The sequence below is a fragment of the Paraburkholderia sp. genome, from assembly GCF_050742655.1.
Classification (GTDB): domain Bacteria; phylum Pseudomonadota; class Gammaproteobacteria; order Burkholderiales; family Burkholderiaceae; genus Paraburkholderia.
Genome location: NZ_JBOIGG010000002.1, coordinates 228,446 through 343,100 on the forward strand (window position 1 = coordinate 228,446; position 114,655 = coordinate 343,100).

Annotated in this window: 101 protein-coding genes and 3 pseudogenes (2 of these 104 cut by a window edge); 46 read left to right on the forward strand and 58 right to left on the reverse strand. The window is 64.2% G+C overall.

The window, feature by feature from the left end; all coding sequences use genetic code 11:
• The 3 genes from ACREXZ_RS03660 to ACREXZ_RS03670 form a co-directional block, all read right to left on the reverse strand.
• Positions 1 to 1,452, reverse strand: the 5' portion of a protein-coding gene (locus ACREXZ_RS03660) for a M1 family metallopeptidase (protein ID WP_431762670.1). It extends 735 nt beyond the left edge of the window; the window shows 1,452 of its 2,187 coding nt (coding positions 1–1,452); the start codon lies at positions 1,450 to 1,452; its stop codon lies beyond the left edge, outside the window.
• 721 nt (positions 1,453 to 2,173) lie between these two features.
• The gene (locus ACREXZ_RS03665) at positions 2,174 to 3,466 is read right to left on the reverse strand and encodes an acyl-CoA dehydrogenase family protein (RefSeq protein ID WP_431762671.1); all 1,293 of its coding nucleotides are present in this window, start codon (positions 3,464 to 3,466) and stop codon (positions 2,174 to 2,176) included.
• A gap of 130 nt (positions 3,467 to 3,596) precedes the next feature.
• Positions 3,597 to 4,466 (reverse strand): aliphatic sulfonate ABC transporter substrate-binding protein, encoded by an 870-nt coding sequence (locus tag ACREXZ_RS03670; RefSeq protein ID WP_431762672.1) that lies wholly within the window; start codon positions 4,464 to 4,466, stop codon positions 3,597 to 3,599.
• Between the two features lie 284 nt (positions 4,467 to 4,750).
• Here ACREXZ_RS03670 and ACREXZ_RS03675 point away from each other — a divergent pair, with 284 nt between their 5' ends.
• Positions 4,751 to 5,815, forward strand: coding sequence for an LLM class flavin-dependent oxidoreductase (locus tag ACREXZ_RS03675; protein WP_431762673.1), 1,065 nt, complete (start codon positions 4,751 to 4,753; stop codon positions 5,813 to 5,815).
• 5 nt (positions 5,816 to 5,820) lie between these two features.
• On the opposite strand, the gene ACREXZ_RS03680 is transcribed toward ACREXZ_RS03675, so the two are convergent.
• The 8 genes from ACREXZ_RS03680 to argH all read right to left on the reverse strand — a co-directional run bounded on the left by ACREXZ_RS03680 (position 5,821) and on the right by argH (position 14,011).
• Positions 5,821 to 6,675, reverse strand: coding sequence for an ABC transporter substrate-binding protein (locus tag ACREXZ_RS03680; protein ID WP_431762674.1), 855 nt, complete (start codon positions 6,673 to 6,675; stop codon positions 5,821 to 5,823).
• A gap of 44 nt (positions 6,676 to 6,719) precedes the next feature.
• Positions 6,720 to 8,123 (reverse strand): MmgE/PrpD family protein, encoded by a 1,404-nt coding sequence (locus tag ACREXZ_RS03685; RefSeq protein ID WP_431762675.1) that lies wholly within the window; start codon positions 8,121 to 8,123, stop codon positions 6,720 to 6,722.
• Entirely contained in the window at positions 8,120 to 9,046 is a 927-nt protein-coding gene (locus ACREXZ_RS03690; protein WP_431762676.1) for a polysaccharide deacetylase family protein, read from the reverse strand. The genes ACREXZ_RS03685 and ACREXZ_RS03690 overlap by 4 nt, the downstream gene beginning before the upstream one ends.
• Positions 9,043 to 9,966 (reverse strand): polysaccharide deacetylase family protein, encoded by a 924-nt coding sequence (locus ACREXZ_RS03695; RefSeq protein ID WP_431762677.1) that lies wholly within the window; start codon positions 9,964 to 9,966, stop codon positions 9,043 to 9,045. Before ACREXZ_RS03695 ends, ACREXZ_RS03690 begins: the two co-directional genes overlap by 4 nt.
• Positions 9,953 to 10,822 carry an ABC transporter substrate-binding protein gene (locus tag ACREXZ_RS03700; protein ID WP_431762678.1) on the reverse strand — a complete coding sequence of 290 codons (870 nt, stop codon included), beginning with the start codon at positions 10,820 to 10,822 and terminating at the stop codon, positions 9,953 to 9,955. The genes ACREXZ_RS03695 and ACREXZ_RS03700 overlap by 14 nt, the downstream gene beginning before the upstream one ends.
• Before the next feature lie 63 nt (positions 10,823 to 10,885).
• Positions 10,886 to 11,650 (reverse strand): amino acid ABC transporter ATP-binding protein, encoded by a 765-nt coding sequence (locus ACREXZ_RS03705; RefSeq protein ID WP_431762679.1) that lies wholly within the window; start codon positions 11,648 to 11,650, stop codon positions 10,886 to 10,888.
• 37 nt (positions 11,651 to 11,687) lie between these two features.
• A complete protein-coding gene (locus tag ACREXZ_RS03710) occupies positions 11,688 to 12,590 on the reverse strand; it encodes an amino acid ABC transporter permease (RefSeq protein WP_431762680.1) in 903 nt (300 codons plus the stop codon).
• The gene (gene argH, locus ACREXZ_RS03715; protein WP_431762681.1) at positions 12,584 to 14,011 is read right to left on the reverse strand and encodes an argininosuccinate lyase; all 1,428 of its coding nucleotides are present in this window, start codon (positions 14,009 to 14,011) and stop codon (positions 12,584 to 12,586) included. The genes ACREXZ_RS03710 and argH overlap by 7 nt, the downstream gene beginning before the upstream one ends.
• Positions 14,012 to 14,180: 169 nt before the next feature.
• Between argH and ACREXZ_RS03720 the strand changes: the two genes are divergently transcribed.
• Positions 14,181 to 15,071: a LysR substrate-binding domain-containing protein gene (locus ACREXZ_RS03720; protein WP_431762682.1), complete on the forward strand. Its 891-nt coding sequence runs from the start codon at positions 14,181 to 14,183 to the stop codon at positions 15,069 to 15,071.
• Between the two features lie 13 nt (positions 15,072 to 15,084).
• Here the strand turns inward: ACREXZ_RS03720 and ACREXZ_RS03725 are convergent, their stop codons facing one another.
• Entirely contained in the window at positions 15,085 to 16,377 is a 1,293-nt protein-coding gene (locus tag ACREXZ_RS03725; protein WP_431762683.1) for a sugar efflux transporter, read from the reverse strand.
• Positions 16,378 to 16,794: 417 nt separating this feature from the next.
• On the opposite strand from ACREXZ_RS03725, the gene ACREXZ_RS03730 reads away from it, so the two are divergent.
• Positions 16,795 to 18,711: an SMP-30/gluconolactonase/LRE family protein gene (locus ACREXZ_RS03730; protein WP_431762684.1), complete on the forward strand. Its 1,917-nt coding sequence runs from the start codon at positions 16,795 to 16,797 to the stop codon at positions 18,709 to 18,711.
• Positions 18,712 to 18,715: 4 nt separating this feature from the next.
• Here ACREXZ_RS03730 and ACREXZ_RS03735 read toward each other — a convergent pair whose 3' ends face one another.
• A complete protein-coding gene (locus ACREXZ_RS03735; RefSeq protein WP_431762685.1) occupies positions 18,716 to 19,531 on the reverse strand; it encodes a sensor histidine kinase in 816 nt (271 codons plus the stop codon).
• A gap of 113 nt (positions 19,532 to 19,644) precedes the next feature.
• Between ACREXZ_RS03735 and ACREXZ_RS03740 the strand changes: the two are divergent.
• Positions 19,645 to 19,926: pseudogene (locus ACREXZ_RS03740) on the forward strand (nitrilotriacetate monooxygenase); the annotation flags it as partial.
• Between the two features lie 99 nt (positions 19,927 to 20,025).
• Here ACREXZ_RS03740 and ACREXZ_RS03745 read toward each other — a convergent pair.
• On the reverse strand, positions 20,026 to 21,084 hold the full coding sequence (locus ACREXZ_RS03745) for a sulfonate ABC transporter substrate-binding protein (RefSeq protein ID WP_431762686.1): 1,059 nt from the start codon (positions 21,082 to 21,084) through the stop codon (positions 20,026 to 20,028).
• Between the two features lie 243 nt (positions 21,085 to 21,327).
• Between ACREXZ_RS03745 and soxC the strand changes: the two genes are divergently transcribed.
• The 6 genes from soxC (at position 21,328) to ACREXZ_RS03775 (ending at position 29,313) form a co-directional block, all read left to right on the forward strand.
• Complete coding sequence (gene soxC / locus ACREXZ_RS03750) at positions 21,328 to 22,611, forward strand: sulfite dehydrogenase (RefSeq protein WP_431762687.1); 1,284 nt, start codon at positions 21,328 to 21,330, stop codon at positions 22,609 to 22,611.
• Entirely contained in the window at positions 22,604 to 23,179 is a 576-nt protein-coding gene (locus tag ACREXZ_RS03755) for a c-type cytochrome (RefSeq protein ID WP_431762688.1), read from the forward strand. The genes soxC and ACREXZ_RS03755 overlap by 8 nt, the downstream gene beginning before the upstream one ends.
• A 105-nt stretch (positions 23,180 to 23,284) precedes the next feature.
• Positions 23,285 to 23,761, forward strand: coding sequence for an ASCH domain-containing protein (locus ACREXZ_RS03760; protein ID WP_431762689.1), 477 nt, complete (start codon positions 23,285 to 23,287; stop codon positions 23,759 to 23,761).
• A 545-nt stretch (positions 23,762 to 24,306) separates the two neighbouring features.
• Positions 24,307 to 25,593: an MFS transporter gene (locus ACREXZ_RS03765; protein WP_431762690.1), complete on the forward strand. Its 1,287-nt coding sequence runs from the start codon at positions 24,307 to 24,309 to the stop codon at positions 25,591 to 25,593.
• Positions 25,594 to 25,612: 19 nt separating this feature from the next.
• The gene (locus ACREXZ_RS03770) at positions 25,613 to 28,048 is read left to right on the forward strand and encodes a TIM-barrel domain-containing protein (protein ID WP_431762691.1); all 2,436 of its coding nucleotides are present in this window, start codon (positions 25,613 to 25,615) and stop codon (positions 28,046 to 28,048) included.
• 80 nt (positions 28,049 to 28,128) lie between these two features.
• Complete coding sequence (locus tag ACREXZ_RS03775) at positions 28,129 to 29,313, forward strand: porin (RefSeq protein ID WP_431762692.1); 1,185 nt, start codon at positions 28,129 to 28,131, stop codon at positions 29,311 to 29,313.
• 31 nt (positions 29,314 to 29,344) lie between these two features.
• Here ACREXZ_RS03775 and ACREXZ_RS03780 read toward each other — a convergent pair whose 3' ends face one another.
• From ACREXZ_RS03780 to ACREXZ_RS03805, 6 genes are all read right to left on the reverse strand, one after another.
• Entirely contained in the window at positions 29,345 to 30,250 is a 906-nt protein-coding gene (locus ACREXZ_RS03780) for a LysR substrate-binding domain-containing protein (RefSeq protein ID WP_431762693.1), read from the reverse strand.
• A gap of 290 nt (positions 30,251 to 30,540) precedes the next feature.
• Complete coding sequence (locus ACREXZ_RS03785; protein ID WP_431762694.1) at positions 30,541 to 31,107, reverse strand: cupin domain-containing protein; 567 nt, start codon at positions 31,105 to 31,107, stop codon at positions 30,541 to 30,543.
• Positions 31,108 to 31,176: 69 nt separating this feature from the next.
• Positions 31,177 to 31,875: a helix-turn-helix transcriptional regulator gene (locus tag ACREXZ_RS03790; RefSeq protein WP_431762695.1), complete on the reverse strand. Its 699-nt coding sequence runs from the start codon at positions 31,873 to 31,875 to the stop codon at positions 31,177 to 31,179.
• Positions 31,876 to 31,877: 2 nt separating this feature from the next.
• Entirely contained in the window at positions 31,878 to 32,036 is a 159-nt protein-coding gene (locus ACREXZ_RS03795; protein ID WP_431762696.1) for a hypothetical protein, read from the reverse strand.
• 223 nt (positions 32,037 to 32,259) lie between these two features.
• Positions 32,260 to 33,174, reverse strand: coding sequence for an alpha/beta fold hydrolase (locus ACREXZ_RS03800; RefSeq protein WP_431762697.1), 915 nt, complete (start codon positions 33,172 to 33,174; stop codon positions 32,260 to 32,262).
• 9 nt (positions 33,175 to 33,183) lie between these two features.
• Positions 33,184 to 33,549, reverse strand: coding sequence for a nuclear transport factor 2 family protein (locus ACREXZ_RS03805; protein WP_431762698.1), 366 nt, complete (start codon positions 33,547 to 33,549; stop codon positions 33,184 to 33,186).
• Positions 33,550 to 33,663: 114 nt separating this feature from the next.
• Here ACREXZ_RS03805 and ACREXZ_RS03810 point away from each other — a divergent pair, with 114 nt between their 5' ends.
• Positions 33,664 to 34,602, forward strand: a complete 939-nt coding sequence (locus tag ACREXZ_RS03810) for an AraC family transcriptional regulator (RefSeq protein ID WP_431762699.1) — start codon at positions 33,664 to 33,666, stop codon at positions 34,600 to 34,602.
• A 219-nt stretch (positions 34,603 to 34,821) separates the two neighbouring features.
• On the opposite strand, the gene ACREXZ_RS03815 is transcribed toward ACREXZ_RS03810, so the two are convergent.
• Complete coding sequence (locus ACREXZ_RS03815; RefSeq protein WP_431762700.1) at positions 34,822 to 35,856, reverse strand: histone deacetylase family protein; 1,035 nt, start codon at positions 35,854 to 35,856, stop codon at positions 34,822 to 34,824.
• Between the two features lie 115 nt (positions 35,857 to 35,971).
• Here ACREXZ_RS03815 and ACREXZ_RS03820 point away from each other — a divergent pair, with 115 nt between their 5' ends.
• Positions 35,972 to 36,496 (forward strand): Lrp/AsnC family transcriptional regulator, encoded by a 525-nt coding sequence (locus tag ACREXZ_RS03820; RefSeq protein ID WP_431762701.1) that lies wholly within the window; start codon positions 35,972 to 35,974, stop codon positions 36,494 to 36,496.
• Between the two features lie 6 nt (positions 36,497 to 36,502).
• Here the strand turns inward: ACREXZ_RS03820 and ACREXZ_RS03825 are convergent, their stop codons facing one another.
• From ACREXZ_RS03825 to ACREXZ_RS03835, 3 genes are read right to left on the reverse strand one after another with little or no spacing between them, the layout of a single operon-like run.
• The gene (locus tag ACREXZ_RS03825; RefSeq protein WP_431762702.1) at positions 36,503 to 36,880 is read right to left on the reverse strand and encodes a hypothetical protein; all 378 of its coding nucleotides are present in this window, start codon (positions 36,878 to 36,880) and stop codon (positions 36,503 to 36,505) included.
• Positions 36,881 to 36,897: 17 nt separating this feature from the next.
• The gene (locus ACREXZ_RS03830; RefSeq protein ID WP_431762703.1) at positions 36,898 to 37,200 is read right to left on the reverse strand and encodes a hypothetical protein; all 303 of its coding nucleotides are present in this window, start codon (positions 37,198 to 37,200) and stop codon (positions 36,898 to 36,900) included.
• Between the two features lie 59 nt (positions 37,201 to 37,259).
• On the reverse strand, positions 37,260 to 37,556 hold the full coding sequence (locus ACREXZ_RS03835) for a hypothetical protein (RefSeq protein WP_431762704.1): 297 nt from the start codon (positions 37,554 to 37,556) through the stop codon (positions 37,260 to 37,262).
• Between the two features lie 123 nt (positions 37,557 to 37,679).
• On the opposite strand from ACREXZ_RS03835, the gene imuA reads away from it, so the two are divergent.
• The 3 genes from imuA to ACREXZ_RS03850 are packed head-to-tail and all read left to right on the forward strand — an operon-like array spanning position 37,680 to position 42,946.
• A complete protein-coding gene (gene imuA / locus ACREXZ_RS03840; RefSeq protein WP_431762705.1) occupies positions 37,680 to 38,387 on the forward strand; it encodes a translesion DNA synthesis-associated protein ImuA in 708 nt (235 codons plus the stop codon).
• Complete coding sequence (locus ACREXZ_RS03845; RefSeq protein WP_431762706.1) at positions 38,317 to 39,795, forward strand: Y-family DNA polymerase; 1,479 nt, start codon at positions 38,317 to 38,319, stop codon at positions 39,793 to 39,795. The genes imuA and ACREXZ_RS03845 overlap by 71 nt, the downstream gene beginning before the upstream one ends.
• A 4-nt stretch (positions 39,796 to 39,799) precedes the next feature.
• Positions 39,800 to 42,946 carry an error-prone DNA polymerase gene (locus ACREXZ_RS03850; protein WP_431762707.1) on the forward strand — a complete coding sequence of 1,049 codons (3,147 nt, stop codon included), beginning with the start codon at positions 39,800 to 39,802 and terminating at the stop codon, positions 42,944 to 42,946.
• A gap of 31 nt (positions 42,947 to 42,977) precedes the next feature.
• Here ACREXZ_RS03850 and ACREXZ_RS03855 read toward each other — a convergent pair whose 3' ends face one another.
• The 13 genes from ACREXZ_RS03855 to ACREXZ_RS03915 all read right to left on the reverse strand — a co-directional run bounded on the left by ACREXZ_RS03855 (position 42,978) and on the right by ACREXZ_RS03915 (position 57,467).
• A complete protein-coding gene (locus tag ACREXZ_RS03855; protein ID WP_431762708.1) occupies positions 42,978 to 43,253 on the reverse strand; it encodes a transposase in 276 nt (91 codons plus the stop codon).
• Between the two features lie 341 nt (positions 43,254 to 43,594).
• Positions 43,595 to 44,125 carry a serine O-acetyltransferase gene (locus ACREXZ_RS03860; protein ID WP_431762709.1) on the reverse strand — a complete coding sequence of 177 codons (531 nt, stop codon included), beginning with the start codon at positions 44,123 to 44,125 and terminating at the stop codon, positions 43,595 to 43,597.
• Positions 44,122 to 45,321 (reverse strand): hypothetical protein, encoded by a 1,200-nt coding sequence (locus ACREXZ_RS03865; protein WP_431762710.1) that lies wholly within the window; start codon positions 45,319 to 45,321, stop codon positions 44,122 to 44,124. Before ACREXZ_RS03865 ends, ACREXZ_RS03860 begins: the two co-directional genes overlap by 4 nt.
• A gap of 8 nt (positions 45,322 to 45,329) precedes the next feature.
• Entirely contained in the window at positions 45,330 to 46,070 is a 741-nt protein-coding gene (locus ACREXZ_RS03870; protein WP_431762711.1) for a WecB/TagA/CpsF family glycosyltransferase, read from the reverse strand.
• 30 nt (positions 46,071 to 46,100) lie between these two features.
• Positions 46,101 to 46,886, reverse strand: coding sequence for a heparin lyase I family protein (locus ACREXZ_RS03875; RefSeq protein WP_431762712.1), 786 nt, complete (start codon positions 46,884 to 46,886; stop codon positions 46,101 to 46,103).
• 19 nt (positions 46,887 to 46,905) lie between these two features.
• On the reverse strand, positions 46,906 to 48,114 hold the full coding sequence (locus ACREXZ_RS03880) for a glycosyltransferase family 4 protein (RefSeq protein ID WP_431762713.1): 1,209 nt from the start codon (positions 48,112 to 48,114) through the stop codon (positions 46,906 to 46,908).
• Positions 48,115 to 48,123: 9 nt separating this feature from the next.
• Positions 48,124 to 49,440 carry a flippase gene (locus ACREXZ_RS03885; protein WP_431762714.1) on the reverse strand — a complete coding sequence of 439 codons (1,317 nt, stop codon included), beginning with the start codon at positions 49,438 to 49,440 and terminating at the stop codon, positions 48,124 to 48,126.
• A 57-nt stretch (positions 49,441 to 49,497) separates the two neighbouring features.
• Positions 49,498 to 50,742 (reverse strand): UDP-N-acetyl-D-mannosamine dehydrogenase, encoded by a 1,245-nt coding sequence (wecC, locus tag ACREXZ_RS03890; RefSeq protein WP_431762715.1) that lies wholly within the window; start codon positions 50,740 to 50,742, stop codon positions 49,498 to 49,500.
• Positions 50,743 to 50,776: 34 nt separating this feature from the next.
• Positions 50,777 to 51,955 carry a non-hydrolyzing UDP-N-acetylglucosamine 2-epimerase gene (wecB, locus tag ACREXZ_RS03895; protein WP_431762716.1) on the reverse strand — a complete coding sequence of 393 codons (1,179 nt, stop codon included), beginning with the start codon at positions 51,953 to 51,955 and terminating at the stop codon, positions 50,777 to 50,779.
• A 20-nt stretch (positions 51,956 to 51,975) separates the two neighbouring features.
• The gene (locus ACREXZ_RS03900; RefSeq protein ID WP_431762717.1) at positions 51,976 to 54,234 is read right to left on the reverse strand and encodes a polysaccharide biosynthesis tyrosine autokinase; all 2,259 of its coding nucleotides are present in this window, start codon (positions 54,232 to 54,234) and stop codon (positions 51,976 to 51,978) included.
• Positions 54,235 to 54,309: 75 nt separating this feature from the next.
• On the reverse strand, positions 54,310 to 54,759 hold the full coding sequence (locus ACREXZ_RS03905; protein ID WP_431762718.1) for a low molecular weight protein-tyrosine-phosphatase: 450 nt from the start codon (positions 54,757 to 54,759) through the stop codon (positions 54,310 to 54,312).
• On the reverse strand, positions 54,756 to 55,856 hold the full coding sequence (locus ACREXZ_RS03910; protein WP_431762719.1) for a polysaccharide biosynthesis/export family protein: 1,101 nt from the start codon (positions 55,854 to 55,856) through the stop codon (positions 54,756 to 54,758). Before ACREXZ_RS03910 ends, ACREXZ_RS03905 begins: the two co-directional genes overlap by 4 nt.
• A 162-nt stretch (positions 55,857 to 56,018) precedes the next feature.
• Positions 56,019 to 57,467, reverse strand: a complete 1,449-nt coding sequence (locus ACREXZ_RS03915) for an undecaprenyl-phosphate glucose phosphotransferase (RefSeq protein ID WP_431762720.1) — start codon at positions 57,465 to 57,467, stop codon at positions 56,019 to 56,021.
• Between the two features lie 961 nt (positions 57,468 to 58,428).
• Here ACREXZ_RS03915 and ACREXZ_RS03920 point away from each other — a divergent pair.
• Positions 58,429 to 59,280: an EAL domain-containing protein gene (locus ACREXZ_RS03920; protein ID WP_431762721.1), complete on the forward strand. Its 852-nt coding sequence runs from the start codon at positions 58,429 to 58,431 to the stop codon at positions 59,278 to 59,280.
• Positions 59,281 to 59,481: 201 nt separating this feature from the next.
• Positions 59,482 to 59,790, forward strand: coding sequence for a transposase (locus ACREXZ_RS03925; protein ID WP_431762722.1), 309 nt, complete (start codon positions 59,482 to 59,484; stop codon positions 59,788 to 59,790).
• A 35-nt stretch (positions 59,791 to 59,825) separates the two neighbouring features.
• Here ACREXZ_RS03925 and ACREXZ_RS03930 read toward each other — a convergent pair whose 3' ends face one another.
• Positions 59,826 to 60,746, reverse strand: coding sequence for a LysR substrate-binding domain-containing protein (locus ACREXZ_RS03930; RefSeq protein ID WP_431762723.1), 921 nt, complete (start codon positions 60,744 to 60,746; stop codon positions 59,826 to 59,828).
• Between the two features lie 159 nt (positions 60,747 to 60,905).
• Here ACREXZ_RS03930 and ACREXZ_RS03935 point away from each other — a divergent pair, with 159 nt between their 5' ends.
• Genes ACREXZ_RS03935 through ACREXZ_RS03975 form a run of 9 tightly spaced genes read left to right on the forward strand, consistent with a single transcriptional unit; the run spans position 60,906 to position 69,211 of the window.
• On the forward strand, positions 60,906 to 61,967 hold the full coding sequence (locus tag ACREXZ_RS03935) for an ABC transporter substrate-binding protein (RefSeq protein WP_431762724.1): 1,062 nt from the start codon (positions 60,906 to 60,908) through the stop codon (positions 61,965 to 61,967).
• Positions 61,968 to 62,018: 51 nt separating this feature from the next.
• Entirely contained in the window at positions 62,019 to 63,107 is a 1,089-nt protein-coding gene (locus ACREXZ_RS03940; protein WP_431762725.1) for an ABC transporter ATP-binding protein, read from the forward strand.
• Positions 63,094 to 63,966, forward strand: coding sequence for an ABC transporter permease (locus tag ACREXZ_RS03945; RefSeq protein ID WP_431762726.1), 873 nt, complete (start codon positions 63,094 to 63,096; stop codon positions 63,964 to 63,966). The genes ACREXZ_RS03940 and ACREXZ_RS03945 overlap by 14 nt, the downstream gene beginning before the upstream one ends.
• Positions 63,963 to 64,769: an ABC transporter permease gene (locus ACREXZ_RS03950; protein ID WP_431762727.1), complete on the forward strand. Its 807-nt coding sequence runs from the start codon at positions 63,963 to 63,965 to the stop codon at positions 64,767 to 64,769. The genes ACREXZ_RS03945 and ACREXZ_RS03950 overlap by 4 nt, the downstream gene beginning before the upstream one ends.
• Positions 64,766 to 65,908, forward strand: coding sequence for an NAD(P)/FAD-dependent oxidoreductase (locus ACREXZ_RS03955; RefSeq protein WP_431762728.1), 1,143 nt, complete (start codon positions 64,766 to 64,768; stop codon positions 65,906 to 65,908). Before ACREXZ_RS03950 ends, ACREXZ_RS03955 begins: the two co-directional genes overlap by 4 nt.
• Before the next feature lie 29 nt (positions 65,909 to 65,937).
• On the forward strand, positions 65,938 to 66,291 hold the full coding sequence (locus tag ACREXZ_RS03960) for a (2Fe-2S)-binding protein (RefSeq protein ID WP_431762729.1): 354 nt from the start codon (positions 65,938 to 65,940) through the stop codon (positions 66,289 to 66,291).
• Positions 66,281 to 67,675: an NAD(P)/FAD-dependent oxidoreductase gene (locus ACREXZ_RS03965; RefSeq protein WP_431762730.1), complete on the forward strand. Its 1,395-nt coding sequence runs from the start codon at positions 66,281 to 66,283 to the stop codon at positions 67,673 to 67,675. The genes ACREXZ_RS03960 and ACREXZ_RS03965 overlap by 11 nt, the downstream gene beginning before the upstream one ends.
• A complete protein-coding gene (locus tag ACREXZ_RS03970) occupies positions 67,668 to 68,831 on the forward strand; it encodes an NAD(P)/FAD-dependent oxidoreductase (RefSeq protein WP_431762731.1) in 1,164 nt (387 codons plus the stop codon). The genes ACREXZ_RS03965 and ACREXZ_RS03970 overlap by 8 nt, the downstream gene beginning before the upstream one ends.
• A gap of 26 nt (positions 68,832 to 68,857) precedes the next feature.
• Positions 68,858 to 69,211, forward strand: coding sequence for a RidA family protein (locus ACREXZ_RS03975; RefSeq protein WP_431762732.1), 354 nt, complete (start codon positions 68,858 to 68,860; stop codon positions 69,209 to 69,211).
• Between the two features lie 98 nt (positions 69,212 to 69,309).
• On the opposite strand, the pseudogene ACREXZ_RS03980 reads toward ACREXZ_RS03975, so the two are convergent.
• From ACREXZ_RS03980 to ACREXZ_RS04010, 7 genes and pseudogenes are all read right to left on the reverse strand, one after another.
• Positions 69,310 to 70,200 (reverse strand): annotated as a pseudogene (locus ACREXZ_RS03980) (LysR family transcriptional regulator); the annotation flags it as partial.
• 330 nt (positions 70,201 to 70,530) lie between these two features.
• The gene (locus ACREXZ_RS03985) at positions 70,531 to 72,042 is read right to left on the reverse strand and encodes a heavy metal sensor histidine kinase (RefSeq protein ID WP_431762964.1); all 1,512 of its coding nucleotides are present in this window, start codon (positions 72,040 to 72,042) and stop codon (positions 70,531 to 70,533) included.
• Positions 72,042 to 72,725, reverse strand: a complete 684-nt coding sequence (locus tag ACREXZ_RS03990; protein ID WP_431762733.1) for a heavy metal response regulator transcription factor — start codon at positions 72,723 to 72,725, stop codon at positions 72,042 to 72,044. The genes ACREXZ_RS03985 and ACREXZ_RS03990 overlap by 1 nt, the downstream gene beginning before the upstream one ends.
• A 45-nt stretch (positions 72,726 to 72,770) precedes the next feature.
• Positions 72,771 to 74,279, reverse strand: a complete 1,509-nt coding sequence (locus ACREXZ_RS03995; protein WP_431762734.1) for an efflux transporter outer membrane subunit — start codon at positions 74,277 to 74,279, stop codon at positions 72,771 to 72,773.
• A complete protein-coding gene (locus ACREXZ_RS04000) occupies positions 74,276 to 75,544 on the reverse strand; it encodes an efflux RND transporter periplasmic adaptor subunit (protein WP_431762735.1) in 1,269 nt (422 codons plus the stop codon). Before ACREXZ_RS04000 ends, ACREXZ_RS03995 begins: the two co-directional genes overlap by 4 nt.
• 16 nt (positions 75,545 to 75,560) lie before the next feature.
• Positions 75,561 to 78,749, reverse strand: a complete 3,189-nt coding sequence (locus tag ACREXZ_RS04005) for an efflux RND transporter permease subunit (RefSeq protein WP_431762736.1) — start codon at positions 78,747 to 78,749, stop codon at positions 75,561 to 75,563.
• Positions 78,750 to 78,994: 245 nt separating this feature from the next.
• Positions 78,995 to 79,321: a hypothetical protein gene (locus tag ACREXZ_RS04010; protein ID WP_431762737.1), complete on the reverse strand. Its 327-nt coding sequence runs from the start codon at positions 79,319 to 79,321 to the stop codon at positions 78,995 to 78,997.
• Between the two features lie 163 nt (positions 79,322 to 79,484).
• Here ACREXZ_RS04010 and ACREXZ_RS04015 point away from each other — a divergent pair, with 163 nt between their 5' ends.
• From ACREXZ_RS04015 to ACREXZ_RS04030, 4 genes are all read left to right on the forward strand, one after another.
• Positions 79,485 to 79,676, forward strand: a complete 192-nt coding sequence (locus ACREXZ_RS04015) for a hypothetical protein (RefSeq protein WP_431762738.1) — start codon at positions 79,485 to 79,487, stop codon at positions 79,674 to 79,676.
• A gap of 67 nt (positions 79,677 to 79,743) precedes the next feature.
• Complete coding sequence (locus ACREXZ_RS04020) at positions 79,744 to 80,016, forward strand: hypothetical protein (protein WP_431762739.1); 273 nt, start codon at positions 79,744 to 79,746, stop codon at positions 80,014 to 80,016.
• Between the two features lie 418 nt (positions 80,017 to 80,434).
• The gene (locus ACREXZ_RS04025) at positions 80,435 to 80,818 is read left to right on the forward strand and encodes a hypothetical protein (protein ID WP_431762740.1); all 384 of its coding nucleotides are present in this window, start codon (positions 80,435 to 80,437) and stop codon (positions 80,816 to 80,818) included.
• A gap of 42 nt (positions 80,819 to 80,860) precedes the next feature.
• Positions 80,861 to 81,385: a hypothetical protein gene (locus tag ACREXZ_RS04030; RefSeq protein WP_431762741.1), complete on the forward strand. Its 525-nt coding sequence runs from the start codon at positions 80,861 to 80,863 to the stop codon at positions 81,383 to 81,385.
• Positions 81,386 to 81,702: 317 nt separating this feature from the next.
• Here ACREXZ_RS04030 and ACREXZ_RS04035 read toward each other — a convergent pair whose 3' ends face one another.
• Positions 81,703 to 82,497 carry an SDR family NAD(P)-dependent oxidoreductase gene (locus ACREXZ_RS04035; RefSeq protein WP_431762742.1) on the reverse strand — a complete coding sequence of 265 codons (795 nt, stop codon included), beginning with the start codon at positions 82,495 to 82,497 and terminating at the stop codon, positions 81,703 to 81,705.
• 103 nt (positions 82,498 to 82,600) lie between these two features.
• On the opposite strand from ACREXZ_RS04035, the pseudogene ACREXZ_RS04040 reads away from it, so the two are divergent.
• The 3 genes and pseudogenes from ACREXZ_RS04040 to ACREXZ_RS04050 all read left to right on the forward strand — a co-directional run.
• Positions 82,601 to 82,732: pseudogene (locus ACREXZ_RS04040) on the forward strand (helix-turn-helix domain-containing protein); the annotation flags it as partial.
• Positions 82,733 to 83,468: 736 nt separating this feature from the next.
• Positions 83,469 to 83,918 carry a DUF2844 domain-containing protein gene (locus ACREXZ_RS04045; RefSeq protein WP_431762965.1) on the forward strand — a complete coding sequence of 150 codons (450 nt, stop codon included), beginning with the start codon at positions 83,469 to 83,471 and terminating at the stop codon, positions 83,916 to 83,918.
• A gap of 34 nt (positions 83,919 to 83,952) precedes the next feature.
• Positions 83,953 to 85,227, forward strand: coding sequence for a DUF3443 domain-containing protein (locus tag ACREXZ_RS04050; protein ID WP_431762966.1), 1,275 nt, complete (start codon positions 83,953 to 83,955; stop codon positions 85,225 to 85,227).
• 20 nt (positions 85,228 to 85,247) lie between these two features.
• On the opposite strand, the gene ACREXZ_RS04055 is transcribed toward ACREXZ_RS04050, so the two are convergent.
• Complete coding sequence (locus ACREXZ_RS04055) at positions 85,248 to 86,126, reverse strand: 2OG-Fe(II) oxygenase (protein WP_431762743.1); 879 nt, start codon at positions 86,124 to 86,126, stop codon at positions 85,248 to 85,250.
• A 225-nt stretch (positions 86,127 to 86,351) separates the two neighbouring features.
• Entirely contained in the window at positions 86,352 to 87,749 is a 1,398-nt protein-coding gene (gene mdtD, locus ACREXZ_RS04060; protein WP_431762744.1) for a multidrug transporter subunit MdtD, read from the reverse strand.
• 137 nt (positions 87,750 to 87,886) lie between these two features.
• On the opposite strand from mdtD, the gene ACREXZ_RS04065 reads away from it, so the two are divergent.
• Entirely contained in the window at positions 87,887 to 88,747 is an 861-nt protein-coding gene (locus ACREXZ_RS04065; protein ID WP_431762745.1) for a LysR family transcriptional regulator, read from the forward strand.
• A 36-nt stretch (positions 88,748 to 88,783) separates the two neighbouring features.
• Here the strand turns inward: ACREXZ_RS04065 and ACREXZ_RS04070 are convergent, their stop codons facing one another.
• Positions 88,784 to 90,037: an MFS transporter gene (locus ACREXZ_RS04070; RefSeq protein ID WP_431762746.1), complete on the reverse strand. Its 1,254-nt coding sequence runs from the start codon at positions 90,035 to 90,037 to the stop codon at positions 88,784 to 88,786.
• Positions 90,038 to 90,220: 183 nt separating this feature from the next.
• On the opposite strand from ACREXZ_RS04070, the gene ACREXZ_RS04075 reads away from it, so the two are divergent.
• The 6 genes from ACREXZ_RS04075 to ACREXZ_RS04100 all read left to right on the forward strand — a co-directional run bounded on the left by ACREXZ_RS04075 (position 90,221) and on the right by ACREXZ_RS04100 (position 97,635).
• Positions 90,221 to 90,622 (forward strand): RidA family protein, encoded by a 402-nt coding sequence (locus ACREXZ_RS04075; RefSeq protein WP_431762747.1) that lies wholly within the window; start codon positions 90,221 to 90,223, stop codon positions 90,620 to 90,622.
• 695 nt (positions 90,623 to 91,317) lie between these two features.
• The gene (locus ACREXZ_RS04080; RefSeq protein WP_431762748.1) at positions 91,318 to 92,679 is read left to right on the forward strand and encodes a heme-binding protein; all 1,362 of its coding nucleotides are present in this window, start codon (positions 91,318 to 91,320) and stop codon (positions 92,677 to 92,679) included.
• Positions 92,680 to 92,702: 23 nt separating this feature from the next.
• Positions 92,703 to 94,784: a ferritin-like domain-containing protein gene (locus ACREXZ_RS04085; protein ID WP_431762749.1), complete on the forward strand. Its 2,082-nt coding sequence runs from the start codon at positions 92,703 to 92,705 to the stop codon at positions 94,782 to 94,784.
• 13 nt (positions 94,785 to 94,797) lie between these two features.
• Positions 94,798 to 95,751 carry an MNIO family bufferin maturase gene (bufB, locus tag ACREXZ_RS04090; protein ID WP_431762750.1) on the forward strand — a complete coding sequence of 318 codons (954 nt, stop codon included), beginning with the start codon at positions 94,798 to 94,800 and terminating at the stop codon, positions 95,749 to 95,751.
• The gene (locus ACREXZ_RS04095; protein ID WP_431762751.1) at positions 95,748 to 96,572 is read left to right on the forward strand and encodes an HvfC/BufC family peptide modification chaperone; all 825 of its coding nucleotides are present in this window, start codon (positions 95,748 to 95,750) and stop codon (positions 96,570 to 96,572) included. Before bufB ends, ACREXZ_RS04095 begins: the two co-directional genes overlap by 4 nt.
• A gap of 139 nt (positions 96,573 to 96,711) precedes the next feature.
• Complete coding sequence (locus ACREXZ_RS04100; protein WP_431762752.1) at positions 96,712 to 97,635, forward strand: hypothetical protein; 924 nt, start codon at positions 96,712 to 96,714, stop codon at positions 97,633 to 97,635.
• A gap of 26 nt (positions 97,636 to 97,661) precedes the next feature.
• Here ACREXZ_RS04100 and ACREXZ_RS04105 read toward each other — a convergent pair whose 3' ends face one another.
• Positions 97,662 to 98,405, reverse strand: a complete 744-nt coding sequence (locus tag ACREXZ_RS04105) for a methyltransferase domain-containing protein (RefSeq protein WP_431762753.1) — start codon at positions 98,403 to 98,405, stop codon at positions 97,662 to 97,664.
• Between the two features lie 303 nt (positions 98,406 to 98,708).
• Between ACREXZ_RS04105 and ACREXZ_RS04110 the strand changes: the two genes are divergently transcribed.
• Positions 98,709 to 99,176 carry a YaiI/YqxD family protein gene (locus tag ACREXZ_RS04110; protein WP_431762754.1) on the forward strand — a complete coding sequence of 156 codons (468 nt, stop codon included), beginning with the start codon at positions 98,709 to 98,711 and terminating at the stop codon, positions 99,174 to 99,176.
• A 16-nt stretch (positions 99,177 to 99,192) separates the two neighbouring features.
• Here the strand turns inward: ACREXZ_RS04110 and ACREXZ_RS04115 are convergent, their stop codons facing one another.
• The 5 genes from ACREXZ_RS04115 to ACREXZ_RS04135 form a co-directional block, all read right to left on the reverse strand.
• Positions 99,193 to 100,731: an FAD-dependent monooxygenase gene (locus ACREXZ_RS04115; protein ID WP_431762755.1), complete on the reverse strand. Its 1,539-nt coding sequence runs from the start codon at positions 100,729 to 100,731 to the stop codon at positions 99,193 to 99,195.
• 240 nt (positions 100,732 to 100,971) lie between these two features.
• On the reverse strand, positions 100,972 to 102,120 hold the full coding sequence (locus ACREXZ_RS04120; protein ID WP_431762756.1) for a substrate-binding domain-containing protein: 1,149 nt from the start codon (positions 102,118 to 102,120) through the stop codon (positions 100,972 to 100,974).
• A gap of 120 nt (positions 102,121 to 102,240) precedes the next feature.
• Positions 102,241 to 103,257 (reverse strand): ABC transporter permease, encoded by a 1,017-nt coding sequence (locus ACREXZ_RS04125; protein ID WP_431762757.1) that lies wholly within the window; start codon positions 103,255 to 103,257, stop codon positions 102,241 to 102,243.
• The gene (locus ACREXZ_RS04130) at positions 103,254 to 104,831 is read right to left on the reverse strand and encodes a sugar ABC transporter ATP-binding protein (RefSeq protein ID WP_431762758.1); all 1,578 of its coding nucleotides are present in this window, start codon (positions 104,829 to 104,831) and stop codon (positions 103,254 to 103,256) included. Before ACREXZ_RS04130 ends, ACREXZ_RS04125 begins: the two co-directional genes overlap by 4 nt.
• Before the next feature lie 277 nt (positions 104,832 to 105,108).
• The gene (locus tag ACREXZ_RS04135; RefSeq protein WP_431762759.1) at positions 105,109 to 105,936 is read right to left on the reverse strand and encodes an EamA family transporter; all 828 of its coding nucleotides are present in this window, start codon (positions 105,934 to 105,936) and stop codon (positions 105,109 to 105,111) included.
• A 159-nt stretch (positions 105,937 to 106,095) separates the two neighbouring features.
• Between ACREXZ_RS04135 and ACREXZ_RS04140 the strand changes: the two genes are divergently transcribed.
• Entirely contained in the window at positions 106,096 to 106,977 is an 882-nt protein-coding gene (locus ACREXZ_RS04140; protein WP_431762760.1) for an arginase family protein, read from the forward strand.
• Positions 106,978 to 107,098: 121 nt separating this feature from the next.
• A complete protein-coding gene (locus tag ACREXZ_RS04145) occupies positions 107,099 to 107,947 on the forward strand; it encodes a cation diffusion facilitator family transporter (RefSeq protein WP_431762761.1) in 849 nt (282 codons plus the stop codon).
• Positions 107,948 to 107,968: 21 nt separating this feature from the next.
• On the opposite strand, the gene ACREXZ_RS04150 is transcribed toward ACREXZ_RS04145, so the two are convergent.
• The 3 genes from ACREXZ_RS04150 to ACREXZ_RS04160 form a co-directional block, all read right to left on the reverse strand.
• Entirely contained in the window at positions 107,969 to 110,503 is a 2,535-nt protein-coding gene (locus tag ACREXZ_RS04150) for a penicillin acylase family protein (RefSeq protein WP_431762762.1), read from the reverse strand.
• 260 nt (positions 110,504 to 110,763) lie between these two features.
• The gene (locus tag ACREXZ_RS04155) at positions 110,764 to 111,651 is read right to left on the reverse strand and encodes an MOSC domain-containing protein (RefSeq protein WP_431762763.1); all 888 of its coding nucleotides are present in this window, start codon (positions 111,649 to 111,651) and stop codon (positions 110,764 to 110,766) included.
• 189 nt (positions 111,652 to 111,840) lie between these two features.
• A complete protein-coding gene (locus ACREXZ_RS04160; RefSeq protein ID WP_431762764.1) occupies positions 111,841 to 112,599 on the reverse strand; it encodes a 4'-phosphopantetheinyl transferase family protein in 759 nt (252 codons plus the stop codon).
• 147 nt (positions 112,600 to 112,746) lie between these two features.
• Here ACREXZ_RS04160 and ACREXZ_RS04165 point away from each other — a divergent pair, with 147 nt between their 5' ends.
• The 3 genes from ACREXZ_RS04165 to ACREXZ_RS04175 form a co-directional block, all read left to right on the forward strand.
• A complete protein-coding gene (locus tag ACREXZ_RS04165) occupies positions 112,747 to 113,379 on the forward strand; it encodes a nitroreductase family protein (RefSeq protein WP_431762765.1) in 633 nt (210 codons plus the stop codon).
• Positions 113,380 to 113,463: 84 nt separating this feature from the next.
• Positions 113,464 to 113,943: a hypothetical protein gene (locus ACREXZ_RS04170; RefSeq protein ID WP_431762766.1), complete on the forward strand. Its 480-nt coding sequence runs from the start codon at positions 113,464 to 113,466 to the stop codon at positions 113,941 to 113,943.
• Between the two features lie 10 nt (positions 113,944 to 113,953).
• On the forward strand, positions 113,954 to 114,655 hold the 5' portion of the coding sequence (locus ACREXZ_RS04175) for a 4'-phosphopantetheinyl transferase family protein (protein WP_431762767.1). Its footprint extends 168 nt past the window's final position; only the first 702 of its 870 coding nucleotides appear in the window; it begins with the start codon at positions 113,954 to 113,956; the stop codon falls past the right edge of the window.

A 114,655-nucleotide genomic window follows, 5' to 3' on the forward strand; every position in this document is an offset into this window, starting at 1 on the left:
GAACGCGCTCGCGCTCAGCACGAAATCGTTCGACGCCCACGCGTTGAAATTCGGCTGCACCGGGAACGACGTCGACTTCAGGTCCGCCGAGATCACCGCGTACTTGTTGCGTACTTCGTTGACCCAGTTGAAGCGGTCCGGGAAGAAACGGATCTTGGTCTTGGTCTCGAAGAACGTCGCGAACGACTCGTTGAGCCACACGTCGTCCCACCAGTCGAGCGTCACGAGATCGCCGAACCACTGGTGCGACGCTTCGTGCGTCAGAACCACGAGGCCGTAGTCGGACATCGGCGTGCCGGGCGGTGGCAGGATGTCGTCGGCAAACTCGAGAATCGCCCCCCAGTTCTCCATGCCGCCAAAGTTCAGATCCTTCTGCGCCTTGAACGCATCGTTCGCCGCGATCGTATCGAACTTCTTCAGCGGCAACGGGATGCCGGTATAGCGGTAGTAGTAGTCGAGCGCCTGCTTCGTTTCCTGCATCGCGGGCTTCGCCCAGTCCTTCATGCCGGGCGGCGTGAAGAAGCGCAGATGCAGACCCTTGCCGTCGGGCAGCGGGCTCGTGAAGTCGTCCTCGAGCACGTCGAACTGACCGCCGCCGAAGAACAGCAGATACGACGGCATCGGCGGTGTCTTTTCGAACGACACCAGCTTGTAGCCGCTATCGACGTTCACCGCCGGCAACTCCGCCGCGTTCGACACGACACGCCAGTTCTGCGGCACTTCCGCGCTGACCTCGTAGGTCGGACGGAACGCGGGCTCGTCCCAGCCCGGGAACCATTGCCGCGCGAGATCGCTTTCGCCCTGCGTGAGGATCGCGCCGCTGGTGGTACCGTCGGTCGACTTCAGGTCGACGCGGAACACGCCTTCGGCGGCCGAGCAGCCTGGGTAGTGATCGTCGCCGCAACTGCCGCCGGTCTTCGCGACCGGGTCGTCATAGGTCTTGAAGTTGATGATCCCGGACCACTCCATATGCAGCGAATACGTGCCCGCTGCGATCTGCCCGCTGACCGGTCGCAGCTGGTAGTGGTCGCCGTCGTCCTGCGGCGTCGCGATCAGCTGCACGTTGCCCGGCTGCAGCGTCGTCTTGCCGTTGACGAACTTGACCCGGTGTCCGGCGATCACGATCGCGTTGACCGGTTTGAGCACCTTGATCTCGACGTCCGCGCGGCCGTCGAACGAAGACAGCGCCGGATTCGGACGGAACCAGAGCTTGTAGTTGAGCGGCGTCACCGTGTCGGGCAACTCGACCGGCGAAACCGTCTTGTTGATCGTCGGATTGGCGACGGCCGGTGCGGCCGGCGGCACGACCGCGGCTTCGGACGCGGGCACGGATGGGCCCGTCTGGGTCTTGTTCGAAATCGACTGCGGGCTGTCTCCGCCGCCGCACCCGTTCAACACCAGTATCCCGGCTAATGCCAGGCACTGTATCTGCAATCGGAAATTTATACGCATTTTGATCCTCAACCGGCAAAATGACTGGAAAATGTGCGGTTATAACCTCGTTATTGATGGATTCACTTTTCGCGAAGCGAATGGTCTCCCACGCGAGTAACCGGAGTTCTCGACAAACGGACGTGCATTACCCTCAGCGCGATTAGCTGATTCTTTGCATGCTCATTCCCTGGTTAGAAAAACAGTTTGAAGGAAGCCATTCTGGCGCGGCTTCGTCTTCGCAGAATTCGCCATGCACCCGGGCGGTCTGATTGCCTTTGCTGGAAAGATATTCAGACCGGCGGGCTGTCGGCGATGGAAGGAAGATTAATTTGGCAAACGATACCGTGTCAACTTGCTTTCAAAAAATTTCTTCCCGGAAGGTAGTTGAAAACAATTATTGAGGATTAGCTTGTTGACACGCATTGACACAACAATTAATCGGTGGATTCGCGATTAACCTGTATTAATGGTTTCTCCGCATTGCAGCAGAATAAAAATGCCGTGCTTTAATCTCGATGAATCGATCGAATATCAAGATACAGATGGAAGAATATGAGAAGGGATATCGGCGGCCACGCTTACGCGGTCGCCGCCCGCCGATCACGACGACGTCAACGCTGAGCGATGAAACGCGGCCGCTGTCTGGCAGCGAGTCGAAGGGGTGCAAGCCGCGCTGATATCGGCGAGGGGTACGCCGCTATGGCGGCCACCTAGCGGCCACCGCGAGCGTCACACCGCGTCAGTCGAGCACTGCCGCCTGCTCGTAGTCATCCGTAGCCGGCGCACCGACCAGTTCCGCTTTCGTGTGCACGAGGCTGAAGCGCTCGGCGGGCGGCGTGCCGTTCAGATGGAAATTGCCGACTGCGGTCTCGCGCTGGATCGCCGGATTGTGCGACGCGATCACGCGCGCGTTGCGCCAGTGACGATCGAGTCGCAGCGCTTCGCTCGTCGCCGATGCGCCGCCCACTTCGAACACCAGCGTCGCTGCCTCTAGCACCTGCTCGATCACGATCTGCTGCGCCTGGTACGCTTCGACGTCGAGCGCGATGTAGGTGTCGGTCGTCGCGCGGCCGGCGAGCCGGTCTTGCCATGCCCTTTCGAGCGCAGCAGACACCGCGCTGACGAGACTCTCCGCCGAATACACGAGGCTCGCGAGACGCCCCACCACGCGATGCACGAGCGGGTTGTCGCGCGGACTCGAACGGCCCGCCACGCCGAACGTGCGCGTTCGACCGCGCACGAACGTGACGCCGTCGCGCAGCACCGCACGCGCGATGCCCGCGAGCGTCGCCAGATGCACGGTCTGATAGAACGCGGTCAGCGACGTATTGCGACGTGGCTCGGAGCCCTTGTAGCGCACGAGAATCTGATCGTCGGGCACGTGGACTGCATCGAAGCGCGTCGTGCCGCTTGCGGTCAGGCGCTGGCCGAAGCCGTCCCAGTCGTCGAGACGCGTGACGCCCGGTGCATCGCCGCGCACCAGCACGCGTACATCGTCGTCGCCATCGTGCGACGCCACGTCGATCCAGTCCGCGTACAGCGTGCCGGTGCTGTAGTACTTCTCGCCGTTCAACGTCCAGCCGTCGCCGTTCGTGTTGCGCGACAGCGTGACCGTGTTGTGCGTTGCGCCCGTGCGCTCCGAGATCGCTGCGCCGACCGTCTCGCCTGCGGCGATCCGCGTGAGCCAGCGTTCGCGCAGCGCTTCGTCCTCGCTTTCGAGCCGCGATTCGATAAAGCCGAAATTCACGCGCAGGATCTGCGGCAAGTTCGAATCCGCTTCGGCGAGCCGCGTCAGCAAGCGGAAAAACTGCGGCAGCGTCGCACCCAGGCCGCCGTAGCGGCGCGGCACGCGCAGCGCGGGGAAACCAGCTTCCTTCAGCCAGTGCACGGGGTCGTACGCCAGTTCGCGGCGCTGTTCGCGGTCGATGTTGCCCGCGGCAATGCGTTCGAACACGGGCGCAAAGCGGGCATCGAGTTCGGCGTCGTTGGCGGGCGCTTCCGTGTCCCGAAACGGGACCGGGATCGTCGTCATGGTGCTCTCCGGTAGGTCTGCAACGAGCCAGAATAGATTTCGGGTGTGGTCGCAGGCAACCAAGAAAAGGCGATAACGATATGCAGGGATACGTGCACGTCGTGGCTTTCGCGTTGCAGACATGAACTGCTCAATGCGCCGGCGGCGTCCAGATCCGAATATCAGTCGCCTTCAGCGTCGCCGGAATCAACCCGGCCGCATGATACGTATCGGCGATCCGCTGCTGGTCGCCGAGCTGGTCGCGCCGCACCGGCACGATCGCATAGCTGCGCCGACGGTTCGCGAGTTCGACGGTCGGCGCCGGCAGGTTGCCCCACACCGGCGCGAGAATCTGCGCGGCTTCCTGCGGATGCGCCTTCACCCATTTACCGGTTTCGTTCAGTTCGTCGAACACGACACGCAGCACGTCCGGATGACGCTCCGCGAACGATGTCGTCGCCGTATAGAAACGGTTGTACTGCGCGAGCCCGTCCGAGCCGTCGGCGACCACGCGCACGTGCGCTTCGCGCTGCTGCGCGGCAAGGAACGGATCCCAGATCACCCACGCATCGACGTTGCCGCCGCGAAACGCGGCGAGCGCGTCGGGTGCTTCGAGGTAACGGACCTGGATGTCGTTGATCGTCAGGCCCGCCTTCGCGAGCGCAGCCAGCAGCAGGAAATTGCAGCCCGAGCCTTTCGATACGGCGACGCGTTTGCCCTTCAAATCAGCGACCATATGGATCGGCGAGTCGGGCGGCACGATGATCGCCTGCGCGGACGGCGCCGATGTTTCCTCCGCGTAATACGTGAGCGGCGCGTTGGCGGCTTGCGTGAACAGCGCGAACGCATCGGCGACGTCCGCGTGCAGATCGACGCTCCCCGCGTTCAGTGATTGCAGCAGGCCCGTCGAGAACTCGTGCCAGCTGACGTCGTAGCCAAGCGCGCCGAGCTTCTTCTCCAGCTCGCCGGTACGCTTGAGCAGGAGAAACAGCGTCGACGAACGCTGGTAGCTGATCGACACGGTCTCACGCGCCTCCGCGGCACGCGGTGCGAGGAGCGCGCAGGTCAATGCACCGGCAAGTGCTAGCCCCGCAGAAAAGGTTCGCAGACGAAAGAGTCGGAAAAGGAAGGCACGCATTGATCGGAATCCGGTTAACCAGGGAACCGACCAATATATAAACAATGCGGCATCCGCCAAATGCCGATTTCATCGATCGATATCGACAGAAGTTGGAACATCTGCTCGAGCAGACAGGCATCATGATCGTCCGACTATTCAACGGTTATTCGCGGAGCGTTTTTTTCATGTCGACCTTCCCTGCCCGCTTCGGCATCTGGGCACTCGTTCACGGCAGCCGCGCGGCGTTGCAGGATCCCGACGAACCGTACGACGCATCGTGGACGCGCAACCGCGCGCTCGTGCTCGAAGCGGAGCGCCTCGGCTACGACTCGGTGCTGGTCGCGCAACACACGATCAATCCGCACGATCCGAACCTCGATCAACTCGAAGCGTGGACCGCATCAGCCGCACTCGCCGCGTTAACGTCGCGCATCGAGATCATCGCGGCGATCAAGCCGTACCTGTACCACCCTGTCGTGCTCGCGAAGATGGCGCAGCAGATCGAGCACATCAGCGGCGGCCGCTTCGCGCTGAATCTCGTCAATGCGTGGAATCGTCCGGAACTGGAGCGCGCGGGCATTGGCTTCGCGGAGCACGACGCGCGCTATGCGTACGGACGCGAATGGATCACTGTGGTCGATTCGCTGCTGCGCGGCGAACGCACGCGCCTCGATGGAGAGCATTTTCAAATCGACGACTACCAGCTGCGGCCGACCGATCCGTTCCGCGCGCGGCCACGCATTTACGTAGGCGGCGAATCGGAGCCGGCGCGCGCGCTCGTCGCCGATGCGGGCGACGTGTGGTTCATCAACGGCCAGCCGCTCGACGACGTCGCCGCGCTGATCGCCGACGTGTCACGCCGCCCGCGCCCCGATGGCGCAGCGCCGCTGCGCTTCGGGCTGTCGGCGTTCGCGATTGCGCGCGAATCGGATGCGCTCGCCGCCGATCATCTCGCGCATCTGTTTGCCCTCGCCGCAAAGGATGCGCCGCTGCGCGCGCAGCAGAAAGCGAATATCGATCCGAAGGCCGTGATGTTCCAGACGTTCGCGCAGACGCCGCGCGTCGGTTCGAACGGCGGCACGGCGGCGGGACTCGTCGGTAGCTACGACGCGGTCGCGCAGCGAATCGTCGCGTTTCGCCGCGCGGGCATCGAGCTTTTCATGCTGCAGTTTCAACCGTTCGAAGCGGACATGAGACGCTTCGCCGAAGAAGTGATGCCACGCGTGCGGGCGCTCGAAGCGGCATCATAATGCGTTCAGGGCGCGGTGACTCCGTTCACCCCGATCTTCGCAACGGCGCTCGACTGCAGCCCCCACTTCACGACGATCGCACGATACGTGCCGTTCGCGACCAGCCGGTTCAGCGCGCCGAGCACCGCGTCGCGCAGCTTTGGATTGGTCTTCGCGAACGCGATCCCTTCCGGCGAACTCGCGAACGGCTCGCCGATCGGTTTGTACGTGTTCGGTTCGAGCTTCATCGCATACGGCAGCGTCTCGCTGCCCTGTACGCCCGCCGCGATGCGTGACTGTTTCAGCTGCATCCTCGCGGCCGACGTGTCTTCGGTGCCGGTCACGGTGATCGCCGGCTTGCCGGCTGCGACGCAATGCTGCGCACTCCACGCGGCGACGTCCGAAGGAAACGACGTGCTGCGGCTCGTACCGACCGCCTTGCCGCACAGATCGACCGCGTCGCGGATCTCACCCGCACGCGACGCAAGAATGTAGAACTGCGCGCCCGAATTCAGGTAATCGAGAAAGTCGACACTGTCGCGACGCTTCGGCACGTCGCTCAGGCCGCTCAGGATCATGTCGACGCGCCCGGTCGCGAGCGACGGCAGTAACTGCTCGAAGGCCGATTCCTGCCAGTCGAGCTTCACGCCGAGTTCCTTCGCGATCGCATTGCCGAGATCGATGTCGAAGCCAGCCAGCTCGCCGCTATCCGGGTCCTTGTACTCCATCGGCGGGTAGATCGAATTGACCGCGACCTTGATCGTTTTCGACTTCGCAATCGCATCGGGCAACGCCTGCGCATGCGCGGCACCGATGCCGTACAGCATCGACAGACAGAGTGCCACCAGGCCGGAAGCGGTGCGCAGCGGGGAAAAATTCATCGATGACATCCTTAGAAAAGTAAGCAACGGAAATCGGCGAGCGTTCAACACGAGGGGGCACGAGCGTCCGCGTGGCCGGCGAGCCACGGCAGCAGTGTCCGCACGTCGTCGATGCGTTCGAGGCGGAGCACTGCGTCGGCGAGCGCATCGCGCGCTTCATCGGCGAGCACGAGACCGGCGAGCGAGCGGTACTTCGCGAACAGCGCGTCGTCGGACAGCGGGTTGCGCGGATCGCCGAGCGGCACCGGCACCTGCATCGAACGCGGCGCGGCACCGTGCAGCACAAGCGTGACGAACGGCTCATCGAGGTCCGACATTTCGGGGTCCACTTCGAGCACGATGCGCACCATCGCCCGTTCGATGCGCGGATCGCGGCGCTGAGCATCGGCGTATACGTCGAGCCCCGCGTGTCCATACACGAGCGCCGCGGCGAGCGCATACGGCAAGCTCATTTGTGCGGACGCGAGCGGATGCAGATCACGTCCGCCGCACATCCGTTCGACGAATCCACTAAGCCGCACGTGCACGCGATCCAGCGCTTCGAGATCGCACGCGCGATGGCCCAGCAGTTCGAGCGCCGCATCGACGGCCGCGTGCGCGCTGCGGCACGATGCATGTGGTTTGATCGAACAGCGCAGCAGTTTCCAGCGCGTGCCGAGTTCGGCGAGCAATGCGGCCGGCTCCTGCGTATCGGGGGCGAACGCGTTGAAGAAGCCACCCCATACGTCGGCGAAAACCTGGCTCGGGCCGCTCACGCCCTCGCGCGCGAGCAGCGCGGCGAGCAGGCCGCCCTCCGCGGCGCGGCCGGTATGCATCCGCTTGGTCTGCGACGCATCGTGGATAAAACCCCACAGGCCACCCGCGAAGCTGCCCGCGTGGCCGAACGCCGCGCCGGTCTGTGCCGCATCGAGCCCGAGCAATCGCGACGCCGCGGCGGCGGCGCCGAACACGCCGCAGGTCATCGTCGAATGCCAGCCGCGACCGTTGTGCGGCGAGTAGCCACCGCACGCTTCGAGTACGCGGCGTCCCACGTCGTAGCCAAGCACGACCGCGGCGACGAACGCGCGGCCCGACACCGGCCGTGTACTGCACGCGAGTGCGGCGAATGCGGCCGGCAAGACGACCGCGCCCGAATGATCGCAGCCGCCGGAGTCATCGAGTTCAAGCGCATGCGCGGCGACGCCGTTGACGAACGCCGCGTCGCGCGCGCCGAACGCGAGCGTGGTGCCCCATGCGCTTGCGGTGCCGGCGTCTCCCGCGCGCGCGGGCTGCATGATTGCACGCGCGCTACGCGCTTCGAGCGCGGTCGATCCGGCCAGCGCCGCACCGAGCGTGTCGAGCACATGGCGCTTCGCGCGCTCGACGACCAGTTCGGGCAGCGCATCGTCAGGCAGACCGGCGACGAAGCCCGCGAGCTGTTCGGACAGCGACAGGTCGCGTGCGCTCATGCGGCCACCTGCCCTGTCTGACGATAGCGCGCGAACACCTCGACCGGATGACCGGGTTCGTTGCCCGTGACGCTCTGCCGCCACCAGTCGGCTACTTCGGCGCCGGTCGCGAACCACACGTCGTCGTGCGAACGGATGTCCGCGAGCAGTTCGCGGAGCACGTCGATGCGTCCCGCGGTACCGATGATCTCCGGATGCAGCCGCAGCACGAAGCACAGGCCGAAGCGATGGAACGCGGCGAAGTCCTGTTTCCAGTTTGACAGCACTTCGCGGTACGACGGAATGCGCGGCTGCCCGACCGGTACTGGCGGCGACAGGTTGTAGACGAAGTACGGTTCGTCCTCGAGTTCGTAGTGCAGCGGCAGTTCGACGAGTGGCGAGACTTGTGCGTCGGTGGCGCCATCGTTAAGGTGAAAGTACGGTAGATCGTCGCCGCGCCACGACGACGACCACGTGATACCCGCGTCGCGCAGCACGTTCGCGAAACCCGGCGCCCAGTTGCCGCAGAACGAACGAAAGCCCTGTGCGCGATGGTCAGTCACCGAAGCAAGTGCGTCTAGTCCCGCCGCGAGCGCATGCTGCTGCTCGGCGAGCGTCAACGTGTCGAAGTTCTCGCAGCGGTCACCCGATGTGCCGAGTTCATGGCCGCACGAAGCGATGTCGCGTACAAGCGCCGGATGCGTTCTCGCGACCTGGCCAGGCACGAACCAGCTCGAACGTACGCCTGCTTCGTCGAGCGCGTCGAGCACCCGGTCCACGCCGCGCTTCGCGCCGTAGCGCCACACCGACAGCGATTTCTCGCGGCCCGCGATGCGCGGCTCCTGCGTAAGAATGCCGAGGTCGTCGTTGAAATCGACCGTGACGACGACGGCGCTGCGCGCGCGCTGCGGCCACGTCCTGTGTTCGTTGTCTTTCATGCTCATCTTCGAAGATCCTGCGGAACATCCTCGGAAGCACCCGCCGCATACGTGTCGCGCCACCATTGCGCGACGTCGCGGCAGGCGGCGAACCACACGCCGTCCTGCTCGCGCATGTGATCGATCAGTCGTTCGAGCAGCGGAATGCGCCCCGGCTTGCCCGACACCTTCGGATGAAACAGCGTCGTCAGGCACAGCCCGTCGCGATGCGAGCCGTCGAACTCGCGCCGCCAGTTATCGAGCGTCGTGTCGTAGCTCGCGATGCGGTCCAGGCTCGCCGGAAAATCCGGATTGCGGTGATACGCCAGCGACGCGTAGTCGTCCAGTTCCCAACGGCCAGGAATCTCGACCATCGGCTCGGCGATACCTTCCGCGTGCACGAGGTACGGCCGGTCGTCGCCGCGCATCGAACTCGAATAGCGCACGCCGGCTTCGGCGAGCACGCGCAGCGTGTCGGGTCCCCAGTCGCCCGAAGGCGTGCGAAAACCGACCGGCCGCATGCCCAGATGCCGTTCGAACACCTGCGCCGAACGCTCCATCACGGCGCGCTGACCGTCGCGATCGAGCGTCCAGAACGCCTCGTGCCGATAGCCGTGATACGCGATCTCGTGACCGCCCTCGATGATCGCCGCGCACTGCCGCGGCCAGTGCTCGACGACCCACGCGGGCACGAAGAACGTCGCGGGCACGCTGCGTTCGCACAACATGTCGAGCAGGCGGCGCAACGCTCGCCACGGCCCGTAGCTGCCGAGCGTGAAGTACGCGGGATTACGCCAGATCGAGCCGTCGAGCATCGCGTCGCCGGTCGGGCCGTCGAGATCGAACGCGAGCGCGACACACGACCGCTGTCCATGCGGCCAGCGCGGCGCTTCGGCATGCGCTCGCGCAGGCATCGCGCCGCGCACATGCCGTTCAATTATCGGCATTGAGCACCGCCTTCTGCACGCCGTGGGCCTGCAGCCCCCATTTCGCGAGCAGCTTCTGATAGGTACCGTCCGCGATCAGCTGGTTGAGCGCCGACGTCAGCCCCGCGTTGATCGCGGGGCTGCTCTTCGAGATGCCGATGCCCGTGTACTGCGACAGGAACGGCTTACCGATCGGCGCATACGCGTTCTCCTCGATCGAATTCTGGTACGGCAGCGTCTCGCCGCCCTGCACCGCCGCGTCGAGACGCGCCTGACGCAGTTGCACGCGCGCATCGGACGATCCGTTCGTGCCGACCACGTTAATCGGCTTCTTGCCCGCCTTCACGCAGTTCGCGTTGCTCCACTTCGCGATGTCATCGGGGAACGACGTGCGACGGCTCGTGCCGACGGTCTTGCCACACAGCGCGAGCATGTCCGGAAATTCACCGGCGCGGGCCTTAACCGTGTAGAACTGCGGACCGGTGGTGATGTAGTCGAGAAAATCGACCGCGTCGCGACGCGACGGCAGATCCGTCATCCCTGACAGGATCACGTCGACGCGATGCGTGGTGAGCGCATTCATCATCTGGTCGAAGCTGGTCTCTTCCCACTGCAGCTTCACGCCGAGTTTCGCGGCGAGCGCCTCGCCGAGGTCGACGTCGAAGCCCATCAGTTTGTCGGTGGCCGGGTCTTTGTATTCGAACGGCGGATAGTTCGGCACGATCGCCGCGATCAGCGTGGTTTTGCCGATCGGTGGCGTAGTGCCGGCCGCCTGTGCGCACGGGGCGACAAGCACCGCCAGTACGGCGGACAACGGCACCGCAAAAGCCAGCACGGCACGCGCCAGCGGACGCCGCAAACAAAAGGATGCGTTCATGAAAACTCGCCTTAGTCGAAGTGAACCGTGCGTGACACGGCAGGGAATGCGCGATGCGCTACGTCAGGCCAGCACGGCCGAAATGAAGTCCTGGGTACGCCGCTGCTGCGGCTGCGACAACACCTGGTCGGGCGGTCCGCTCTCGACGATCTGTCCTTGATCCATGAACGCGACCCGGTTCGCCACCTCGCGTGCGAAGCCGAGTTCGTGCGTGACGACGATCATCGTCATCCCGCTTTGCGCGAGATCGCGCATCACGGCGAGCACTTCGCCGACCAGTTCGGGATCGAGCGCGGACGTCGGTTCGTCGAACAGCATCAGTTGCGGACGCATCGCCAGTGCGCGCGCAATCGCGACGCGCTGCTGCTGTCCACCCGACAGCGCGACCGGAAACGCATCGCACTTGTGGCCGAGGCCGACGCGTTCAAGCAGCGCCCGTGCTTCGTCGATCGCGTCGGCACGGCGGCGCTTCAGCACCTGCACCGGTCCTTCGATCACGTTTTCGAGCGCGGTCTTGTGTGGAAACAGGTTGAAGCGCTGGAACACCATGCTGGTCGCGAGCCGCTGCCGCGCGGTCTGCCGTTCCGACAGCGGGTACAACCGGTTGCCGACGCGACGGTAGCCGACCAGTTCGCCGCCGACCCACAGCGCGCCGCCGTCGATTACCTCGAGCTGGTTGATACAGCGCAGGAACGTGCTCTTGCCCGAGCCCGACGGCCCGATCACGCACAGCACTTCGCCTTTCGGAATGTCGAGCGTGATGCCCTGTAGCGCCTTGAAATCGCCGTACGACTTGCGCACGTCGACGGCGCGGACGATCGGATTCATGTCGCGTGACTCCCGTTGAGATTCTGTTCGCGACGCATCACTGCCGCCCGGATGCGCGGCCCGCGCCGCGCGCATAGTGCCGTTCGACGCGCACCTGCGCGAACGACAGCACCGTCACGACCGCCAGATACCAGATGCCCGCGACGATCAGCAGTTCGATCACGCGCGCGTTCGCGTAGTAGATGTTCTCCGCGTTGTGCAGCATCTCCGCGTACTGGATCACGCTCGCGAGCGACGTCAGCTTGACCATGCCGACCAGTTCGTTGCCGATCGGCGGCACGATCACGCGCATCGCCTGCGGCAGGATCACGCGGCGCAGCGCCTGCAGCCGCGGCATACCGATCGACTTCGCCGCCTCGTACTGGCCGGTGTCGACCGAGAGCAGCCCCGCGCGGACCACTTCCGACGTATACGCGCCCTGATTGATGCCGAGGCCGAGCAGCGCGGCGAGGAACGGCGTCATCACGTCGACGGTGCGGAATTCGAACAGCCCGGGAATACCCATCGACGGAAACACCAGCGCAAGGTTGAACCACAGCAGCAGTTGCAGGATGACCGGTGTGCCGCGGAACAGCCACACGTAGCCCTGCGCGACGGTGCGCACCACCGGGTTCGTCGACAGCCGCATGATCGCGGTCAGCACGCCGAGTACGATGCCGAGCGCCATCGCGAGCACCGTCATGACGACCGTGTTCACGAGGCCGGTAAGGATCGAACGCGCGGTCAGGAAGCGCGCGACGTAGCGCCATTCGATCTGTCCGTGCGCGAACGCGACCGCCACGTAGACGATTGCCGCGACGATCAGCACCGACGCGAGATAGCGGCCCCAGTGGCGGCGCTTGACGTGTTCGAGCTGCGAGATGTCGGCAAACCCGTCAGCTTCGTTCGCTTCGTCCGCAGCGAGCACCGCTGGCTGTCCGTTCCTCGATGCGCTCAACATGTCGGTCCTCCGTAAGAAGCGGCCCACTCCAGTTGCCGCGCGAGCGCGGCCTGCAACCGCGCGATCTGCTCGGCAACCCGCACGGGCGCGGTACCGCCGTAGCCACTGCGCACGGCCACCGCTGCTTCGAGCGTCACGTGCGCGAGTACCGTCGGCGTCAGACGCGGGTCGACCTGTTCGAGCGTCGTCGTCGACACGTCGGACAGTTCGATGCCCTGCTCCTCGCACGTGCGCACCAGCGCGCCGGTGATCTCATGCGCCTCGCTGAACGGCACGCCACGCAATGCGAGCCAGTCCGCGACCTCGGTCGCGAGCGTGAAGCCGAGCGGCGCCTGACGACGCATCTCGTCGACATTCACGCGCATCGTGCGGATCATCCCGGCCATCGCGGGCAGCACGAGTTCGAGCGTGTCGATCGAATCGAATGCGGCGATCTTGTCTTCGGCGAGGTCGCGGTTGTACGCGAGCGGCAGCGACTTCAACGTCGCGAGCAGGCCGCCGAGGTTGCCGATCAGACGGCCCGCCTTACCGCGCGTCAATTCGGCGATGTCGGAGTTTTTCTTCTGCGGCATGATGGAACTGCCGGTCGCGTAGCCGTCGTCGAGCACGACCCAGCCGAACTGCCGCGACGTCCACAGGATCACTTCCTCGGAGAGCCGCGACAGGTTCACCGCCAGCATGCTCGCGACGAACACGAACTCCGCCGCGTGGTCGCGCGACGCGACCGCATCGATCGAGTTTTCGCACGGGCCGTCGTAGCCGAGTTCGGCCGCCGACAGTTCCGGATGCACGCAGATCGCCGAACCCGCGAGCGCGGCGGCGCCGAGCGGCGAGCGCGCGCTGCGGCGATCCCAGTCGACCAGCCGGTCGATGTCGCGGTAGATCGACTGCGCGTGCGCGAGCAGATGATGCGCGAACACCACCGGCTGCGCGGGCTGCAGGTGTGTGAAGCCGGCCGCCACGCTGGCGATATGCGCATTCGCCTGGTCGATTAATGCATTCTGCAGATCGATCACGGCGTGCGTCAGCGTGCGCGCCTTGTCCCGCAGATACAGCCGCAGGTCGTTCGCGGCCTGGTCGTTGCGCGAGCGGCCCGCGCGCAGCTTGCCGCCGGTCGCGCCGAGCCGCTGCGTCAGTTCGCGCTCGAGAAACGTGTGCACGTCCTCGTCTTCCGGCGTGGGCCCGACTTCTCCGGCGACAAACTGCGCCTCCAGCCGGTCCATTTCCGTGAGCAGCTGCCGCAGTTCGGCTTCGTCGAGAATCCCGGCTCGCAGCAGTTCCTGCGCATGCGCGCGCGAACCGGCCAGGTCGTACGGGGCAAGCCGGAAGAAGCTCGGATCCGAGCGCGACAGCGCGGTCAGCGCCGCGGCCGGACCCGTCCGGAAACGTCCACCCCATAGCCGGTCGGTGTGCTGGGTCATGCGAAAACTCCGTGTAAGAAGGGTGGAAGGCGAGCGGCTGCGGTACGTCGTGCAGGCCCGCACGACAAGGTCGAGGCAGTTGAAGCCATAGGTCGAGTCGATTTTATGAACGCCAAATTTAGGGCGGCAAACGGTAAAATCTCATGGTTCCCATGCACGAATCGCATAAATGAAGATCGAGCGCTATCCGCCGTTCAATGTGCTGCAGACGTTGCTGGTCGTCGCGCGCTGCGGCAGTTTCACCGCGGCCGCGCAACAGCTGTTTCTAAGCCAGAGCGCCGTGAGCCGGCACATCCAGCAGATCGAGGAGTATTTCAGCTGCGCGCTGTTCGTCCGCCATACGCGGATGGTCGTGCCGACGGTCGAGTGCCAGCGGCTCGTGCCGATCGTCGAGGAACTGCTGGCCACTGCGCGCCGCTCGATGCAGATCACGAGCATCGGCGGCCAGACCGTCACGCTGCGCGTCACGCCGACGCTGGCCGCGCGCTGGCTGCTGCCGCGTCTGCCCGACTTCTATATGCAGGCGCCGGGCACGCAGCTGAACATCGATACCGCGTGGTTCCTGCCGACCAACTTCGGCGAAGGCACGCTCGACGCGGCGATCCTGTTCGGCACCGGCCGCTGGGATGGACTCGAAGCGACGCCGCTGATGCGTGAGCGGCTCACGCCCGTGTGCTCGCCGCAGATCGCGCAAGGCACGCCACCGCTCGCCGAGCCCGCGGACCTCAAGTCTCACACGCTGCTGCATTCGAGTTTCGGCCGACGCGGCTGGATGCTATGGCTGCAGCAGGAAAACGGCGAACTGGCCGCACACACGTTTCGCGAACAGGTATTCGACACGCTCGACCTCGCGTTCAGCGCGGCCGCGCGCGGTCTCGGCGTCGCGCTAGGCGATCTGAATCTGTTGCAGGAGAGCCTCGCGAGCGGTGCGCTCGTCAGGCCGTTTTCGCGGGTACTCGAAACGGGCGCGGGCTATTACCTCGTGCATCCGCCGCGCAACGAGTACCGCGAGAAGTTGAAGCCGTTGCTCGTGTGGCTGCAGCAGCAGACGCACGAGTAGGCACAAACCGCGTTCAGTAGAGCTCGCGCGAGCGCCGCCAGTCCCGCACCGCGCGCCACATCCGCCCCCACGGCGGATCGGCGAACAGGATCAGCGCGCCGGCCGCGAGCACGCCGCACACGAGAAACGTCCCGCGATAGCCGAGCGCCGCGACCAGCAGCCCCGACAGCACCCCCGACAGGATCGAGCCGACCCGCGCCGAGTTGAAGAACAGCGCGGTCGCGGCGCCCGGCGTGCGCGGCATCAGATCCTGCACGTAGGTCATCCCGAGGCACGACGTCACCGCGACGACGAACGCGTTCAGTGCCTGCATCGGGATCAGCACCGGGATCGACCCGGCCGCTGCGAGCGCGACGAAGTACACGACGTGCACGGCCGCGCATGCGGCGAGCCAGCGCAGTTTGTTCAGCGACGAACCACGGGCGCCGAGCGCGAGCATCATCGGGATCTCGAGGAACGCGCCGAGGCCGAGCATGATCGACACGTCGATGCGCGCGCCGCCGAGTCCATGCACGACATACAGCGGCAACACGATCATCGTCGCGTTGGCCGCGAGACCGATCAGTGTCAGCGCGATCACCGAACGCCAGATGAGCCGCGACGGCGCGACCGGATGCACGAAGTCGGGCTGCACCGGCGTCTCGGGTTCGCGCACGGTCACTTCCAGCGATGACGCGGGATCGCCCGCCACGTGCCCCGGCACTTCGGGCGGCACGCCGCCTGGCGCTTCGCGCATCCGCCAGACGATCACGCCGCAGCCCGCGAAGCTCGCCGCGGCGAACAGGAACAGCCCGTAGAAGTCCCCGGCCGCGAGCACCAGCGCGCCCACCGACGGCCCGAACACCCACGCGCCCGACAGCACTGTGCGCAGCGTCGCCGTCGCGAACGTGCGCTCGGCTTCGTTGCGCACCTGCAGCGCCGCACGCCCAAATGAAAACACCAGCGACATTGCCGAGCCGCCCGCGCCGAGAAACAGCACGGCAATCACGAGCAGCGCGCGGTAGTCGCGCACGAAACACAGCGACAGGAAGCCGAGCGTCGCCGCGATCAGCGCGGCGATCAATAGCGCGCGGTGGTGGCCGTGGCGATCCGACCATTTACCGGCCCATGCGCTCGCCGCGACACCGCTCGCAGCAATCAGCGTCATGAACAGCCCGAGTTGCAGCGGCGTCATCGCCGCATGCTCGACGCCGAACAGCGACAGGTACGGCGCGGTGAACGACATCGCGACGCCCAGCATCAGGGTGGCACCGGCAAGCGGAATGAAAGAGGGGATGCGGGCGAGGTCGGTGAGTCGGGAGTTCATCGAGAACTTGGAATGGGGACGGTGGGCCGGCCGCGCGGCAAAACCTCGATGTTAAGCCTTTCGGGAGACGATCGCGATGACGACGTCCCGGTGCTCGCGGTTGCGTCTTCGTCAGTGTCGTGATCCGCGTCCCGATGTGCGGCACACGCATCGCGCTCATATGCGTCACTACGACCATGCATTTTCACCAGCACGTCGACGCACGCGTATCGAAAAGTATCAGCCGTCGTGCCCTCGATCATGCACATCATCACGCACCCGCACAGTGCGATACGCACACGCATTGCGACTCGTGCATCTAAAGCGCGCACAACCCGTGGACAACGTATGCATCCTGGGTTGATATTGATGTAATCACCAACGGTTCACATTCTGCGAACTATAGTGTCGAGGAACCATTGCTCAGGAGCCTCACTCATGTTCAGGAAACGAATCCGTGCTGTGTTGTTTACGATGTCGATCGCGGCGCTCGCACCGGCATCCGAAGCGCAGTACACCACCGATTGGCTCGCGAACACATACGGCACGATCGCGAATCACGTGGGCAACGGCGCACGTTCGATGTGGGTCGCACCGGAAGGCGTCATCTACACGGCGTCGTTGTGGGATGAAAACGAAGGCGGCGTCGCGATCTATCAGAACGACCAGAGCATCGGCTCGATCGGCATTCACAACGAGTTCCAGGGCAGCGCGATCACCGGCAACGCGACGTCGATCTTCGCCGCGCTGCAATACAGCCCGTCGTACGGCAGCGGCGCGGTGGGACGCTACAACCGGACCACCCAGGCCCGCGATCTGCTGATCCCCGTCAGCACGACGACGACCTCGACACGTGGCGACGTCATCACCGGGCTCGCCACGTCAGGCTCGCTGCTCTATGCAAGCGACCTGCCCGGCAATCGCGTGCGCGTCTATACGACCGACGGCGTCTGGCAACGCGACATCGGTGTGACGAGTCCCGGCGCGCTTGCGATCGATAGCGCCGGCAACGTGTGGGTCGCGCAGCAGAGTCTGGGCACGGTCACCGAATTCAGCGCGGCCGGCGCACTGATGAATACCATTCTGATGCCCGCGCAGTCGCAGCCGTCGGCGCTGTATTTCGATGCGACGTCGGGACTGCTGCTGGTCGGCGACCAGGGGCCTGACATGAACATCAAGCAGTACAACGTGTCAGGCATACCGACGCCCGCCGGCACATTCGGCATTCAGGGTGGCTACCTCGACAGCACGAGCGGCACCAAAGGCCAGGTCGGCGACAAACGCTTCACGCGCGTGACGGGTATCGGCAAGGACGCCGCCGGCAACCTGTACGTGCTCAACAATCCGTGGGGCGGAACATGGGACCTGGGCCGCAACGGCGGCACCGACATCCACTCGTACGACGGCTCGGGCAATCTCCGCTGGAAGCTGCAGGCGCTGAACTTCGAGGGCGTGGCCGCGCCGGACCCGGTGACGGACGGCGCGCTCTACTACAGCGGCACCAACATCTATACCGGCACCGCGGGCGGCACCTTCGTCGCGAACACGGTCGATCCGTTCACCTATCCGTCCGACCCGCGCATCAACCCGAACGATACGCAGCGCGACGAGCACTTCGGGCAACTGGTCAACGTCGGCGGGAACCGTCTGCTCGTCGCGACCGGACAGAATCCCGCGATCTACTATCTGTTCCACTTCAACGCGGCGAACGGCTACATCGCGATACCGGACGCATCGATTCCCGGCACCGCGTTCAACACGACCGCGCCGGTCACCGGTGGCTTCAGTCTCGACAGCAAGGGTGACGTCTGGGCCGGCCTCGACCGGACGAACCACATCTATCACTACCCGCTGACCGGCTTCGATGCGACCGGCAAACCGACGTGGGGCGCCGGCATCTCGATCTCCATTCCGCTGAGCATCCGGCCGCTGACGCGCATCATCTATCTCGCCGAGAGCGACACGATGATCCTCGCGCAGGGCATCGTCGGCAGCGCGGACTGGACGTCGATCGGCACGCGCATCGAGGTGTATCACGGCTGGAGCGCGGGCAACAAGACGTCGCCTAACCCGGTGATCACTCTCACCAACGCGAATCCGAAATCGATCACCGCGGCCGGCAGCTATCTGTTCGTCGGTTACGTGCACACGGTGCCGAACATCGACGTGTACAACCTGTCCAGCGGCAGCCTCACGACCACGCTGATCAACACGAACACCACCGCGGTGGACACCGGCACCGACGTCGATTCGATGTACGGCCTGCGCGCGTACCTGCGCTCGACCGGCGAGTATGTCGTGACGAAGGACAACTACACCGGCTCGAGCATCGTCGTTTATCACTGGACGCCTTGACGAACTAACCTCGCAAGCCCAGGCACGCGACGACCCGGCCGCGCCCCGCGGCCCGGTCGATCGTCATCGCACCCGCCGAGCGCGCGCACAGGTGGTTCACGAGACGCAGCCCGAAGCCCGCGTCGACAGTCGCATCGAAGTCCGCCGGAAAACCGCGCCCGCCGTCCTCGACGACGATCGTCACCTGCTCCGGCGTGCGCCGCGCGCTGACGGCAATGTCGCCCGTGCCGTATTTGATCGCGTTCGTCACGAGTTCGGTGACGATCGAACCGATCGACATCAGCGCGTCGTCGCGCACCGAAAACGGCTCGGTCGACAGCAGTTCGAGGCGGCGTTCGTCGTGCGGCGACAGCAGCGCCGCCTGCAGGTCGCGCACGAGGTTCTCGAGGTACGGCACGGCGTCGCGCTCGTGCGGCGCATCGTGCCCGTACAGATGGCCGTGAATCCGCGCGAGACTGTCGATGCGCTCCACCGCGAGCGTCAGCGCGCGACGCACTTCCTCGCTGCCCGATTGCCGCGCCTGCAACTGCAGCGTGCACGAGATCAGGTTCAGGCTGTTGCGCACGCGATGATGGACCTCGCGCATCTGCAGCACGTGCATCGATGTGTCGTCGTCGCGTGGGTCGGGGTCGTTCGGTGAAGGGGATGTCGTCATGTCGGTCGTGGTGAGGTCGCTCGCGGCAGGAGCGGGCCTTCGCGAAGGGTTCGTGAGCGGTGTCCGCTGTGCGCTCGCCGCGTGCATGCCGTCCAGCCGGTCGACGGCTGCGCGGATCGTCCCGTTGACTTCCCGTGCCGCTTCCTTGATACGCTCGTGATCCATGGCAGCGCTCCGACGACGATCCGCAGCGGACCGGACGGCTGCGAATGTAGCGCCGCGCGAACCGCGTGCACAGATTTGCGGGGACTAGATCGACTGGTACTTTCGTACTGTGCCGCGATCTCTATCTGCGCATCGCGGGCGCGCGCGGACACCAGCAGACGATCCGCGCACCGCAGAGCATCGCGGATCAGTTGCAGTGGTGGTTCGAGGAAGAAGGCGCCGACGGTTTCAGCATCATGGCGTCGTGGCTATCCGATGGGCTCAGCGAATTCGCCGAATTGGTCGTGCCGGAGCCGCAGCGGCGTGGGCTGTTCCGCACCGAATACGAGGGGTGGGCGGTGAATCGTCATGCGCTGCGTGGTACGCAAACGCCGCAGGTGGTGAGTGCACGCTAGATAGCGTTTCCCGTCACGCCGAACAGCACAACACCCATGTCGCACGAAGCAAGCGACACGGGTGTTGGCGCAAACCTCAAGCCGGCATTAGACCAGGAGTCAAGCCGATTGCCAGCGCGTCTCTGCAACGTCGAGCTTGCGCGGAATCAGCTTCAAGCTTGTGAACGTGTCGGCGATCTGCTGCTGGTACGCGAGCGTCGCGTCGTCGATTTTCTGCACGCCGTAGCCCTGGCGTTTCAACGCAAGCTCCAGCGTAGAGGTATCGAGGCCGACGAGCGGCGACAGTTGCGCGGCCACTGCCGGTACGTTGTCGCGCGCCCACTCATCCACCTTCGCGACTTCGTCGAGCAGCGTATGCACGATCTGCGGCTGCGCGGTCGCGAACTTGCGGCTCGCGAGGTAGTACTGCGTGTTGCGCACGAGGGCTTCGCCATCGACGATCACGCGCGCGTTGGCCTGCCGCTGCGCGGCCGCGTAGTACGGATCCCAGATCACCCACGCATCGACGCTGCGCTGCACGAACGCAGCGCGCGCGTCGGCGGGAGTGAGATAGGTCGGCACGATTTCCGGATAGCCGACCTTCGCCTGCTCCAGCGCTTTCACGAGCAGGTAGTGGACGTTCGACCCACGGTTCAGCGCGACACGCTTGCCCCGCAAGTCGGCGACCGTGCGGATCGGTGAGTCGGCTTGCACGATGATCGCCTCGCCCTTCGGCGCAGGCGGCTCGCTGCCGATGTAGACGAAGTCGACGCCGCCCGCCTGCGCGAAAATCGGCGGCGTCTCGCCGACGGTGCCGATGTCGACCGCGCCCGCGTTCAGGCCCTCGAGCAGTTGCGGACCGCCGGGAAATTCGAGCCACTGCACGGTCACGCCTTCGGCGGCGAGCCGCTTTTCGAGCGAGCCGCGTGCCTTCAGCACGATGAAATTGCCGTACTTCTGATAACCGATGCGCAGCGTCTTGCCATTACCCTGTGCATGCACGCCGCTGCTTGCGGCAAGCGCCGCCGCGCCGCCGATCAGCGCCGTGCCGCGTGCGGCTGCGAGCGCGCTGCCGACGGTGGCCGCGCCGGCGGCTTTGAGCCACGTGCGTCGTGTGACGCTGGTGATGTCGGAGAGGTCGTTGCCCGTGTGGTCGATTGAGATTTTTTTCGATGCCATGTGCGTCTGCCTGTCGATGAATCTGATCTTCGGATGTGCACGCATCATGCGTGGCGCAATCCGCGCGGGTCAATGCACGGCTTCGAGTTTTTTCTGCTATCGATTCCGCGAACGGGAATTTGCGGGTTGTGAACGATCGTTATGCACGAACCTGCTATGGTTAGCTGAAACGGTCAGTTAGCGGCACGCAGTCGCGTTGCTACGATATCCATTCTGCATCGTTCGCCTGCCGGATCGCTACTCATGACGCACGATACGAAACCACCGCATACCGAGCCACGGTCACCGAATCGCCGGCGCGTACTCGGTGGACTCGCGAGCACGCTCGCCGGCACGCTCGCGGGCGGCTTCGCAACCGCTGCACGGCCCGCGACCATCGCCCCCGACACCCCACTCGAACCCGCGCCATGGACGCTCGAACCCGGCGCGCCACTGCTATCGCCGCCGTACGGCGTGCCCGCGTCGTTCGAAGCCGGCGTGATCCGCCGTGTCGCGCGGGCGCCGGCGATGCCCGGCTCGGGTTCGTCGATGACCCCGCTCGCCGATCTCGCCGGCAGCATCACGCCGAACGGCCTCTTCTACGAGCGCCATCACGCGGGCGTGCCGCAGATCGATCCGGACCGGCACCGTCTCGCGATTCACGGCCTCGTGCGCGAGCCGCGCGTCTTCACGGTCGACGACCTGCTGCGCTTTCCGTCGGAATCGCACATCTATTTTCTCGAATGCTCGGGCAATACCGGCAGCGAATGGAACGGCCCGAGCGGTCTGCCGGTGCAGCTCACGCACGGGCTGCTGTCGTGCTGCGAATGGACCGGCGTGCGCCTGTCGACGCTGCTCGACGAAACCGGCGTCACGCCATCCGCGCAATGGCTGCTCGCCGAAGGCGCGGATGGCGCGGCGATGACGCGCAGCCTGCCGCTCGACCGGATTCTCGAACGCGCGCTCGTCGTCTATGCGCAGAACGGCGAACGGCTGCGGCCGGAAAACGGTTATCCGCTGCGCCTCATCGTGCCGGGCTTCGAGGGCAATACGAACATCAAGTGGCTGCGCCGCCTCAAGCTGATCCGCGCGCCGGAGATGACGCGCGAGGAAACGTCGAAGTACACGAGCCTGCTGCCGGACGGGTACGCACGGCAGTTCGTGTTCGAGATGGATGCGAAGTCGGTAATCACGAGGCCCTCGCCGGGGCATCGACTCACCGCGCGCGGGTATCACGCGGTGAGCGGGCTCGCGTGGTCGGGGCGCGGCAGGATTCGCGGCGTCGACGTGTCCGACGACGGTGGGCACACGTGGCGCGCGGCACGTCTCGTCGGCGCAGTGCACGACCGCGCGTTGACGCGCTTCGTCGCGGACTGGCACTGGGACGGTGGCCCCGCGACGCTGCAAAGTCGAGCCGTCGACGAAACCGGCTACGTGCAGCCGACCCGCGACGCACTCGTCGCGGCCCGTGGGCTGAACACGCAGTATCACTACAACGCGATCCAGAGCTGGCGCGTTGGCGCGGATGGCGAGGTGCGCAATGCTTAGGGTACCGGCCCTGGTATTTTTGATTCCGTTCGCGCTCGGAACGGTTGATGCGATCGCGCAAACGGCAGCGCAAACAACCGCAGAGCCCGCCGCCACAACGCACGAGCATTACGACATCGGCACGCCGGTCGCACCATCCGCGCTCGCCAGATGGGACATCGACGTCAGCCCCGACGGCCGCGGCCTCCCACCGGGTCACGGCACCGTCACGCTCGGCAAGCAGATCTTCGCCGCGAAGTGCGCGATGTGCCACGGCGCGCAGGGCCAGGGCGGCATCGGCGATCCGCTCGTTGGCGGCATGGGCACGCTGACCAGCGCGAAGCCAAAGAAGACGGTCGGCAGCTACTGGCCCTACGCGACGACGCTGTTCGACTACATCCGCCGCGCGATGCCGTACAACGCGCCGCAGTCGCTGTCCGCCGACGAGGTCTATTCAGTCAGCGCGTACCTGCTGTATCTGAACGGGATCGTGCCGGCTTCGGCTGGACTCGACGCGAAGACGTTGCCGAAAGTGCGGATGCCGAATCGCGATGGGTTCGTGGGGGATCCGCGACCGGGGGCGTTGTAGCGCGGCGCACCCGGCCGCGGATCGCCCGGTCAATCGGGCAATCGCACCGGGTGCGCGACATGGGCCTAGAATCGCGTCTGGTCCACTCTCTCCTACGTCCCCGCCATGCCGGACAAGACACCGCAGTCGGATGCATTCTGGCGCGACTACGCGCTGCACGCCAAGGTTGCGTCGGCCCGCTACGACGTCGTCGCTTTCGGCGACAGTCCCGGGATGGCGACGGAACTCGCTAACCTCGTGACCGCCGGTATCAAACGCGCGACCGCATCGCTGCTGCGCGACTACGCCTCTACACCAGACTCACTGCCGAAGCCCGGCGACCACGTCGTGATGGTGGACGGCGACGGCGTGCCGCGCGCCGTGTGGCGCACGACCGAAGTGACCGTCAAAGCGCTTGTCGACGTCGACGAGCGCTTTGCTTGGGACGAGGGAGAAGGCGACCGCACCCGCGCGTGGTGGCTCGACGCGCATCGCGCGTTCTTCAGCGGCCAGGCAGCGGACGAAGGGTTCGCGATGCACGATGGAATCGAAACCGTGTTCGAGCGCTTCGAGGTCGTGTGGCCATTGTCGATCGCCGACTGATCGCCGCCCCGCAGCACTAACCGCCTCCCTCAATCCCAAACCGGCGCCAGCCCGTCCGGACTCGTCAGCCGTTCGCCATAGCAACCTCCGCGAGATCCGCGTGAGCGTCCGTGCGGCAAGATTGCCTTCCAGATTCGCGCATTTCGTCGACGACGACGGGTTCCCCGCATATCCAAGTTGCAACGCCCACGCGAGCACGGCCTGCGCCGGCGTCGCGCCGTGCGGCTGCGCGATCCTCACGAATCGCGGCCCATGTTAAGCACGCGCACAAAAGAACAAGTCAATGTTCGAAAGAACATTTATCGTCGGCAGTTGTATTTTTGCACCGCTCATGTGATCTGACCACCACTACATAAAAGCATGAATTTTTCAGGAATTATCAAAGGTTTAACGCTTATTTTCATGGTTTCCCCTGGTACTCACCTACCGACCAAGTGATACGATGACTGATCAGAAACGCAGGACGAATGTTCGAATTCGCGCATCGTCCAGTGCCAATGTCGGGACGGCCTCACCTCCCGGCCTATAAAGGAACGGAGACAGACTTGAAAACAATCGCTGGTCTGCGCTGGTGGATCATCGCGCTCGTGTGCCTCGGGACCATCGTGAACTACCTGTCGCGCAACGCGCTCGGCGTCCTGGCGCCCGAGTTGAAGACGTTGCTGCACATGAGCACCCAGCAGTATTCGTACGTCGTCGGCGCGTTCCAGGTCGGCTACACGATCATGCAGCCGGTCTGCGGACTCGTCATCGATCTGATCGGATTGCGTCTCGGCTTTGCGCTCTTCGCGTGCCTGTGGTCGGCGACGGGCATGTTGCACGGCTTCGCGAGCGGCTGGATGTCGCTCGCCGCGTTGCGCGGTCTGATGGGTCTGTCGGAAGCGGTCGCAATCCCGGCGGGCATGAAGGTCGTCGCCGAGTGGTTTCCGAATCGAGAGAAGTCGGTGGCGGTCGGCTATTTCAATGCGGGCACGTCGCTCGGCGCGCTGCTCGCGCCGCCGCTGGTCGTCTTTCTGTCGCTGCGTTACGGCTGGCAAAGCGCATTTGCCGTCACGGGCGCCTTGGGTTTTATCTGGGCCATCCTGTGGTACGCGTTTTATCGCTCGCCCGCCGATCATCCGCGGATCGGCGACAAAGAACGTAACGCGATCGTCGAAGGGCAAACGCCCGTGACCGCCGGCACGCGCGACAAGCGCCGCATCCGCGAAGTGCTGGGCACGCGCCGTTTCTGGGCGATCGCGCAGGCGCGCTTCTTCGCCGAACCTGCATGGCAGACGTTCAGCTTCTGGATTCCGCTGTATCTCGCCACTGAACGTCATATGGATCTGAAGCAGATCGCCCTGTTTGCGTGGCTGCCGTTTCTCGCCGCGGATCTCGGCGGCCTGTTCGGTGGGTATCTGTCGCCGTTCCTGATGAAGCATCTGCGCATGCCGCTGATCTGGTCGCGTATCGCGGGCGTCGTGCTCGGCGCGTTCATGATGATCGGGCCCGCGTGCATCGGGCTGGTCGCTTCGCCGTATGAGGCGATCGCGCTCTTCTGCGTCGGCGGCTTCGCGCATCAGATGATTTCCGCACTCGTCAACACGCTCGCCGCCGATGTCTTCGAGCCCGGCGAAGTCGGCACCGCCGCAGGGTTTGCGGGGATGGCCGCATGGATCGGCGGACTCGGCTTTTCGCTGCTGGTGGGCGCGCTTGCCGACAAGATCGGCTACACCCCGCTGTTCGGCGCCCTCGGCGCGTTCGATCTGATCGGCGCGACGCTGCTCGTGATCCTGATGCGCGGAGTGTGGCGCGACGATCGTCTGCAACCCGGCGCGGGCCGCACTGCGTGAACTGGAAACACATCACATCATGGCTACGTTAAAAAACCCACCGCGCTTTTCGCTTGCCTCCGCTGCGGCAGACCAAACCCGCAACCGGATCGTCCTGTCCGCTGCCGATGGCGCACGCATCGAACTGTTCGTGCTCGCCGACGACATCGTCCGTGTGCTTGTGCTGCCCAACGGCGAGTTGCAAGGTCCGCGCACTTGGTCGATTGCACCCGGCACGGACGACGTGCCGCTCGAAGGTCGTGACCGGTGGGACCTGAGCGGCTTCGCACCCGTGACGTTCAAGCTCGAACACGACGCGGACAAGATCATCATAAAAACTGCGCAGATCCGTTTGACGGTCGCGCTCGACGGCGGTTTCTGCTCATGGGAAATCGCGCGCGACGGCGCGTGGCTTCTCGTGATGAACGATCGCAAGACCCAGGCGTACAACTTCGGCTGGTGGGACGAGCGCGTGTATCACTACGTCGAGCGGCAACGCGACGAAATCTACGTCGGCCTCGGCGAGCGCGCGGGCTCGCTGGATCGCGCGAACCAGAGCTACGAGATGCGCAACGTCGATGCGATGGGTTACAGCGCACGTACCACCGATCCGCTGTACAAGCACATTCCGTTCTACGTGACGTGGCAGCCGCAGACGACGACCGGTTACGGCCTGTTCTACGACACGCTCGCCGATTGCCGTTTCGACATGGGCCGCGAGCTGGACAACTATCACGGGCACTATCGGCACTTCGTCGCGGAGCACGGCGATCTGGACTATTACTTCATCGCGTCGCCGGACACGCCGCTGCATGCGGTGCGCCGCTTCACCTGGCTAACGGGCCGACCCGCCTTTATGCCGAAGTGGGGCCTCGGCTATTCCGGTTCGACGATGAGCTATACCGATGCGCCCGATGCGCAACGCCGCATGGGCGACTTCATCGATCGCTGCCGCGAACACGACATCCTGTGCGACTCGTTTCATCTGTCGTCGGGTTATACGTCGATCGGCCCGAAGCGCTATGTGTTCAACTGGAATCACGAGAAGTTTCCCGACATCGAAGGCTTCGTGCAGGACTATTTGCGCAACGGCGTACGACTATGCCCGAACATCAAGCCGTGTCTGCTGCAGGATCATCCCGCGTTCGATGAAACCGCACGCGCCGGCCTGCTGATCCAGACACGCGACGGCGAACCCGCATGGGTGCAGTTCTGGGACGAGGTCGGCGCGTATCTCGACTTCACGCGCCCCGCGACGATCGACTGGTGGAAAACGCGCGTCAAAGATAGCCTGCTGCGCTACGGCATCGTGTCGACATGGAATGACAACAACGAATTCGAAATCTGGAGCCCCGACGCGATCGCGCACGGCTTCGGCCAGCCGTTCCCGGCACGACAGGCAAAGGTGTTGCAGACCCAGATGATGATGCGCGCGTCGCGTGACGCGCAACGCGAGCACGCGCCCCACGCGCGACCGTTCCTTGTATCGCGTTCGGGCGGCGTTGGCATGCATCGCTACGTGCAGACCTGGTCCGGCGATAACTACACGTCGTGGGAAACGCTGCGCTACAACCTGAAAATGGGCCTCGGCCTCGCGATGTCCGGCGTGTCGAACAGCGGTCACGACATCGGTGGATTCTCAGGTCCGGCGCCTGGACCGGAACTGCTCGTGCGATGGGTCGCATTCGGCATCTTCCTGCCGCGCTTCAGCATCCATTCGTGGAACGACGACGGCACCGTCAACGAACCTTGGATGCATCCCGACGTCACGAGCCAGGTCGCCGGTCTGATCAAGCTGCGCTACCGGCTCATTCCGTACCTGTACGAACTGCTGTGGCAATCGCATCGCTCGTACGAACCAGTGCTGCGCCCGATGTTCGCGGAGTTCCCGAACGATCCGCACTGCCTCGTCGACGGCGACGACATGATGCTCGGTTCGTCGCTGCTCGTCGCGCCGGTCGTGGACGAGAGACGTAGCGAACGCGATGTCTATTTGCCGGCAGGCACACGCTGGGCCTCGTGGTGGAGCGGCGAAGTATTCGCCGGCGGGCAGATCGTCACGCTCCCCGCTCCGTTCGAACAGCCAGTGATGCTGCTGCGCGAAGGTGGCGTCGTTCCGCTGAACGTCGCCGAGCAGCACTTCGCGCAACCTGCCGACGAACGCGCATTCATCGCGCTGCCGTTCGCAGGCGTCGGCACCGCGCACGGCAGCTGCGTCGAAGACGACGGCGAAACCGAAGCATGGCGCGACGGTGCACAAGGGCGCTGGAATGTTTCGATCGTGAGCGACGCGACTTCACTGCGCATTTCGATCGAACGCGAAGGACAGATGCCGGCGGGTCAGTTGGGGCAGGCTGAAGTGCGGCTCGATGTGCCCGCGTCCGACACGCGTACGGCTGTCTGCACAAGCGGGGGCATCGTTAGCGATGCGGTCGTCGGCGGTTGGCGCCGTTTGACGCTGCGTCTTGCTCATTGAATCTGCGACACGCTAGATCGACAGATCACATTTACAACAACCAGCAACTGGTGCTGGCATAGGAACGGAGACTTAACGCAATGAAAACTTCGAAGCGCACGCGCATGCGTGCAGTGATCCTCTCTGGCCTGCCGCTCGCAGGCGCCCTGCTGTCGACCGCGGCATCGGCGCAAAGCAGCGTCACGCTGTACGGTATCGTCGACAACGCGTTCACCTATTCCAGCAATCAGAAGGGCCATTCGAACTTCTACCTGAGCCAGGGCAACCTGCAGGCAAGCAAGTTTGGCCTGCTCGGCGCGGAAGATCTCGGTGGCGGCACAAAGGCGATTTTCCGGCTGGAAAGCGGCTTCAATTCGCTGACCGGTGCGCAAAGTAGCGCGGGTTTGATTTTCAACCGGCAAGCGTACGTCGGTTTGAGCAACGACAGGTACGGCACGATCACACTCGGTCGGCAGTACACGCCGTATTTCAACATGGTCGGCGCACTCGGACCGACGGGCGTGCTGACGGGTGCAACGGGCGCGCATCCGGGCGACCTCGACGGACTCGACACGACGCTGCGCTTCAACAACTCGATTACGTATGCGTCGCCGAACTTCGCCGGCCTCACGTTCGCCGCGCAATACGGACTCGGCGGCGTGCCGGGCAGCGTCGCGAACGGCAGCAACTTCAGCGCGGCCATGCGTTACGACTACCAGTCGTTCTCGGCCGCGGTGGGCTACGTGAAGCTCAAGGACATCACGACGAGCCAGTCGCTCGGCAGCTTCGCGGACAATTCGCCGGTCAACAACGGCTATGCGACGGCGAGCAGTTCGCAGATGATCGCGGCCGCCGCGCGCTACACGCACAACGACCTGATGGTCGGCGTGAACTATTCGAACGTGCAGTACACGCCCGGCTCACACTCGCTGTTCGCGAGCGAAGCGGTGTTCAACACGTACGGCGCGATCGCGACCTACCGGTTCACGTCGAACGTGACCGCTGGCATCGGGTACAGCTACACGCGTGCGAGCAAGGCTAACGGCATCGACGATCCCGCGAAGTATCACCAGATTTCACTCGAGCAGACTTACAGCCTGTCGAAGCGCACCACGCTATATGCGCTCGAGGCGTATCAACTGGCGCGCGGCAAATCGCTAATCGCGTCGGGTTCGGGGGTGGCTATTGCCGACTCGGTTGCGGTGGTCGGCGATTCGCAGAATACGACGCCGTCATCGGGACCGTCGCAGTTCGTCGGGATGCTGGGGATTCGGCACGCGTTTTGATTGTTTGTGTGCGGCGCTGACCTGACGCGCTTTAGTCCGCGTCGCTCAGCGTGCTCTTCAACCGCCCCTGCATAAAGTCGAGAAAGCACTGGATCCGCAGCGCGAGTTGCGAATTCTTGTAGTACACCGCGTGCACCGGTTGCCGTCGTACGCGCGTGAGTTCCGGCATCACCTTCACGAGCTGGCCGGTTGCGATGTCGTGCGCGGTCATGAACATCGAGAGGCACGCGATGCCCTGCCCGGCCAGCGCAAGCTGACGCAGCGTCTCGCCGCTCGACGCCGCGATCGTCGGTTGAATCGCGAAGCCGTCGCCGTCTGGATGTTTTAGCGGCCATGCGTTGAGACTATCTGGTTCAGTGAAACCGAGCAGCGCGTGATGCTGCAGATCGTCGATCGATGCGGGGATTCCGTGCGCGTCGAGATACGCGGGGCTCGCGAGCAGATTCAGCCGGCTCGATCCGAGCGCACGTGCGTGCAGCGTCGAATCGCTGAGCGTACCGATGCGGATCGCGATGTCGGTGCTCTGCGCGAGCAGGTCGATGTTCATCTCGCTGGTGTTCAGCTGCAACTCGATGCCGGGATACTGCTCGCGGAACGCGCCGATGTGTGGCACAACCGCGTGCAACATGAACGGCGTTGCCGCGTTGACGCGCAGCCGGCCCTCCGGCCGGTGCTGGCGCGCTGCGAGCCGCTCTTCGAGATCGTCCATCTGCCGCAGGATGCTGCGTGCGTTCTCCAGAAAGAACTCGCCCTCCTCGGTCAGCTTCATTCGACGCGTCGTGCGGTTCAGCAGCGTCGTGCCGAGTTTTTCCTCGAGCTTCGACAGCGCACGGCTTACTGCCGACGGCGCGAGGTTTAGTTGCTGCGAAGCGGCCGTCAAGGAGCCGGACTCGATGACGGTGACGAAGATTTTTAGTTCGTCGGAGTGGGCTTTCATGGGGGGTTGGTGTGCGGCCGTGTCGGGTGCGATGGGATGCAGTTTACACAGGTGTAGGACAGGGCCTGTGTTGTCAGCGTTGCGACCGGATGTCCTCGCCCCAGAGCGGAGCTTTGAACTCTCTGAAAGCGGCCGGTCAAACCTGGAGCAATCAACTCCCGCAAAAGTCCAACCGTGGCAAGTTGCGTCGTGACATGAACACGCTGGGTGTAGCCGTATTCGAACGCGTTCCGGGGACCATCTCCGACAGGACGCGAAAACATACCCACTACCTGTCCGTTCAGCTAGCGCTAGCCGCCCTTGCGGTCGCCTCCCGAAGTTTTTGCAGCCGCAACGAATGACTGTGCGAGATCCAGCACTTTCGGCCTGTCCGGCTCTCCATCCATATAGGGTGCCTCAGCCAGCCGGCCGACTGTTTTCAGGCTGCGGATCATCACCTTGCCGCTGTCCGGATAGGTACAGACCTCGTGCGGATCATTCAGTCCAACCGCAAAGTAGACAAGGTCCTCGTCGAACGGATTCGCCAGTTGGTGAGCGACGCCGGTGCCCGCTGGGCACGAGATGCAGTCGCCCGTCCGGATTTCCTGCACGGTATCGCCGTAGCGGAAGACACCTCGGCCAGACAGCACAAAGAACACCTCGTCCGCTCTTGCGTGCGTGTGGAAGGGACAGGCCGTTCTGCCCGGCGGCACCCGCGACAGGTTGGCACCTAGACGACCCGGACTGGCGTCAAGGGCCGGCGTTAAGGGTTTCCATGCGCTTCCCCAATGATCGCCCCCCATGCGTTCGACTTCGTTGACGTCGCCAACGTTGATGACAAGCGATGGCATCGCCGCATGCTCAAACTGCTGCTCCATTTTTTTCTCCGTCGTTGATATCGTGTTCGGAAACTACATGACCTACTATTTTTTCCTGATCACGTTCGCTCAGATTGAACCCTGCCGCGCTTGCCGACTGTCCTCGAGCGCTCGCCACTCCTTGACAAGCTGTCTTCGACTTCTGGAATACCGGTCCTCCAGAAATACGGCCTTGACGATACGGTCAACGCGGAACAACCGGAATCCCTCCCGCAGTTCGCACCACGCGGCGATAAACCGCCGCGACTCGACGAAACCTAAAACAATCGGCCATATCGTGCGCTCAGACAACGCCCCATGATGGTCCTCGTAGGCGATGTGCATCTTGCGCTGCTCGCGCAACGCCTGCCGCACGCGCGTTAAATCAAGCGTCGAGTTCACATTGTTCGGGCCGACATACAGGGCATCGTCAGTCAAAGCCCCCCTCATTTCAGAGGAAAGGACACCACCGATTTTTGCCAACGCGTTTTGCGCTGCACGAGCCAACACCTCATCCGTCTGGCGACTTACCCACTGAACCCCGGCAACCAGCGCCTGCAGCTCCTCCTCGGTGAACGATAACGGCGGTAGCACGAACCCCGGCCGTAAAAGGTATCCAACACCCGGAGCGCCGTCGATATCGGCTCCCATGTCCTGAAGCGTTGCGACATCGCGACGAACCGTGCGCAGCGATACGCCGGTTTCTTTCGCAAGCACCTCGCCAGACACCGCTCCACGGTGTCGCCGAAGTACCTGCATAAGATCGAACAATCGTTGGCTTCGAGACATGCTCAGTCCATCGAAACAGGCCCCTCGCCGCCGAACATACGACCGGATTCGATCGCCTTGCTCAAGGGCACGATTTCGGCGATCCGGAACCGAAGCTTGCCAGCTTCGGCGGCAAGCGCATGGCTATTCAAAATGTCGCTTCGCTCGCCGCTCCAGCGCATCCGTTGACGAATACACGCATTCCGTACGTGAGCGTAGGCTCGCGCGATTTTCTGAGCTGTGTTGTTCGTGCTGGTCGTGATGGCTTCCTCGCAGTGTTGATGAGGAAAGCCCAGTATAGGACGGCACACTGCCAAATTCTGTCACCATCGAGACGAAAGGCAACGGGGTCACCAGATCGTGATCAACTGGCAAATCACCTCGACATGATCATGCTCCTTGCTATCACTCAAGGAACTCCGTCAGCAACCGCACGATTTCATCGGGTTGCTCATCCGGTAGCCAGTGTCCGATATTGGGCAACTTCAACACGGTAGCGCCAGGCGCAGTTGTACCGAGAAACGCGGCGAGGAAGTCGTAACTGATGCCGCCCAGCCCGAGCACCGGAATCGTCAGTGGGGAATACCGGGCGGCATCCGCGATATCTGTTGCGAATGCCGAGAACCAGCCGTTGGCCGCGCGCAGCGCATCCGCGTTGTCGTAAGCGGCAGCGTAGACGACACGGTCGTGCGCCGTGATTTTTGTTTTGTCGGCCGCCAGGTAGTCGTATAGCCAGTCCTGCACGATATCGTAGCGACCGGCAAATACTCGCTCCGATAGCCCGGGAATCTGGTTGAATGCAAACCACCAGGGATGTACCGCGCGCGCCGGATTATCCAGGTCATAGGTGCCAGGCGCTGGAAGCAGCGGAATCTGTTCGAACACCGGGAACGGATGCGGCGAGTCCATCATCACCAGCTTACGCGTCGCTTCAGGATAGTTGGCGGCAAAACTGTAGGCAACCATCGAGCCCACATCGTTACCCGCGATATTTACCGTTCCCAAGCCCAACTGGGATACGAGAGCGCGGATGTCGGACGCCATCGTTTTCTTGTCGTAGCCGCCATCGGGCTTGTCCGACCCACCCATTCCACGAAAATCAATAGCAAGCACGCGATAACGCTCGGCGAGCTGCGGTAATACACGACTGAATTCCCACCAGGTCTGCGGCCAGCTCGGCAGCAGGATCAACGGTTCACCTATACCGCCTTCCACATAATGCAAGCGGATGCCGTTGACTTCGGCGTAAGCGTTCTTGAAACCGGGCAGTGTCGCGACGAGGTCGATATCGCTGATCGCGCTGGGTGATGAAAAGGACATTTGATTTCCTTAGAACATCGTGTTGGCGTTGTTAGAGGAAGCGGGTACCGGTTGCAGCACGTCCCAGTGCTCGACGAGCTTGCAATCGGTATCGAAGCGGAATATGTCGACGCCTGCGGTTTCCTGGCCACCCCAGTCCAGATAGCGTACGTGCACGAAGGCCAGATCGCCATCGATGGCAATGCGCTTCACCTCGCAGGGTATGCGCCCGGCTTGCTTGATGTAGCCCATGATTCCATCAAGCCCATTCGGGAAGAGCGGGTTGTGCTGGATATATGGCCCGGACACGAGACCGGGCAGCAGGTCGGCCTCGCCCTGGTTGAAGACCCGGTCGTAGATAGTGTCGAGTACGTGCTGGATGCGATCTCTGGTCATGGCCTGGTGGCTCCGAGTTGTGTGTGCCGCCATTGGAGCAGTCCCCGGAGAGATGGACCATACGCATAACGCGCTATAACATAGCAATTCGTCTCAATCTGGCAAGATGCAACCATGTATGCATTGAACGGTTGGTTGAAAGCAGTTCGCGCCGATGGCCTGGTACTGGTGCGCACACGCGTGGCAGGCCCTTGGGGATTTTCGGTCCAGCAACGCGACGCGGTGGTGTTCCATTTCGTGGCGGAAGGACGTGCCTTCGTGCGTCAAGCGGGTGTGGACGTCATGGAATTGCAGGCCGGTGCACTGGTCTTGTTTCCGCGTGGCGGTGCACATGAAGTGGCGTATTCGGCGCGGGGCAAATCCGTATCGCTGGAGACGTTCCTGGCGAAACGCGATGGTGTAGTCGATCGCGATCCGAAGGCCGTCACGCTGATTTGCGGTCAGTTCGATATGGACCGGCACCTGGCCCTTCCTGCCCTGCGGGCCCTGCCACGAGCCGTGTTGCTCCATGCAGGGATGGAGCCCGGATGTTCGGCGCTGGGCGATACCCTGCGGATGCTCCGTAACGAGGTGGAAACACCTAACTTCGGCAACCAGATTGTGGTCCGTAACCTGCTCTCGTCCTTGTTCGTCTACTTCATGCGCGATTGGGCCGGCGCCGCTTCGCTCACCGCAAAAGACTGGTTTTCGGCAGTACGCTCGCCACACCTGGCGCGGGTACTCGCACGTATGCACGAAGCGCCCGAACGCACGTGGACCCTGGAGGAACTCGCCGGCGAAGCGGGTCTTTCGCGCGCTGCGTTCGCGCGCCACTTCAGCGATCTGGTAGGTGAGCCACCCCACAGTTATTTGACCCGCTGGCGAATGGGAATTGCTGCGCAGTTGCTTGAGGAAACGGATCAGCGGCTCAGCGAAATCGCGTCGCGCGTGGGGTACCAGTCCGAATTTTCATTCAGTCGCGCGTTCAAGCTGGCTCGTGGGGTCTCGCCGATTTTCTACCGCCGCTCGATGGCCAGTCGTTCGAAAACCGGCGCTTCTGCGGCGCAGTTGTGAAGGCGCGGGAGTCGTGCGGGCGCAGAAATGGAACCCCTTCGCGATTGTCCCGGCGGTTTCCATTGAGAGATGACGAACGAGTCGCGTACCGGAGAAGCCCCGCCGGCTAGCGATGCAACCCATCGAATCAACCGGTTTTTTTGCCGTATCTGAGACGACGATTTTTAACTGACTGACTACTGGCACAGTTTTCACTTTCTGGGCTGAGGCAACACCGCCTCACCCCACCCGCCCCTCAAACCCCATCAACACATTCACCGCATTCGTCCCAATCTCGTCGACCATATAGCCGCCTTCCATCACAAATAAAGTAGGCATACCGAGCACCGCGATCGCTTCGCCAAGGCGCACGAAATCGCCGGTGGTCAGCGCGAAGTGGCTGATCGGATCGCCTTCGAACGTATCGACGCCGAGCGACACGACGAGCACATCGGGCGCATAGGCTGCGAGACGCCGCCCCGCATCGGCGAGCGCGTCGCGATAGCGGAGCCAGTCGGTACCCTTCGGCAGCGGATAGTTCGCGTTGAAGCCGAGCCCGTCGCCGCTTCCCTGTTCGTCGGCGAAACCGGAGAAGTACGGGAACGACACGCTCGGGTCACCGTGCAGTGAAACGAACATCGCGTCGGCGCGATCGTAGAAGATGTCCTGCGTGCCGTTGCCGTGATGAAAATCGACGTCGAGCACCGCGACCCGCTCCGCGCCCTGCATGAGCCCACGTTGCGCAGCGATCGCCGCGTTGTTGAGATAGCAATAGCCGCCCATGTACTCGTGCGCCGCGTGATGCCCAGGCGGACGACACAACGCGAACGCGCCACGCGCGCCGGCCGATATGACGTCCATACCGGTCAGCGCGACGTTCGCGCTGGCGCGCACCGCCTCCCATGTGTGCGCTGCGATCGGCGAGCCGGCGTCCATGGCGTAGTAGCCGAGCTTGCCGTCGATGAACGCGGGTTCGATATCGTCGCGCAAGTTACGCACCGGCCAGACCAGCGGCAACGCGTCGTGCGTGCGGCCGGTCGCGGACCATTCGTCCCAGGCCGTTTCGAGAAAGCGCACGTAGCGGTCGCTGTGCGCGCCAACGTAGTGCGAGCGGTCGTACTGCCGCTCGCCGATCACGTCGCCGAGACCGGTCGCGCGCACGCGGGCAAGCACGGTCTCCGCGCGCTGCGGGTTTTCAAACGATCTGGCGATCAGGCCGTCTTTAAGCTCGATGCCGTAGTGCAAACGATGCGCTTCGCTGAATACGGTAAGCATGTCAGGTCCCTGCGAGGTCGAACGCACAGTGTATCGAGCTCTTTCCGCACTTTGTTTGCTTTTCGATCTACCCGACCCTACACTTTTCGCACGAACAGACTACCGATACGAATCCATGAGAACGAATCGCCCTCCCGCCCGACTCGACGCGACCCTCGACGCCACCGATCGCGCGATGCTGCGTCTGTTGCAGGAAGACGGCGGGCTGTCGAACGCGGCGTTGAGCGAACGTCTCGCGCTCAGTGTGACGCCGTGCTGGAGAAGGAGAAAGCGTCTGGAGGACGAAGGCGTGATCCGCGGCTATCAGGCGAATCTGGACCGGCGGCGGCTCGGCTTCGATGTGCTCGCGTTCGTGCACGTGCGCTTCCAGTCGCATGGCGACAACGCGCCGGACCGCTTCGAAAAGGCGGTGGCGAAACTGCCGGAAGTGCTGTCGTGCCACAAGGTGACCGGTGACGCGGATTATCTGCTGCAGGTGCTGGCCGCCGATCTCGACAGCTACGGCGATTTCGTCGAACGTGTGCTGCGCAAGCAGCCTGGGGTCGCGTCGATCCAGTCGAGTCTAGCGTTGCGCGAGGTGAAGTCGACGAGCCACGTGCCGGTGCCCGACGATCTGTCACGGCCGGGGCGACGTTCATGAGCTACGTCAGGCCGTAGCGTCCACGCACGCGCGCCATACCTGCGCGACGATCGGGTCGGCCGGGTTCGCGGTGGTCGCGTCGATGAACAGGTTGGCCGGCTGCAACTGCGCGGCAGACCACGTCTGCGCACCATGCAACTGCCTCGCGATACGGCGTGCCTTGCGGGCGAGCGTCACGCGTTCGAGCCAGCCCGCGTCGAGCGAACGGCGCGCGAGCCAGATGCGCGCGGATTCGACCCGATGCGCGTCGGTGGACGGCGTGTCGTGCAGCACGGCCGCCGCGAGTTCGCTCACCGCGAGATAGCACAGCAGGTTCGCGATGGCGTGGGTGGTCAGCGCGTCGTCTGTGCGTTCATTCGTGCTTTCGTCGATGTGTATGGTCATGGGTGTGGCGATAACCGTCAGACCTGCAGCACGCGGCCGTCCGGGCCGATCTTGCGCGGCAGGACCGGCAAGCCACCGGTCTTTTTCGGTTGCATGGCGGCGGCCGCGGTAGATTCGCCGGCGCGTGCAGGCTCGGTCACCCGCTTCGCGAGACGCGGCGCCTGGGCGACAGTCTTCGGCCTAACACCACTCACCCCATGACGCACCGGCGGATGCGCACGCGCCTCCGGCGGATTCCAGATTTCGACATACGTCTGTGCGTGGGCGGCTGTAGCCACGCCGAAAAACAGTGCTGTCAGCGCAAGCGCGCGGGCATTCATGATTCGCTCTCCGTTGCCATTGCCATTGCCATGGCTCCGTGGTTCGTGATGTTCGTGATTCAGCGCGTGCACGATTTGGCGGTACCGACGCACCGGCCATCGCAGCCCGCGCAGTAGTGCCGGTTTCGCAGTGTGTCGTCCACGGCCCAGCTGTTTGCCGGTGCGCTGGCCGTGCCGGCCTCGTGACCGTTCTCAACCGCATGAAACGTCGCCTCGCCGGCCTTGCCTCGCTGGATCGACGCGTCGATTTCCACTGCGCCGAACGCCGCCTTGAGCCGCGCGATGAACGCGGCCGTTTCCGGCATCGGATGAACCACAGCAGGCGTGAAAACCAACTTGCAGGCAGAAGCGTTCATGGCGACGACTCCTTTTCCGATACAGCCATTCGGCTAAAAAAAGTACCGCGAAGTACCCATTTGCCGTTTCCGTTTTCGGTGTAGGATACTGTACATATATACAGTGATTTTTGCAACCAGCCGATGCCCTCACCCGCCCCCCATCCGGAAGATCTACACCCGTCGCTCTGGCGGGCGTCGCAGCTTGCGCGCCACACCGCGCGCACGCTCGACACCGGCTATGCGGCGCTGTCCGCGGAACTGCCCGGCGGCGGCTGGCCGGTCGGTGCGCTGGTCGATCTGCTGGTGCAGCAGCCGGGAGTCGGCGAAATGCGGCTGCTGAGCCCAGCGCTTGGCGCAGCCGGCGGGCGGCCCATTGCGCTGGTCCAGCCGCCCCACTTGCCGAACGGGCCCGGGCTCGACTACATCGGCCTGCCGCTCAAACAGTTGATGCAGCTCAACGCGAAGACCACCGGCGACGCGCTGTGGGCCGCCGAGCAGATCCTCCGCGCCGGCAGTTGCGGCGCGTTGCTGCTGTGGATAGAGCGCGTGCCGGTGTCGTCGCTGCGGCGGCTCCATCTGGCCGCGCAGTCGTCGGACACGTTCTTCGTGGCGGTGCGTCCACTCGCCGCCGCGGCCGATACCTCGCCCGCGCTGCTGCGGCTCGCGCTGCGGGCCACCAGCGAGGGCCTCGCCGTCGACATAGTCAAGCGACGAGGGCCGTTGCGCACGGACCCGCTGCCGCTTCCCCTTCAACCCACACCCGTTCTGCTTTCCCGTCATGCGCGCACTGCTCGCCGTTCACCTGCCCCGGTTGCAGCTCGAAGTCTTCAGGCCGAAGTGGCTGCCTGAGCCGGCGCACGGCTGCGCGGTACTCGAGCAGGACCGCGTGCTCGTCGCCAGCCGGGCCGCGCGCGCGGCCGGCATTCGCCCCGGCATGAAGCGCGGCGGCGTGCTGACGCTCGAACCCGGCGTCGAGATGTTCGAGCGAGACCCGGCACGCGAAGCCGACGCACAACAGGCCGTCGCGGTCGCGCTGATGAAGTTCTCGCCCGAGGTCGCGCTGGCCGAAGAGGCTACGGTGATCGTCGACGTCAGCGCAAGCCTGCGGCTGTTCGGCGGCGTGCTGCGGTTGTGCCGCGAAACGAAAGCGCTGCTCGCCACGCTCGGCTTCAGCGCGCGCGTAAGCCTCGCGCCGACCGGCCAGGGCGCATGGCTGCTCGCGAAGCACGGCAATCGCCGGCTCCTGAAAATGCGCTCGCTCGAACAGCGGCTCGCCGCGCTGCCGCTCGAATCGATCGCCGAGGTGCGGCCGTTCGCCGACTGGTTCGCGGGGCTCGGCTGCGCGACGATCGCCGACGTGCGCAGGCTGCCGCGCGCGGGTCTGCAACGCCGCTGCGGCGAGCATCTGCTCGATTCGCTCGACCGCGCTTTCGGCACCGCGCCCGAACTGTTCGACTGGCTCGAACTGCCGCCCGCCTTTTCTGCGCGCATCGAGTTGCCCGACCGCCTCGAGCACACCGAGGGCGCGCTCTTCGCCGCGCACCGGCTGCTCGTGCAGATGTGCGGCTGGCTGTGCGCGAAACAGCTGGCGGTCACCGGCGTGCAACTGCTGCTCGAACACGAGCGCGGCCGGCAGGCCATTGCGCCCACCGCGATCGACATCGCGCTCGGCGAGCCCACCTGGCACGAAGAGCATCTGGTCCGGCTGATCCGCGAACGGCTCGCGCGCGTCGAACTCGCGGCGCCCGTCATCGCGCTGCGGCTCGACGCGTCGCAGGTGCAGGCCGCCACGCCCGCTTCGACTACGCTCTTTCCCGAGCCCGGTGGCTCGGCGGAAGATCACGCGCGGCTCGTCGAATTGCTGGTGGCGCGCCTCGGTGAAGACAACGTGCTGCGCCCCGCACCGCTCCCCGATCACCGGCCGGAAATCGCCAATCGCTGGGTACCGCTCGGCTACGCTCTGCCATCGGGTATGCAGGGCATTCCAATGCCGGCCGGATTGCCGCGCCCCACGTGGTTGCTGAAAACCCCGGTGCAGTTGCTGATGCGTAAAGAGCGGCCATTCTACGGTTCGCCGTTGAAGATGGTGTCGCCCGGCGAGCGCATCGAGGCCGGCTGGTTCGACGGACAACTCGTCTCGCGCGACTACTTCGTCGCCCAGGCTGACGACCAGTCGTGCTACTGGATCTATCGCGAGCGCACGGGCAGTCGCGACGGCAAGGAGCCGCACTGGTTCCTGCACGGACTCTTCGGATGATGCGATGGAACCGTCCTTCCGTCCGTTGCCGGCGTATGCCGAGTTGTTCTGCCTGTCGAATTTTTCGTTCCTGCATGGCGCATCGCATGCCGAGGAACTGGTCGAGCGCGCCGTGCAACTCGGCTACGCGGGGCTCGCGATCACCGACGAATGCTCGCTCGCGGGTGCTGTGCGCGCGCACGTGGCGGCAAAGGCGGCCAGCCTGCCGCTCGTCATCGGCTCGTATTTCCGGCTCGTTCATGCGGACGGCTCGCCTGCGTTCGGACTGATCCTGCTCGCGCAGAATCGCGAGGGGTACGGCAATCTGTCGGAGCTGATCACGCTCGCGCGCACCCGCGCACCGAAGGGCGAATACCGGCTCACGCCGCAAGACCTGTCGCGACCCGAGCCCGAGTACGGCCACCTGCGTGGCATGCCCGACTGCCTCGCGATCCTGGTGCCCGAGTTTCCCGCACAGGAAGAGAAACTGGACGCGCAACTCGAATGGCTCGACGAGACTTTTCCGGGCCGCGCATGGTGCGGACTGATCCTGCATCAGCGCGCGATGGACGACATCCATCGAGGCGCCATCGAATACATCGCGCAGCGCCATGGCGTGCCGGTCGTCGCGCTGGGCCACGTCGTGATGCACGTGCGCTCGCGCAAGCCGCTGCAGGACACGCTCACCGCGATCCGCACCGGCCGTCCCGTGCACGAATGCGGCTACGCGCTCGCGCCGAACGCCGAACAGCATCTGCGCTCGCGGCTGCGGCTCGCGAATCTGTACCCGGAGCACGCGCTCGGCGAGACCGTCGCCATGCTGGCGCGCTGCGCGTTCTCGCTCGACCAGTTGCGCTACGAATATCCGGGCGAGATCGTCCCCGACGGCTACACGCCGCGCGCGTGGCTGCGGCAGGAAACCTACATCGGCGCGCATCTGCGCTTTCCGGCGGGCATTCCCCATGACGTGCAGCAGCAGATCGAATACGAACTCGAACTCATCGCCGATCTCGAATACGAACCGTATTTTCTGACCGTCTACGACATCGTCCGCTATGCGCGCAGCCAGAACATCCTGTGCCAGGGGCGCGGCTCCGCGGCGAACTCCGCGGTCTGCTATTGCCTCGGCATCACCGAGGTCGATCCCGCGCGCGGCAACCTGCTGTTCGAACGCTTCATCAGCCGCGAGCGCGGCGAGCCGCCCGACATCGACGTCGACTTCGAGCATCAGCGGCGCGAGGAAGTGATCCAGTACATCTACAGCAAGTACGGCCGCGACCGGGCCGCGATCGCGGCCGCGGTGTCCACCTACCGGCCGCGCGGCGCGTTGCGCGAAACCGGCAAGGCGCTCGGCGTCGATCCGCAGATCGTCGATGCGGTCGCGAAGACGCATCACTGGTTCGACACCGGCGCCGAACTGCTGAAGCGCTTCGAAGAATCCGGGCTCGACCCGAACACGCCGCTGATCCAGGCATGGGCGTCGCTCGCATCGCAGCTGCTCGGGTTTCCGCGGCATCTGTCGCAGCATTCGGGTGGCTTCGTGATCAGCCGCGGCAAGCTCACGCGGCTCGTCCCGGTGGAGAACGCCGCGATGCCCGAGCGCAGCGTGATCCAGTGGGACAAGGACGATCTCGAATCGCTGGGGCTGCTGAAAATCGACGTGCTCGCGCTCGGCATGCTGTCCGCGATCCGCCGCACGCTCGACCTCGTGTCGGAGCGGCGCGGCGAACGTTTCCACATGCAGGACATTCCCACCGAAGATCCCCGCACCTACGAGATGATCTGCCGCGCCGACACGATCGGCGTATTCCAGATCGAATCGCGCGCGCAGATGTCGATGCTGCCGCGACTGCGGCCGCAAACGTTCTATGACCTCGTGATCGAAGTCGCGATCGTGCGGCCGGGGCCGATCCAGGGTGGCGCCGTGCATCCGTACCTGCGGCGCCGGCAGAAGATCGAAACCGTCAGCTACCCGAGCGAAAAACTAAAAGTCGCGCTCGAACGTACGCTCGGCGTGCCGATCTTCCAGGAGCAGGTGATGCAGATCGCCGTCATCGCTGCAGGTTTCACACGGGGCGAATCCGACGAACTGCGCCGCGCGATGGCCGCGTGGAAACGCAAGGGCAATCTGCAGAAGTACTACGACAAGATCGTCAATGGCATGCTTGCGCGTGGCTACGAGAAGTCGTTTGCCGACGCGATTTTCGAGCAGATCAAGGGCTTCGGCGAGTACGGGTTTCCGGAGAGTCATGCGGCGAGTTTCGCGCTGCTGGTGTACACGAGCAGCTGGCTCAAGTGTCATGAGCCGGAGGCGTTTCTTGCTGCGATGCTGAACAGCCAGCCGATGGGTTTCTATTCGCCGTCGCAGCTCGTGCAGGATGCGCAGCGGCATGGCGTCGAAGTGCTGCCGCCCGACGTGACGGTGAGCGGCTGGGACAGCACGCTCGAATCGATCGGCGCGCCGAGACCGGCTGTGCGGCTCGGGCTGTCGATCGTGCGCGGCATGCGCGACGGCGCCGCGGAGCGCATCGAGAATGCGCGCGCGGTGCGGCCGTTCACTAGCGTCGTCGATCTCGCGCGACGCGCGCAGCTCGACCGGCACGATCTGCAGGTGCTGGCCGGGTCGAATGCGCTCGCGCAGCTTGCGGGCCATCGTCGCGAGGCGTTATGGCGCTCGGTCGCGGCCGTACCCGATCGTGACATGCTCGCCGCGGCGCGCGTGGAAGACGAGATGCCGTGGCTGGGCGCGCCGTCCGAGGCGGAGAACATCGTCGGCGACTACCACACGATCGGGCTCACGCTCGAACGCCATCCGGTCGCGCTGCTGCGCTCCACGCTACGCGCGCAACGGCTGATGACGGCCGAGACGTTGCGCCATTACCGCAACGGACAGTTGGCGCGCGGCTGCGGCATCGTGACCGTGCGACAGCGGCCGGGCACCGCGAAGGGCGTGATCTTCATCACGATCGAAGACGAGACCGGCAACGTGAACGTAATCATCTGGCCGAGCCTGCTCGAACGACAGCGCAAGGAAACCCTGGGCGCGTCGCTGCTCGCGGTGTACGGCACGTGGCAGTGCGAAGGCGAAGTGCGGCATCTGGTCGCGCAACGCCTCGTCGACCTGTCGCATCTGCTCGGCGGCCTGACGACGGTTACGCGGAATTTTCATTAGCCTGGCCTGCGTGCTTCATCGGCATGATGGGTCACGGATCGAACGGTTCGATTTCGAGAATCTCGGCGACGCGTTGCAGGATGCCTGCACGCCGCCACGCGATGTACTTCGCGTAGCAGGTCTGCTGCGGCGGGAAATGAGTGGGCAGGCGATGCCATTTTTCATGATGCTGATGCACCCAGAGAATCGCATTGAGCAGCGGACGGGCATCGCGGCGCGGACGGCCGCGCGATGCGGTGGGTTCCGGCGTGACGAAGAGATGTTTGACGCGCATCCAGTCCGCGTCCGGCAAGGGAATTTCAATCACGGCACTTATGGGGGCTTGTAAGAAATTCAACGCTGGCGCATCGCGAAGTGAGGCGGCGGTGTGCGCGGGTTACTTGCCGGGGTTAGTCGGCGGGTACTCTGCTAGAGACACCGTTTGCCGCGCCGCAGATGAGTGCGGCGAAGGCGACGGAGTTGCTCATGAGGTCGTACGGTTCAATGTTAGTTGGCAAAAAGCGATGTCATCCGGAATATGCACGCGATAAGTAACGACGTCGCTTACGGTCTATTACAACGCACATGTGCGTCGGAGAGTACACGACAAAGTGCGGTTATTCGAAGCCATCTGTTCGACGCGGTTCGCGCCTTTTCGGGGCACGGCCGTTAGTGGTGTTCATCTCCGATATCAGAATCGACACGCTCATCGCTTCGTTTCTTCCGATCCTCGAACGCGGGCATGCAGCCGCCACTTCGAACGATACGTGCAGGAATGCCCACCGCAGTCGCACCGGCAGGAACGTCGAACATGACCACCGCGTTCGCGCCCACTCGGGCACCTCGACCAACGGTTACAGGCCCCAGGATACATGCTCCTGCACCGATGAGTACATCGTCCTCGATGACCGGAGCGCCTGCGCGCCCTCGTCCACCAATCACGACATTCGGAGCAATCGTGATGTTGTTTCCCAGTACCGCCTGTCTGTGCACGACGATGCCGAGACCCTGATATCCGAACGTCACATTTCTCCCGACCTGTACCGATGGCGGAAGCGAAACTGAGAACAAGATCCGGTTCGCCACCTTAAGAAACCAGGGGAAAAACGGCACCCTGAAGCGATACAGCAGATTCGAGGTCCGGTAAATCTTCGCTCCAATGCCAGCACACATCAGTAATTGCAACAAAATTGCGATCACAGCTTCTTCAGTCCGTCAAATACTCTTATCAAAAACAGGAAGAACAAAAAGAAGACGAAGCTCACGTCCCAATAGCCGGAATGGATGGCTATCAACATCGATGTCATTAAATAGCAAAAGCTGAACTTCGCGAGCACGCCCCGTCTCGCAGCATAGGTGTAGAGTTTCGCAATGACGAACGCCGCAGCCAGGAAACCAAAGAAGACACCCACATGGCCGAAGTCGACATAGAGTGCTCCCTGCAGTGTCGGCGTAATGCTCATTGGACGTCCGCCGATCCAGCGGGCTCCAGTCAGATCACCGATGATGTTGCGCGCGCCCCAGTGTCGGCCAGGCAAGAATGTCGCATAGTTGCTGAGGAACAACTCACCATACATAGGATCATGCAATACCTGCCCCACTGTCGCTATCGTGTTCTGGCTGAAGTCGAACATGGAGAGTGCCGGAGCCATCGGCAACAGATAGGCATGGTGCGCAATGAACCGGAAATCGACATTCTTGAAGAAGTGCCCGACGTCGTAATTTTGCGCGACCCGCACCAATGCAAACGTTGCGGAAAATCCAAACACCAACGCGGCAACCAGCAGGCTGACCAGCACCGTCTTGCGACCAGACAGCTTGAATACCACCATATAGACGTAGTAGCTCCCGACGAAGACAAGAACCGGCGATCGATATCCCAGCATCAGGATGCCCACGACATAGATCACCGGTTGAATCAGGCCGATTTTCCGTCCATGTTCGCGGTCGGAAATTATTCTTACCATCAGCCAGAATCCATAAAGCGGTGCGAGGTTGGACGCAAGCGCGGAATTCTCGAAACGCGACTCGCCCATCAATAGCGGCAGCCCGTGACTGGTAATAACAGCGACCGCAAGGCAGCACACGAAGATGAAGAGCAGAAAGACCGACAACTGCTTCGACGTTCTCGGCTTGATCCTCTGATCCACGACGATCCGCCCTCTCAGACCAAACACCGCACACCCTGTCAGATAACCCGCCAGTCCCACCAGAAAGAGGCTCCATCCAAGGGTCTTGTCGTACTTACCCGAGACGATCCACGGCGTATCGATCAACCCCAACAGGTTGTAGGCTGCGTAGACCACGAGAAATAGCAGTAGCGGATTGAGATGGCGCGGCTTTTCCACCCTATAACGGGCGCGTGCGTTTACTGCCGTATTCAATGGCATTTCCATAGCGACACCTACCGTTGATGAAGGCTGACCCACGCCTTTCCCAGCATCAACGCGAATCTGCTGTTCGTGAACAGATAGCGCTTCCACATCCGCCCCGGTTCCTGAACGACACGAAACAGCCATTCCATCCCGTAGTTCTGCATCCAGACAGGAGCGCGCTGCACTTTCCCTGCGACCACGTCGAATGTTCCGCCGACACCCATGACGAAGTCCACGCCAAGCTCTGATTTCCAACGGTTGATAAAAACCTCTTTCATCGGCGATGCGATCGCGACGAACAGCATGCGCGCCCCCGACTCGTGAATCCGCCGTACGATTGCCTGCTCGTCGTTCCAGAAATACCCATGGTGATAGCCTGCCATCCGCAAGCCCGGGTATCGTTGCAAGCATTCAGCCGCCGCGCGCCGAACGACTACTTCGGTTGCGCCGAGAAGAAATACGGGAAACTCTTTCTGTGCAGCGTCTGCAAGCAGTCGCCCAAAGAGGTCCACCCCGGTCACCCGCTCAGGTACATCGTGTCCTAACCAGCGTGCTCCCCAGACGACACCCATCCCGTCGATATTGACGATATCGCAGGCGCGAACCGACGCCGCCAGTTCCGAGTCAGTCTGCATGTTCACTAGCTTGGCCACGTTCACAACGACATGCTGTGTGAACTGCTTCTCGGCAATACGGGTCGATATCCACGCGACCGTCTCGTCCATCGTGACGGCATCCATCGGGCAACCAAACAGTTCAATTCGCTTCATGGCATTCTCGAATCCGGTAGTTTTTTCATCTCAGCGCTGCGAAATACGAACAGCTCCGTAAAGCACGGTGCTGCTGCTCACGTCCGTCGGCTGCAAATACCAGTCCGGTTTGTAGAGTCCCAGTTTGAAGTACGCGTCCTGTGCATCGGGGTAAGCGTTTGCGGCATGCGTCGCAGTAAAAACCAGTGCATCGTTTTTATAGAGTTCGGCAACCGCATGCTTGCCGGTTTCGTCCGGAACATAGTGCAGTGCCCAGCGCACCCACTTCCCGCGATCGGTATCCGCGCAGCAAAGCCACTGGGCAGCAGACACATTCTTGTGTTCAGCGCCACCATGTTCGGAAATCGCGTAACGCGTCCCCAACAGCGTGAGCGCTACGGCAGGACCGCCTTTCCGCGAGCCTTGATGGATTTGCGTGATGATCATCAATTGCTTCGAGTCGAACGCGAAATTCGGTGCCAAATACGTACTCCACTCGATCAGATAGTCACCTCCTTGCGCGAATCTCACGGGCGCAGGAAACAGCACCTCGGCTCGTGCGACGCCATTGGCGATATGCGAGAAATTCTCTCCTCGATCGATCGTTGCGCGCATGACCTTGTGCCCGTGCCTTACCGGATCGTCGATAACCGAGATATCACCGGGATTCGCCTGCACACCCATACGTGGGTCTACACCACGCTGCCAGTCCCATTCATAGATCGTCCGCATGGACGCCGATATGGCCTGCAGAGATGGGCTTGGCGCCATCGTCTGGGCCTGCGCAACCGAGCCTGCAATTGCTGCAACCAGACAGGCAAAGCCCGCAAGCGCCACGTATCGTCGCGCTAACCTACTATTCATAACATCCCCGGTTTCCGGCCAGCAGCCGATAGCAGTCGATATACAGAGCAATGATCGAATTTCTCGAATAGTTCTTACTAGCTCGCGCGAGTGCCGCCTTTCCCATCGAAGCGGCGAGCGTAGGTGTTTCGATCAACGAGCGAATACGCGTTGCCAGCGCAACGCAATCGTGTGCCTCCACCAGATAACCTGTGACGCCTTCCTCGACGAGATCCAGGAATCCGCCAAGCCTTGTTCCTACAACAGGCACACCGGAGAACATCGCCTCCAGCGTCGTGATGCCAAACGACTCGTAGTGACTCGGCATGCAGAACACTTGCGCATTGCGGTAGAACTTCAATTTTTCTGCACCACTCAACCATCCAACGAACGTTACGCGGTCGTCGATTCCGAGTTCGCGCACCACCTGCGACCAATGTGCGACGTCTCCGCTACCTGCCAGTCTCAAGCGGACGAAACATCCTTGAGCGCCTAGCATCGCGATCGCCTTGAGCAGATCATCCAGTCCCTTCTCCTTCGTCAAGCGCCCTGCGAAAGCGATATAGGGGTCGACGACACAGTCATCGCTAGCCATCGTTCGATTCGAAATCGACTCAGCCGGGTACGCGGTATTGCCAACTATGTGAAGCGTTCCAGGGTTGGCACCAAGCGCTCTCAATTCATCTGCGATCGCTGTCGATACAGCCACCGTCGCATCCGCACGTCGAATAAACCACGATATCGCCTGCCTGACGACCTTCATTGATTCGCCCTCGAAGTGACGGAAGTTGCCCGCGTGAAGATGAAAGATCGTCTTCTTGCCGTTCATTCTGGCTATGAGGAAAAGCAACCACTTCCTGTAAAAAGAGCCTCGTACGGAAACATGAAAATGCACGATGTCGATTCCTCGCATCGCGGCCAGCGCAAAGCGCGGAATATCCCGCAGCAGGAATCTGAGGGCGTGACGCAGGCTTCCAAAACCATGTGTCTCGAAGAACGAAAATGACAAGCCTCCTTCGCGGGCCAGGTTCTCAAACGACGCGAGTTCTTCCAGCACGGAGGCGATACCACCGCGTTGTCCATGGCCCGGCCCCACGTGAAGCACCCGGATCAGGTGTTGCCCCGCCACTTGCAGAGGACGTTCGCTCACGCCCTCGCGGAGGCTGCCTCCCGGCGTCACTTCGCACGTGGCATCAGACAGGCTGACGTTTCGATCGGACATTGCGTGACCTCATCCGTCCAGCAGGTGGGAAAAGTAGCGGCTCGATTGCTCACGACGCACGATCGAGATGCCATAGGCAGCCAGAACCACCAGTTCGGCGATAAGAAATGACCACGCCGCACCTTCCGCGCCTAAACGCGGAATCAGCGTCAGCGCGAGAACGACGTTCAAGCATCCAGCAATCAGTGTCACCAGCGAGCGCTTCCGTCCCTCGCCGAAAGGCACGAGCACCAGCAAACCCAGCAGGTACGAAAGGTTTCCGAACATCGCGGAGAAGCACAGAATGGAGAGAACCGGCGAAGCGCCTTGATACTCGCCACCTAGAAACAATCGCGTTAGCGGCGCCGACAGCAGAAAAAAGAACAGACCGCTCGCCACGGATGCAACTACGGTAACCGTCGCTCCGATCAAGGTCAGTCTCGCTGAAGCGTGCCGGTTTTCCATGAACAGGCCGGAAACGCGCGGATAAAGCACCGCCGTAAGCTGCGTCGGGATCAGATTGCCGACCGTCCTGAGCTTGTCCGCCGCGGCATAAAGACCCACCTGATAAGGACCCGCTAGCGAAGCCAGAATGACCGTATTAGCGGCACCAAAAAGCGTGACAGAGGCGGTCGCGACGAACATGTCGAAGCCTTGCAGGAGTCGCTGCCGCATCGCGCTCCATGAGGTATCGGGTTTTCGCAACATCCCGAGATGCCATGCGATTCCGATTGAAATGAATGCCCCTGCGACAGGTCCTGCCGATTGAATGGCTGCTGCGGCGATCACGTCGTCCGGCTTGTGCACCAGGAAGAATGTCAGCGGCAACATCACCAGACGACTAGCAAATACCATTGCCGCGATGAGGTAGAAGCGCTCAAGGCCTTGAAAAAGCCAGTAAAGCGTAAAGACGTTGCCGACCACAGCCATCCAGCAAAGCAGAATCACGACACCGGAAGAAGCCATTCTCCGGTCGAACCAGAGTACGACCGCGAGCGCTGCGAAAGCGATAACGCAAAGACATGCCTTGCTGCCAGCAATGGACCAGATCAGGCTATTGAGCAATCGAGGTTGATCGCGACATTCGACCACCGCTTTAGGGCCACTCAGATTGAAGCCCCATTCGGTCAGGACAGTTCCGTATGCCGCCGTTGCCATACCGAAAGCGAGAACTCCAAAATGCGCCGGCCCCAAAACACGGGTCAAGTAAGGAAACGTCGCGAACGCAGCGAGGTAGTTCACAACGAACGTCACGACCATGACGACCACGTTTCGCCCGACGCGTTGTCCCGCGCTTGCGGGAGCGCAACCCGGTTCGATGCGCGCCGTCACAAGCGGGCCGTTCACGCCGCACCTCTTCGATCTCGCGACGTGCATCCGCAATTGTCGGCAGGTGGTAATGGCCTAACCATGCGCCAACACCCCCCGCGTATCAATCACCACCTTCGCCTGCAACCTGACCGGATCGATCCGTCTAAATTGCGTGTGGTCGACGAGAATCACAACAACATCCGCCTGCGCGAGCGCGCCCGCCAACTCGCCAAGCCGCACCTTACCGTCCAGCGAAGGCGGCAACACGTCGACGTTCGGCTCCACCGCGATCACCTGTCCTTCGAAACGGTCGGCGAGCTGGCTCACGATTTCGATCGCGGGGCTCTCGCGCAGGTCATCGATGTTCGCCTTGAACGCCAGCCCCAGGCACGCAATCACCGGCTCGCGAAACCGCTTCGCCGCGCGCTCGACCCGCTCCACCACATAATGCGGCTTCTCATCATTCACCGCCCTTGCCGTCCTGATCAACCTCGCATGCTCCGGCGCCGAATCCACAATGAACCACGGATCAACCGCAATACAATGCCCGCCCACCCCCGGCCCCGGCTGCAGAATACTCACCCGCGGATGCCGGTTCGCGAGCCGGATCAATTCCCACACATTGATGTCGAGCTTGTCCGAGATGATCGACAGCTCGTTCGCGAACGCGATGTTCACGTCGCGAAACGAGTTCTCCGTCAGCTTGCACATCTCCGCGGTACGCGCGTCGGTCAGCACGCATTCGCCGCGCACGAAGGTCTGGTACAGCTCGGCTGCGGTCTCGCTGCAGCGGCGCGTCATCCCGCCGATCACGCGGTCGTTCTCCACCAGCTCGCGAATCACGTGGCCCGGCAGCACGCGCTCCGGGCAATGCGCGACGCGAATGTCAGAAGCCTCGCCAGCCTGCTGCGGAAAACTCAGGTCGGGTCGCATCTCGGCGAGCCATGCGGCGACCTTCTCGGTCGTGCCGACTGGCGACGTCGATTCGAGCACAACCAGATCGCCCGCCTTCAGCACGCTCGCGATCGCGCGACTCGCGGCCTCGACATAGCTCAGGTCCGGCTTGTGGCCATCGCCGAACGGCGTCGGCACGGCGATCAGGAATGCGTCGGCCGGCTCGGGCTCGGTGGTCGCGCGCAAATGGCCCTGCGTCACGGCGGCGCGCACGAGCATGTCGAGTTCGGGCTCGACGATGTGCACTTCGCCGCGATTGATCGTGTCGACGGTCGCGCGGTTCACGTCGACGCCGACGACGGTCTTGCGTCGCGCCGCGAACGCGGCCGCGGTGGGCAGCCCGATATATCCGAGCCCAATGATGGAAACGACTTCGAATGACATGGTGTGTGGTCTCTTCGCTTTTTGTGTTTTGTTTTCAGTGCACGGCGACCGGCTGCGGTGCATCGGCGCCGGTCGGCCACAGCGCCGCGGGCAGCGCGGCGGCGATCCGTTCGCACGCGCGGCCGTCGCCGTACGGGTTGTGTGCGCGGCTCATCGCGTTGTATTCGTCGTAGTCGTTCAGCAAGCGTTCGACGGTATCGGCGATGCGCTGCGCGTCAGTGCCGACGAGTCGCACGGTGCCCGCTGCAACGGCCTCGGGACGCTCCGTGGTGTCGCGCATCACGAGCACGGGCTTGCCGAGCGACGGCGCCTCTTCCTGAATACCGCCGGAGTCGGTCAGGATCAGCCACGCACGCGTCATCAGGTACACGAACTGCAGGTACTCCTGCGGCTCGATCAGCACGATGTTGCGCACGTTGCCGAGCAGCCGGTTCACCGGCTCGCGGACATTCGGATTCAGATGCACGGGATAGACGATCTGCACCTCCGGATGCGTCGCGGCGATGCGCAGCAGCGCGGCGCAAATATCTTCGAAGCCCCGGCCGAAGTTCTCGCGGCGATGTCCGGTGACGAGGATCATCCGCTTCGTGTCGTCGAGAAACGGAAACGTGCGGTGCAGGCGCTGTGCTAGATCGCGCTCGCGATCGAGCCGCGCCTGCACGGCGAGCAGCGCATCGATCACGGTGTTGCCGGTCACGACGATCCGCTCCGGTGCAATCCCTTCGCGCAGCAGGTTGCCGCGCGACGTTTCGGTCGGCGCAAAGTGATGCGCAGCCAGCGCGGCGGTCAGCTTGCGGTTCGCTTCCTCGGGCCACGGCGAATACAGGTTGCCGGTGCGCAGCCCCGCTTCGACGTGTCCAACGGGCACGCGCTGGTAGTACGCAGCCAGCGACGTCGCGAACGTCGTCGTGGTGTCGCCGTGTACTAGCACGAGGTCCGGGCGGCTCGCTTCGAGCACGGGGCCAAGCTTGCCGAGCATGTGGCCCGTCAGGTCGGTCAGCGTCTGGCCGGCGCGCATCACGTCGAGGTCGTAGTCAGGCGTGATGGCGAACAGGTCGAGCACCTGGTCGAGCATCTGCCGGTGCTGCGCGGTCACGCACACTTCGCAGTCGATCTGCTCCATAGCTCGCAGCCGGTGCACGAGGGGTGCCATCTTGATCGCCTCGGGCCGCGTGCCGAACGTCACGAGAATCTTCTTTCTGCCGATGTCCATGATGAGCTCCGTTCGTCTGTTTACCGACTGCCTAGTTGCGCTTCCTGCTCGTTGCCGCGATATGCGTAACCACCGTAGTTACCGTATTGCGCCGAGCGCAGGCCTGGCCGGAAGCCGTTGAACACGACGCCAGTCACCTTCGCGCCGACCCGTTCGATGCGCTTCACCGATTCGAGAATCTCGCCATTGCTGGTCATCCCCGAACGCGCAGCGAGCAGCACGACGCCCGCGTAAGGCGCGAACACGGTCGCGTCGGTGACGGGCAGCACGGGCGGTGCATCGAGCAGCACGACGTCGTAGCGCTGCGATGCCCACGCGAGAATCTCGGCGAGGCCTCCCGCGGAGAACAGTTCGACCGGTTGTGCGATCAGCGGTCCAGCCGGCAAAAAATCGACGTTCGGTGTGATGTCGGAAACGATCGCCTGTTCGATCGCTGTGTCGTCGCGCAGCACGTCGGTCAAGCCGACGCGTCCCGGCACGCCGAAATCGGCTGCGAGGTGACCGCGACGCAAATCGCCGTCGATCAGCAGCACGCGCTTTTTAGACAGGCCGATCAGCGTCGCGAGGTTCGCCGAAATGAACGACTTGCCGATGCCAACCGACGGTCCGGTCATCAGCACGATGTTGTTCTCGGGCCGCTCGAGCAGCGTGAACTGCAGCGCGGTGCACAGGCTGCGCAGCGCTTCGACGGCAGGCTCCTGTGGCCGTGCAAGCGCGAGGATCGACGGTACGTGGTCGGAGCGTTCTCCCGGTCGCATCAGCTGGCGTTGCGCGACGCTCAGCGGAATCGTCGCGATCACGTTCAACATCGCGTCGCGTTCGATGTCCATCGGATCAGTCAAACCGCCGAACAGTGCGGCCCGCACGACCGCGGTGCCGACGCCACACAGCAGACCGAGCGCGGCGGCGATCGCGACGACGAGCACGCGCTTCGGCTTGACAGACTCGTCGGGAACGACGGCGTGATCGATCACGCGCACGTTGCCGATCTTGCTGGCGGTCGCGAGACGCAGTTGCTGGATGCTGTTCAGCAGGCCAACGTAGAGATCGGTTTCGACGGTCACGTCGCGCTTCAGTCGCACGAGGTTCTGCTGCGCATCGGGCAGGCGCTGGATCGAGCCGTTGAACGAATCGACGTTCATTCGGGCCGCGGCGATCTGCTGGTCGAGTGCGGCCAGCGCGGGATGCTGCGGCGTGTACAGCGCGACCATTTCCTTGCGCTTCTGTTCGAGTTCGAACAGGCTCGACTGTGCGGCAACCGACTGCGTGAGCACCGCCTTCGCCTGCTCGCTCAGGTCGATCAGTTCATGCTTGTTCTGATACGCGTTAAGGCGGTCCTCGACCACGCGCAAGTCGCGTTCGACGTCGGGCAACTGCGCGTTCAGGAACTGCAGCGACTTATCCGCTGTCGCTGCCTTGCGGTCGGCGTTCTGCCGCACGTAGTTGTCGGCGATTTCGTTGAGCACCGCGGCCGCAAGCACGGGGTCGGGATTCTCGTAGGTAACGCCGATCACGCCCGACTGGTCCTTGCCCTTCTCGGTGATCGTCAGGTCCTTCTGCAACTGGTCGAGCACCTTCAGCTTCGAATAGCGCTTCACGACGAACTGCGCATCCGGGTGGCCGTCGAGTTGCGACACGAGCAACGTGATGTCGCCGGCAGACGTGTGCACTTTTAGCGGCGTACCGATCTGGCCGGTCGCGTCCGCATCGAGATCGCTGCCGGACAGCCGGTAGTGGTTGCCGCCGAGCGCCGTGACGACGAAGCGGTCTTCCTCGAAATCCTTCGGTACGTCGAACTGGCGCACGGCAATCTGCTCGGAACCCCACGCATAGCCACCGAAGCCGAGTAGTCCCGGCTGCGACAGCGTGCGGCCGTGTCGCGCGACCCACGAGCCGAGCAACGGGAAATAGCGCGGCTGCGCGTCGATATACAGGCCAAGATCGTTAACGACACTGTCGGTGACGAGTCGCGAGTGCAGGATTTCCATCTCGCCGTCGTCGGTGGATTTGACGTCGAACAGCGAACTCAGTCCACCGATCAGGTTGCCTGCCGCGGCACCGGCGAGGTCGCCGTTGCTTTCCACCTGCACGGTAATGTCGACGCTGTACACGGGCCGCGCGACGAACGCATAGAGCGCACCGATCAGCACGAAAACGACCGTCACGGCAACGATCGTCTTCACGTTCTTGATCAGCACGTCGAGCACCGCGCGGATGTCGATCTCATCGGCATCGCGGTTATCGCGGGAAAAATGGTTGTGAATAGTCGGAGAGTTCATGGTCGCGGCAGGTTTGTCGTGGCACGGGTGCACGGGCACAGGCGAATGCGGGAGCGGTTGTCGTAACAGGTCATGTCAGCTCCTGCTCAACGACAGGCGGGCGATGCGTTGAGTCCAGTCCTGCACGCCGTGGTCGATCAGCGTCAACGCGTATTCGTAGCTGCGATGCGGTCGCCCGAACGGGTCGGGCACGTCGGTCGGGTACGCTTCGGCGAGCCGGTACACGCGGCCGCGTGCGATCGGATAGAAGCGTTCGATGGCGTGCTTCTGCTCCAGCTCCATCACGAGAATCAGGTCGGCGACGCGGCACATCCGCTCGTCGAGCCGGCGCGCGCGATGCGCGGACATATCGATGCCGCGCGTCGCGAGCAGCGAGGCGGCGATCGGATCGATTCCCGCACCGGCCACCGCCGACAGTCCCGCCGACGCGACCACGATGTCCGCCATCTCGCGTCGCAGGAGCCCCTGCGCAATCGGGCTGCGGCACAGGTTGCCTTCGCAGACCACCAGGATTCGGTCGATCATTTCGTCACAATCGCAGTAGTGAGGCCGGCGTTGATCGCCGGCAACAGCAGGCTCAGCACGCGGCTGAAGCGCACGAGGCCGTTGCCGTCCACGTACACGACATCTTTCGGCTGCAGTTCGAACTGGTTTGCGAGCACCATCGACACAGGCGAACGCGCATCGAGATGGAACACCTGCGGCTTCGCGTCGGTCGAGCCGCGAATCACATACAACTGCGCGGCATCCGCGCTCGTGCTGTTCAGGCTGCCCGCCTGCGACAACGCATCGCTCAGCGTGAGCTTGCCGGTCTTCAACGGAATCGCCGTCACGGGCTTGTTCACTTCGCCCATCACGTACACGCCGTTTTCGTCGCGCGACACGACGCGCAGCAGGTCGCCGTTCTTCAGCACGATCTTCGACGGGTTCTGGTCGCGCTCGAGCATCCGCGACAGGTTCAGCGGATACGACACGCCGTCGCGCACCAGCACCATGCGGCTCTGGTCCGCGTTCGGACTGAAACCGCCGGCGCGGCTTACCGCTTCGTACAGCGTCATCGGCACGTCGTTGATCGGCACGGTGCCCGGCGTATGCACTTCGCCGTCCACGTACACCTGCTTCGCGCGGAACGACGCGACGCGCACCGTTACCTGCGGCTTCTGGAACACCTTCGCGAGTTCCGTAAAGACGGCGTGCTGTGCGCCGTCGGGTTGCAACCCCGCGACGTGCACGTTGCCCGCATACGGCACCTGGACGTTGCCCTCGCTGTCGACGACGAAACCGAGCGCCGGGTCGAACGGGCGGCCGTTGGTCTGCGGCTGCGCGCCGAGCGCTGCCGTCAGTTCGGGGTGGTCCCAGATCGTGATCTGCAGGACGTCGCCGGTGCCGATCGTGTAGGGTCCCGGCGCCGCCGACAGGTCGCGCAGTTGCTCGGTGTTGGTCTGCGCAGCCGCATCGCGCAGCTGGCGGATCAGCGTCGTGTTGATGTCGGCGATCGGCACCGGCACGTCGGTCGGCTGCGTCTGCGCATCGCCGCTCGTGACCGGCAGCGTCGCGGGCGTGATCATCCGCATGCCGGGCGCGACGCCGCATGCGGACAGCACGAGGCTCGCCGCGAGCATGCACGCTCGCGCGCTCCGCGTGCTCCATCTACGCGGAGGGCCTGCGTCAGGCCGGTTGGTTATCGTCAATCCCATCTGGTTCACCCCGTATCGTTTGCTGTTTTGTCGTGTCGCGATTCGCGCGGCGCTGAGAGGTCGCGCGCGATCGCGGTCATCGGTCCGTCAGAATGCGTTGCCGTGTACGAAGCCTTTCGCGATCGTCGCCGCGACGATGCGCATGTCGAGCGCAAACGACCAGTTGCGCAGGTAGTACAGGTCGTGCTCGACGCGCCCCTGCATCTTCTCGACGCGATCGGTCTCGCCGCGAAAGCCGTTTACCTGCGCCCAGCCGGTGATGCCCGGCTTGATCCGGTAACGATGGATGTAGCCGTTGACCACCTTCTGGTACAGCTCGTCGTGTTCGAGCGCATGCGGACGCGGGCCAACCACCGACATCTCGCCGCGCAGCACGTTGAGGAACTGCGGCAGTTCGTCGAGACTCGTGCGGCGCAGAAACGCACCGAGGCGCGTCACGCGGCTGTCGTTGCGCGTCGCCTGCGTGATCACACCGGGTTTCTCGTCGTGCGGGCGCATCGTGCGGAACTTGTAGATGCGGAACACGCGGCCATCCGCACCCTTGCGCTGCTGCGTGAACAGCACCGGTCCGCGCGACGTGAGCTTGATTGCGACAGCGATCGCGACGAGCAGCGGTGCGAGCGTGAATAGCGCGGCCGCGGCGAACACGCGGTCGAACACGTCCTTCTTCGCGAGCGCGTGCGGCGACAGCGGCGACGCGACGAGGTTGATCGCGGGCACGCCGATCAGATCGATCATGCAGTTGTCGAACAGCGCGAGACTGCTGACGTCGGGGATGAAACGGATGCTGACGAGGTCGTCACGGAACTCGTTGACGAGCCGCAGCATCGTGTGTTCTTCCGATAGCGGCAACGCGAGCCATAGCTCCTGCCAGCCTTCGGCGCGCACGTGACGCACGAATTGCGCGAGATCGTCGAAGGTCGGTATGCCGGCGATTGCGGACGCCTGGGTCGGCATAACGGGGGCAATGGGCGCGACATCGAACACGGCCGCCGCACGAAAGCCGCTGGCAGGCGACGCGGCAATGTTGCGCACGACGTCGCGGCAATGTTCGCCGCACCCGACGATCGCGACGTTGCGCAGGTTGAGCCCCGCGTTCCGCACACGGCGTAGCACCGCATGCGTCGCGAGCCGCGACACGACCAGCGCGCCGCCGGTCACGCAGGTCCAGTACCCGAACCACAGCCGCGACACGAAATCGATCCGGTGCAGCGAAAACATCAGCACCAGCGCGCAGCCCTGCACGACGAACCACGCCAGCGACATCTGGCTCGCGAGGCTCAGCAGCGAACGGCCGCGCCACGACTGATAGATACCGAAAACCGGAAAGAGCGTCAGCGTGAAGGCCGTCGCGGATGCAACAAACGCGACGAACGCGACGTCGAGATGCGCGACGGCGAGATCGGAGAAGCGCGCCTGCGCCGCGACCGCCGCACCGCCGACGATCAGCAGTACGTCCATTGCGCGCGCAAGCAGACCCTCGGGACCGTGACCATGCGCCCTGCGGCGCGCGTAAGCGAAATCGACGGTACTCATGCCGCGTCCCGTGCGGACAAATACCGGGTCAAACCATGCGACGTGCGCCCCCGCGCCGCCGCTATGCTGCGTTTCGATCGGTCTGTGCTCATTCTGTTCTTCCTCTTTTTTCACAGACGCACGGCCGCTCTCCCGGCTCGCACGATTTATTCGAATGTTGTCGCTGCGGTGTGGACGCAGCGGTACTGCACCTGCAATCGCGTTTCGCGCGGCAACACCTTCCCCCGCACGCGAAATGCGCACTACAAAAACCCGACACAAGCCGGCTCGCCGTGCGGACGCGAAGGTCCCCGCGGGTTCAACCGGTCATCGGAAACTGCGTGTTAAGAGCCGCGTAAATAGTGCTGCGCGCGCACGAGGTGCCCGCGACGATCACGCGACTGAAGACGTGTCCGCATGCAGCGCGCGGACAGGGTTGGAAGAAGAGAGATCCGCTGGCTCACCCCGGGCCCAAGCGGTCGATTCAAACAATGAGTCATCTACAGGTCCTGTCTTATGTATGTCAGGTTGTGCAATGCGCCATCGACTAAGCAGCATCCATGCCAAATGAGTATTGGCGCCTCGTTTAAACGCGCGCACCGTCGCGCAGCCCGCATGACGTATGCGTTTTACCTGGGCGTTGCTGCGACGGCGCATGCGTGCAGCTGCAGCGAAAGATGTTTCGATGAAGCGCTTGTTACGTAACGCCACGCCGTAACAGACCGGAACAGCGGCGCTCGACGCGCGGCAGATTCGTACGCCGCGTCGACACCCGATGCATGAAACGACGGCCTGCCGTGCTCTCCGGGCAGCATGCACCTCCGCGCCCAGCCGCGTCGCACGGGCTCTTCGATGGCATGGAATCTGCTGATTCCCGTAGGGACACTGCGGCCGCATCGATCCGGGCAGCGATTGAGCGATTGCGACGACGATTACGTCCACTACACGCCGACATCAATAGAACGACACGCGAGGGACCCGGGTGCAAAGCGAACAACTCAGACAGACACAGACGACCGGCACACCGGTACGCAACGGATTGAGCGACCGGATCCGCGCGGGACTACGCGCGGGCGAATTCCATCTCGCGTTTCAAGGCATCCACGAATCGCGCACGGGCCGGCTCGTCAGCACCGAGGCACTGCTGCGCTGGACCCATCCGGATTACGGGTTGCTGCTGCCGGATGCCTTTCTCGAGGTGCTCGACGAAGACGCGGAGCTGGCCGTCGACATCACGCACTTCGTGATCGACCGCGCGTGCGCGCAACTCGGCGCATGCATTCGCGCGGGACATCCGGCGCTGCCGATCGCGGTCAACGTGCCGCCCTCGGTGGCCGCGCAGGAAAACTTCGCCACCGAGGTCGAACAGATCGCGCACATGCACGGCATCGCACCCGAGCTGATCGACATCGAACTGATCGAAACCGAGGACACCGCGCGCATTCTCGCGACGCGTGTGCTCACGCGACCGCTACGCGAATCGGGCATCCGCATTTCGATCGACGACTTCGGCACCGGCTATTCGTCGCTCGCGCTGCTGAGCGAAATGGACGTCGACACCGTGAAGCTCGCGCGCGAGCTGCTCACGTTCGTCCCCGCGCGGCAGCGCGCAAGCGCGGTCATCGCGGGCATTCTTGCGCTACTCGACGACCTCGGCATGCGGGTCGTCGTGGAAGGGGTCGAAACCGCCGCTCAGGCCCGCTGGCTCGAGCAATGGCCCAACGTGCTGCTGCAAGGCTTCCACTTTTCGCGGCCCACCGGCGACCTCGCCGCCGTGCTGGACGCCCCTCCGTCCGCGTCCCGCCCGGCGAACCTGCCGTTTGAATCGCATTGAGCCAGCCGGTGACGTGCCCCCCGGATTGGGCCTCCAACCGGGTACCGAAAAAAATTGTCTGACCATTTTTAGCCTGGGTGCCTGCAGCGTCACGGAGGGTTAATTACTCGAACAGCGCGCAAAACAGGTCGTTTTTTTGAATTTAAATTCATGCATGAATTTGGCATAATTCAATGTACCCACTAGTTACTGAAGTGCTGTATGACAACCGTCCCTCTGACCGACGAAGCCTGGCTGCACGTCCGTCATCTGTTTGAAGAACCGGCCGGCACCGCTGGCGTCGGCCGGCCCCGCCGACAGTCCCGCGATGTGCTCAACGGCATCCTGTGGGTGCTGTTGAACGGCGAAAAGTGGCACCATCTGCCCGCCACGTACCCACCCTCGCAGACGTGCTACGCGCGCTGGCTGCAGTGGAAGCGCAGCGGCGTGATGGACGTCGTGCTGGTAGAACTGAAGCGCCACTGCAACGCGACACAGGACGATCTTTCGTCGGACGAGTGCCCGGCCTGACACGGTGCCGCGTCGCGTGCGGTTCAGCTCACCCCTCACCTCGCCGCGCGCTTACGCTTCTCGATCGATGCGATCAGCTCCGTGTGCTCCTCGCGCAGCGCGTCGACGAACTCCATCGTGAGACGCGCGCGAGTCTGATGCGGCGGAAACAGCAGGTAATTCGGAAAATGAAGCGCCGGCGTGAACGGCCGGATCTCGATGTCGGGTCCGGCGTAAGCCTCCGCGACCACCGGATGCGCGAGCGTCACACCCGCGCCGCTGCGGACCATCTCGCAGCAGATCGCCGCGTACTGCGCTTCGAGCGCCATCACGCGCTCCACGCCTGCGCGATCGAATATCTCGTCCATCAGCGTGCGCGTGCCGTCCCCATGACATAGCGACACGAACGATTCGCCGTGGAAATCGGCGGGCTTCAACGTCTTCTTGCGCGCGAGCCGATGCCCCGCCGGCAGCACGCCGACGGCCGCGAGATTCGAGAACAGCTCGGTGTCGCAATTCGATTGCTCGCTCACGTACACCACTATTCCGAGGTCGCAGAAGTGCGACGCGGTCCAGTGATTCACCGTCGTCGACGTGTTCAGATGTAACGACACCGTGACCTCCGGATGCCGCGCATGAAACCGCTGGATCGCGCGTGGCACGAGCGTCAGTCCCGCCGACGGCATCGCCGCGATGCGCAGCCGTCCGGTGCCTCGATTGCGAATCTGCGCCGCCGCGTTGCTCAACCCCTGCAGACCCACGTAAGTCCGCTCGACCTCGCGAAAAAACGCATTGCCCTCGCCGGTCGGAATCAGCCGCACACCGTTGCGCTGGAACAGCAGCAGGCCCGTCTCGCGTTCGAGTTGCGAAATGAGCCGGCTCACGTTCGGCTGCGACGTGAACAGTTCTTTCGCGGCCGCGGTCATCGAACCGCTCAACATCACGGCACGAAACGCTTCGATATGTTTGAGGTTCATCGATTCCAGTCCATATCAAAAATGCATGGATAGTTATTTTATTCGTATTGGACGATATAACACCGACGCAGGACACTCGCTGGGCACGATCGAGACCACACACAACACCTCATACAACACATAGCCGTTCTGGAACCCACCGTCATCGGAGAAGCGTTCATGAATCAGCCCCCGTCCCGCTCCCGCCGGCATCCGCCGCCCTTCCGCCTGCTCGTAGCGACGCTCGCACTCGCGGGCACGGTGCTCGCGCACGCGGAGACGACGCTCTATGTCGCGAACGTCGGCGGCTCGAACGAACAGCTTTACCGGCAGAAGATCATCCCCGCGTTCGAAAAAGCGCACAACGTGAAAATCGTCTACGTGGCGGGCAATTCGAGCGATACGCTCGCGAAGCTGCAGGCGCAAAAGGGACATCAGCAGATCAACGTCGCGGTGATGGACGACGGCCCGATGTACCAGGCGATGCAGCTCGGCCTGTGCGCGAAGATCGACGATGCGCCGGTGCTGAAGGACCTGTACCCGCTCGCGCGGCTCGGTCCGACGGCAATCGGCGTGGGCATGGTCGCGACCGGTCTCGGCTATAACGAAGAGGCGTTCAAAAAAGCGGGGCTACCCCCGCCGGATTCGTGGAACGCGCTCACCGACAAGCGTCTGAAAGGCAGAATCGGTGTGCCGCCGATCACCAACACATATGGCCTGCACACGCTCGTGATGCTCGCACGGCTGAACGGCGGCGGCGAGAAGAACATCGAGCCCGGTTTCGCCGTGATGACGAAGCAGGTCGCGCCGAACGTGCTGTCGTGGGCACCGACACCCGGCGAGATGGACGGGCTGATGCAAAGCGGCGACGTGATCCTCGCGCCGTACGGCAGCGGTCGCGCGGTCGCGCTGCAGAACACCGGCTTTCCGCTGAAGTTTATCTACCCGAAGGAAGGCGGCGTCGCGCTGCAGGTCGGCGCGTGCGCCGTCGCGGAAAACGCGCAGCCTGAGCTGTCGCAGCAGTTCATCCAGTACCTGCTGAGTCCCGACGTGCAGGCGATGCAGGCGCAGGCGATCGGCCTCGGTCCGGTCAACCGCACGGTGAAGCTCACACCCGAGGTCGCCGCGCGCGTGCCGTACGGTCCCGACCAGATCGCGAAGCTCGTCGCGATGGACTGGGCGACGATCAACCCGCACCGCACCGAATGGACGGAGCGCTGGAACCGTTCGGTCGAGCGCTAGCCGCTTAGTTGCCACCCCGCTCCCCTGCCCGCCCCACGATACGACACGATCATGACCTTCCTCACGTTGCAGGGCCTGTCGAAACGCTACGGCGATTTCGCGGCCGTCGAGCAGATCGATCTCTCCGTCGAGCGCGGCGAATTCCTGTCGCTGCTCGGACCATCGGGTTGCGGCAAGACGACGACGCTGCAGATGATCGCCGGTTTCGTCACGCCGACCACGGGCCGCATCGTGCTCGACGGCCGCGACATTACCGCGGAGCGCCCGGAAAAACGCGGGATGGGCGTCGTGTTCCAGAGCTACGCGCTGTTCCCGCACATGACGGTCGAGAACAACGTCGGCTTCGGCCTCGAAATGCGCCGCATGAAGCGGCCCGAGCGGATGCAACGCATCGCGGAAGCGCTCGACCTCGTGCGGCTCGGCGGCCTCGGTGCGCGCTATCCGAAGGAGCTGTCCGGCGGTCAGCGTCAACGCGTCGCGATTGCGCGCGCAATCGCGATGCAGCCGAACCTGCTGCTGCTCGACGAACCGATGTCGAATCTCGACGCGAAGCTGCGCGAAGAAATGCACATCGAACTGCGCGCGATCCAGCGACGGCTCGGCATCACGACGATCCTCGTCACGCACGACCAGGTCGAAGCGATGACGATGAGCGATCGCATCGCGGTGATGCATCGCGGCACCATCGCGCAGTTGAGCACACCGTTCGAAGCCTACGAGCGACCCCGCACGCCGTTCGCGTCGACGTTCCTCGGCCGGACCAATGCACTGCCCGGCGAAGTGATCCGCCGCCATGGACGCTGCGCGGAAGTGTCGGTGGCGGGCACGACGTTGAAAGTGCCGCACGAAGGCCGTGTGGTGCAGGGACGCGTGCACGTCTACATCCGGCCGGAAAAAATGCGCCTCGCGCCACAGGAAACGCATGACGGAACCGCCTCGCGTACGCGCGGCCGGATCGCAACGCGTGTATTCGTTGGCAATCAGTGGCTACTCGAAATCGATTCAGCGCTCGGCAAGCTCTCGGTCACGCAGCCGAATTTCGGCGCGCCGCCGCCCGCCGAAGGAATGGAAGTCGGCATCGACTGGTCCGACGACGATCTGCGCGTACTCGAACAGGAGGCCGCCGATGGCCACGCTTGAACACGATCGCGCGGGCGCCGCGCCGTGGCTGCTGTCGGGGCCGGCGTTGCTGCTGTTCGGCGCGCTGCTGCTGGTGCCGCTCGTGCTCACCCTCATGCTGTCGTTTCACGCATTCAGCGACACGGCCGGCGTCCAGGCCGCATGGACGCTGCAGAACTACGTCCAGGTCGTCACCGATCCGTACTACGGGACGATCTTCCTGCGCACGGCAGGTCTCGCCTGCGCGGTCACGCTCGCGAGCATCGTGCTCGGTGTACCGGAAACCATCGTGCTCGCGCGGATGAAGCAGCCGTGGCAGTCGCTGTGTCTGCTCGTCGTGCTCGGTCCGCTGCTGATCTCGGTCGTCGTGCGCACGCTCGGCTGGCAGATCCTGCTCGGCAACAACGGCGTGCTGAACGACGCGCTGCAGGCGCTGCACATTACGTCGGAGCCGGTGCGTCTCGTGTTCACGATGACCGGTACGATCATCGCGCTCACGCACGTGCTGGTGCCGTTCATGGTGATGTCGGTGTGGGCGACGCTGCAGAAGCTCGATCCGCAGGTCGAATGGGCCGGCCGTTCGCTCGGCGGTTCGCCGGCGAAGGTGTTTCGTCGTGTCGTGCTGCCGCAGATCCTGCCCGGCGTGCTGTCCGGTTCGATCATCGTGTTCGCGCTGTCCGCGTCCGCGTTTGCCACGCCCGCGCTGATCGGTGGACGGCGACTGAAAGTGGTCGCGACGGCCGCGTACGACGAATTCCTCGGCACACTGAACTGGCCGCTCGGCGCGAGCATCGCGGTGTTGTTGCTGGTCGCGAACGTCGCGATCGTCGCGGGCTGCAGCCGGCTCGCCGAACGCCGCTTCCGGCAGGTGTTCGAATGAACGGGACCACGCGCAACGGTTTCTGGGCGCTGGCGTACAACGCGCTGTTCCTCATGTTCATCGCGGCGCCGCTCATCGTCGTCGTGCTCGTCGCGTTCACCGACAAGGGCTTCATCTCGATGCCGTTCGACGGCGCATCGCTGCGCTGGTTCAGGGCCATCCTGCAGAACGGCGACATCGTCGACGCGTTCTGGCTGTCCGCACGGCTTGCGTTCGTCGCGGCGACACTCGGTGTCGCGTTCGCGGTGCCGGCCGCGCTCGCGATCGCGCGCTATCGCTTTCCGGGCCGCGCGGCGCTCACGAGCTTCTTCCTGTCGCCGATGATGATCCCCGCGGTCGTGCTCGGCATCGCGTTCCTGCGCTTCATGTCGATGCTGCATCTGAACGGCTCGTTCTGGCCGCTCGCCGCGACGCACGTCGTGATCGTGCTGCCGTATGCGCTGCGCCTCGCGCTGTCGGCGGCGATCGGACTGGACCGCGATGCGGAACGTGCGGCGCTGTCCTGTGGCGCGAGCCGCTTCACCGCGTTTCGCCGCGTCGTGCTGCCGATGATCCGCACCGGCGTGGCGGGCGGCTGGGTGCTGTCGTTCATCCAGAGCTTCGACGAACTGACGATGACGATTTTCGTCGCGACACCCGGCACGACGACGCTGCCCGTCGCGATGTACAACCAGATCGCGCAGACGATCGATCCGCTCGTCACCTCGGTGGCGACGTTGATGATCGCCGGCACGATCGTATTGATGGTGCTGCTCGACCGGCTGGCCGGGCTGGACCGCATTCTGATCGGAGAATCTCGATGAACGGAACGACCTTCGCGAGCCCCGACGTGCTGGTGATCGGTGGCGGCCTCGTGGGTTCCGCGGTCGCGTGCGGTCTCGCGCGCGCAGGCGCGCGCGTCGCGGTGCTCGACCAGGACGACGGCGGTTTTCGCGCGTCGCGCGGCAACTTCGGTCTCGTGTGGGTGCAGGGCAAAGGTTATGGACTCACGCCGTATGCGCGCTGGACCCGCAGCTCGTCGGAGCGCTGGCCCGCGTTCGCGGCGTCGCTCCAGGACAGCACCGGCATCGACGTCGCGCTGCGCCAGCCAGGCGGTTTTCATTTCTGCTTCTCGGACGAAGAACTCGCCGTCCGAAAAGAACGCCTGTCGACGCTGCAACGCGAACTGGGCGGCGACTATCCGTATGAACTGCTCGATGCACGCGAGGTGCGCGACCGGCTGCCCGCGGTCGGCCCTGCTGTGATCGGCGCGAGCTACACGCCGATGGACGGTCACGTGAATCCGCTCAAGCTGCTGCGCGCGCTGCATGCGGATATGCAGCGGCGCGGTGTGACGCTCGTCAACGGCGTGGACGTGCGGCGCATCGAGCCGCAGGCCAGCGGTTTCGTCGCGCACGCGACGCAGCGTGCCTGGCGTGCGCCGCGCATCGTGCTCGCCGCCGGGCTCGGCAATCGCGCGCTCGCGCCGCAGGTCGGGCTGCATGCACCGGTTGCGCCGAACCGCGGCCAGGTGCTCGTCAGCGAACGCGTTGCGCGCTTCCTCGATTACCCGACGCTCAACGTGCGGCAGACCGACGAAGGCTCGGTGCAGTTCGGCGATTCGATGGAGGAAGTCGGTTACAACGACTTCACGACGACCGACGTGCTGTCCGCGATCGCGCGTCGCAACCTGCGCGCGTTCCCGCTACTGCGCGACGTGCGGCTCGTGCGCATGTGGGCCGCGCTGCGCGTCTACAGCCCCGATGGCTTCCCGGTCTACGACGAATCGACGCAGTATCCCGGCGCATTCGTCGTGACCTGCCACAGCGGCGTGACGCTCGCAGCCGCGCACGCGCTGCGGATCGCGCCGTGGATCGCCGGTGCTTCGATGCCGGACGAACTCCCCGCCTTCGCCGGACGCCGCTTCCTCGATGCCGGCGTCACGACGAATCACGCTCATTGATCCACGCCACTGACTTTCACGCATTCCCCATGACCACGAAACCGCTCTTCAGGGTGTTGCCCGGCGCCGCCGACGCGCCCGTCGATATCTGGTTCAACGACGAACCGCTGCGCGTACCCGGCGGCCGTTCCGTCGCCGCCGCGCTGCTCGCCGCCGGCATCGACCGCTTCCGCGCAACGCCCGTCTCGGGTGAGCCGCGTGCGCCGTACTGCATGATGGGCGTGTGCTTCGAATGCCTCGTCGAGATCGACGGCGTGCCGAGCCGCCAGAGCTGCATGGTCGCCGTACGCGACGGCATGCGCATCCGTTCGCAGGAAGGCGCACGCGATCTGCCGCCGCCCCCGCCCTCGCACACCGCCGCGGAGAACGCTCATGGACGCTGAAACGATCGACGTAGCCGTGATCGGCGCCGGCCCGGCCGGACTCGCAGCGGCAACGCGCGCCGCGCAGCTCGGGTTGTCGGTCGTACTGCTCGACGAACAGGACGCCGTCGGCGGCCAGATCTATCGCGCGATCGAACGCAGCGACACCGCGCGCCGCACGATCCTCGGCCCCGACTATGCAGCCGGCGTACCGCTCGCCGCTGCGTTCGGCGCATCGGGCGCGCGCCACGTCGCAGGCGCATCGGTGTGGCAGGTCACGCGCGAGCGCAGCGTCCACTATCTGCGCGACGGCAAGGTCGGCAGCTTCGACGCGCGTCGCGTGATCCTCGCGACCGGCGCCCTCGAGCGGCCGTTCCCTGTGCCCGGCTGGACGCTGCCCGGCGTGCTGACCGCAGGCGCCGCGCAGATCCTGCTGAAGAGCGCGGGCGAAGTGCCCACCGAGCCACCGGTACTCGCCGGCTGTGGACCGTTGCTGTACCTGCTCGGCTGGCAGTACGTGCGCGCGGGCGTGAAGATTCGCGCGCTCGTCGATACGACGCGCCATGAGGATCGCTGGCGTGCGAAGAAGCATATGTTCGCGGCGCTGCGCGCGTGGCCGTTTCTGAGCAAAGGACTGCACTTGATGCGCACGCTGCGCGAAGCCGGTGTGCCGATCCATGAAGCCGCCGACGATCTGCAAGTGGAAAGCGCAACAGGCGACGACGGCACGCCGCGCGCCGCCGCGTTGCGCTTCAGTGTGAAGGGCGTCGCGCAACGGATCGAGACGTCGATGGTGCTGCTGCATCAGGGTGTCGTGCCGAACACGCAGTTCACGCAGGCGCTGCGCGCGAAGCATCGCTGGGACGACGCGCAACTGTGCTTCACGCCCGACACCGACGAATGGGGCGAACTCGACGTGGCCGGTGTGTTCGTCGCCGGCGACGGCTCGGGCATCGGCGGCGCCGAAGCGGCCGCGCAACGCGGCGAACTCGCAGCGCTCGCGGTCGCCGCGCAACTCGGCAAGCTCGATGCTGCCGCGCGCGACGAAGCCGCGCGCCCGCATCGCGCGAAGCTCGCTGCCGTCATGCGCATCCGGCCATTTCTCGACGCGCTGTACCGGCCGCGCGACGCGAACCGCATTCCCGCCGACGACGTCACCGTCTGTCGCTGCGAAGAAGTCACGGCTGGCGACGTACGGCACTTCGTGTTGCTCGGCTGCCTCGGACCGAATCAGGCGAAGTCGTTCGGTCGCTGCGGCATGGGGCCGTGCCAGGGACGTCTGTGCGGGCTCACGGTCACCGAAGTCATCGCCGCCGCGCGCAAGGTCGAACCGGAAACGGTCGGCTATTACCGCATCCGTCCGCCGATCAAACCGCTCACGCTCGGAGAGCTCGCCGGTGAATGACGCGACCGAAGTGCTGATCGTCGGCGGCGGGCTGCACGGGTCGAGCAGCGCGTTTCATCTCGCACGTCGCGGCGTGCGTGCGACCGTGCTCGAAGCCGACTACGTGGGCCGTCATGCGTCCGGGGTGAATGCGGGCGGCGTGCGCACGCTCGGCCGGCCGCTGCCGGAAATTCCGCTGGCGCTACTGTCGCGCGAGATCTGGCACAACCTCGCCGACCTGATCGGCGACAACGGCGGTTTCGTGCCCTCCGGCCAGATCAAGATCGCCGAAAGCGAAGCAGAACTCGATCAGTGCCGCGCGCGTGTCGCGTTGCTCGAAGCACAGGGTTTCACGCACGAACGCGTGATCGATCGCGACACGCTGCGCGCGCTCGAACCGGCGCTCGCGCCGCACGTCACCGGCGGCATTTTCGTGGAGCGCGACGGCTATGCGTTGCCCTATCGCACGACGACCGCGTTCCGTCTCGCGGCCCAGCGTCTCGGCGCACGCTTTCATGAAGGCACGCCGGTCACGCGCATCGAGCGGCGCGGCCAGCAATGGTTTGCGCACACGCCGACGGGCACGTTTTCCGCGCCGCATCTGGTCGTGACCGCGGGCGCATGGGCCGCGGACCTCGCGCGTCAGGTCGGCGAGCCGGTGCCCGCGCATCCCGAAGGGCTGATGCTGATGGTCACGCATCGCGTCGCGCCGTTCTGCCGCGCGACGCTCGGCGCGACTGGCCGGCCGCTGTCGTTCAAGCAGTTCGACAACGGCACGGTCGTGATCGGCGGCAAGCTGATCGGCATCGCCGATCTGGCGGGCCGGCACGGCGAAGTGGATTTTGCACGACTCGTGCGAAGCGCGCAGACGGTAACCGACCTGTTCCCGCATCTGCGCGACCTCGGCATCAACCGCGCGTGGGCGGGCGTCGAAGCGTTCATCGACGACGAACTGCCGGTGCTGTCGCGCAGCCGCCGTGCGGACAATCTCACTTACTCGTTCGGCTATTGCGGCAGCGGCTTTCAGCTAGGGCCGATATGCGGCCGACTGGTCGCCGAACTCGTGCTGGACGGCCATGCATCGTTGCCGCTCGACGCGTTTGCGATCGATCGCTTCGAACATGCGGGTCATTCCGATGCGACACATGCGCCCGTCACGGCCACCGCCTCACACTGATTTTTTCACTCGATGGATTGACACACATGACCGATATCGAACGCATCGACAGCAACCAGCGGATGAGCCGCGTCGTCAAGGCCGCGGGCCTTGTCTTCATCGGCGGGCAAACCGCCGTCGAGCGCACGCCCGACATCAAGGCGCAGACCACCCATGTGCTGGCGAAGATCGACGGGTTTCTGAAGCAGGCGGGTATCGACAAGACGCGGCTGTTGTCCGCGCAGATCTGGCTCGCGGATATCGAGCGCGATTTCGCGGGGATGAACGAGGTGTGGGATGCATGGGTCGCGCCGGGCTGCTCGCCGGCGCGTGCAACCGTTCAGGCGCAGCTCGCGGCGCCGGAGTTGCTGGTCGAGATCATGGCGATCGCGCTCGCGTAGCGGTGCTTCGTGCGCTGCAACTGCCGCAGCGCACGGAAACGCAGCGCTCAGGCGAGTGCATCCTCGAACGCATTGTCGACCACCGGCGGCAGATCCAGAGGCGTACCGCCGAAGCGCGCAACGACGTGGTCGACGAACGTGCGCACCTTCGCCGGCAGATGGCGACGGCTCGGGTACGCGACGCTGTACTCGACGTGCGGCAGCGTGTAGTCGTCGAGCAGTCGCACGAGCCGGCCGGAGGCGAGATCGTCGCCCACCAGATAGGCCGGCAGCAACGCGACGCCCATCCCCAGCAACGCGCAACGGCGCAGCATCTCCGCGTTGTTCGCGACGATCGCGTCGGTCGGGCTCACGCGCATGCTGCCGTTCGCACCGGTGAAGGTCTGCGCGGCGGCGTTATCGTCGGATGACAATCCGAGCCACGCATGCGCTTTCAGATGCTCGGGCTCGCGCGGTACGCCGTGCTTCGCGAGGTAGGTCGGTGCCGCGCATGCGATCAGGTACGTCGTCATGAAGCGACGCGTGACGATGCTGCCCGCACGCACCTGCTGCGATGCCATCACGCCGACGTCGAAACCCTCTTCGACCAGATCGACCGGCCGGTCGACCAGCGTGACGTCGGGAATCACTTTCGGATAGCGTTCGGTATAGCTCTGCAGCACGGGGCCGAGCGCATGCATGCCGAACTCGACGGGCGCGACGATACGCAGCGTGCCGATCGGCTGATGGTTGCGCGACAGCACCATCTGCTCGACATCCTCGAGTTCGCCGAGCACCTGCCGCGCGCGCTCCAGATACAGCTGACCGGCTTCGGTCAGCGACAGGCTGCGTGTGGTGCGATTCAGAAGGCGTGCACCGAGCCGGCCTTCAAGCCCTGCGACGTGACGGGTAACTACGGCGCCGGACACGTCCATGGCCTGTGCCGCGCGGGCGAAGCTGCCGAGATCCGCGACGCGAACGAAAATCCGCATCGATTCCAGATGATCCATGAAACGGCTCCTGTAGCTCATGCACCGGACCGGCGGGGGTCGGTCCTACGGTGCGCCGCTGCGTCGGGAGGTGGAACCCCGGCTATCACGGCATGCGGACAGTCTAGGCAGGAAGCCCTGTCCAAACGCTGGCCGGAAAATGACCGTTGTGTCATCTAGGGGGATACCCGATGCGCAAGCGAACGGGCGTACCGGAGAACGCTGCGAGCCGGCGCGGGTGCAGGTCATGCGCGGCGCATCGTGGAATGCACGGCGTGCGTAGCCGTGTGGGATCGTGGAGGGGTCGCGCAGGCTCGCCGGGCGGGCACTGCGCGTTTTGCGAAGCGCGTTCTAGACGCGCCGGCGACGCCGCGACGCAGCGAACAGCCCGGTCCCTTCCGGGCTGAGTCTTGGCCTGCGCGACACCGGATGCGGTCGCATCGTGCGACCGTCGCGTCCGTCGCGCTCATCGTGTGGCGATGGGTGACCGTCGGCCGGCGCCGGGTCGGCCGACGCGACGGAAAAACCGAACGTATTGACGCCGCCCTCGCACGCGACGAACACGCTGCCGCCGTGCATCTCCGCGACCGCCTTGACGATCGCGAGCCCGAGGCCGTGATTCTCGCCACTGTTCGAGCGCGATTCGTCGAGCCGGTAGAAACGCTCGAAGATGTTCATCCGCAGTTCGGGGGCGATCGGTGTGCCCGCATTCGATACCGCGACGAACACCTGCGTGCCGCGCTGCTCCGCCTTCACCGACACGACGCTGCCCGGCTCCGAGTGCTGGATCGCGTTGCTGAGCAGGTTGATCAGCGCGCGGCCGACAAGCGACGGATCCACCGCCGCACGCGCGTTGCCGCTCAGTTCGACACGCAACTGTGCCTCGTCGAACGCGATGTCCATGAAGTCGACCATGCGCCGGATCTCGTCGGCGATCCACACGTCGGCCACGTTCACCGCGCGCTCGCCGCGGTCGCGCCGCGACAGGAACAGCATGTCGTTGACGATCACGCGCAGGCGCTCGAGTTCTTCGAGATTCGACTGCAGCGTTTGCTGCAACTGACCGATCGAGCGGTCACGCGTAAGCGCCACTTCGGTCTGCCCGATCAGGATGCTGACCGGCGTGCGCAATTCGTGCGCCACGTCCGCATTGAACGATTCGAGCCGCCCGTACGCGCCATCGAGCCGTTCGAGCGCGCCGTTGAACGACGTCGCGAGATCGTGCAATTCGCCGGGCAGCGCGTCGGTGCGCAACCGCTGGCCGCGATTGCCCACCCTCACCTGCCCCGCCTCTTCGGAGAGTCGCGTGAGCGGTCGCAACCCGAAGCGCGTGACGACGCTGCTCAACAGCAGCACCGCCGTACTCGCGAGCACGATCAGCACCGCGAGCGCCACCGCGAAGCGATGCAGCATCCGTTCGCTTGCGCTGCAGTCGCCCGCAACCACGACCCGCACCGCCGGCCGTTCGCCGAAGGCCGGCACGATAAATTCGGTCGTCACCATGTCGGCATGGTGATTCTTCAAACGAACGACCTTGTACGCTCCGTCGGTGCGGACCAAGTCGGCATCGTCGAACGACTTGCCGAGGCGAAAGCGCGGATCGCTGCTCTCGATGTAGAAGAGCGGCCGCCCAGCCGTCGACAGGTCAGCGAGGTGCTCCTCGACGAAGTGCCATTTCTGCGCGGTGCCCACATGCGAGATCACCGAACGGGCGATCTCGGCGCGCGCGTTCAGCGTCGCACGCAGATCGCCGTTCAATTGCTGCTGCATCATCACGAACAGCCCGAAGCTGGCAAACGTGAACACCAGCAGCGCGACCCCCGCGAACATGATCGACAGCCGGCGCGAAATGGACAACTTCATCATGGTGCGCCTCCGTCGCGCTCTTCGAGCACGTAGCCCATGCCGCGGATGGTATGCAGCAGCCGGCTCGCGAACGGGCCGTCGAGCTTCGCGCGCAGCCGCTTGATCGCCGTCTCGACGATGTTGGTGTCGCTCTCGAAGTTGACGTCCCAGACGAGTTCGGTGATCTGCGTCTTCGACAGGATCTCGCCGTGCCGCCGCGCGAGCACGCTCAGCAACTGGAATTCCTTCGCGGTCAGTTCGAGCCGCGCGCCGTCGCGGCTCGCGCGGCGGCTGATCAGATCGACGCGCAGATCGCCGACACAGATCAGCGTCGACTCCTGGGTGCGCGCGCGGCGCGTCAGCGCATGTAGCCGCTCGACCAGTTCGAGGAACGAGAACGGTTTGATCAGGTAATCGTCGGCGCCGCCGCGCAGTCCCTGCACGCGGTCGTCGACGCGGTCGCGCGCGGTCAGCATGATGACCGGTGTCTGCTTGTGCGCGCGGATCGCCTTCAGCACGCTGAAACCGTCGAGCTTCGGCAGCATCACGTCGAGGATCACCACGTCGTACTCGTACTCGTTCGCCATGAACGCGCCGTCCTCGCCGTCGGTTGCGACGTCGACCACCCAGCCCTGCTCGGACAGTCCGTTGCGCAGGTATTCGACGACCTTCGGTTCATCTTCGATCAGTAATACTTTCATCGCGTCCTCAATGTGCGCCGCGCTTCATCGCCCCCGCCTCCGGCGTCAACCGTTGTGCGAGCCCCCAGCCGTCGTCGCGCTCGACGGCGCCTCGCCCTGCCAGCCACCGCCCAGCGCCTTCGCAAGCTGCACGACGAGCGCGGCCTGATTGCCCGCAATTTGCACCTCGGTGCGCTGTGCCGTCAACAGTTGCTGTTCGGCGTCGAGCACGTTGATGAACGCGGTAAGGCCGCCTGCATAGCGGTCGTTCGCGAGGCTCAGCAAGTGCTGCGCATCGTCGACGCCCGCGCGGGCGCGGCGCTGTGCGTCGTCGAGCACGGCGAGGCCGGTCACCGCGGCCTGCACCTGCTGGAACGCGTCCAGCACGGTTTGCCGGTAGGTCGCGTCGGCGGCCACATAGCCGGCCTGCGCAAACGCGACGCCGGCGGCGCGCCGCCCACCGTCGAACAGGACCTCGCCCGCGGACGCACCGATCGACCACGCCAGGGCCGGTGCGCCGAACAGACTCGCGAAGCGCGTGGCTTCCCAGCCGATCTGCGGCGACAGCGTCAGGTCCGGAAAGTATGCCGCACGCGCGACGCCGATGCTCGCGTTCGCGGCAGCCATCGCGCGTTCGGCCGACGCGATGTCCGGCCGCCGCTGCAGCAGATCGCTCGGCACGCCGGCCGGCAGTTCGGGAATCGGCGGCACCTCGACGGCCGGCTCGATCGTGAAGTCAGGTGCGGGCACGCCGATCAGCGCGGCGATCGCGCTGTCGAACTGCGCGCGCTGGTTGACCAGCAATTCCCGCTGCGTGCGCGTCGCGTCGAGTTGCGACTGCTGCTGCAGCACATCGAGCCCGGACACGGCGCCGCTGTCGTGCTGCGCGGTGACGAACGCGAGCGCTTTCTCCTGCAGCGCAGTCGAGCGGTCAAGCACGTCGATCTCCGCATCGAGCTCGCGCAGCGCGAAATAGGCGGTGGCGAGATCGGTCGTAACGACGAGCCGCGCGTTCGCGAGATCGTCCGCGGACTGTTGGGCGGATGCGCTCGACGCCTCGATCTCGCGGCGAATCCTGCCGAACAGATCGACGTCGTAGCTCACGCCGACGCCCGCGCGCAGATCGTTCTGCACAGTCGACTGGCTCGCCGTGCCGTAGACCGTCCGCGGCCGGTCGGCGGAAATTTTCTCGCGTGCGGCGCTGCCGTTCAGGTCGACCTCGGGCGCCGCATTCGACGATACCGACGCGAGCAGCGCGCGCGCCTGATCGTAATGCGCGCTCGCCGCACGCAGCGTCTGGTTGCCCGCGAGCGCCTGCTGTTCGAGCGTGTCGAGCCGAGTGCTGCCGAAGATCTTCCACCAGTCGGGATCGAGCGGCGCATGGCCCGGCGCAGCCGGCCGCCAGCCCGGCGGCGCGGACGCGGTACGCCACGCCTGCGGCGCGTCGACCTGCGGACGTACGTAGTTGGGACCCACCGTGCACGCAGCGAGGCCGAGCGCGATCAACGACACGGCGAGCGGTTTCGCAACCGCCGCTCCGCGCCGGTTTCGCGTTCGATTGAGCAGCAGCGTCATGCAGCCGCTCCCGATGCGGGCGCGACCGCCTTCGCCGGACCCTTCGCCGGACCCTTCGTCGCCAGCGTGACCGTGTCGCCGTCCGCGATCGAATCGGCTGGGTTCAGCACGACGCGATCGGTTCGCGCGATGCCGCTCTCGATTTCGAGCGTCGTGCCGAGATCGCGCGCGATCACGACGGACTTCAGCCGCACCCGGTTGTCCGCGCCGACCACCGCGACCTGCGGCCCCTGCGCGCGGAACAGCAGCGTATTGCCCGGCAGCATCAGATGGCCCTGCACCGCGCCCGGAAAACTGACCTGCACGTACGCGCCCGGAATCAGCACGCCGTCTGGATTCGGCAGACGCACTTCGACCTGCAGCGAGCGCGAGCCGACGTCGATCGCGCCCGACACATGCGAGATCACGCCATCGAACGTATGGCCCGCGAGTTCGGCCTGGCGCACCTGCACGTGCTGGCCGTCCGCGACGGTATTTGCGTACGTCTGCGGCACCTGCACGAAAATCCGCAGCGGATCGGACTGCGCGACCGCGAAAAGCGCGCGCGTGCTGCTGCCGCTGCCCGCGTCGATCAGGTCGCCGGTATCGATATTGCGCTGGGTGATCACGCCGGCGAACGGCGCGACGATCCGCTTGAACGATTCGAGCTGCGTGAGACGCCGCACGTTCGCGTCCGCGGCCGAGATGTTCGCGACGTCCTGGTTGTACGCACCCTGGCGATCGTCGAGTTCCTGCTGCGATACCGCATCGCGTTGCCGCAACTGCTGCGCGCGCGCGAACGACACCTTCGCGAGCGCGAGCGTCGAGGCCGACTGCTGCCGCTGCGCGACGGCCTGCGCGAGTTCCTGGTCGACCTCGGGCGTGTCGAGTTCGGCGAGCAACTGGCCCTGCGCGACATGCGCGCCGATGTCGACGTACCAGCGCTTCACGTAGCCGGTCGCGCGTGCATAGACCGGCGATTCTGCATAGCCGCGCAGCGTGCCCGGCAGTGTCACCTGTGCGTCGGCGGCCGAGACCGTGTCGGCGGGCTGCGGCATCACGACGTCGACGTATTGCCGCGCGTTCTGCTCGACCGTCTTCGACAGCGTGTGGTCGTTGCTGACGTTCGCAAGGATCGTGCGGATCGACCCGGCCGCGAGTAGCAGCGCGACGCCGTACAGTGCGAAGCGTGCACGCCGGCGTACCATCGCGCGCGACGGCAGATCCATGCCGCGGTCCGGATCGTCCGCGTGAATCGCGAGGGATTCGTGATGTTTGTCGTTCATGTCGGTGGGTGACGCATCAGGAAAGGGAATCGGTACGGGCGTCGCGGCGCGCATGACGTCGCGCAAGGCGGTTGTGCACGCCCGCGAACACCATCGGCACGAACAGCAGCGTGGAAACCGTCGCGAACAGCAGGCCGCCGATCACCGCGCGGCCGAGCGGCGCGTTCTGCTCGGCGCCTTCGCCGAGGCCGAGCGCCATCGGCACCATCCCGATGATCATCGCGGCAGCAGTCATCAGCACGGGGCGGATCCGCGTCGCGCCGGCTTCGAGCGCGGCCACCAGCGGAATCGCGCCTTCATGCAGCCGCTGCCGCGCGAACGACACGACGAGAATACTGTTCGCGGTCGCGACACCGACGGTCATGATCGCGCCGGTCAACGCGGGCACGCTCAGATGCGTGCCCGTGAGGAACAGCATCCACACGATGCCGGCGATCGCCGCAGGCAACGCGCTGATGATGATCAGCGGATCGAGCCACGACTGGAAGTTGATCACCATCAGCAGGTACACGAGCACGATCGCCATCGCGACGCCGACGCCGAGGCCGACGTACGACGAACGCATCGTCTGCACCTGGCCGCGCACGACGAGGTCGGTGCCGCGCGGCAACGTCGCGCGCGCTTTCGACACCAGCGTGTCGATGCGCGACGCGACCGAGCCGAGATCGCGACCGTCGACGCTCACGTACAGATCGACGGCCGGCTGGATGTTGTAGTGCGTGACGACGACCGGCAGCACGCCGGGCTTCACCGTCGCGAGGTTGCCGAGCAGTTGCAGGTTGCCGTTGGTGCCGGTCGTCGGCTGCGCGACCGGAGTGCGCAGCACGTCGTCGAGCGATTCGACCTGGTACTGCGGCGTCTGCACGGTCAGCGGATACTCGACGCCGTTCTGCGGGTTCAGCCAGAACGCCGGCGCGGTCTGCGAACTGCCCGACAGCGACACCAGCAGGTTCTGTGCGACGTTGTTCGCGGCGAGACTCACCTGCTGCAGCCGCGTGCGGTCCATCTGCATCGTCAGCAGCGGATTGTCGTTGCGCTGCTCGACGTGCACGTCGACGGCGCCGGGCACCTCCCGCACGTCCTTCATCAGGCCGCCTGCGATTGCCATGTCCGACGCGAGATTGCGGCCGACGACCTGCACGTCGATCGCAGCGGGCTGCCCGAAGTTCAGGATCTGCGTGACGATGTCGGCGGGCTGGAAGAAAAATTCGACCCCCGGAAAACGCTGCGGCAACAGTTCACGCAGACGCCGCACGTAGTCCTGGGTCGGCCGGTGGTCCGGCTTCAACGCAACCTGGATCTCGCCGTCGAGCGTGCCGATCGTGCCCGCGTTGCTGTACGACAGGTTGATGCCGCTGTACGGCAGGCCAAGGTTGTCGAGGATCGTTTCGAGGTCGGACGGCGGCACGACTTCGCGCACGGTGCGCTCGACCTCGTCGGCGAGACGCGCGGTCTCCTCGATCCGGTAGCCGCTCGGCGCACGCATGTGCAGCCGGATGTCGCCGGCGTCGACGTTCGGGAAAAAGTCGCGGCCGAGCACGAACACGAGCCCTGTCGACACCACACAGAAACCAGCGAACGCGAGCGCATAGAAACGCCGTCGCGACAGCAGCATGCTCATCAGCACGACATAGTTCGAGCGCACCCGCTCGAACGCGCGGTCAAACGCAAGATGCACGCGCATGAACGGGCCCGGCTTCGCATCGTGTGCGCGGTGCGCAGCCGGGCTGTGGTTCATCATCAGCAGCGCGAGCGTCGGCACCAGCGTACGCGACAGGATGTACGACGCGATCATCGCAAACACCACCGCTTCGGCAAGCGGCACGAACAGATAGCGCGCGACGCCCGTCAGGAAGAACATCGGCACGAACACGATGCAGATACACATCGTCGACACGAGCGCGGGCGTCGCGATTTCACCCGCGCCGTTCAGGATCGCGTGCTCGAGGCCTGTGCCGAGATGCAGATGGCGCTCGATGTTCTCGATCGTCACGGTCGCGTCGTCGACGAGAATGCCGACCGCGAGCGCGAGGCCGCCGAGCGTCATGATGTTCAGCGTTTCGCCAAGCGCGTGCAGCGCCAGCAGCGACGACAGGATCGACAGCGGAATCGACACCGCGATGATCACCGTGCTGCGCCAGTTGCCGAGGAACAGCAGGATCATCGCGGCGGTCAGCGCGGCGGCGATCGCGGCTTCGCGGATCACGCCGCTGATGGCCGCGCGCACGAACACCGACTGGTCGAACAGCGGCACGATCTTCAGGTCGCGCGGCAGCGAATCGCGCACATGCGGCAGCAGCGCCTTCAACGTGTCGACAATCTCGAGCGTCGACGCGTCGCCGCTCTTCAGGATCGACAGCAGCACGCCGCGACTGCCGTCCTGACGCACGATGTTGGTCTGCGGCGTATAGCCGTCGCGCACGTGCGCCACTTCGCGCAGATACACCGTCGAGCCGTTGACAGTGCGCACGGGAATGTCGTTGAGCGCGGCGATCGTGCCGGGCGAGCCGTTCGTGCCGATCGTGTATTCGGTCTGCCCGAGCTTTGCGGTACCGGTCGGCAGGATCAGGTTCTGCGCGTTGACCGCGTTGACGATGTCAGCCGGTGCGAGACCGCGTGCAATCAGCGCGCGCGGATCGAGGTCGACGGACACCACGCGGGTCTTGCCGCCGTACGGATACGGCACCTGTGCGCCCGGAATCGTGATCAGCTGCGGGCGCAGAAAATTCATCGCAATGTCGGCGACGGCCTGCTCGTTCATCGTCGAACTCGACAACCCGAGCTGCACGACCGGAATGCTCGACGCCGAATACGTGATGACGAGCGGCGGCGTTGCTCCCGGTGGCATCTGCTTCAACTGCGCCTGTTCGTTCGCAACCGTCTGCGCAATTGCGGTCTGCAGGCTCGCACCGGGCTGCAGGAACAGCTTGATGATCGCGATGCCGGACAGCGATTCGGATTCGATGTGCTGGATGTTATTGACGGTCGTCGTGAGGCTGCGTTCGTTGACCGACGTGATGCGGTTCGCGACGTCCTGCGCCGACAGACCGGTGTAATTCCAGATGATGCTGATCACCGGAATATCGATGGACGGAAAGATGTCCGTCGGCATCGTCAGCAACGCGAACGGCGTGGCGAGCACGATCGCGATCGCGAGAACGATGAACGTATAAGGCCGCTTGAGAGCCAGATTGACGATCCACATGGGGGCAACCCGCAGTCATGGAAAAGAAGGCCGCCGCGGCAGGCGGATCAGCGAATACCCGCGATGCTAGGGCGCCGGACGGGCGCCACCATGACGCCAAAATGGCGTGCTTGTCAGCATCGCGGGAAAGAGAGGGCCGGGCCGGGTACCCGTTGGCGGGTACCCGTCGCACGTATATAGGCATGTACGTACGTGCGTGGGCGTACGTGCGCCTGCGACGCACACCCGGCCCGGCAGCGGACGGCTTACTGGCCGCCCTTGTACAGCGTGTCGTCCAGCTGCTTGAGCTGGCCGTCGCGTTCCGAGTGGACCAGTTGCTGACGCACGTCGGCGCGTGTCAGACCCGCAGCACCCGACGAAGCGGAGCCGGCATACGAACCGCCGACGTCGTTCGACGCAGCCGGTGTCGCGGCGACGGGCTGGGTCTGTTGCATCGGTTGAGTCTGTTGCGAGGGATCGGATGCGTCTTGTGCGTAGGCAACGCCGGTGCCCGCGACGGCGACGAATGCGGCAAGCGCGGCGAACGACGCGCGAATGGATTGGCGCGATGCAGCGATAAGCAATCGGTTCATGATGCGGCTCCTGGGGACGAGACGATAAAGGGGCGAAAGAGGCTCGCGTACCGCAATCCGCGCTGGGAAGATGCGACGAACAGGCAACGGACGATCGCGATACGGAACGGAGTCTAGGCGGCGCACCGTGGCCCTTTGCTGGCGAAACGATGGCGCTTTTGTCATGAACAAACGTAAGGTAGGCGGCTTGCCGACGGGCGGTGAAGGCCTGCGACCGGCAGATGCCGAACTGCGGCCGGAAAAGACCGGTAATCGCGCAATCGGCGCGACGGCGCTGCCCTTACCCTGCAGTTATTGCAACCGCTGCAAAGTTCGCCGCGACATCGATTGCGTGGTTGCAATTTACGAAAATTGAACTACATTTTTGTCATACAAAACGTCGACACGAGTCGGCGAATTTCAAAGAAATCTACGGGGGCGCCATGATTACTTTCATCGATTATGAGATCTCGCACATAGCCAGAGTCATGCGGCCTTCGCTGGTCGGCGACCTGGCCGGGCCGATCCTCCCGTCGAACTACTGGCGCCGCAGACTGCATCAGTTGCTGAACCGCGATCACCTGACCAAGGGTCAGCTGTGCACGGTCGACAGCCTGCTGCTTGAACTCGACGACTTCGACCGGATTTCCGCGCTTCCGATGGACGCGCAGGGACTCGGTACGCAAGTCCATACGCCGCGCGTTCACCACGTCTGAGCGCGCTATCTCCGCGCGATCGAGGCACCCGCGCGATGCAATGCCGTGCGGTTCCCACGAACCGCACGGTTCCTTGTCGTTAATCCATCGCTGATCTGTCCACCCGTTGCCGGGTTCCTCCGGTTGCTTTCGTCCTCCTTGCCACACCCCTTTCCGTTTCTTCCCAACGCGCCGCGGATATTACCGGCAGGTAATTTTTCGTTCGCCATCCTGGCCATCTGTCGCAGCGTCGGAACGCTGTCGCCACGGCTTTTGCGCGCGTTGCGCGCAGACCCGCGCCAGACGCGGTCGCGCGGCGCGTAACACGCGGAAAAAAACACGCCCGTGCCCGTAATTGTGTTGCGGCCCCGCCTGGCATAGCGTTCAGCCATATCGGAGCGCGCGACTCGGCTCCCGTGGTTTCGTTGTGGAGATCCGTGTGAAAAAACTCAATGTCGTTCTCGGCCTTTCCGTCGCAGCCGTCGCCGTGTGCGCGAGCGGGGTCGCTGAGGCCGCGCGCGTAGGCGTGTACATCGGCGGCGGTGGTTACTACGGTGGTGGCTACTACCCGTGGGCGCCGTACTACTACCCGCCCTATGCGCCCTATCCACCGGCCGTGGCCGTGCCGGTACCGGTTCCCGCCGAGCCGCAGGAATACGTCGAGCAGGGCCAGCCGGGCGCGGCATCCGCGGACGGCGAGCCCGCGCAAGCCCCCGGCACCTGGTACTACTGCGACGCGACGAAAACGTACTACCCGTACGCGAAGCAGTGCCATTCGGGATGGCGGGCGGTCCCCGCGCAACCATCGGCGCCCGGCAACTGACGCCGCCCGAACGATCCATCGATTCATCCTGAAGGGAAGCTCATGAAATTTTCCAGGTTTGCTCTCGTCGCCGCGCTTGCGTCGAGCGGACTGCTCGGTGCCTGCGCGGTCGTGCCGACCGGTCCGAGCGTGATGGCGTTGCCGGGCACCGGCAAGTCCTTCGACCAGTTCCGCGCAGACGACGGTTCGTGCCGTCAGTTCGCGTTCAACCAGGTCGGCGGTGTGTCGACCAATCAGGCCGCGACGAACAGCGCGGTCGGCAGCGCCGTAGTGGGCACCGCGCTCGGCGCGGCGGCCGGTGCGGCGTTCGGCGGCGGCAGGGGTGCCGCGGTCGGCGCCGGGGCTGGCCTGCTGGCCGGCAGCGTGTTCGGCGCGGGTGCCGCGCAAGGGTCCGCGTATGACGTGCAGCGTCGCTACGACTATGCGTACCTGCAATGCATGTACGCGTCCGGCGATCGCATCCCGGTGTCGGGCCGGATGCGCACCGTGCAGTCGCAGGGAGGCTATGTGAATACGCCGCCGCCTCCGCCGCCGGGTTCGATGCCGCCTCCGCCTGGGGCGTACTGAACGTCAGACGCGCGGGCATTGCTCCGCACACGTCACTGCATGTAGCAGATCAAGCGGCTGCCGCTCCTCGCGGCAGCCGCTTTTTTTTATTTCAAGCTGACTCCAGCATCGAATTTCGCTGGACTACGCCATAGCCTGCTATAGCAGGTTTATCAAGGGCCTAGACGAGTTCATCCTATGCCGGTGCTTTCCAGATTTAGAGTGGAAATGCTCGTACGAGTGCTGGCGCCTTTGACTCGGGCTATCGTCTAGCCCGGGAAGGACCGATGGTTTGGCCCTTCCCGAAGCCGCGTTGAATGAGTGAAAAAGCGGGCGCCCTATGCAATTGTCCGAACGACACCGCCGTCGACACGCAAGGAAGTACCTGTTGTCGCCGACGCCTGCTCCGAGCAGACATAGACGACCAGGTTGGCGACTTCTTCGGTTGTCGCGAAGCGATTGAGGAGCGTGGTCGGGCGATTCGTTTTCAGGAACTGCTGCTCGGCTTCCTCACGCGTAATGCCTTGCGCATCTGCGTTCGCCTGCGCCCAACCACCCATGATCTCCGAATTCGTCGGACCAGGGAGAACCGAATTAACGGTGACGCCCGTTCCGCCGACCACCTCGGCCAAGCCCCTCGCAATGGAGAGCTGAGCGGTCTTGGTCGTGGCGTAGTCGATCATGTCCCTGGGGATGGCAAGCGCGGACTCGCTGCTGATGAAGACGACACGCCCCCAGCCGCGCTTCGTCATGTTCGGCACATAGTGGCGGGAGGCACGAATGCCGCTCATGACGTTAAGTTCGAAGAGATCGATCCACTCGCTGTCCTCAATGTCGAAGAAGGACTTCGGACGCCCGGTACCCACATTGTTGACGAGAATGTCCGCATCCGGCGCCTGCGCGAACAACTTCGCCGCGCCTTCCGGGGTCGCAAGATCGGCGATGACGCCGGTGAACTCACCTTTTGGGAAAAGCTCGCGCAACTCGCGAAGCGTTGTGGCGACCCTGTCCTCGCGGCGGCCGTTGATGACGACCGCGGCGCCCGCACGTGCCAACCCTTCTGCAATGGCTCGGCCGATACCTGCCGTGGACCCAGTCACGACCGCCTTGCGGCCAGTAAGATCGATTTTCATGACACCAGTCCTTCAACATGTGGAGAAAGCTGGAGTGTGAGTGATGTCGGAATCAATGATAATGACTTAATTTGTCATAATATTAATTCCCAGGAGGAATGGGATGGATCGATTCCACGAATTAAACGCCTTCATAGCCGTGGTTGAAGCAGGCGGTTTTACCGCCGCCGCGCGTCGAACCGGCGATTCACAGTCAGCGATCAGTAAGGCAATCGGCGCGCTCGAGAGACGCCTCGATCACCGTTCTCGACGAATTTGTAGGTGACGCCAGAGACATATGCCTCATCTGGCCAAGACGCCGGTTTGTACCGGCGCGCGTGCGACGAGTCACCGATTTTTTCGCAGAGGCCATACCGCAGCGTATTTAGCCCCGAACTAACTCCCAGCTAACCACGCCTCAGTCTCCGCAGGCAGTTAGAAGTCGAGCTAACCTATTGAGCTTTCAAAGGTTTCAAGCTTCGCGTGATATGCACGAAAAGCTTGACGGCTGACATTTTTTATCTCGTCGCCGGACCCAACACACGCCCCCACACGCTCGGCGGCTTTCACTTCGGTAAGCCCTCGCCCTTCGCCATCCCTCGCGGATGGAGCGGACTTTTAAACCGCGCGCAGCCGACGCGCTTCACGCGAAAAATATTTCTCGCGCGCCGCCACCCGTCAAACACGTGTCCGCTTCAAACGCCTGATCCCGGGTAAACACGCAGCGCCGGGCCGCCCCACGGCACGGCCATTTTTTATCTCAAACGCATCGCGCGACGACCGCTGCACCTACGTTCCCGCCGACCGCAGGCAAACGATTGCGGTGCCGCCTAAAGTTTCGCGCCACCGCTCCGTAGACGCATTCACGCCACCCGCTCCGCGCGCTTGAAACGCGATGCGAGCGGCCGGGTCCAGGCGTCCCTGTTCATCGTCCGCGCACACCGCCCGGTTTGCGCGAAGGTTCTCACCGCGAAGGAATTCACTTGAAACCGCTGCTTCATACAGGCATTGCTCACGCAATGCTCGGGGCACTTTTTGTCCTCTCGCTTCCCGCTCACGCGACGCTCGGTGCCGGTGTCAGCAGCGTCGGCACCGACCAGGTCCAGATGCGTGCGGTGTCGCACAGCGAATCCGCCGCGACCGCGTACACCGTGCACGCGATCTCGCTCGCGTCGGGCACCGTCGTGCGCGAGTACGCCGCGAACGACGGCATCGTGTTCGGCGTCGCGTGGGACGGTCCGACGCTGCCCGATCTGAAGACCACGCTCGGTGCGTCGTTCGATCGCTACGTCGCGGCCAACGCGACGCGTCGCGCGACGCCGCTCGCGGTTTCGAGCGACGACCTCGTTGTGTTCTCCGCGGGCCATCTGCGCGCGTTCTCCGGACGCGCGTACCTGCCCCACGCGATTCCCGTCGGCGTCGACGCCAGCGTCATTCAATAACGGAGCGTCCATGAGCTATTCACGGTTGCGCGGTATGCGCCGGTTTCCGGGCCTGCTGCTGAGTCTGTCGGTCGTGCTGGTTTCGCTGTGCGTCGCCGCTTGCGGCGGCGGGGGCGGAGGTGGAGGTGGCGGGAGCAGCAGCACCGCCAACTCATCGTCGCCGACGCAGACGACCAACACGTCGCCCGCCGCCCAGGTCCTCGCCGCGAACGCCGCGGCGGTCACGATCGATGCAGGCGTGAACGGTGTGCCGAACATGCCCTTCGTCAGCGTGACGGTGTGCACGCCGGGCTCGCTGGGCACAACCACGCAGTGCCAGACGATCGATCACGTGCTGGTCGACACGGGTTCGTGGGGGCTGCGCGTCTTCGCGTCGCAACTGCCCGCATCGGTCGCACTGCCGCAGGAGAAAAACGGAGCGGGCAGCCCGCTCGCCGAATGCATGCAATTTTTCGACGGCTACACATGGGGCGCTGTGCGCATCGCCGACGTGCAGATCGGCGGCGAGAAGGCCGCGTCGCTGCCCGTGCAGGTGATCGATGCGGGCTACGCGTCGCTGCCGACCGACTGCGCGAACGTCGGCGCGTCACGCAACACGGCGAGCGCGCTCGGTGCGAACGGCATTCTCGGCATCGGTGTGTTCAAGCACGACTGCGGCTACAACTGCACGCAGCAGGCACTGCCCGCCACCTACTACACCTGCGACGGTTCGAACTGCACGTCGACCGCACTCGCCGAAGCGCTGCAGGTCGCGAACCCGGTGCCGTACTTCACGACCGACAACAACGGCTCGCTGCTCGTGCTGCCGGCCGTCGCGGACGCCGCGAAAACGCTGTCCGGCCAGCTCGTGTTCGGCATCGGCACGCAGACCAACAACGGCCTTGGCAATGCGCAGGTGATCGGCGTGAGCGCCGCGAACGGTACGTTCACGACCGTGCAGAACGGCACGACGTACGCGAAGAGTATCGTCGACAGCGGCTCGACCGGCCTCTTCTTCCAGACCAGCGATCTGCCCGTGTGTTCGAGTCCGGACAACGCTTACTACTGTCCGTCGTCGACGCAGCAGTTAAGCGCGATGATCCAGGGCGTGAACGGCGTGAACAGTTCGGTGTCGTTCAGCGTCGGCAATGCGGTCACGCTCGTGCAGACCTACGGCAGCGATTCGGCGATGCCGCTGTTCGCGGGTCCTGCGTTCGTGACGTCGACCGTGTTCGACTGGGGGCTGCCGTTCTTCTACGGCCGCACGGTGTACGCCGCGATCGAACAGCAGCCGACGCCCGGAGGCACCGGGCCGTACGTCGCGTATTGAGCGGAGTGGCGCGGCACACGTCAGACGTACGCGTGCTCGCGCATCCACTTCGTCATGATCCACTTTTCGCCTTCGCGCACGGGTGCGCCGCCGTGCAGCGTCAACGGATCGAGCTGCCTCTCGCTGTTCATGTACGAGAAGTAGACGCCGCCGCCCTGCTTCGCGACGACCGAAATGCCCGCGTCGGGAAAGATCGTTTCGCCGCCGCCGGGCACGTCGTTCAGGTAGAGGATCAGCGTCGCGACGCGCTGGCCGCCGCGTGAGGTGTGCTTCGTGCTGCCGGCCTGGTCGGGCGGAAAGTAGTCGAAGTGCGGCTTGTATTCGCCGCCGCCGTTGTAGTGCAGGATCTGGAAGCCCTCGCCGTGGTCGAGCGGCCAGTTCATCAGTTCCGCGATACGCTGGTCGAGCATCGTGATGAACGGGTCTTCGCAGCGCTGGAACCAGATACCTTCGCTGGTGCGGTTCTGGATCACGTCTTCGCTGCCGTCGTCGACGTTGACCGTCGTCGAGCGCTTCAGCCGGTGACGTGAGCGCTCCTTCAGTTCGTTGCATTCATCCGCGCTCAACACGTCGCCGAACACGATGATCTGCGGGCGCTCGCAGCGCATTAGCACCTTGACGTCCCGGCCGCCCGCGCGCACGACGTTGCCCGCTGGTACGGGGCACGGGTCGTAGCGATAGGGGCTGACGGCGCCGGCTGGTTCGGGCTGCGCCGCGACCGCGACGGTGGTCCCGACAGTCGCGATCGGCTTGCCCAGCACGATCTGTTTCACTGCATCGCGGGCCGTGTCGCGCGCGAAGCCGGAGGCGATCATCGCGTCGATCATCGATTCGGCGCTGCAGCCTCGTTCTACATTGGTGGTCAGCCAGTCCTGCCAGGACCGGTCAAGTATCGGCATGATTGTCTCGTTCTGTTCGTCGTGAAAGCGGGTACTGCGCGACCGGCTCGCTCCGGCCTCCCATCGGACAACATGCACATCTTGTGCCATCTTCAACGTTCAACGCAACGGCGCGATGATATCCGGCGCGCGGCTGCGGGCGGCAAGGCGACGCTGCCGGGGCGCGCGGACGTTACGTATCGCGTGGGGGCGCGTTACGGAAACAGCCGGTCGAAAGAAAGGCCTTTACCGCCCCTCTACCGTCGCCGGATTGACCGGGGACGCGACCGCAGGCGCCACGTCGATGCGCCGGAAAATCGCCGCGGACAGCAGTGTAATCACGCCGACGCACACGAAGCTCATCCGGAAGCCGAGCGCCGCCGAGCCCCATTGATCGGAGAACAGCGTGACCAGCGCGCCGCCGATCGTCACGCCCAATCCCAACGCGAGCATCTGTACCATCGAAAACAGGCTGTTGCCGCTGCCCGCGTCCTCGAGCGACAGACCTTTCAGCGTGACGCTGTTCATCGCTGCGAACTGCATCGAATTGGCCGCGCCGAAGATCGCCAGCACCACGATCTCGACAGCGATCGGCGTGCCGCGCGAAATCAGCGCAAAGGCGACGATCGATCCGCCGACGATCAGCGTATTCACCAGCAGGAACGTGTCATACCCATAGCGACGAATCAGCGGCGCAATCCAGCGCTTGGCAAGCGCACCCGCGAGCGCGGCAGGCAGCATCATCAAACCGGAACGCAGCGGCGTATAGCCGAGTTCGAGTTGCATCAGCAGAGGGACGAGAAACGGCACCGCGCTCGAGCCGATCCGGCACACCAGATTGCCGGTCAACCCGACGCTGAAATTCGGCTCTTTAAACAGGCCGAGCCTGAACAGCGGATTCTCGCGGCGCCGCGCATACGCGATGTACGCGAGCGCGGCGACGAGTCCGAGCACGAACAGTCCGGCGGACCACACGGCGCGATGCGATTGAACCGGTGCATCGACCGCGAGCGAAAACGCGATCATGCACAGCGACACCAGCGCGCAACCCGCCAGATCGAACCGCGGTGCATCTGCACTGGTCGCGCGCGGCAGATAGCGGTGGACCGCGAACATCCCGATCGCGCCGATCGGCACGTTGATCAGGAAAATCCAGTGCCACGAAAAGGCTTCGACAAACCAGCCGCCGAGCGTCGGGCCGACGATCGGGCCGACCTGCCCAGCGACCGAAATCATCGCGAGCGCCGACACGTATTGCTCGCCGCGAACGCTGCGCAGCACCGCGAGCCGGCCGATCGGCAGCAGCATCGAGCCACCGACGCCCTGCAAGACCCGCGCGATCACCAGTTGCCCCAGCGTGTGTGCGCTCGAGCAGCACAAGGAGCCCAACACGAAAATCAGGATCGCGGCGAAGTACACGCGACGTGTGCCGAAACGATCGGCGAGCCAGCCGGACGCGGGCGTCAGCATCGCCATCGTCAGCGTGTAGGCGACGATCACCGGCTGCATCACGAGCGGCTTCACGCCGAGGCTGTGTGCGATCGACGGCAGCGCGGTATTGACGATCGTCGTGTCGAGCGTCTGCATGAAAAAACCTGCGGCGACGATCCACAACAACGCGGTATGGGTTGAATCCTTGCTCATCAAACCTTCTCGGGTGCGTCGACACGCAGGCGTTCGACGCGTTCATAGGGGATTTCGACATGATATTGTCACCGTTGCCAATCGGGAACCCCACTAACGACATTGACTGTCATAGGCGTTGCCGATAACAATGAACCATGCTCAATCCCATCTGGCTCAAGTCATTCACGACGGTCGCGGCCTGCCATAGCTTCACCGAGGCGGCTCGTCAGCTTGGCCTCACGCAGTCGAGCGTCAGCGAACACATCCGACGCCTCGAACACGCAATCGGGCGGCGGCTGCTCGTGCGCGACACGCATTCGCTCGCGATGACGCCCGACGGCGAGGCAATGCTCGCGCATGCTGGCGTGATCCTGCAGGCGATGGGTCGCGCCGAGTCGCAATTCCGCGCGCCGCGTCTGAAGGGACGCGTACGTCTCGGCTCGTCCGACGATATCGCGCTAGGCCCGTTGCCCACTGTGCTCGCGGCATTCCGCAACGCGCATCCCGACGTGGAGCTCGAAATCACCATCGGCATGACCGGCAGGCTTTATGAGTTGCTCGACGCGGGATCGATCGATCTGCTGGTCGGCAAACGACGGCTCGGCGACAGGCGCGGTGTCGCGCTTTTTACCGGGCGACTCGAATGGCTCGCGCGCACCGGCACACTGGTGGATCTCACGCAGCCGCTGCCGTTGATTCTCGTCGCCGAGCCGAGCGTGACGCGCGCGGTCGTGCTCGATGCACTCGCACAGACCGATTTTCGCTGGCAGATCGTCTGCACGAGCAGCAGTCATGCCGGCTGCGTGGCGGCGGCGCGCGGTGGTCTCGGTGTGACGGTGCGGCCGCAGTATCTGTCGGCACGCGGGCTCGCGCCGCCGGTCAATGTCGCGAGTCTGCCGGTGCTGCCCGATGTCGAATTTATCGCGCTGGCGGCGAAGCGGCTCAGCCGTCCAGCGGGGACGCTGCTGCAGTTGCTGCATGACAGCGATCTGCGTGGGTCGTGGATCGGCGAGTAGTTTGACCGCGGTTCTGTTCGCTGCGCTGCAAAGGCGTCAGCGCTCGAGCGACTGCATCTTCCTGAGTTCGGGAAAAATTCGCATCCATAGCAGCGCGACGCCAATCGTCGCGCAGCCGCCGACGAGCACCGCAGCCCGCGCACCCCACCAGCCCGCGGTGAGCCCCGATTCGAACTCGCCGAGCTGGTTCGACGTGCCGATGAAGAGCGAATTCACCGCGCTCACACGGCCCAGCATCTCGTCGGGCGTGCGCAACTGCACGAGCGACATCCGCACGACCACGCTGATCACGTCGGCGGCGCCCATCGCGGCGAGCGCCACGAGCGACAGCAGGAAATGATTCGACAGCCCGAACACGATCGTCACCATGCCGAACGCGATCACGCCGCCGAACATCGCTCTGCCCGGCCGCGTGCGCAGCGGAAAATGCGCGAGCCACACGGTGCCCGCGAGCGCGCCGAGCGCGGGTGCGGAGCGCAGCACGCCGAGGCCCCATGGGCCCGTGTGCAGCATGTCGCGCGCGAAGATCGGCAACAGCGCGGTCGCGCCGCCGAACAGCACCGCAAACAGATCCAGCGACAGCGCGCCGAGCACCACTGGTTCGCGGCGAATGAACGCGATGCCCGAGAAGATCGATTTGAGCGTCGCGGGCGCGCGGGTCGCCGGCTTCGTGCGCAACGGAATCGTGCTGACAAGCATCGCCGCGCAGCCGAACGCGATCGCACACGCGACGTACACGGCGAGCGGCCCGACGCCGTACAGCAGACCGCCGAGCGCCGGCCCGACGATCTGCGCCGACTGGTTCGCCGACGTGGCCCACGCGGTCGCGCGAGGCAGCTCGTCGCGCCCGACGATGCCCGGCAGCAGCGACGACACCGCCGGCGATTCGAACGCCCGCGCCGCGCCGACCGATGCCGCCAGCACGTAGATGACGGGTGCCGTCAGCCAGCCGCCGAGCGTGCCAAGCAGGAACACGCCGGCCGCGAGCGCTTCGAGTGTCTGACAGATCGCCGCGATACGCCGGCGGTCGTAGCGGTCCGCCGCATGGCCGACGATCAGCGTCAGCGCGAACATAGGCAGGAACTGCGCGAGCCCGACGAGACCGAGCGCGTACGCGCTGTGCGTCAACGCATAGATGTGCCAGCCGATCGCGACCGCGAGCATCTGGAACGACACCGACGACAGCACGCGCGCGCACCAGAAACGCTGGAACCCGGGATCGCGCAGCGGGCTGACGGATGGAGAGACGGATGCGGCAGGGGGATCGGTGTCGGCGGAGTCGGGAGTCATCGGTCGATCATGATTCGGTGCGGGGGTCGCGGCACCGCCGGTCGGGAAAGCGGGCAGTTTAGTGCAACTCGCCGCTGCGCGGCATACGCACGCGACGATTTGCGTCGTGATACCGTCGTGCGGCATCGGCGGCGGACACTGTCCGCGGCGCGCATCCCCCCTCTTTCGAAGGAGAACGCAGCAATGAACGCAGCCACCCGGTTCTGGATGGTCCAGGGCGCACCGACGCCCGTCGGTCCTTTTTCGCACGCGACGGAATCGGACGGCTGGATCTTCGTGACCGGCCAGATGCCCACGTCACCCGACGACGATTCCGCGCCGCTGCCCGACGGCGTCGCCGCGCAGACCACGCGCGTGATGGACAACCTGCGACTCGTGCTCGCGGGTCTCGGGCTTGGACTCGAGCACGTGGTGTCTGCCCGCATTTTTCTGACCGAGTTCAAGCGCGACTACGCGACGATGAACGCGACCTACGCCGCATACTTTCCGCCGGACCGTCTGCCCGCGCGTACCTGCATCGGCGTGACCGGACTCGCGCGCGATGCGCTCGTCGAGATCGATTTCATTGTGCGGCGGCCGGGCTGATATCGAAACGCGCACAAAGGGATGATCGTCGGCCGGGTAAAGGCCCGGGATGCGGGTGCGATATATAGCCGAATGCATTCAGAAAAGCATTCCGGGTGCACGGCTTGCTCATTCCCTTTCGAGTCAACGGAAATCGCAGATCGAAACTGCCCAGATAGTGGGTATCGAGCAATACAGCAATCCGCCATTTCTGGAATGAGATGAATGGCGTCAATTATTGACAATTCCGTTTTCCATGACACGCGAAAGTCATAAAAAATAGACACTAAACCAGTATCGCCGCTGCAATGCAAAATTAACTCCATAACCTTTCGAGGTCTTGTAAAGTAATTTCGCAATGGCTCATTTGCCAATGTCACATCGGACTGAGATTGCTTCGCGCAGCCAGCCAACCTTTATAGCCTGAAAACGCTGAGCGGCGGGCCTCGACAGAGTTTTCGAAGTAAATCCCTTTGCCCAAACGGAGCGGCTTCTTATCAGATTTCGGTAATCATTGTTCATTTGATCGTCATAAAAAAGCAACTCCCTCTGCATCAGCCTTCCAGAATCGACTCCCAATACAGAAACCTATCAATATCGATAGCTATATTCTTAACTCTTTACCGAGTGGAATTGAAACAACGGTCGTGATTCTGCGGCTTATTTTCAGGGATTATCCAGTTCAACGCCGGTAGCTATCCTCTATGGGTGAGCAAATGCAACAGGGATTTTCCGCACAAGCAATCACAGTAGCTGCCAATCAAGGCTGGCAGTCGACCGGGATCATGATCCAGGGCGACATTGGCGTAACCATCGCGTATCAATACGGGCTGTGGTCAGAAGATCCCGACGTGGAGGCCCCCTTCGACGCGAATGGAGGTCATATGGACACCACTCCCGCTGCTGCTCCTCTACCCAATGAGGCATGGGGTGCGCTGGTCGGGCGTGTCGGCAGTTCGGGGACGCCGTTCCTGATTGGCGACGGCCCCAAGCCGGTCCCAACCGACGAGGACGGCACGCTTGAACTGGTCTTCAATGGCGACCCGACCTCCGTCAACCTGGCTAACCGTAGCGGCAGCGTTACCGTATTCGTGTATCCCAGCAACACCGTTCCCGACCTGTCGACACCGCTCGTCATCGATCCGCCGCAGCCGGCGCCCGCCATCCCGATCGCTCATCTAATGCCGCTGCATCATTTGATCGGCACCTGGACCAACCAATCCTTGGGAACCTCCAAAAAAGGCGGCCCCGACAGTCCATTCTCGTACAACGTGATGCCGCTGCCGCAAGTCGATTCGTCGTGGCCTCCAGGCTATATCCTCAAGAACTTCTCCTATTACGAGGAGCTGACCTTTACCGCCATCCACGGTCCGGTGCTCAATCGCAACGGCACTGGGGCACAGGTCTCGTACACGCTGTTCTATTCGCAGCGCGTCTATTTCGCGGTGGGTCCCAACAAGGACGCGCTGGTCCATGCGGAGAACGGCTCGCTGTTGCTGCTGGCCGACCAGAAGCAGCTGCTCGGCCCCTACGGAAATGCCTTTCGCCAAGGATTGGGCAACCAGACTGTCGAGAACAGCGTTCCGCCTACCCAGGCCTTCAACCTTGCGAAACAGGTGGCAGTCCCGCACGGCAATTCGATCCTGGCCCTTGGCTCATACACCATCGGCAACGGTGCTCCGGCGATTCCGCCGGCGACGGTGCTGCCCTCGGGAGCCGTCGACCCCTTTCTGTACGCCCTGCAGGACCCGGTGGCGAATCCAGACACGACCTACACCCTGAATCCGAATCAGGCGCTGACTGACGCGCTCAAGATGGGGGGAACGCCGAACAGTTACGTTGAGTTCACGGTCAGCTCAGCCAACGGCAACGGTGTTGTCAGCAACATCCACTTCGAACAGCAGTACAGCAACGTCACCCGCTACGACTTCACCGGCTGGCTGGAAAGTTTTGACGGAGGAACCAGCTTTCCTCAACTGCAATACAGCCAGACCATCACACTGCTGCTGCCGGTAAAGGGCGGCCTCGTGTCCTTCCCCCATGTGACGGTCAACACATTGACGAAGAAGCCTTCGTGACCGTCCGATCAGGAGAAACAAACATGTCCGAGCTCGACTCCACGAACGTGGATCTTCCCGTCCGCGCCCTCTCCGAAGCGGAGAAACGCCTGGTGCAGCATATCGACGAGCATTGGGATCCCACCCGCGCACGGGCGGAATTGCGCGACGGGTTTCAGATCGCTGTCGAGATCGAACTGGCGACGGTGCCGCTCTACCTGTTCGCCTATTACTCGATCAACCGGGTGCCGCAAGGATTTCCGGCAACCGACCTGTCGCGCTTCGCCGATCAGGCGGGCGGCATCATGATGAGTGTGGCTGTCGAGGAGATGCTTCACCTGTCCCTGTCGTCGAACATACTCTTTTCGCTTGGCGTACAGCCCCAGCTCTATTTGCGCTCGCCGTCGCCCTACCCCAGCAATCTGCCCGGTCATGGCAAGCTCGGGCCGGACCACAAACCGATGGCCCTTCCGCTGGCGAAGTTTTCGTCCGGGCAGTTGTGGCAGTTCCTCGAAATCGAATACCCGGCAACGGCGGATGCCCCGCCTGAGCTGAATCACTGGGACACGATCGGCCAGATATATTCGTACCTCCGCTGCATCATCAGCTCGAAGCACATCACCGACGACGATTTCCAGAAGGGCCAGGCACCGGCCCAGATCCAGCCGTCCAACTATTCGCCCAACAACATCGACTCGGTTTATCCGAAAGCCGGCTTCAATTCCGGCTGCCCGGTACCGGCTCCGGTCGACGGCTCGGCAGCCCACGTTGCCGCTTTTGCGAGCCGCGGCGATAGCCATGCCGGCCGCAGCGCGCTGATGACGATTGCCTCGAAAAAAAATGCGCTGCAGGCGATCCAGACGATCGACGCCGAAGGCGAAGGCTTCGGTCCCGACAAGTTCGACGATGAATCGGGTCACGAACTCTCGCATTACTACAAGTTCCTGAAGCTGCAATCGCAACTAGCAGGCTACGATCTCAACGATGAGAAGCTGCGGAAGCAGCCACCCCCGCCGCCCCCTGCAGCACGTCAGTTCGGCCAGGAAGAACTGGCACAGATCATCTACGATTTTCCCGACAATCCGGTTGCCGCCGCCTACCCGCCCGGGCGCCGCGATCTCGCCGAGATCGTCAGCGGCCTGTATCAGTACATGCTGATCATGACCGAGAGCATCTTCCGCGTCGAACCGAGTCAGCAGAAGCTGTATTTCAACCAGACGCTGCACCGGTCGATGATCTGGATTCTGGACAAGGCCATCCAGGCCATGCGGAAAGTCTCCCTGAACGGTACCGACGGCTTCCCGAGCACCCACCAGCTGGCGCCGACTTTCGAGAACATCAATCTAGGCCCGCGCGACCAGGCCTTCGCGACGCTGGTCGCCATGTGCAACGCAATGGATGCCAAATACAGCAGCGAATCCTGGTACAGCAGCGACGCGCAATATTTCGTCGACATGGTCCCTTCGTTGCCGGACGTCAGCGGGCTATGGCAGACGCCGTCCGATCAGCCGACTCTGGGCAAGCCTGGCTGCGACGTCAGTAAATATCAGGGCATTCCGACGTTCCCGCAGACCCCGCCCGAGAACGGCGCGCTGGTGCATGGCGAGGTGCGGCATGCATGCATGGGACTGAACCAGTGCAAGGGACAAGGCCGCTCGCGCGATAACGCATGCGCTGGCCAGGGCTATTGCTCCACCGCGCTGGAATTCAACTTCGCCGACCCGGCCACGCCGTCGGTATCGGATCACACCTGCCGCGTGCAGAACGCCTGTGCCGGTCAAGGCGGTTGCGGCCTGTATGGCACGGGACAAGAGCAGGAAACGCCAGGCGCCAATGCCTGCGCCACCCAGGGCTGTTGCGCGACGCCGATCAACGCGGAGCGTTTCAGCACCGATGGTCACAACCGCGGGAAGAGCGTCTGGTTGCGCGCGCGCGAAGTGTTCACCGAGCAAACCTGGCCGGCACTGCAGAAAAAGAACGCGTCCTTGCCGGCCCAGCCGCCCGAACCGCCGCATCCCGACTTGTTCAAGTATGGACCGACGATCGAGTGGATCCAGGAATATAGCGGTCGTGGCATGACGGCTTGCGGGTCCAGCGGCATGAGCGGCGCCGGCAGTTGCAGCTGAGGAATGCCTGCACATGACTGAACTTCGAGGAGACACGGCCGGACATCGGCTGGGGTTCGGCGTCGGGCTGCGCAACCAGCATTTCGACCACATCCTGGCAACGCGGCCACCGGTGGACTGGTTCGAAGCCATCTCGGAGAACTTCATGGATTCGGGGGGACGGCCACGCGCCGTCCTGCGCCGGATCGCCGAGCACTATCCGATCGTATTGCATGGCGTTTCGCTGTCGATCGGCAGTACCGACCCGCTCGATCGCGACTACCTCGCCCGCTTGCGCCGGCTGGCCGATGAGGTATCGGCTCGGTGGGTCAGCGACCATCTGTGCTGGACCGGCGCGCTGGGGGTCAACAGCCACGACCTCCTGCCGCTGCCGCTAAACGAAAAGACGCTGCAGCATGTAAGCGCCAGAGTCGCTGAGGCGCAGGAGTTGTTGGGACGGCCGCTGGTGCTGGAAAATCCCAGCACCTATGTCCGCTTCCGCCAGTCGACGCTGGACGAGCCGGCCTTTCTGCGTGAGCTCAGCCGCGTCACGGGCTGCTGGCTGCTGCTGGACGTCAACAACGTTTATGTCAGCTGCTTCAACGCCGGCACCGATCCATTGGATTACCTGAACCAGTTCCCATTCGATCGCGTCGTGCAATTGCATCTGGCCGGACACCAGCATTGCGGCACTCATATCGTCGACACCCATGATCGCCCGGTTTCGGCGGCGGTGTGGCCACTGTTTCGCCTGGCCTGGCAGCGCAGCGAACAGGCTGCCACCTTGCTCGAGTGGGATGGCGATGTACCTGCGTTCGAACGCGTACACGCCGAGTTGATGCGGGCGCGACAGATCATCGACGGCGACGTGCCCGTCGAAGTCGACGCTGCCTTGCAGTCTCAGCCAGACAGCGTCGAAGCGGTGTCCACCCCAGTCGCGTTCCTGGTACCCGAGGTCATGAGCCATAGCGTCGTGTGCCCGTCATGAACGTTCGCGAAGATAGCTTGCAGTCGCTGCAACGCTGGATGCTCGACACACTGATCGCGCCGGATGGCGCCGATGTCGACACCATCGCAGCCACCTTGTTACCGGGGCCGAAGCTGTCGCCCTCGGCTTGCCTCGCCATCTATCAGCGCAGCTATATCCTGCGATTGCGGAAATGCCTGGAAGAGCAGTTCCCTGCCAGCTACCACGCGTTGGGGATGACGCTTTTCGACGATTTCGCCGACGAGTATCTGCGGGTCTGCCCGTCCGACAGCTATACGCTGCACGAACTCGGTCGACGTTTTCCGGAATGGCTCGAGGACAATCGGCCGGATCGCGGCGAGCCGCCGGAAGGACGTGAGTCGTGGATCGATTTCATGGTCGACCTGGCGGGTTATGAGCGCGATCTGTATCGGCTGTTCGACGCACAGGGTCACGAGGGACAGCCGTGGCCCGACATAGCCGCCGACGATGGCACGCTGATCCTCCAGCCTTGCCTCGCTCTCGTCGAGTACCGCTACCCTGTTGCCTGGTACTACCACGAGGTTCGCGCCGGCCGTTCGCCACAGTTCCCGGTTGCGACACCATCGTATGTCGTGATCCTGCGTCGCGACTTTCTGACCCACACGTATCCGGTCACCCGGCTGCACTATCGGTTCCTGTCGTTGGTGGCACAGACTCGACATGTGCCGGCGTCGCTCGAGGCGCTCGCCGCGGAAGCTGGGTACTCCGTTGACGACGTACAGCGATCCTGGCGCGAAGAGGTGCGTCGGCCCTGGTTGGACGCGGGGTTCTTTGTCGAGAGGGCGATGATCGGGCGATAGGCTTTTTTGGTCCGGATTTCGGCTTGGGGTAATCGTTCGGTTCGTGCAATTTCTCGGGATAGGTGGCCGGCCAGTCGGGTGGTTTCAGCCAGCAAGGTTTTCGACGGGTTGGCGCAGCTTATACAGGGGAAGAGTGATCATGCATCCACGCGAAGGGACTTTTTACGGTCAAGGCGATATCGTTTTCTACCGCACCCACGCACGACCACTTTCGGTCGGCCGGATCCCCGAATCCGAATTCACCGGCAGGCCGAACACGATTATCGGAATGCGGATCTCCGTAACGACGAGTGGAGCTGCGTATCAGCGTTGTTACACTGAAGGAGACAACGAGATACTGGTGCCGACACAGACCTTTGGCAACTACATCTCCGAGAGCTCCGACTCCTACGAGGGCTCGACGATCGAGGGGTGCGTCGACTTCCTCGCACGCGGCTTCCTGGGTCGGTATCCGCAAATGACACACATGACAATCGAGGGCAGCGAACTGCCGTTCCTGCAAGTGCGGGTGCCGGGACCGGACGGGTTTCAGGAGAGCGATGCGCTCTATCAGCGTTCGGACAACGAGCACGCAACAGTGTCATTCGAGTACGAAAAGATCCGGGAAGGAGAGATCGTGCTGCGCGAGCACCTGTGCGGGCTCGGCAATCTGAATCTCGTCAAGATGAATGGAAACGCGTTCGCGGGATTCCCGGGCGACGAGTACAGCAATATCGCACCGCGACACGAACGGATTCTTTACCTCGCACAGGACTTCTTCTGGCGTTACCTTGACCCACAGGATGCGATTGCGGGCACGGATCGCTACATCCCTGCGGAGTGGGTGCGCGACATCGTGCGGTCCACGTGGCACCACGAAAAGAACCAGTCCATTCAACACTTGCAGTACCAGATCACCCGGAACGTTCTCAGGCGTTTTCCGCAGCTCGCGGAGTTCCGGGCGAGACGCCGGAACGTGCAATGGAAGCTGCTGTCGACGGAAGACGCGCCCGCGAAAGCGTACACGGATCGTCTTGCCTATGGCGACATTGGCTTCGCGGCACGGCGCGAGGATATCGAGTAAGCGTAGCGAGACTGCTCCAGGTGCGCTCAGGCAGCCTCGGCAGAGAGAATCACCATGTGAGGGTTGTCGAGATACTTTTTAAACGCTGCATAGTCTGGGTGTTCCGGCTCCGCGACCGAGATGTGCGGGTGCCATTGAAGGCGCGTAAAGCCTGCCTGTTCCGCCACCTGCTCGTGCGTGGCGCTGTGCCAGCTCCACGTCGTCACTGTCTGAGGTGGATCGCCAAGATCGACGAGAACGGTCGAACCATCTTCGGGGCTGTGATCGCGCTGATGCATTCCGAACTGTCCGATGACGGTTGCGCCTGGGTCGAACTGGGCGTTCTGCATGAGCGCCACCAGGCGACCGCCGGGGCGCAGGTTGGCGCGGATGCGCTCATACATGCGCTTGAGCATTTGCCGCGAATCTGCGAAGTTGAACAGTGTCGCGGCGACCGCGACGTCGAAAGCGCCAAGCGTTGGAAGCTCGGCCACGTCATGAACCAGATAGGTGATGCCGAGCGGCCGGGCTGATTCGTAAGACTGCGCGACGTCGATCATGCCTGCCGAAATGTCCACGCCGGTCACCCGTGCTGCGCCGCGTTGACGCAGAAAGCGCGCGTAAACTCCAGTTCCACAGGCGAGGTCGAGCGCGGATTGGTCGCGGATATCGCCGATTGCCTGCATCACGCTCGGATACATCACTTGCAGGCGGAACTCGTTGCGTGGCCCCGTCTCGATGTCGCGCGCGAATTTACTGGCCACCTCATCGTAATACTGGTTTGCCACCACAGTCGGACTCCTTGTCTTTGTGCCAGGTGGGCTCAGTCGGCAGCACTTATTATTCACTGCTGTGGCTCTCGTAAAAGAACCAGGAGCGACAGAAATCGATTTCGATCCCAAGTGAATATTATTCTTCAAACCTCCGGGCAGCAACGCGCAATGGATGCGAGATGAACGGAAGAAAGAGACTGACTTCTTGGGGATCTGACGAGAACGACGACAGTCTTCCGCGCGCCAACCAACATCAGGCTTTACCTCGACACACACGCCAGCAGTAAAATGCCCACTCTCCCCTCCATCGGAAACACCCCCATGCAAGTGCTGGTCGACGCAGACGCCTGCCCCGTCGTCGTGAAGGAGATGCTGTTTCGCGCAGCAAAGCGTGTCGAAGTGTGCGTCACGCTGGTCGCGAACCAGTATTTGCGCACGCCGCCTTCCCGCTTCATCAAGGCACTGCAAGTGCCTGCGGGCTTCGACGTCGCAGATAACCGTATCGTCGAACTGGTCACGAATGGCGACCTCGTGATCACGGCGGACATTCCGCTTGCCGCTGCTGCCCTGGATAAAGGCGCTTATGTGCTCGACCCGCGTGGAAGCTGGTTTAGCCGTGAGAACATCCAGGAGCGCCTGACGATGCGCGACGTGATGGATCAGCTCCGCAGTTCAGGCATCGAGACCGGCGGTCCGTCACCGTACAGCCAGAACGATAGCAAGTCGTTCGCTGCACAACTGGATCGGTTCCTCGCACGCCATGCTGCGCCGCCAGGTGCAATCGCTTGATGCATGCAGAGCAGAACTACGCGCCTGCACCGGGTTCACCAAACCATCGCGATGCAGCCTGAGCGACTTCCTCATCGCTTGAAGAAGCAACCTCCCCAGCCCACGCGACAAAACCATCGGGACGCACAAGCACAGCGCTCAAGCCTAGCCGATCCTTGACGTCGCTCGCGACATACGTAATGCGATCACTCCAGCGGCTAGCCAACGCTTGAAGCGACGGACGAGTATCGAAGTCCAGAAGCAAGCCTTTTCCCTGCCTGAGAAGTTCACCAAGCCTCGTGCCATCGATCAACTCGAAGTCAGGCGCACTGCAGCCCGCCAGCGGATGTTTACCACCAAAATCGTAGCGAAGAGAAACACCCCACACACGTTCGGCGAAGTATGTCGCACCATCGCGCGTGTCGATAAGATCGCGAATGATCGCTTCGAGCGCGCGCGTGCTCCGGCTCGGCCGCATCAGCGCGACCTGAGCGCGAGACCAGTCAAGAACCTGCGCTCCCACCGGCTGCCGTTCGCTCTCGTAGCTATCGAGCAGACCCAACGGCGCATCGCCACGAAGGGTAGCGGCAAGCTTCCACGCGAGATTCATCGCGTCGCCCAGACCGAGGTTGAGCCCCTGACCGCCCAACGGGGAATGGATGTGCGCGGCATCGCCCGCGAGCAGCACCCGCCCTTTGCGGTAAGCCGTCGCGTGACTGGCGCGATCTGTCCAGGTTGTCGCAAGCTGGAGGTTCGTCACAGTGACATCGGTGCCCGAGATATGGCGCAACACCGCCTGCACATGCTCGAGCGTAACCGGCTGGGTTCGATGGAAAGCGCCCCCATCGAAATCGACCATCGCGATGATGCCGGGCTTCTGGTAGGTGTACATGCCCGTCGGCGTGTAGTGGCGGCCCGGCTTGAGCTTGTCCGGATCCGCCATCTCGACCTGCACGGAATAGCCGGTGAACTCGGGATCGGTGCCGGCGAACTCAAAGCCGCCAGCCTTGCGCACGGTGCTGCGCCCGCCATCACAACCGACGAGCCATCGTCCGCGAAACGTTTCATCACCGGCGCGAACGGTCACGTCCTCGTCCGACTGATCGAAGCCTTCGACGCCAAGGCCGCGCCTGATCTCAACCCCCAACGCGATTGCCCGAGCGGCCAATACGGATTCGATGTGCTCCATCTCGACCGCCATGCTGGTGCCGGCAGGGCCCGGCAGACGGTACGGCCACTTCGAGGTATCAATATTGTCGTGAAAGAACTGGATGCCGGCGAAATGGCCGCCCGGGCGACGCGCCTGCTGCATCCAGTGCGGAACATTCGACGCGCCGCTACCCGAGTCATCTTTCGCACGTTGCGGCGCCTCGATCTCGTCCAGCAATCCGCGACGGTAGAAGGCTTCGATGGTGGGTGCAGACAGGCCGCGCAGTCCGAACGGAAGTCGCTTCAACGGAGAGCTCGGGTCAGCGGCCTGCTCCAGCACTAAGACCGAGACGCCTGCGAGACGCAGCTCACCGGCGAGAAACAAACCGACGGGGCCGCCACCGGCAATCACAACATCATGGATCAACGTGAAACTCCTCAAGCGCGCTGGCCGCTATCGTGCGGTATCAAGGAAGGCCGCGGTTCGATGATGATCGTTCCACGCAGGCAAACGATGCTTGCCACCCTCGGCGGCAAGCATCGTATCACCCTGGCATATCGTCGATCCAATGACCGCTTTAGCGGCCTGCCATGCAGCTTTCCGTGTCACGCGACACGCGCGCTTTCGCCCTGCTACTCCCGCTCACTAATACCGTTCATCCAACACTCAACCGCACGCAGGCTTCGCTTTCTTGCACGCGTCCGCGAGCGCCGGCGGCGGGTCTTTCTTGAATACCGTTTTGTACGCCTCGAGCACGTTCGACTGCACGACCGGCAGAGACTGCACGCCGATCCACGCAGGCGGCGTCTGACCGATCAACGCCTTCATCATCGCGAGCGCTTCGGCGACGCCCTGGTCATACGGACGTTGCGAGCCGGTCGCCTTCAACGGCCCGCCCTTCGCGATTTCGATTGCCGATTCGAGGCCAAGGTCGACGGTCGTCACCGGAATGTTCAGCCCCTGCGCGCGCATCGACGTGAGCGTGTCGAGCGCGGGTTGGTCCCACACCGCGAATACGCCCTTCACGTCGGGATTGCCGGTCAGGAAGTCGCCGGCGATCTGGCCGACCTTCGACGGATCGGTGAAGGCGACCTGCTTGACGTGGATGTCGGGGCGGTTCTTCTTCATCCAGTCGTTGACGGCCTTCGTGCGCTCCGTCGTGCTGAAGTAGTCGACACCGAAATTGACCAGACCAATCGTGCCGCCCTTCGGGATGCAAGATGCGAGCACCTTCGCGGCGATCTGGCCGTTGCCCTCGCTGTCGGCCGACACCATCGCCGCGTATTGATCGGGATGATGCAGGCCGGTCGGCACGTTGTCCATGAACACGAGCTTGATGCCTGCCTGCGAGACCTTCTTGTACGTCGCGGCCGTCGCGGTGCCGTCGACGGGGATCGAGATGATGCCGTCGGGATGGCGTTGAATCGTGTTCTCGATGTCGGCGATCTGCTTGTCGACCTGATACTCGGCCGACGCGGTGCCGATCACTTCGACGCCGTATTTCTTCAGCGTATCGGTGATGCCCTGCACCTGCAGCTGCGCCCAGTCGAGATTCATCGTCTGCATCGCAATGCCGACCTTGAACTTGCCCGCCTTCACCTTCGCCGCGTCCGCAGCGCTCAACTGCACGGTGTCCACCGACGCCGCCTTTTCGCCGTTCGGCCCCTGCCCGACGATCGTCTTCGGCCCGATCGAGTCCGCCGTCAATCCCTTCATGCACGTCTGCGCATCCGCGCTGGGCGACAGCATGACCGCGGCACTCGCCGTCGCGATGACACTCGCCAGTACCGCTCTGGAAATACGACGCTGCTTCATGTCTCTTCTCCGTTGGTCTTGATCTCAGGCGTCTCCTGCCCGCTGCACAGCCTGCGCGAACGCGGCTGCGGTGTCCTCGGCCGCGCGTTAGCACGGACCGTTACTTCTGCCTTGCTTCTTCTACTTCTTCGTGAACGCGACGGCCGCGACGATGATCGCGCCTTTGATAACCAGTTGCAGCGACGAACTGACGCCGAGCAGCACGAGCCCGTTGTTCAACGTTCCGATGATCAGACTGCCGAACAGCGTGCCGAGTACGAAACCGCGTCCGCCGAACAGGCTGCATCCGCCGAGCGTCACCGACGCGATCACGTCGAGTTCGAGCCCCTGCACGACGTCGGGCCGCGCCGCGTGCGAGCGCGCGGACAGCACCAGCGCGGCGACGCCCGCGAGCATGCCGGTCAGCACGAAGGTCGTCGTCGTGACGCGCCGGATGTTGATGCCCGAGTAGAGCGCTGCGGTCGGATTGCCGCCGCATGCGTAGACGCGCCGGCCGAACACGCTGTAGTGCAGAAGCAAAATGCCGGCGACGACCGCGAGCACGGTCCACAGGATCGGCACCGGCACGCCGAACACATCGCCTTCGCCGAAGATCGAAATGAACGAATCGTTGGTGATGATCTCGGGCCGTGTCGTCGTGACCATCAGCGCGAGGCCGCGCGCGGCGCTCAATGTGCCGAGCGTGACGAGGAACGATGGAATGTTGAGGCGCGTCGTCGCGACGCCGTTGATCAGCCCGACGATCGCACCGGTACCGATGCCCGCGATGGCACCGATGATCCAGCTGTCGCCGACGTGGGTCATCGCGAGCGCCGCCGACATGCCCGACAGCGCGAGCGTCGACCCCACCGACAGATCGATCTGCCGCCCGATGATCACGAACGTCATACCGATCGCGACGATCGACACGAGCGCGGTCTGCCGGCCGATATTGAGGAAGTTGTCGATCGACAGGAACCACGGCGACGCGAAGCTGAATACGACCAGCAGGATCGCGAACGCGACGTACAACGCGTAGGGCCGGTCGCCCTGCAGCAGCAGTTGCGCGAGCTTCTTGCCGCGGCTCTGCGACGCCGGCTGCACTTGTGACGATGAAGCCTGGCGATCAGAGGCAAGCGTGGGGACGGAGTCGTTCATGATGCGTACTCGTTCGGGGAGCGCGAAAGCTGGATCAGGTGATGGAGTTCTTCGGCGTTGCCGAGCGTCGCACGCTCGACCGTGCTGACGATGCGTCCGTCGACCACGATCGAGATGCGGTCGCACAGCCGCAGCAGTTCGTCGAGATCGGACGACACGACGAGCACACTGGTGCCTTCCCGCGCCGCGTCGCGCACGACGCCGTAGATTTCCTCGCGCGCGCCGACGTCGACGCCGACTGTCGGCTCGTCGAGCAGCAGCACCTTCGGTCGCGGATGATTCCACTTCGCGAACACGACCTTCTGCTGGTTGCCACCCGATAGAAACTTCACGTCGGTCGACGTACCCGGCGCCTTCACCGAAAGCGTCTTCATCGCGCGTTGTGCCGCACCGGTCGCGGCACCGCTACGCAGCCAGCCCCAGCGCGAAAAATACCGCAGCCGCGGCAGCGTGAGATTGCGTTCGATCGAATGGTCGAGCACGAGGCCCTGCACGTGACGATCTTCCGGTACGAGCGCGACGCCGCGGCGGATCGCTGCGGCGGGCGTCAGGTGTGCGAGCGGTTCGCCGTCGAGCAGGATTGCACCGCGGTCGACCGACTTCAGTCCAAAAATGGTCTGCAGGATTTCGGTGCGGCCGCTGCCGATCAGCCCGGCGAGTCCGTGCACTTCGCCGCGTTGCAGCGTCAGATCGACGGCATGCAGACGGTCGTTGCCGACGTTCGATAGCGCGAGCACGGGGGTGTTGTTCTTGTCCGCTTCGTTCGACGTTGCCGCTGCCGCCTGCGATTCGCGCGCATGCAGCGCCGCGTGCCCCGAACCGACGATCGCCGCGACCAGTTGCTTCATGTCGGTTTGCGCGGTCGCGAACGTGCCCGCGTTCGAGCCGTCGCGGAACACCGTGACGCGCTGCGAGATGCGGAAGACTTCGTTCAGCCGGTGCGTCACATAGATCACACCGACGCCGCGACCGGTCACCGCGCGGATCGCGTCGAACAGGATCTGCTCTTCGCCGCCAGTGAGCGCGGACGTGGGTTCGTCGAGAATCAGCACGCGCACGTCGCCCATCAACGCCTTGCAGATCTCGGTCATCTGCCGGTACGCGAACGGCAACGAACCGACCGATGCGCGCGGATCGAGCGGAATGCCATGGGTTTTCAGAAATGCGCCGACTTCGGCGAGCAGCGCGCGCTTCTTCACGAAGCCGAGGCGCGTGCGCGGCTCGCGCCCGAGCATCAGGTTCGCCGCGACCGACAGCGATTCGACGAGACTCAGGTCCTGATAGACCACCGCGACGCCGGCTTCGCGCGAGCGCGCGGGGGAATCGAACGCGACTTTCTGGCCGGCGATCTCGATTGCGCCGTCGTCGTAGCTGTGAACACCGCTGAGGATCTTGATCAGCGTGGACTTTCCGGCGCCGTTTTCGCCCAGCAGCGCATGGACCTCGCCGGGCAGCACTTCGAGGTCGACGCCGCGCAGCGCCTGCACGCCGCCAAACCGCTTGGTGACGCCGGCAACACGGACCAATGGCATCTGAGGCGATGAACTGGCCGCGGACAAAACCGGCTCACTCATCTGGATTGTCTCCTTCGTCGGCGAGACGAAATTCTTTTGTGCCGCGAACGGGCCGCGACTATGTTTGTGATCTTGTCATCATCGAAATGATGCGTCAATAACATTCTTGGGCTGATTAATGCTGTCCGGGCACTCGGGAAAGCGGTCTGGGCCGGCTTGGGTGGAGATTATGTAATGATGTTAACAACGATGTGAAATAGTCGGACGACCGTCGGCGGTCGACCCGCATCGCGGCCCCGATCGCGAACCTCGTGCAGCCCCGTCTCACAACCCCGCCTCATAACCCGATACACACCGCGCCCGCCGCGATCACCACGCACGACGCGAAGCGCCGCAACGTGATCTCCTCATGCAGGAACAGACGGCCGATCAGCACCGCGAACACGACGCTGGTTTCGCGCAGCGCCGACACCATTCCCATTGCGCCGAACTGCATCGCCCAGATCACGATGCCGTAGGCGGCGATCGACACGGCACCGCCGGCCATCGACGTGCCGACGTCGGCAAGCGGCGCACGCAGCGCATGGCGCCCTCGCATCGAGACGAACACGAGCGGCATCAGCCAGTAGAACGTGAACATCCACGCGGTATAGGACATCGCGTTCCCCGAGTGCCGCACACCGATACCGTCGACCACCGTATAGACCGCGATCGTCACGCCGGTCAGCAGCGCGGCTGCGAGCGTCGCGCGCGATGGCCGCTTCCGCTGCAGCGCGAGCCCGACGATCCCGCCCGACACCAGCACGATGCCCGCCGCCTGCGCGAGGCCGGGCAGCTCGTTCGCGAAGAGCATCGCGCCGAGCGCCACGAGCATCGGCGACGAGCCGCGGGCAATCGGGTACGCCTCGCCGAGATCGCCGTGTCGATATGCCCGGACGAGGCTCAGGTTGTACACGCCGTGAATCAGTCCCGATGCGGCGATGTATGGCCACGACGCCGTCGCCGGCAAAGGCACGCACGCGACCACGACCGTCGCGATGCACGCGATGCCCACGCTCATCCAGGTCATCGACAGAAAGCGGTCGCGATTGCCGTGCAGCAGCGCGTTCCAGGTGGCGTGCAACAGCGCGGCCAGCAGCACGAAGCCGCCGAGATAACTGATCATGATGGTTCGGGAGAGGGTATCGACAGGACGCCATTTTAAACGTATAGACGTCTATATGTATATGGCGCCTGGTGCGTTGCGTGAGCCCGTGCGCCGATGCCATACTGACTGCCCGTCGCGCCGTCCGCTCGCCGCCGACCACGAAAAAAGGATCCCCGTATGGACACGGCAAGCCGAGCCTTGACGATTTTCGCCGGCCGCACTGCCGACCGGAACGCGCGCGGCATGGCCGGCGCCGCGAAAGTCGGCGCCGCGCTCGCCCGACGTCTCGGGCTCGAACCGGTCCGCATCGGCGAGCCGGAAGCGCCGTTCGACGGCGACTGGCGCGCGCAACTCGCGGCGGCGCTGCCGTCACTGAAACTGCTGTCCGCACGCTACGACCGGCTGCTGCGCGCCGAACCTGGCGCGCCGCTGTTGACCGTCATGGGCCGCTGCGCGAGTGCGCTCGCGACGCTGCCGGTCGTCGCGCGTTACCGGCCGGATGCGGCGATCGTCTGGTTCGATGCGCACGGCGACTGCAACACGCCGGCGACGACGAAGTCCGGTTATCTCGGCGGTCTCGTGCTGACCGGCGCGTCGGGACGCTGGAGCGCGAACGCACCCGGCGTCGACGCAACCGGCCTCGGCGCAGACCTCGACCTCGCGAACGTGATCCTCGTCGGCGCGCGCGATCTCGATCCGTCCGAGCGCGCGCTGATCGACGCCGGCGCGCTCACACTGGTGCCCGCCGGCGACCGGCTCGCCGAGCGGTTGCGAACGGCGATCGCGGGCCGCGAAGTGTATGTGCATCTCGATTGCGACGTGCTCAATCCGGGCATCGTGCCGACCGAGTACGCGGTCGACGGCGGCCTGTCGCTCGACGAGTTGTCCGCCGCCGCGCAGGTGCTCGCGGACAGCGGCGCGATCGGCCTCGAGATCGCCGAATTCGAGGACGGCTGGAGCGGCGCCCAGGCCGCGCTGAAAGGCGCCGATGCACCGTGTGCACCGGACGCGCTGCTCGACGCGCTCGCCCCGCTTATGGGAGCCCTGCAACGGCTGTAATGCAGCGGCTGTTACGCGTAGCCGCCGGGCCTGCAAGGCCCGGCGAGGAATTGCACCACTGTCACGGTTGCGCAACGAAGCACCGTTAACGTCTGGCATCCCAACCCACAACCGGGATGTCATGACCACCCCGTTGCAGGATAGAACCGCGGTCGCCGGCGCGGCATCGAAGGTGCTCGCCGCCAGTATCGTGCTGAATCTGCTGTTGATGATCCTGCAAGCGTCGGCCGGGCTCTATGTCCATTCGTCGGGCATGCTCGCAGATGCCTTGCATTCGTTCGTCGACCTGGTCGCCGACGCGCTCGTGCTCCTCGCCTGTCTGCTCGATGCGCGCGCGGCCGCCGCCGACCCGACGCGCCGTCACCCCCGTTACGAACCGCTTGCATTGCTTGCGCTTGGGCTGCTGCTCGGCGCGACCGGCATCGAGATGACCTGGCAGGCCGTCGTGCGACTCGGCGCGAACACGGGAGGCGTCTTCGACGTGATGACGCTCGGCGTCGCCGCGTTCACGCTCGCGAGCAAGGAAATGCTGTTTCGCTGGATGGCGCGCGAAGCGAAACGTACACGCTCGACGCTGCTGCACGCGAACGCGTGGCACGTGCGCGCCGACGCGATCTCATCGCTGCTTGTGACGCTCGCGATCTGCGGCAGCCTCGCGGGACTCACGCGACTCGACGACGGCGCCGCCGCGTTGATCGGGCTGATGATCGCGAGGACCGGCTGGAGCTTCGGACGACGCGGGCTGAACGGCATCCGCGCGGTGCGCGCAGTGCAGGCGACACCCGATGCACCGACACCGGAACGCGCGCTGCCGGTACCGATCCAGATCGTTCGTCATGCGCCCGAGGTTGCGGCGCTGTACACGATGCCGCGGCGGGACGCAGCGCCTGCCTCCGTGTCTATGCCGATGCCCCGCGCAATATCGGTCGAACAGGAAGCGGCGACGCTCGACAACCGCAGCGCCGCCTGACACTCACCTTACCCGCTCCGATCAGCGCGTCACAACCGTTGCACGCGGCCCGCTCAACGTCGTTTCCGTCATGCCCGGCGCCGAACGGATCGCTTGCGTCGTGAACGGAAACCGCGCCCACGCCTTCCGCGAATACGCGAGCGTCGCGTCGCGCGAATGCGGCGATGCCGGATCGTCCGATTCCGAATGCGACAGCAGCGTGTCCGCTTCCGGACCGTCCGCACCGAACCCGACTACCTGCAGATAGCTGTTGCCCGGCGCGTGCTCGTCGAGATCATCGCCGCGCTTGTCGATCGGCTGTCCCGAACACGCGGACGTGAAATACCCCTGCAGATCGCAGCCGCCGTACAGCGGAATCTTTGCACCACCGCGTTCGGTGTACATCGCTTCGGCACGTGTCGAATCGAGTGCGAAACCGTTGTCGTGCAGTGCGAGCACGGCTGCGGCCAGCGCCTGTGCAAGCGCGGGGTTCGCTGCGTTCAGACCCGCGGGTGTCGCGAGCGGGCGGCTCGCGTCGAACTGCGTCGCGTAGAGTCGTGCCGCTGGAATGGCCTGCGCGCGCAACCAGAATTCGTCCCACAGATTCGCACCGCGCGCGTCGGCGTTCGCGGTGCCGTCCCATGCGCGCAGCACAGTGCAGGCTTTGCCCAGATCGACGCTGCGCGCCGCCGCTTTGCCCCGCGCGGAGGAAGCGGAAGCAGGCACGACCGATATCGTCGGAGCGGGATGCCCCGGCGCGCACAGCGCATCGAGCAGCGGTTGCCGGAACAGGCGCTCCGACATCGACCCGCTCGACAGTACCGTCTGTTCGAGCGCATCGCGCGCGACGCCGCCCGGCTCGCTCATCAACTGCTGCGCGAGCCTGTGACCGAGTCGCGTACGCAGCGATTGCGGCGTGCCCGTTTCTCCCGTCACCTCGGCGAAACCCGTCAGCGGCGCTTGCGGATTCGTGAGCCAGTAGCTGCCGTTGAAATTGCCCACGTAGTCGCGTCGCAGCAGGCTCGGCATCGCGGCGACCGGCAGTTCGTCCGGCGTCTCGGCGCGCGCACGCTTGTCGCCGCCACTGCTCCACTCGCACGCGGACCGCGAGCCGTCGAGAAACGGCACGCCCGGCAAACGCGCATCGAACGCATGGCCGGCGGGTGTCGTGCACACGGCCGCGAGCGTATCGGGCACGTTCGGCACGATGCCGATATCGGCGAACCAGACGCGCGGATCGCCGCGGCCGATCGCGAACGTGTTGACCCATGGCATCGCCGCGTAGCGCTTCTGGATCGCGATGAAGTCGTCGAGCGACGTGGCCTGCCCCCATGCGAGAAGGTTCGCGAACGTCCGCGGGTTGTTTTCGTTCACGTCTTGCAGCGCGAATGCATGTTTCGCGTTCCAGCCAAGTGCCGGCGACATCGACGACAGATCCACGATCGGCCCGAAACGCGACCGGTACAGCACACGCGTGACGGAGGTAAGCTGGTCTGTTTTCGGATCGCGCACCTGCACGGTGACGGGCATCGGGCGCAGCGCTTCTTCGTGGCCGTCGACCAGATAGCGCGTCGGTGCACCGGGCACGAGCTTCAGTTCGAACATGCCGAAGCGATGCGCGCTCGATACCGTGTTCGTCCACGCGACGTTGCGATTGAAGCCGATCTCGATCACCGGCACCGCGAGGAGCGACACGCCTGCGACGTCGAGCTGGCCCGGGATCGTCAGTTGCGCCTGGTAGAAGCGATCGGGACCGCGCCAGAACCAGTGCGGATTGCCGAACAGCAGGCTGCGGCCGTCGCGGGTCGCCGACGCGCCGAACACGAACGCGTTGCTGCCGATGCCGGTATGACCGCCGACCGCCAGTTGTTCGGGATCGAACGGCTTCATGTCGCGCGCCGAGGTATTCGTTGATGATGACAAGGCCGATGAAGACGAAGGCACGCCCGGCGGCTGCGCCTGCACGATCTGCTCGAGAAACCGCATCGCGCCACCCGCCAGCATCAGCGAGATCAGGCGCCGGTACAGATCGTCGCTGGAGATCGGCTTGACCCACGGCTTGCCGGCGCATGCGAGATGCGCGCCCGGAAAGCGGCCTTGATTCATATCGTCGACGTAGCGGTTGTAGCCATCGGCGAAACCTGACATGAGTTCGCGCAACCGCACCGGCTGCGCGCCACGGTAGCGCGCGACCGCATCGTCGTCGACGATCGAACGAAAGAAGAAATCGGCATCGAGATTGCGCGGCCGGCCGAATGTCGCCGATGCGGGCGTATGCGCATCCGCGCCGAACCACGCGGAGCGTTCGCCGCGCCACGTGAGGAACCCATCGGCAAGCGTGCACAGGTTGTCCTGCGCCTGCGCGTAACCGTAGCCATAGCCGAGACTGCCCCAGTCGCGGGCTTCGATGTGCGGGATGCCGTTCTGGGTGCGGCGAATGTCCACGCGATACGGCGCGGCGGACGCGATTGCGGTGGTGTCGTGAGGCGATGCCGCGTGAGCGACGGGCAGCACGGCCGACGTCGCGACGGCAAAAGTCGACAGCAGTGTGGAAAATCTACGAAGCAGAGGGGTCATGGCACTCCCGGATGAAGGTGGAAAACCGCGTGCCGACGCAGGACGGCGAGACGTCCTGACGGCAGTCACAGACACGCGACACGGCAGCGCGCATCGCACGATGCGGAAGCGGCCGAAGATGGAGTTAAAAAGCGATCTGAACAGCGGTGTGCGACGCGAGTTTGGCTCGTATATTACTGTGACGATACGCGATGCGTTCGGTAGAACCGTATCCAGGTAGTGAACAGTAAAGGAGCGGCAAACAACGTATGCGCGATGCGTCAGAAGTCGTCGGGAAAGTCTGGTTCGCAACGCACTTCGCTGCCGACGCTCAACTGCTGGCCCGCGCCTTCGACGACAATCGCGTTCTGTCCAAATGTGAGCCCGCCATCGACACGTGCGTTTGCACGCCAGCCGGCCATCGTGTCGAGCGGTTCGTTCGGCCAGTGCGGATCGGGGCGGCCCGCCAGGTGATCGACGGTGGTGATCGGACAGCGCGCGCACGGTTTGACGAAGCGCAGTTCGATCGTGCCGTTTGCATCGTTTGTGTTGGCCGGGTGGATGGACAGCGTGCCGACGAAATCCTCCTCGAAGGCATCGATGCCGCCCAACACGATGTTCGGGCGGAAGCGGTTCATCGGAATCGCTGGCGCGCCCTTCGCGACCAGGCGGTGGTTCAGCTCGTCGAGCGATGCTTCGCCGGTGACGAGCAGCGGAAAACCGTCGGCAAACTGCGTCGGCGCTTCGATGCCCTGGGTCCAGCGCTGGCTCGCGAGCCGCGTCGCGGCGCGGTCGAATCGCACCAACCGCACGGCGGTACCGAGCACGGCGGAAAACCAGCGAGCCGACTCGTCGCCTTCGTCGAGTGCGGCGACGCCATCGTTCCAGATCGTCACCGGCACGCGCGCCGCTTCCTGCGGCGCGTCGAGCGGCAGACGCAGCACACTGTCCGCACCGGGCGCGGACAGTTCGAGCGCATCGGCCGAGAGCACCGGATGAATCAGCGCCATCGCCGGGTACTGACGCTGCGAAACGAAGCGCCCATCGCGATCGATCACCATCCAGTGACGATCCCACGCGAACCCATGCGATTCGAGCAACGCGCGTTCGAGCGGAATGCCGCCGCACGACTTGACCGGATAGACGAACAGCGCGCTGACGAAAGGCATGGAAAACGACCGGCACGGAAAGTACGGCATGCAGGGGCCGCGCGACACGCGCGCGCATCGACGCCACGCGTCGATGCGGCCGATTTTCGCCCGCCGTTTTTTCGGCCGCAACCTGTACGCGAAGCACAACCACAGTGCGTGTAGCACCGGATGGCGTGCGCATCCGGCTATCGAACGGCACAACGTAGATCACTCGATGGAGTCTCCCAACGTGTGCGGGACATGTGCGTCTGCATCGACGGCGCCGTCGTACCGCTCGCCGTAGGCAACGCAGGCCGCGTAGCCGTCGATGCCATCGATCCAGTGAAAGCGCAGCCGATCCGCATCGGCTGCGATCGATCCCGGTTGCGCGGACGGCCGCTGCAAACCATCGGCGAACGGATCGACCGCGATGCATTGCAGCCCCTCCGCGATGCCGAGGCCAAGTGCCTTCAGCAGCGCTTCTTTCGCGGTCCAGCTGAGCAGGAAGCCGCTTAACTGCTGCGCGGTTGCGCTGCTGTCCAGCGCACGTCGTTCGTCGGGCGTACACACGAGATCGGCGAGCGGCCGCCAGTCGAGCGCGCGATCGACGCGCTCGATATCGACGCCGACGACGCGCCCCGCCGAAATCGCGATCAACGCATGCTCGCCCGCATGCGACACATTGAACGACAGCGCCGGATAGCCGTCGAGCGCCGGCCGGCCGTAGCGGCCCGTCGTAAAGCGCAGCGCGTGCGGCGCCTCGCCGATCCGGCCCGCGAGCAGCGTCCGCAACGCGACCCGTGCCGCGAGAAAGCGCGCGCGGTCGGCGAACTGCCGGTAGCGGCCGGCGCGCTCGCGCTCCGCATCGTCGACGCTGCCGTGCAGCGGCACGAGCGCGGCCGGATCGGTGGGCACCGGCACGCGCCAGACCTCGACATCCGCGGGCCAGCGGTGCTGTGCGGCAATCCTGACGGGGCGTACCGCCATCGGCTTTTCTCCTTCATTCATCGTACGACCCGGCTCACATACAAATGAGAATCATTTGCAATTATACGGAATTTATCCCATGATTCGGACAGTCTCGACATTTCGATCATTTCGCGATCTTTCCGCGATTTCCCCGGATTCCTGCTCATGAACTCGCCTCTCATTGCTGTTGATACCCTCGAAGCGCCCATCGCCGCGGACCGCTCGCAGATCGTCCTGCAATCGCTGTTGTCCCGCCAGTCGTACTGGCCGCTGACCTCGCCCGGCCCGAACGACACCGAGTTGGCGTCGGTCTTCGATGCGGCGTTGCGCGCACCGGATCACGGCAAGCTGCGTCCATGGCGCTTCGTCGTCGTGCGCGGCGCCGCGCGGGCCGCGCTCGGTGAAGTGCTGGTCGATATCGCGAACGCGCGCGCGCCGGACGAACCGCGCAGCGCGCATCAGCATCGCGCGCAGAAGGCTCAGGCTGCGCCGGTCATTATCGCGATCGCCGCGGCCATCGACACGACGTCGACGGTACCCGAAGTCGAACAGCTGCTGTCGGTCGGCGCCGCGACGATGAACATGCTCAACGCGATCCACGCGCTCGGCTACGGCGGCTTCTGGGTGACCGGCCCCGATTCATACGACGCGCACATGCATGCATCGCTCGGCTTCGGGTCCGACGAACGGCTGCTCGGCTTCCTGTTCGTCGGTACACCATCCGCGGCGCAACGCGGCACGGTTCGTCCGGAACGCACGGCTCACGTGCGCGAATGGACCGGACCAGTCACACGTTAACGCGCCGCTGACAGTGCCCATGGCGGCACCCGCAGCACGACCGCCGGCTTCGGCCGACGGCATCCGGTCCAGATCGGAGGTCCCATGCATTTTCATAGTCCGCCCGTGAGGCAGAACTCGCTGCTCGACGATTCGCTCGCGCAGCATCCCGACGCCGCCGAGCTGACCGTCGTCAGCGCGGTGCGCACGTGGCTGCGTCCGCAATGCAACGCGGTGCGCATGCGCAACAGCTGGCGCGATGTGCTGTCGGAAGCCGGCATGACCGCCGATGGCCTCACCTATTTCGACATGCTGATGCGTGCGCTGATGCGCACCGCGTGCCGTCCGCTCGACATGCGCTGCCGCTGCGCGAGCGATCTCGCGAAAGACGAAGCGTCGCTGCTGCAGACCATCGCGCTGCTGCAGAAAACCCATAGCCAGGCCGCGATGCAGCTGCTTAACGGCTGGCTGCCGCAGCCAGCCGTTAGCGGCATGCTGAAGATCGTCCGCTGGTTCGCGATCTCGCTGCTCGACGCGGGTCTCGTGATCCGGGTTCGCGTACGGCGCGTCACGTACATGCATTGAAGGCCAGGGCTTGTCCAGAACGACCTTCGCCTTCGACCTCGACTCCGCCACCGTCGCTGTGGCGCCGCGCGGCTCCAGCCGCCGGCGCAGCTCGGTGCGTCATGCGATCTATCGCGTACCGGATCTCGCGTTTCTGCCGCAGCGTCTCGTATGGCAGCGCCCCGACGGTGTCGCGCCGCCCATTGCCGGCGAACTGCTGCTGTGGCGCTTTCGCCCCGAATGGCAAGCGATCTCGAAAGACACTGCGTACACGCGGCTGTCGAAAGCCGAACTCGCGCGCGTGAAGAATCATCCGAACCGCGCGCTCGGCAAGCGTTTCGCGGTCGGCCGCGCGATGCTGCGCGGCGTACTCTCGGAGATGCTCGACTGCGCACCCGCCGACGTTGCATTGAGCGACGACGCGCACGGCCAGCCGGTATTTATCGATGCGCATCGCGAACGCATCAGGATGCAGGTCGCGTATGCGGGTGTGTGGATTGTGATCGGCCTCGCGACGACGCCGCTCGGCTTCGGTACGCGGCTCCCGTCACCTGCACACGACGAAGCGGACGGCGTCGACGGCCCGCTCGCCGCAGCGCCGCTCGCCCGCACGCCGCTCGCGCAATCGATCGAACTGCGCAGTCGCGTGCGTTACGCGAGCCTGCTCGCGGCAACGGGCGAACCGCTCGTCGACGCGGATACCCACGCGCTGTGTCAGGACACCGCAGCGTGC

Excerpts from the sequence above, each read along its gene's own strand:
- ACREXZ_RS03940 (WP_431762725.1), top strand. The coding sequence starts at position 62,019 with ATGACCTTCCTCACGTTGCAGGGCCTGTCGAAACGCTACGGCGATTTC.
- ACREXZ_RS04035 (WP_431762742.1), bottom strand. The coding sequence starts at position 82,497 with ATGAAAATCGATCTTACTGGCCGCAAGGCGGTCGTGACTGGGTCCACG.
- ACREXZ_RS03935 (WP_431762724.1), top strand. The coding sequence starts at position 60,906 with ATGAATCAGCCCCCGTCCCGCTCCCGCCGGCATCCGCCGCCCTTCCGC.
- imuA (WP_431762705.1), top strand. The coding sequence starts at position 37,680 with ATGCCCTCACCCGCCCCCCATCCGGAAGATCTACACCCGTCGCTCTGG.
- ACREXZ_RS03690 (WP_431762676.1), bottom strand. The coding sequence starts at position 9,046 with ATGAGCATGAAAGACAACGAACACAGGACGTGGCCGCAGCGCGCGCGC.
- ACREXZ_RS03770 (WP_431762691.1), top strand. The coding sequence starts at position 25,613 with ATGGCTACGTTAAAAAACCCACCGCGCTTTTCGCTTGCCTCCGCTGCG.
- ACREXZ_RS03680 (WP_431762674.1), bottom strand. The coding sequence starts at position 6,675 with ATGAATTTTTCCCCGCTGCGCACCGCTTCCGGCCTGGTGGCACTCTGT.
- ACREXZ_RS03815 (WP_431762700.1), bottom strand. The coding sequence starts at position 35,856 with ATGCTTACCGTATTCAGCGAAGCGCATCGTTTGCACTACGGCATCGAG.
- ACREXZ_RS03975 (WP_431762732.1), top strand. The coding sequence starts at position 68,858 with ATGACCGATATCGAACGCATCGACAGCAACCAGCGGATGAGCCGCGTC.
- ACREXZ_RS03780 (WP_431762693.1), bottom strand. The coding sequence starts at position 30,250 with ATGAAAGCCCACTCCGACGAACTAAAAATCTTCGTCACCGTCATCGAG.
- ACREXZ_RS03700 (WP_431762678.1), bottom strand. The coding sequence starts at position 10,822 with ATGAACGCATCCTTTTGTTTGCGGCGTCCGCTGGCGCGTGCCGTGCTG.
- ACREXZ_RS04120 (WP_431762756.1), bottom strand. The coding sequence starts at position 102,120 with ATGAAGCAGCGTCGTATTTCCAGAGCGGTACTGGCGAGTGTCATCGCG.
- ACREXZ_RS03800 (WP_431762697.1), bottom strand. The coding sequence starts at position 33,174 with ATGTCCTTTTCATCACCCAGCGCGATCAGCGATATCGACCTCGTCGCG.
- ACREXZ_RS03725 (WP_431762683.1), bottom strand. The coding sequence starts at position 16,377 with ATGAACTCCCGACTCACCGACCTCGCCCGCATCCCCTCTTTCATTCCG.
- ACREXZ_RS03805 (WP_431762698.1), bottom strand. The coding sequence starts at position 33,549 with ATGACCAGAGATCGCATCCAGCACGTACTCGACACTATCTACGACCGG.
- ACREXZ_RS03870 (WP_431762711.1), bottom strand. The coding sequence starts at position 46,070 with ATGAAGCGAATTGAACTGTTTGGTTGCCCGATGGATGCCGTCACGATG.
- ACREXZ_RS03825 (WP_431762702.1), bottom strand. The coding sequence starts at position 36,880 with ATGACCATACACATCGACGAAAGCACGAATGAACGCACAGACGACGCG.
- ACREXZ_RS03775 (WP_431762692.1), top strand. The coding sequence starts at position 28,129 with ATGAAAACTTCGAAGCGCACGCGCATGCGTGCAGTGATCCTCTCTGGC.
- ACREXZ_RS04130 (WP_431762758.1), bottom strand. The coding sequence starts at position 104,831 with ATGAGTGAGCCGGTTTTGTCCGCGGCCAGTTCATCGCCTCAGATGCCA.
- ACREXZ_RS03965 (WP_431762730.1), top strand. The coding sequence starts at position 66,281 with ATGGACGCTGAAACGATCGACGTAGCCGTGATCGGCGCCGGCCCGGCC.
- ACREXZ_RS03675 (WP_431762673.1), top strand. The coding sequence starts at position 4,751 with ATGTCGACCTTCCCTGCCCGCTTCGGCATCTGGGCACTCGTTCACGGC.
- ACREXZ_RS03730 (WP_431762684.1), top strand. The coding sequence starts at position 16,795 with ATGTTCAGGAAACGAATCCGTGCTGTGTTGTTTACGATGTCGATCGCG.
- ACREXZ_RS04155 (WP_431762763.1), bottom strand. The coding sequence starts at position 111,651 with ATGCCTTTCGTCAGCGCGCTGTTCGTCTATCCGGTCAAGTCGTGCGGC.
- ACREXZ_RS03835 (WP_431762704.1), bottom strand. The coding sequence starts at position 37,556 with ATGAACGCTTCTGCCTGCAAGTTGGTTTTCACGCCTGCTGTGGTTCAT.
- ACREXZ_RS03760 (WP_431762689.1), top strand. The coding sequence starts at position 23,285 with ATGCCGGACAAGACACCGCAGTCGGATGCATTCTGGCGCGACTACGCG.
- ACREXZ_RS04010 (WP_431762737.1), bottom strand. The coding sequence starts at position 79,321 with ATGAACCGATTGCTTATCGCTGCATCGCGCCAATCCATTCGCGCGTCG.
- ACREXZ_RS04020 (WP_431762739.1), top strand. The coding sequence starts at position 79,744 with ATGATTACTTTCATCGATTATGAGATCTCGCACATAGCCAGAGTCATG.
- ACREXZ_RS04055 (WP_431762743.1), bottom strand. The coding sequence starts at position 86,126 with ATGCCGATACTTGACCGGTCCTGGCAGGACTGGCTGACCACCAATGTA.
- ACREXZ_RS04005 (WP_431762736.1), bottom strand. The coding sequence starts at position 78,749 with ATGTGGATCGTCAATCTGGCTCTCAAGCGGCCTTATACGTTCATCGTT.
- ACREXZ_RS03735 (WP_431762685.1), bottom strand. The coding sequence starts at position 19,531 with ATGGATCACGAGCGTATCAAGGAAGCGGCACGGGAAGTCAACGGGACG.
- ACREXZ_RS03785 (WP_431762694.1), bottom strand. The coding sequence starts at position 31,107 with ATGGAGCAGCAGTTTGAGCATGCGGCGATGCCATCGCTTGTCATCAAC.
- ACREXZ_RS04095 (WP_431762751.1), top strand. The coding sequence starts at position 95,748 with ATGAACGTTCGCGAAGATAGCTTGCAGTCGCTGCAACGCTGGATGCTC.
- ACREXZ_RS03945 (WP_431762726.1), top strand. The coding sequence starts at position 63,094 with ATGGCCACGCTTGAACACGATCGCGCGGGCGCCGCGCCGTGGCTGCTG.
- ACREXZ_RS03695 (WP_431762677.1), bottom strand. The coding sequence starts at position 9,966 with ATGCCGATAATTGAACGGCATGTGCGCGGCGCGATGCCTGCGCGAGCG.
- ACREXZ_RS03905 (WP_431762718.1), bottom strand. The coding sequence starts at position 54,759 with ATGATCGACCGAATCCTGGTGGTCTGCGAAGGCAACCTGTGCCGCAGC.
- bufB (WP_431762750.1), top strand. The coding sequence starts at position 94,798 with ATGACTGAACTTCGAGGAGACACGGCCGGACATCGGCTGGGGTTCGGC.
- ACREXZ_RS04135 (WP_431762759.1), bottom strand. The coding sequence starts at position 105,936 with ATGATCAGTTATCTCGGCGGCTTCGTGCTGCTGGCCGCGCTGTTGCAC.
- ACREXZ_RS04070 (WP_431762746.1), bottom strand. The coding sequence starts at position 90,037 with ATGACTCCCGACTCCGCCGACACCGATCCCCCTGCCGCATCCGTCTCT.
- ACREXZ_RS03925 (WP_431762722.1), top strand. The coding sequence starts at position 59,482 with ATGACAACCGTCCCTCTGACCGACGAAGCCTGGCTGCACGTCCGTCAT.
- ACREXZ_RS03910 (WP_431762719.1), bottom strand. The coding sequence starts at position 55,856 with ATGCTCGCGGCGAGCCTCGTGCTGTCCGCATGCGGCGTCGCGCCCGGC.
- ACREXZ_RS04110 (WP_431762754.1), top strand. The coding sequence starts at position 98,709 with ATGCAAGTGCTGGTCGACGCAGACGCCTGCCCCGTCGTCGTGAAGGAG.
- ACREXZ_RS04050 (WP_431762966.1), top strand. The coding sequence starts at position 83,953 with ATGCGCCGGTTTCCGGGCCTGCTGCTGAGTCTGTCGGTCGTGCTGGTT.
- ACREXZ_RS04030 (WP_431762741.1), top strand. The coding sequence starts at position 80,861 with ATGAAATTTTCCAGGTTTGCTCTCGTCGCCGCGCTTGCGTCGAGCGGA.
- ACREXZ_RS04085 (WP_431762749.1), top strand. The coding sequence starts at position 92,703 with ATGTCCGAGCTCGACTCCACGAACGTGGATCTTCCCGTCCGCGCCCTC.
- ACREXZ_RS04015 (WP_431762738.1), top strand. The coding sequence starts at position 79,485 with ATGAACAAACGTAAGGTAGGCGGCTTGCCGACGGGCGGTGAAGGCCTG.
- ACREXZ_RS03950 (WP_431762727.1), top strand. The coding sequence starts at position 63,963 with ATGAACGGGACCACGCGCAACGGTTTCTGGGCGCTGGCGTACAACGCG.
- ACREXZ_RS03955 (WP_431762728.1), top strand. The coding sequence starts at position 64,766 with ATGAACGGAACGACCTTCGCGAGCCCCGACGTGCTGGTGATCGGTGGC.
- ACREXZ_RS04065 (WP_431762745.1), top strand. The coding sequence starts at position 87,887 with ATGCTCAATCCCATCTGGCTCAAGTCATTCACGACGGTCGCGGCCTGC.
- ACREXZ_RS04140 (WP_431762760.1), top strand. The coding sequence starts at position 106,096 with ATGGACACGGCAAGCCGAGCCTTGACGATTTTCGCCGGCCGCACTGCC.
- ACREXZ_RS03985 (WP_431762964.1), bottom strand. The coding sequence starts at position 72,042 with ATGAAGTTGTCCATTTCGCGCCGGCTGTCGATCATGTTCGCGGGGGTC.
- ACREXZ_RS03665 (WP_431762671.1), bottom strand. The coding sequence starts at position 3,466 with ATGACGACGATCCCGGTCCCGTTTCGGGACACGGAAGCGCCCGCCAAC.
- ACREXZ_RS03705 (WP_431762679.1), bottom strand. The coding sequence starts at position 11,650 with ATGAATCCGATCGTCCGCGCCGTCGACGTGCGCAAGTCGTACGGCGAT.
- ACREXZ_RS03795 (WP_431762696.1), bottom strand. The coding sequence starts at position 32,036 with ATGCGCTGGAGCGGCGAGCGAAGCGACATTTTGAATAGCCATGCGCTT.
- ACREXZ_RS03810 (WP_431762699.1), top strand. The coding sequence starts at position 33,664 with ATGTATGCATTGAACGGTTGGTTGAAAGCAGTTCGCGCCGATGGCCTG.
- ACREXZ_RS03790 (WP_431762695.1), bottom strand. The coding sequence starts at position 31,875 with ATGTCTCGAAGCCAACGATTGTTCGATCTTATGCAGGTACTTCGGCGA.
- ACREXZ_RS04075 (WP_431762747.1), top strand. The coding sequence starts at position 90,221 with ATGAACGCAGCCACCCGGTTCTGGATGGTCCAGGGCGCACCGACGCCC.
- ACREXZ_RS04125 (WP_431762757.1), bottom strand. The coding sequence starts at position 103,257 with ATGAACGACTCCGTCCCCACGCTTGCCTCTGATCGCCAGGCTTCATCG.
- ACREXZ_RS03960 (WP_431762729.1), top strand. The coding sequence starts at position 65,938 with ATGACCACGAAACCGCTCTTCAGGGTGTTGCCCGGCGCCGCCGACGCG.
- ACREXZ_RS04170 (WP_431762766.1), top strand. The coding sequence starts at position 113,464 with ATGCATTTTCATAGTCCGCCCGTGAGGCAGAACTCGCTGCTCGACGAT.
- wecC (WP_431762715.1), bottom strand. The coding sequence starts at position 50,742 with ATGTCATTCGAAGTCGTTTCCATCATTGGGCTCGGATATATCGGGCTG.
- ACREXZ_RS04165 (WP_431762765.1), top strand. The coding sequence starts at position 112,747 with ATGAACTCGCCTCTCATTGCTGTTGATACCCTCGAAGCGCCCATCGCC.
- ACREXZ_RS03755 (WP_431762688.1), top strand. The coding sequence starts at position 22,604 with ATGCTTAGGGTACCGGCCCTGGTATTTTTGATTCCGTTCGCGCTCGGA.
- ACREXZ_RS04000 (WP_431762735.1), bottom strand. The coding sequence starts at position 75,544 with ATGAACGACAAACATCACGAATCCCTCGCGATTCACGCGGACGATCCG.
- ACREXZ_RS03990 (WP_431762733.1), bottom strand. The coding sequence starts at position 72,725 with ATGAAAGTATTACTGATCGAAGATGAACCGAAGGTCGTCGAATACCTG.
- ACREXZ_RS03850 (WP_431762707.1), top strand. The coding sequence starts at position 39,800 with ATGGAACCGTCCTTCCGTCCGTTGCCGGCGTATGCCGAGTTGTTCTGC.
- soxC (WP_431762687.1), top strand. The coding sequence starts at position 21,328 with ATGACGCACGATACGAAACCACCGCATACCGAGCCACGGTCACCGAAT.
- wecB (WP_431762716.1), bottom strand. The coding sequence starts at position 51,955 with ATGGACATCGGCAGAAAGAAGATTCTCGTGACGTTCGGCACGCGGCCC.
- ACREXZ_RS03820 (WP_431762701.1), top strand. The coding sequence starts at position 35,972 with ATGAGAACGAATCGCCCTCCCGCCCGACTCGACGCGACCCTCGACGCC.
- ACREXZ_RS04160 (WP_431762764.1), bottom strand. The coding sequence starts at position 112,599 with ATGGCGGTACGCCCCGTCAGGATTGCCGCACAGCACCGCTGGCCCGCG.
- ACREXZ_RS03900 (WP_431762717.1), bottom strand. The coding sequence starts at position 54,234 with ATGAACTCTCCGACTATTCACAACCATTTTTCCCGCGATAACCGCGAT.
- ACREXZ_RS03745 (WP_431762686.1), bottom strand. The coding sequence starts at position 21,084 with ATGGCATCGAAAAAAATCTCAATCGACCACACGGGCAACGACCTCTCC.
- ACREXZ_RS03930 (WP_431762723.1), bottom strand. The coding sequence starts at position 60,746 with ATGAACCTCAAACATATCGAAGCGTTTCGTGCCGTGATGTTGAGCGGT.
- ACREXZ_RS03845 (WP_431762706.1), top strand. The coding sequence starts at position 38,317 with ATGCGCGCACTGCTCGCCGTTCACCTGCCCCGGTTGCAGCTCGAAGTC.
- ACREXZ_RS03685 (WP_431762675.1), bottom strand. The coding sequence starts at position 8,123 with ATGAGCGCACGCGACCTGTCGCTGTCCGAACAGCTCGCGGGCTTCGTC.
- ACREXZ_RS03915 (WP_431762720.1), bottom strand. The coding sequence starts at position 57,467 with ATGAGTACCGTCGATTTCGCTTACGCGCGCCGCAGGGCGCATGGTCAC.
- ACREXZ_RS03710 (WP_431762680.1), bottom strand. The coding sequence starts at position 12,590 with ATGTTGAGCGCATCGAGGAACGGACAGCCAGCGGTGCTCGCTGCGGAC.
- ACREXZ_RS03865 (WP_431762710.1), bottom strand. The coding sequence starts at position 45,321 with ATGGAAATGCCATTGAATACGGCAGTAAACGCACGCGCCCGTTATAGG.
- argH (WP_431762681.1), bottom strand. The coding sequence starts at position 14,011 with ATGACCCAGCACACCGACCGGCTATGGGGTGGACGTTTCCGGACGGGT.
- ACREXZ_RS04080 (WP_431762748.1), top strand. The coding sequence starts at position 91,318 with ATGCAACAGGGATTTTCCGCACAAGCAATCACAGTAGCTGCCAATCAA.
- ACREXZ_RS04150 (WP_431762762.1), bottom strand. The coding sequence starts at position 110,503 with ATGACCCCTCTGCTTCGTAGATTTTCCACACTGCTGTCGACTTTTGCC.
- ACREXZ_RS03995 (WP_431762734.1), bottom strand. The coding sequence starts at position 74,279 with ATGACGCTGCTGCTCAATCGAACGCGAAACCGGCGCGGAGCGGCGGTT.
- mdtD (WP_431762744.1), bottom strand. The coding sequence starts at position 87,749 with ATGAGCAAGGATTCAACCCATACCGCGTTGTTGTGGATCGTCGCCGCA.
- ACREXZ_RS03880 (WP_431762713.1), bottom strand. The coding sequence starts at position 48,114 with ATGTCCGATCGAAACGTCAGCCTGTCTGATGCCACGTGCGAAGTGACG.
- ACREXZ_RS04100 (WP_431762752.1), top strand. The coding sequence starts at position 96,712 with ATGCATCCACGCGAAGGGACTTTTTACGGTCAAGGCGATATCGTTTTC.
- ACREXZ_RS03830 (WP_431762703.1), bottom strand. The coding sequence starts at position 37,200 with ATGAATGCCCGCGCGCTTGCGCTGACAGCACTGTTTTTCGGCGTGGCT.
- ACREXZ_RS03720 (WP_431762682.1), top strand. The coding sequence starts at position 14,181 with ATGAAGATCGAGCGCTATCCGCCGTTCAATGTGCTGCAGACGTTGCTG.
- ACREXZ_RS04145 (WP_431762761.1), top strand. The coding sequence starts at position 107,099 with ATGACCACCCCGTTGCAGGATAGAACCGCGGTCGCCGGCGCGGCATCG.